Annotated in this window: 102 protein-coding genes and 2 pseudogenes; 61 read left to right on the top strand and 43 right to left on the bottom strand. The window is 38.4% G+C overall.

The window, feature by feature from the left end; all coding sequences use genetic code 11:
- Positions 1-85 precede the first annotated feature (85 nt).
- From H6W52_RS08695 to H6W52_RS08665, 7 genes are all read right to left on the bottom strand, one after another.
- A complete protein-coding gene (locus H6W52_RS08695) occupies positions 86-1,042 on the bottom strand; it encodes a hypothetical protein (RefSeq protein WP_116099509.1) in 957 nt (318 codons plus the stop codon).
- A gap of 13 nt (positions 1,043-1,055) precedes the next feature.
- Positions 1,056-3,122 (bottom strand): phospholipase D-like domain-containing protein, encoded by a 2,067-nt coding sequence (locus tag H6W52_RS08690; protein WP_116099508.1) that lies wholly within the window; start codon positions 3,120-3,122, stop codon positions 1,056-1,058.
- 194 nt (positions 3,123-3,316) lie between these two features.
- Entirely contained in the window at positions 3,317-5,578 is a 2,262-nt protein-coding gene (locus H6W52_RS08685; RefSeq protein ID WP_116099507.1) for a glycoside hydrolase family 3 C-terminal domain-containing protein, read from the bottom strand.
- Positions 5,579-5,870: 292 nt separating this feature from the next.
- Positions 5,871-6,683: a methionine ABC transporter substrate-binding lipoprotein MetQ gene (gene metQ / locus H6W52_RS08680; protein WP_116099506.1), complete on the bottom strand. Its 813-nt coding sequence runs from the start codon at positions 6,681-6,683 to the stop codon at positions 5,871-5,873.
- A gap of 516 nt (positions 6,684-7,199) precedes the next feature.
- A complete protein-coding gene (metI, locus tag H6W52_RS08675) occupies positions 7,200-7,856 on the bottom strand; it encodes a methionine ABC transporter permease MetI (RefSeq protein WP_116099505.1) in 657 nt (218 codons plus the stop codon).
- Entirely contained in the window at positions 7,849-8,877 is a 1,029-nt protein-coding gene (locus H6W52_RS08670) for a methionine ABC transporter ATP-binding protein (RefSeq protein ID WP_116099504.1), read from the bottom strand. Before H6W52_RS08670 ends, metI begins: the two co-directional genes overlap by 8 nt.
- Positions 8,878-8,891: 14 nt before the next feature.
- Entirely contained in the window at positions 8,892-9,893 is a 1,002-nt protein-coding gene (locus H6W52_RS08665; protein ID WP_116099503.1) for an EamA family transporter, read from the bottom strand.
- Between the two features lie 594 nt (positions 9,894-10,487).
- Between H6W52_RS08665 and H6W52_RS08660 the strand changes: the two genes are divergently transcribed.
- The 8 genes from H6W52_RS08660 (at position 10,488) to H6W52_RS08625 (ending at position 20,435) form a co-directional block, all read left to right on the top strand.
- Positions 10,488-10,784: a GNAT family N-acetyltransferase gene (locus tag H6W52_RS08660; RefSeq protein ID WP_087708114.1), complete on the top strand. Its 297-nt coding sequence runs from the start codon at positions 10,488-10,490 to the stop codon at positions 10,782-10,784.
- A gap of 41 nt (positions 10,785-10,825) precedes the next feature.
- Positions 10,826-11,854 (top strand): pirin family protein, encoded by a 1,029-nt coding sequence (locus tag H6W52_RS08655; RefSeq protein ID WP_116099502.1) that lies wholly within the window; start codon positions 10,826-10,828, stop codon positions 11,852-11,854.
- Positions 11,855-13,149: 1,295 nt separating this feature from the next.
- Positions 13,150-15,276, top strand: a complete 2,127-nt coding sequence (locus H6W52_RS08650) for a type IA DNA topoisomerase (RefSeq protein WP_116099501.1) — start codon at positions 13,150-13,152, stop codon at positions 15,274-15,276.
- Positions 15,277-15,841: 565 nt separating this feature from the next.
- A complete protein-coding gene (locus H6W52_RS08645; protein ID WP_116099518.1) occupies positions 15,842-16,264 on the top strand; it encodes a PaaI family thioesterase in 423 nt (140 codons plus the stop codon).
- A 65-nt stretch (positions 16,265-16,329) separates the two neighbouring features.
- Positions 16,330-16,674, top strand: coding sequence for a phage holin family protein (locus H6W52_RS08640; RefSeq protein WP_116099500.1), 345 nt, complete (start codon positions 16,330-16,332; stop codon positions 16,672-16,674).
- Positions 16,675-16,830: 156 nt separating this feature from the next.
- On the top strand, positions 16,831-18,825 hold the full coding sequence (locus tag H6W52_RS08635; RefSeq protein ID WP_116099499.1) for a S9 family peptidase: 1,995 nt from the start codon (positions 16,831-16,833) through the stop codon (positions 18,823-18,825).
- A gap of 447 nt (positions 18,826-19,272) precedes the next feature.
- Entirely contained in the window at positions 19,273-19,761 is a 489-nt protein-coding gene (locus tag H6W52_RS08630) for a DNA-deoxyinosine glycosylase (protein WP_116099498.1), read from the top strand.
- Positions 19,734-20,435 carry a hypothetical protein gene (locus H6W52_RS08625; protein WP_116099497.1) on the top strand — a complete coding sequence of 234 codons (702 nt, stop codon included), beginning with the start codon at positions 19,734-19,736 and terminating at the stop codon, positions 20,433-20,435. Before H6W52_RS08630 ends, H6W52_RS08625 begins: the two co-directional genes overlap by 28 nt.
- A 23-nt stretch (positions 20,436-20,458) precedes the next feature.
- Here the strand turns inward: H6W52_RS08625 and H6W52_RS08620 are convergent, their stop codons facing one another.
- On the bottom strand, positions 20,459-21,151 hold the full coding sequence (locus H6W52_RS08620; protein WP_116099496.1) for an AIM24 family protein: 693 nt from the start codon (positions 21,149-21,151) through the stop codon (positions 20,459-20,461).
- Positions 21,152-21,601: 450 nt separating this feature from the next.
- Between H6W52_RS08620 and queA the strand changes: the two genes are divergently transcribed.
- The 5 genes from queA to H6W52_RS08595 all read left to right on the top strand — a co-directional run bounded on the left by queA (position 21,602) and on the right by H6W52_RS08595 (position 27,025).
- On the top strand, positions 21,602-22,651 hold the full coding sequence (queA, locus tag H6W52_RS08615) for a tRNA preQ1(34) S-adenosylmethionine ribosyltransferase-isomerase QueA (protein ID WP_087708125.1): 1,050 nt from the start codon (positions 21,602-21,604) through the stop codon (positions 22,649-22,651).
- 89 nt (positions 22,652-22,740) lie between these two features.
- Positions 22,741-23,775, top strand: coding sequence for a 23S rRNA (adenine(2503)-C(2))-methyltransferase RlmN (gene rlmN / locus H6W52_RS08610; RefSeq protein ID WP_116099495.1), 1,035 nt, complete (start codon positions 22,741-22,743; stop codon positions 23,773-23,775).
- A gap of 77 nt (positions 23,776-23,852) precedes the next feature.
- Entirely contained in the window at positions 23,853-24,791 is a 939-nt protein-coding gene (locus H6W52_RS08605) for a sterol desaturase family protein (RefSeq protein ID WP_116099494.1), read from the top strand.
- Between the two features lie 308 nt (positions 24,792-25,099).
- The gene (locus H6W52_RS08600) at positions 25,100-25,978 is read left to right on the top strand and encodes a hypothetical protein (RefSeq protein ID WP_116099493.1); all 879 of its coding nucleotides are present in this window, start codon (positions 25,100-25,102) and stop codon (positions 25,976-25,978) included.
- Between the two features lie 69 nt (positions 25,979-26,047).
- Positions 26,048-27,025, top strand: a complete 978-nt coding sequence (locus H6W52_RS08595) for a polyprenyl synthetase family protein (protein WP_116099492.1) — start codon at positions 26,048-26,050, stop codon at positions 27,023-27,025.
- A 59-nt stretch (positions 27,026-27,084) separates the two neighbouring features.
- On the opposite strand, the gene H6W52_RS21220 is transcribed toward H6W52_RS08595, so the two are convergent.
- A complete protein-coding gene (locus H6W52_RS21220; protein WP_206608147.1) occupies positions 27,085-27,900 on the bottom strand; it encodes a hypothetical protein in 816 nt (271 codons plus the stop codon).
- A 617-nt stretch (positions 27,901-28,517) separates the two neighbouring features.
- On the opposite strand from H6W52_RS21220, the gene H6W52_RS08585 reads away from it, so the two are divergent.
- The 3 genes from H6W52_RS08585 (at position 28,518) to H6W52_RS08575 (ending at position 32,234) form a co-directional block, all read left to right on the top strand.
- Positions 28,518-30,950: a thiamine pyrophosphate-dependent enzyme gene (locus H6W52_RS08585; protein WP_116099491.1), complete on the top strand. Its 2,433-nt coding sequence runs from the start codon at positions 28,518-28,520 to the stop codon at positions 30,948-30,950.
- A gap of 88 nt (positions 30,951-31,038) precedes the next feature.
- Positions 31,039-31,773 (top strand): class I SAM-dependent methyltransferase, encoded by a 735-nt coding sequence (locus H6W52_RS08580; RefSeq protein WP_116099490.1) that lies wholly within the window; start codon positions 31,039-31,041, stop codon positions 31,771-31,773.
- Positions 31,774-31,886: 113 nt separating this feature from the next.
- Complete coding sequence (locus H6W52_RS08575) at positions 31,887-32,234, top strand: hypothetical protein (RefSeq protein WP_185216643.1); 348 nt, start codon at positions 31,887-31,889, stop codon at positions 32,232-32,234.
- Positions 32,235-32,243: 9 nt separating this feature from the next.
- Here the strand turns inward: H6W52_RS08575 and H6W52_RS08570 are convergent, their stop codons facing one another.
- Positions 32,244-32,633 (bottom strand): winged helix-turn-helix transcriptional regulator, encoded by a 390-nt coding sequence (locus H6W52_RS08570; RefSeq protein ID WP_116099935.1) that lies wholly within the window; start codon positions 32,631-32,633, stop codon positions 32,244-32,246.
- A gap of 336 nt (positions 32,634-32,969) precedes the next feature.
- Here H6W52_RS08570 and H6W52_RS08565 point away from each other — a divergent pair, with 336 nt between their 5' ends.
- A complete protein-coding gene (locus tag H6W52_RS08565) occupies positions 32,970-34,031 on the top strand; it encodes an NADH:flavin oxidoreductase (protein WP_116099936.1) in 1,062 nt (353 codons plus the stop codon).
- A gap of 211 nt (positions 34,032-34,242) precedes the next feature.
- Here H6W52_RS08565 and H6W52_RS08560 read toward each other — a convergent pair whose 3' ends face one another.
- Together H6W52_RS08560 and H6W52_RS08555 are read right to left on the bottom strand one after the other, a co-directional pair.
- Positions 34,243-34,404: a bacteriocin-like protein gene (locus tag H6W52_RS08560; protein ID WP_157967285.1), complete on the bottom strand. Its 162-nt coding sequence runs from the start codon at positions 34,402-34,404 to the stop codon at positions 34,243-34,245.
- Between the two features lie 277 nt (positions 34,405-34,681).
- A complete protein-coding gene (locus tag H6W52_RS08555; protein WP_116099937.1) occupies positions 34,682-35,884 on the bottom strand; it encodes an aminopeptidase C in 1,203 nt (400 codons plus the stop codon).
- A gap of 528 nt (positions 35,885-36,412) precedes the next feature.
- Between H6W52_RS08555 and H6W52_RS08550 the strand changes: the two genes are divergently transcribed.
- The 15 genes and pseudogenes from H6W52_RS08550 to H6W52_RS08485 all read left to right on the top strand — a co-directional run bounded on the left by H6W52_RS08550 (position 36,413) and on the right by H6W52_RS08485 (position 61,245).
- Positions 36,413-36,931, top strand: a complete 519-nt coding sequence (locus tag H6W52_RS08550; RefSeq protein ID WP_116099938.1) for an RNA polymerase sigma factor — start codon at positions 36,413-36,415, stop codon at positions 36,929-36,931.
- A gap of 12 nt (positions 36,932-36,943) precedes the next feature.
- Positions 36,944-38,071, top strand: a complete 1,128-nt coding sequence (locus H6W52_RS08545; RefSeq protein WP_116099939.1) for a TonB-dependent receptor plug domain-containing protein — start codon at positions 36,944-36,946, stop codon at positions 38,069-38,071.
- 99 nt (positions 38,072-38,170) lie between these two features.
- Positions 38,171-40,942 carry a hypothetical protein gene (locus H6W52_RS08540; RefSeq protein ID WP_116099940.1) on the top strand — a complete coding sequence of 924 codons (2,772 nt, stop codon included), beginning with the start codon at positions 38,171-38,173 and terminating at the stop codon, positions 40,940-40,942.
- A gap of 3 nt (positions 40,943-40,945) precedes the next feature.
- On the top strand, positions 40,946-45,493 hold the full coding sequence (locus tag H6W52_RS08535) for a TonB-dependent receptor plug domain-containing protein (RefSeq protein ID WP_116099941.1): 4,548 nt from the start codon (positions 40,946-40,948) through the stop codon (positions 45,491-45,493).
- Between the two features lie 501 nt (positions 45,494-45,994).
- Positions 45,995-46,366, top strand: a pseudogene (locus tag H6W52_RS21215) (thrombospondin type 3 repeat-containing protein); the annotation flags it as partial.
- Positions 46,361-47,809 (top strand): VWA domain-containing protein, encoded by a 1,449-nt coding sequence (locus tag H6W52_RS08530; RefSeq protein WP_308196702.1) that lies wholly within the window; start codon positions 46,361-46,363, stop codon positions 47,807-47,809. The pseudogene H6W52_RS21215 and the gene H6W52_RS08530, both read left to right, overlap by 6 nt.
- Positions 47,810-47,929: 120 nt before the next feature.
- On the top strand, positions 47,930-48,433 hold the full coding sequence (locus tag H6W52_RS08525; RefSeq protein WP_116099944.1) for a GbsR/MarR family transcriptional regulator: 504 nt from the start codon (positions 47,930-47,932) through the stop codon (positions 48,431-48,433).
- Between the two features lie 530 nt (positions 48,434-48,963).
- A complete protein-coding gene (locus H6W52_RS08520) occupies positions 48,964-49,809 on the top strand; it encodes an RteC domain-containing protein (protein ID WP_002996078.1) in 846 nt (281 codons plus the stop codon).
- A gap of 248 nt (positions 49,810-50,057) precedes the next feature.
- Positions 50,058-50,411: a helix-turn-helix domain-containing protein gene (locus H6W52_RS08515; protein WP_002996076.1), complete on the top strand. Its 354-nt coding sequence runs from the start codon at positions 50,058-50,060 to the stop codon at positions 50,409-50,411.
- Between the two features lie 11 nt (positions 50,412-50,422).
- Positions 50,423-50,731, top strand: a complete 309-nt coding sequence (locus tag H6W52_RS08510; RefSeq protein WP_002996071.1) for a helix-turn-helix domain-containing protein — start codon at positions 50,423-50,425, stop codon at positions 50,729-50,731.
- An 85-nt stretch (positions 50,732-50,816) separates the two neighbouring features.
- Positions 50,817-52,280, top strand: coding sequence for a DUF3945 domain-containing protein (locus tag H6W52_RS08505; protein WP_002996066.1), 1,464 nt, complete (start codon positions 50,817-50,819; stop codon positions 52,278-52,280).
- 6 nt (positions 52,281-52,286) lie between these two features.
- Positions 52,287-54,371, top strand: coding sequence for a type IA DNA topoisomerase (locus H6W52_RS08500; protein WP_002996062.1), 2,085 nt, complete (start codon positions 52,287-52,289; stop codon positions 54,369-54,371).
- Positions 54,371-55,249, top strand: a pseudogene (locus H6W52_RS08495) (ORF6N domain-containing protein). The gene H6W52_RS08500 and the pseudogene H6W52_RS08495 overlap by 1 nt, the downstream one beginning before the upstream one ends.
- Before the next feature lie 145 nt (positions 55,250-55,394).
- A complete protein-coding gene (locus tag H6W52_RS08490) occupies positions 55,395-55,832 on the top strand; it encodes a DUF1896 domain-containing protein (protein ID WP_024567727.1) in 438 nt (145 codons plus the stop codon).
- A complete protein-coding gene (locus tag H6W52_RS08485) occupies positions 55,819-61,245 on the top strand; it encodes an N-6 DNA methylase (protein WP_024567728.1) in 5,427 nt (1,808 codons plus the stop codon). The genes H6W52_RS08490 and H6W52_RS08485 overlap by 14 nt, the downstream gene beginning before the upstream one ends.
- Positions 61,246-61,291: 46 nt before the next feature.
- Here H6W52_RS08485 and H6W52_RS08480 read toward each other — a convergent pair whose 3' ends face one another.
- The 17 genes from H6W52_RS08480 to mobC all read right to left on the bottom strand — a co-directional run bounded on the left by H6W52_RS08480 (position 61,292) and on the right by mobC (position 80,945).
- Positions 61,292-62,119 carry an RteC domain-containing protein gene (locus H6W52_RS08480; RefSeq protein ID WP_024567729.1) on the bottom strand — a complete coding sequence of 276 codons (828 nt, stop codon included), beginning with the start codon at positions 62,117-62,119 and terminating at the stop codon, positions 61,292-61,294.
- A gap of 75 nt (positions 62,120-62,194) precedes the next feature.
- Positions 62,195-63,442, bottom strand: a complete 1,248-nt coding sequence (locus tag H6W52_RS08475) for an MFS transporter (RefSeq protein ID WP_024567730.1) — start codon at positions 63,440-63,442, stop codon at positions 62,195-62,197.
- An 83-nt stretch (positions 63,443-63,525) separates the two neighbouring features.
- Positions 63,526-65,928, bottom strand: a complete 2,403-nt coding sequence (locus H6W52_RS08470; RefSeq protein ID WP_024567731.1) for a TonB-dependent receptor — start codon at positions 65,926-65,928, stop codon at positions 63,526-63,528.
- Positions 65,929-66,000: 72 nt separating this feature from the next.
- Positions 66,001-66,369 (bottom strand): hypothetical protein, encoded by a 369-nt coding sequence (locus H6W52_RS21210; RefSeq protein WP_024567732.1) that lies wholly within the window; start codon positions 66,367-66,369, stop codon positions 66,001-66,003.
- Between the two features lie 57 nt (positions 66,370-66,426).
- The gene (locus H6W52_RS21205) at positions 66,427-66,750 is read right to left on the bottom strand and encodes a DUF6122 family protein (protein WP_024567733.1); all 324 of its coding nucleotides are present in this window, start codon (positions 66,748-66,750) and stop codon (positions 66,427-66,429) included.
- 140 nt (positions 66,751-66,890) lie between these two features.
- Positions 66,891-67,313, bottom strand: coding sequence for a hypothetical protein (locus H6W52_RS08460; protein WP_024567734.1), 423 nt, complete (start codon positions 67,311-67,313; stop codon positions 66,891-66,893).
- Positions 67,314-67,347: 34 nt separating this feature from the next.
- Positions 67,348-69,186, bottom strand: a complete 1,839-nt coding sequence (locus H6W52_RS08455; protein ID WP_024567735.1) for a heavy metal translocating P-type ATPase — start codon at positions 69,184-69,186, stop codon at positions 67,348-67,350.
- Positions 69,187-69,426: 240 nt separating this feature from the next.
- A complete protein-coding gene (locus tag H6W52_RS08450; RefSeq protein ID WP_024567736.1) occupies positions 69,427-70,617 on the bottom strand; it encodes an efflux RND transporter periplasmic adaptor subunit in 1,191 nt (396 codons plus the stop codon).
- Between the two features lie 21 nt (positions 70,618-70,638).
- Positions 70,639-75,033 (bottom strand): CusA/CzcA family heavy metal efflux RND transporter, encoded by a 4,395-nt coding sequence (locus H6W52_RS08445; protein ID WP_024567737.1) that lies wholly within the window; start codon positions 75,031-75,033, stop codon positions 70,639-70,641.
- 21 nt (positions 75,034-75,054) lie between these two features.
- Positions 75,055-75,663, bottom strand: a complete 609-nt coding sequence (locus H6W52_RS08440) for a hypothetical protein (protein WP_024567738.1) — start codon at positions 75,661-75,663, stop codon at positions 75,055-75,057.
- 11 nt (positions 75,664-75,674) lie between these two features.
- A complete protein-coding gene (locus H6W52_RS08435) occupies positions 75,675-76,358 on the bottom strand; it encodes a HupE/UreJ family protein (RefSeq protein ID WP_024567739.1) in 684 nt (227 codons plus the stop codon).
- A 124-nt stretch (positions 76,359-76,482) separates the two neighbouring features.
- Positions 76,483-76,746 carry a hypothetical protein gene (locus H6W52_RS08430; protein WP_024567740.1) on the bottom strand — a complete coding sequence of 88 codons (264 nt, stop codon included), beginning with the start codon at positions 76,744-76,746 and terminating at the stop codon, positions 76,483-76,485.
- A gap of 86 nt (positions 76,747-76,832) precedes the next feature.
- A complete protein-coding gene (locus H6W52_RS08425; protein ID WP_228375991.1) occupies positions 76,833-77,258 on the bottom strand; it encodes a hypothetical protein in 426 nt (141 codons plus the stop codon).
- A gap of 92 nt (positions 77,259-77,350) precedes the next feature.
- Positions 77,351-78,229: a helix-turn-helix domain-containing protein gene (locus H6W52_RS08420; protein ID WP_024567742.1), complete on the bottom strand. Its 879-nt coding sequence runs from the start codon at positions 78,227-78,229 to the stop codon at positions 77,351-77,353.
- A gap of 27 nt (positions 78,230-78,256) precedes the next feature.
- Positions 78,257-78,505 carry a hypothetical protein gene (locus H6W52_RS08415; RefSeq protein ID WP_133147453.1) on the bottom strand — a complete coding sequence of 83 codons (249 nt, stop codon included), beginning with the start codon at positions 78,503-78,505 and terminating at the stop codon, positions 78,257-78,259.
- 79 nt (positions 78,506-78,584) lie between these two features.
- A complete protein-coding gene (locus tag H6W52_RS08410) occupies positions 78,585-78,785 on the bottom strand; it encodes a hypothetical protein (RefSeq protein WP_024567743.1) in 201 nt (66 codons plus the stop codon).
- Positions 78,786-78,944: 159 nt separating this feature from the next.
- The gene (gene mobC, locus H6W52_RS08405; RefSeq protein WP_024567744.1) at positions 78,945-80,945 is read right to left on the bottom strand and encodes a conjugal transfer protein MobC; all 2,001 of its coding nucleotides are present in this window, start codon (positions 80,943-80,945) and stop codon (positions 78,945-78,947) included.
- 213 nt (positions 80,946-81,158) lie between these two features.
- On the opposite strand from mobC, the gene H6W52_RS08400 reads away from it, so the two are divergent.
- Positions 81,159-81,716, top strand: a complete 558-nt coding sequence (locus tag H6W52_RS08400; RefSeq protein ID WP_024567745.1) for a hypothetical protein — start codon at positions 81,159-81,161, stop codon at positions 81,714-81,716.
- A gap of 18 nt (positions 81,717-81,734) precedes the next feature.
- Here H6W52_RS08400 and mobB read toward each other — a convergent pair whose 3' ends face one another.
- Both mobB and mobA read right to left on the bottom strand, forming a co-directional pair.
- Positions 81,735-83,021: a conjugal transfer protein MobB gene (gene mobB / locus H6W52_RS08395; protein WP_024567746.1), complete on the bottom strand. Its 1,287-nt coding sequence runs from the start codon at positions 83,019-83,021 to the stop codon at positions 81,735-81,737.
- Positions 83,018-83,464 (bottom strand): conjugal transfer protein MobA, encoded by a 447-nt coding sequence (mobA, locus tag H6W52_RS08390; RefSeq protein WP_002996037.1) that lies wholly within the window; start codon positions 83,462-83,464, stop codon positions 83,018-83,020. Before mobA ends, mobB begins: the two co-directional genes overlap by 4 nt.
- 721 nt (positions 83,465-84,185) lie before the next feature.
- Between mobA and H6W52_RS08385 the strand changes: the two genes are divergently transcribed.
- Genes H6W52_RS08385 through H6W52_RS08375 form a run of 3 tightly spaced genes read left to right on the top strand, consistent with a single transcriptional unit; the run spans position 84,186 to position 86,039 of the window.
- Complete coding sequence (locus H6W52_RS08385; RefSeq protein WP_024567747.1) at positions 84,186-84,953, top strand: ParA family protein; 768 nt, start codon at positions 84,186-84,188, stop codon at positions 84,951-84,953.
- Positions 84,954-84,957: 4 nt separating this feature from the next.
- Positions 84,958-85,392, top strand: a complete 435-nt coding sequence (locus H6W52_RS08380) for a DUF3408 domain-containing protein (RefSeq protein ID WP_002996029.1) — start codon at positions 84,958-84,960, stop codon at positions 85,390-85,392.
- Positions 85,393-85,403: 11 nt separating this feature from the next.
- Positions 85,404-86,039, top strand: a complete 636-nt coding sequence (locus H6W52_RS08375) for a hypothetical protein (RefSeq protein ID WP_002996027.1) — start codon at positions 85,404-85,406, stop codon at positions 86,037-86,039.
- Between the two features lie 16 nt (positions 86,040-86,055).
- Here the strand turns inward: H6W52_RS08375 and H6W52_RS08370 are convergent, their stop codons facing one another.
- Genes H6W52_RS08370 through H6W52_RS08350 form a run of 5 tightly spaced genes read right to left on the bottom strand, consistent with a single transcriptional unit; the run spans position 86,056 to position 90,181 of the window.
- Positions 86,056-86,868: a hypothetical protein gene (locus tag H6W52_RS08370; protein ID WP_002996025.1), complete on the bottom strand. Its 813-nt coding sequence runs from the start codon at positions 86,866-86,868 to the stop codon at positions 86,056-86,058.
- A complete protein-coding gene (locus H6W52_RS08365) occupies positions 86,869-88,644 on the bottom strand; it encodes a DUF2326 domain-containing protein (RefSeq protein ID WP_002996024.1) in 1,776 nt (591 codons plus the stop codon).
- Entirely contained in the window at positions 88,634-88,924 is a 291-nt protein-coding gene (locus H6W52_RS08360) for a hypothetical protein (protein WP_002996022.1), read from the bottom strand. The genes H6W52_RS08365 and H6W52_RS08360 overlap by 11 nt, the downstream gene beginning before the upstream one ends.
- Positions 88,921-89,787 (bottom strand): hypothetical protein, encoded by an 867-nt coding sequence (locus H6W52_RS08355; protein WP_198001572.1) that lies wholly within the window; start codon positions 89,785-89,787, stop codon positions 88,921-88,923. Before H6W52_RS08355 ends, H6W52_RS08360 begins: the two co-directional genes overlap by 4 nt.
- Before the next feature lie 37 nt (positions 89,788-89,824).
- Positions 89,825-90,181: a helix-turn-helix domain-containing protein gene (locus H6W52_RS08350; RefSeq protein WP_227533391.1), complete on the bottom strand. Its 357-nt coding sequence runs from the start codon at positions 90,179-90,181 to the stop codon at positions 89,825-89,827.
- A gap of 116 nt (positions 90,182-90,297) precedes the next feature.
- Between H6W52_RS08350 and H6W52_RS08345 the strand changes: the two genes are divergently transcribed.
- The 17 genes from H6W52_RS08345 (at position 90,298) to H6W52_RS08265 (ending at position 102,663) form a co-directional block, all read left to right on the top strand.
- On the top strand, positions 90,298-90,603 hold the full coding sequence (locus H6W52_RS08345; RefSeq protein WP_002979435.1) for a DUF4134 domain-containing protein: 306 nt from the start codon (positions 90,298-90,300) through the stop codon (positions 90,601-90,603).
- 10 nt (positions 90,604-90,613) lie between these two features.
- Entirely contained in the window at positions 90,614-90,946 is a 333-nt protein-coding gene (locus tag H6W52_RS08340) for a DUF4133 domain-containing protein (RefSeq protein WP_002996016.1), read from the top strand.
- Positions 90,943-93,447 carry a TraG family conjugative transposon ATPase gene (locus H6W52_RS08335; protein WP_024567749.1) on the top strand — a complete coding sequence of 835 codons (2,505 nt, stop codon included), beginning with the start codon at positions 90,943-90,945 and terminating at the stop codon, positions 93,445-93,447. Before H6W52_RS08340 ends, H6W52_RS08335 begins: the two co-directional genes overlap by 4 nt.
- Before the next feature lie 27 nt (positions 93,448-93,474).
- Positions 93,475-94,107, top strand: coding sequence for a DUF4141 domain-containing protein (locus tag H6W52_RS08330; RefSeq protein ID WP_002996013.1), 633 nt, complete (start codon positions 93,475-93,477; stop codon positions 94,105-94,107).
- 2 nt (positions 94,108-94,109) lie between these two features.
- Positions 94,110-95,105, top strand: a complete 996-nt coding sequence (gene traJ, locus H6W52_RS08325; protein WP_002996010.1) for a conjugative transposon protein TraJ — start codon at positions 94,110-94,112, stop codon at positions 95,103-95,105.
- A gap of 25 nt (positions 95,106-95,130) precedes the next feature.
- Entirely contained in the window at positions 95,131-95,754 is a 624-nt protein-coding gene (gene traK / locus H6W52_RS08320; protein ID WP_002996009.1) for a conjugative transposon protein TraK, read from the top strand.
- A gap of 11 nt (positions 95,755-95,765) precedes the next feature.
- Complete coding sequence (locus H6W52_RS08315) at positions 95,766-96,200, top strand: hypothetical protein (protein ID WP_002996007.1); 435 nt, start codon at positions 95,766-95,768, stop codon at positions 96,198-96,200.
- 17 nt (positions 96,201-96,217) lie between these two features.
- Entirely contained in the window at positions 96,218-96,502 is a 285-nt protein-coding gene (locus tag H6W52_RS08310) for a hypothetical protein (RefSeq protein ID WP_002996005.1), read from the top strand.
- Positions 96,489-97,829 carry a conjugative transposon protein TraM gene (gene traM, locus H6W52_RS08305; RefSeq protein ID WP_002996003.1) on the top strand — a complete coding sequence of 447 codons (1,341 nt, stop codon included), beginning with the start codon at positions 96,489-96,491 and terminating at the stop codon, positions 97,827-97,829. Before H6W52_RS08310 ends, traM begins: the two co-directional genes overlap by 14 nt.
- 23 nt (positions 97,830-97,852) lie before the next feature.
- Positions 97,853-98,746, top strand: a complete 894-nt coding sequence (traN, locus tag H6W52_RS08300) for a conjugative transposon protein TraN (protein ID WP_002996001.1) — start codon at positions 97,853-97,855, stop codon at positions 98,744-98,746.
- Positions 98,747-98,773: 27 nt separating this feature from the next.
- Entirely contained in the window at positions 98,774-99,334 is a 561-nt protein-coding gene (locus H6W52_RS08295; RefSeq protein WP_002995999.1) for a conjugal transfer protein TraO, read from the top strand.
- 13 nt (positions 99,335-99,347) lie between these two features.
- A complete protein-coding gene (locus tag H6W52_RS08290; protein ID WP_002995997.1) occupies positions 99,348-99,797 on the top strand; it encodes a DUF3872 domain-containing protein in 450 nt (149 codons plus the stop codon).
- A 232-nt stretch (positions 99,798-100,029) separates the two neighbouring features.
- Positions 100,030-100,566 (top strand): GNAT family N-acetyltransferase, encoded by a 537-nt coding sequence (locus H6W52_RS08285; RefSeq protein WP_002995995.1) that lies wholly within the window; start codon positions 100,030-100,032, stop codon positions 100,564-100,566.
- A 52-nt stretch (positions 100,567-100,618) separates the two neighbouring features.
- The gene (locus tag H6W52_RS08280; protein WP_002995992.1) at positions 100,619-100,900 is read left to right on the top strand and encodes a hypothetical protein; all 282 of its coding nucleotides are present in this window, start codon (positions 100,619-100,621) and stop codon (positions 100,898-100,900) included.
- Between the two features lie 174 nt (positions 100,901-101,074).
- Positions 101,075-101,386, top strand: a complete 312-nt coding sequence (locus H6W52_RS08275; RefSeq protein ID WP_185216641.1) for a helix-turn-helix domain-containing protein — start codon at positions 101,075-101,077, stop codon at positions 101,384-101,386.
- Complete coding sequence (locus H6W52_RS08270) at positions 101,367-101,660, top strand: helix-turn-helix domain-containing protein (RefSeq protein WP_002995987.1); 294 nt, start codon at positions 101,367-101,369, stop codon at positions 101,658-101,660. Before H6W52_RS08275 ends, H6W52_RS08270 begins: the two co-directional genes overlap by 20 nt.
- 280 nt (positions 101,661-101,940) lie before the next feature.
- On the top strand, positions 101,941-102,663 hold the full coding sequence (locus H6W52_RS08265; RefSeq protein ID WP_002995984.1) for a response regulator transcription factor: 723 nt from the start codon (positions 101,941-101,943) through the stop codon (positions 102,661-102,663).
- 250 nt (positions 102,664-102,913) lie between these two features.
- On the opposite strand, the gene H6W52_RS08260 is transcribed toward H6W52_RS08265, so the two are convergent.
- The 7 genes from H6W52_RS08260 to H6W52_RS08230 all read right to left on the bottom strand — a co-directional run bounded on the left by H6W52_RS08260 (position 102,914) and on the right by H6W52_RS08230 (position 107,839).
- Positions 102,914-103,246, bottom strand: coding sequence for a hypothetical protein (locus tag H6W52_RS08260; RefSeq protein WP_002995980.1), 333 nt, complete (start codon positions 103,244-103,246; stop codon positions 102,914-102,916).
- Positions 103,247-103,269: 23 nt separating this feature from the next.
- Complete coding sequence (locus tag H6W52_RS08255) at positions 103,270-103,707, bottom strand: hypothetical protein (RefSeq protein ID WP_002995976.1); 438 nt, start codon at positions 103,705-103,707, stop codon at positions 103,270-103,272.
- A gap of 4 nt (positions 103,708-103,711) precedes the next feature.
- Positions 103,712-104,200 carry a hypothetical protein gene (locus tag H6W52_RS08250; protein WP_002995973.1) on the bottom strand — a complete coding sequence of 163 codons (489 nt, stop codon included), beginning with the start codon at positions 104,198-104,200 and terminating at the stop codon, positions 103,712-103,714.
- Positions 104,201-104,202: 2 nt separating this feature from the next.
- Positions 104,203-104,613 carry a hypothetical protein gene (locus tag H6W52_RS08245; protein ID WP_002995970.1) on the bottom strand — a complete coding sequence of 137 codons (411 nt, stop codon included), beginning with the start codon at positions 104,611-104,613 and terminating at the stop codon, positions 104,203-104,205.
- Positions 104,614-104,665: 52 nt separating this feature from the next.
- Positions 104,666-105,739, bottom strand: a complete 1,074-nt coding sequence (locus H6W52_RS08240; RefSeq protein WP_185216639.1) for a DUF932 domain-containing protein — start codon at positions 105,737-105,739, stop codon at positions 104,666-104,668.
- A 42-nt stretch (positions 105,740-105,781) separates the two neighbouring features.
- On the bottom strand, positions 105,782-106,174 hold the full coding sequence (locus tag H6W52_RS08235) for a single-stranded DNA-binding protein (protein ID WP_002995963.1): 393 nt from the start codon (positions 106,172-106,174) through the stop codon (positions 105,782-105,784).
- 414 nt (positions 106,175-106,588) lie between these two features.
- Positions 106,589-107,839 carry a site-specific integrase gene (locus H6W52_RS08230; protein WP_002995959.1) on the bottom strand — a complete coding sequence of 417 codons (1,251 nt, stop codon included), beginning with the start codon at positions 107,837-107,839 and terminating at the stop codon, positions 106,589-106,591.
- Between the two features lie 435 nt (positions 107,840-108,274).
- Between H6W52_RS08230 and H6W52_RS08225 the strand changes: the two genes are divergently transcribed.
- The 8 genes from H6W52_RS08225 to H6W52_RS08190 all read left to right on the top strand — a co-directional run bounded on the left by H6W52_RS08225 (position 108,275) and on the right by H6W52_RS08190 (position 112,053).
- Positions 108,275-108,598 (top strand): hypothetical protein, encoded by a 324-nt coding sequence (locus tag H6W52_RS08225; RefSeq protein WP_185216637.1) that lies wholly within the window; start codon positions 108,275-108,277, stop codon positions 108,596-108,598.
- Positions 108,599-108,676: 78 nt separating this feature from the next.
- Positions 108,677-109,057, top strand: a complete 381-nt coding sequence (locus tag H6W52_RS08220; RefSeq protein ID WP_116099946.1) for a hypothetical protein — start codon at positions 108,677-108,679, stop codon at positions 109,055-109,057.
- Between the two features lie 50 nt (positions 109,058-109,107).
- Positions 109,108-109,452 carry a hypothetical protein gene (locus H6W52_RS08215; protein WP_116099947.1) on the top strand — a complete coding sequence of 115 codons (345 nt, stop codon included), beginning with the start codon at positions 109,108-109,110 and terminating at the stop codon, positions 109,450-109,452.
- A 7-nt stretch (positions 109,453-109,459) separates the two neighbouring features.
- Complete coding sequence (locus tag H6W52_RS08210) at positions 109,460-109,861, top strand: hypothetical protein (protein WP_116099948.1); 402 nt, start codon at positions 109,460-109,462, stop codon at positions 109,859-109,861.
- A gap of 78 nt (positions 109,862-109,939) precedes the next feature.
- Complete coding sequence (locus tag H6W52_RS08205; protein ID WP_116099949.1) at positions 109,940-110,308, top strand: hypothetical protein; 369 nt, start codon at positions 109,940-109,942, stop codon at positions 110,306-110,308.
- 12 nt (positions 110,309-110,320) lie between these two features.
- Complete coding sequence (locus H6W52_RS08200; RefSeq protein WP_116099950.1) at positions 110,321-110,728, top strand: hypothetical protein; 408 nt, start codon at positions 110,321-110,323, stop codon at positions 110,726-110,728.
- A 5-nt stretch (positions 110,729-110,733) separates the two neighbouring features.
- Positions 110,734-111,546, top strand: a complete 813-nt coding sequence (locus tag H6W52_RS08195) for a DCC1-like thiol-disulfide oxidoreductase family protein (RefSeq protein WP_116099951.1) — start codon at positions 110,734-110,736, stop codon at positions 111,544-111,546.
- Positions 111,547-111,567: 21 nt separating this feature from the next.
- Positions 111,568-112,053: an SRPBCC family protein gene (locus tag H6W52_RS08190; RefSeq protein ID WP_116099952.1), complete on the top strand. Its 486-nt coding sequence runs from the start codon at positions 111,568-111,570 to the stop codon at positions 112,051-112,053.
- Positions 112,054-112,335 lie beyond the last annotated feature (282 nt).

Below are 112,335 nucleotides of genomic sequence, written 5' to 3'. Positions count from 1 at the left end.
CTTATTTTTGAAAAAAGGCTCAGATTATAAAATCCAAGCCTAACTTTTCTACTTACACACTTTACGGGATAGTGTCAGGTTTAAGTTATTTAATTTCTTTCATGAATTTTTCTAACGCTTCAAAAGAGTCTGTTTCTTTAGAAAAAGCAGGATAAATTTCAACATGCGATGCTCCGGAATCTTTCAGCCATTTTGTCCAGATGATTTTCATGATCTCAAAATCTGTTGGCTGAATGGTTGTTGAACCATTTTTATCAAGCGATCTATCTACCATTTCTAAAATTAAAATATTAATATCGTGAAGGTTATTAGACGTTTTTTTAATTAAATATTCAGGTTTTGAACTGATAAATTTTTCGAGGTCAGCGGATTTACTATTCAAAAACTCGGTTCTTATTTTTTTGATTAATTGCTGGTTTAATGTATATCCCAAATTGTTATTAGCGCTTTCTATGTAGCCGTCTGTAAAAAGGACAACAATATTCTTTATATTTTTAATTGTTTGTGCTGTGCTATCAATTTTATCGGGATTATTTATAATGGAGCTTTTGATTGTCTCATTGAAGTAATTCCAGACATCAGAACCGGAAGAATTTTGTAAAGAATAATTATAAATCTTTGAAACCCCGGATTTAAATTTAAACACATCAGATTTCAAACCTTTTCTTTTGTATTCAGAGGATGCCGATAAGTTATTTTCAAATTTTTTGAAATTAATTTCCAGATCTTTTGGATCCACTACATTCTTGTTCAGAATTCCCCGGTTAATAAAATCCAGTTTATAGACATCAAGCTGATTCATTTGTCTGTTATTTGTCTGTAATAAATGTTCAATGTTGCATATTATATTATTGATTAACAGCGTGTCGTTTACCGGTTTGGGATGGATATCTTTGTTGATTCTGTTAGATAAATCAGGCACAATTAGTACATTATAATCATGGATTTTTGTAAAAGACTTTATATCAACTTTATTTTTTTCACAAGAATTAAACAGAAGAAATGTGAGTGCTAAAATGCATAAGGTAAATTTTGTTTTCATAAAATATTTAAGTTTAATTTTGGGCGAAGTCGGTAGCGAAACTTTCATTAAAAGCAATCATATTTAGCCATTTTTCGCATTCTCTAATGGCTTCAGTTGTTTTTGCTTCAGCTTTCGGAACAGCATAAATTTCAAATAAATATTTGCTCCAACCTTCCATAAAGATGTTCACTCGGTTTTTCATTTCTGGTTTGGATATCGGAAGTCTGTCGTTATCAACCTGACTTTGATAAATATGAGCAAGATTTTCTACTTTTTCTTTAAAAGTCAGTAACATTTGCTTCAGATTATTGATCTTGGTGTTCGTCTGCATTGGTAAATCCTGAAGCTGCTTTGTAAAGTTTATTTTATTTCTTTCCGATGCGGAAATTTCACTGCGTAATCTGTTGTTTTCCTCTTTCAGGCTATTAATTTCCAGTCTGTAATCCTGCATTTCTTCTTCCAGTTTTTTAACAACGAATTCAGTTTTTTCCTGATGATGCGTTTTAGTTCTTTTATGATAGGACTGATAGAATTTTTCTGTAACAATTCCAAATAAATATACTCCTAAAGTCCCAAGAATAAAGACCATCCAAAAATTTTCCGTCTGTAAAATATCTTTAAATTCTAACTGCTTATCGGTACGGTTGGTTAAATATTCTATAAAGTTGATATTTTTTGCCACCCGATAAGCGATAAAGCAATCAACCAGAAAAATTAAAAATATGCCTCCGTAATTGTTAAACAGTCTCTTCAATGTATTACTTACGCTGCTTTCTTTATCAGATGGTTCTTCTTTATTGGGCATGATTAGTTTCATCATTCCTAGTCCTAAAGGAATACTGACGAAAAGGAACAGGAATAATATTCCGCCGGCTCCTTTGTTCCAAATTTGTGTGATGGCATCAGAATTAAAAACTTCCGGTGTTTCCGGAACTGTACCTCTGTTTAAAGCGGATAGTGTTTCATTTTTCGAAAAAATAAATATATAGGCAACAGAAGAATAAAATACGAATATATACGATAAAAGCATGATACCTATAAATCCTAAAGTAACTGTTAAAGGCCAGTTAACAGGAGGTTTTACAAAATCAACTTTCAATTCGTTTATTTTTTTCATCAGAACATCAATTTTATCCTGAATGAAAGGGATTTTGATGGAATTATTGGATTCTATAAGCTGTTTTTTATCCTCAATATTTCTCTCGGTTTCCCGAATGTTATTTTCTGTGTTTTGTATTTCAGCATCCAGATTATAATTTAGTGTGTCAATCTCATTCTGAGTTTTCATTTCTACGTTACTGATGCTGACTTTCAATTGCTCTTCAATTCTGTTTTTAAGTCTGGTTTTCTTCTCTGCAATCACTTCTATTTCGTTAATGAAATTCGAGTAAAGACTATCCATCGCTTGTGGAAGAACCTGATGATCGCCCTGATTTTCAAAAGCTCTTTGATAAGCGTTTTCTTTCAGAAGATTTTTATCGAATGAGCCGACTTCTGTCGCTATAATGCTATCCAGAACATCTTTAAAATCTTTCAGAGATTGCTCCTGAAAATTCAATGGTTTATTTGGGGTTTCAGATTTTAAAGGATTCATTACCGGAAGAAATGATGCGTTTTCTTCTCTCTCAATTTCTTCAAGACTCAGTCCGTTGTTGAGTTTTTCCACCCGATCTTTGATCTTGAAAAAACTTTCTGTAAGTTCATTTACTGTCTTAGGAAAATTCGTTACCAGTACCTGTTCATGATTATTTTTGGCATTATTTGACCAATTATAGGAACCAGAAATGGCGATAGTACGGTCTATCACACAAAATTTCAGATTCATCATTCCGTAACCAATATTCCTGATTTTCGTAAAATGTAAGCCCTGACTTACCAAAATATCAAAATCGAGTTTTTCATTATCGGGCTGATCAGAAAGAACCAGTAAAACTTTTACGTTTTGCAGAAGTTTTTCTTTAATAATTTCATACAAATCCTGATTGGTGAACCAAGCCATAGCAATCAGAATTTCGGATTTTGCATTTCTCAGCTCAGATTTTATTCTCAGTAAAATATCATCCGTATTAGAAATAGAATCTTGAATCATTGTATTCATAATTATGGTTATAAAGTTTTAAAATGGAGAAAAAATTAAACTATTATTTCTGTTTTAATTAATCAGTTTTATGACACAAATGTAAATACATGAAAAACAATTTTTTTACGGTTTTCCGTAATCCAAAATTTTTATACAAAAAAATGCCCGAATATAATATCCGGACATTTAGTTTTAGAAATATATAAGTAAGATTACTTTAACGTAAACTTCACCTTCGTTTTTATGGCATCGGAAGAATTACCGATTTGTGCTTCAAAATCTCCCGGTTCTGCAACCCAATCGTGTTTTTGGGGATCGAAGAAACTTAAAGCAGATTGATCAATGGTAAACGTTACTTCTTTTTCTTCTCCCGGATTCAGATACACTTTTTCAAAACCTTTCAATTCTTTAGCCGGTCTTTCAACAGACGATTTCAGGTCGGAAATATACAGTTGGGCAACTTCCGCTCCGGCTCTTTTCCCTGTATTTTTTACAGAAACTGTGAATGTAATTTTATCATCCTGAGACATCGTTATTTTATCAGCTTTGGCTTTTCCAAACTCAAAAGTGGTGTAGCTTAAACCATGTCCGAAACTGAATAACGGCTTGATTTTTTTCGTATCATGCCATCTGTAGCCCACAAAAATTCCTTCATTGTATGCAATATTGATCGGGTTTTTCTGATCTTTTCCTTTATCCGCTGCCAATTCCGCTTTATTTCCGGGATATTCTCCCAATTGATGCGCAGAATTATCTTCCAGTTTCACAGGAAAAGTAAAAGGCAGTTTTCCTGAAGGGTTTGCATCACCTGCTAAAACCGAAGCTATAGAATTTCCTGCCTCAGAACCCAAATACCAAGCCTGAACTACAGTCGGAACTTCTTTAATCCACGGCATTGCCACCGCATTTCCGGAAACCAGAACAACCGCAAGGTTTTTATTCGCCTTTGCCAGTGCAGCAATTACATGGTCCTGATTGTAAGGCAATCCGTAACTTTTTCTGTCGTTTCCTTCACTGTCCTGAAAATCTGCTTTGTTTAATCCTCCGACGAAAATAACGTAATCAGATTTTTTTGCCAGTTCTACAGCTTCGTTTAATAATTCAGCTTCAGAACGGTTGTCTTTTAAATCCTGTCCGGATTTTACCCCATTGTATTCTCCGCCGATGTCTCCCACATAACCTCTTGCATATTGTACGTCTGACTGTTTCCCGAATCTCGCTTTAATTCCGTCTAAAGGAAGCGTTTCGTACTTCACTTTTAATGAAGAAGAACCACCGCCAACCGTCATGATTTTGATAGCATTTTCGCCGATTACAGCAATCTTTTTAGCTTTATTCAGATCAATCGGAAGGATATTTCCCTGATTTTTCAACAATACAATTCCTTCTTCCCCGATTTCTTTTGCAATAGCTTTATGCTCCTCAGAAGCGATATTTCCGAAAGGTTTGTTTCGGTTCATTGTTGTTTTATACGCAAGATTTAAAAGCCTTGAAACCTTATCATCCAGTTCTTTGGTTCCTACTTTTCCTGATTTAATTAAATCTAAATAAGGTTTTGCCAGATAATAATTGTCGTAAGCATTTTTTGTACCTGCTGAAAGTCCGTTTGTCCAGCTTCCGAACTCAAGATCCAGTCCGTTATGGATAGCCTGTTCGGTATTGTTAACAGCACCCCAGTCGGAAACCACAACCCCTTTATATTTCCATTCACCTTTTAAAATATCATTCAGAAGATATTGGTTCTGGCTTGCATACTGACCTTTGTACATATCATAAGCTCCCATAATCGTCCAAGAATCACCTTCTGTTACAGCCGCTTTGAAAGCCGGAAGATAAATTTCGTATAAAGCTCTGTCGTCCACTTTTACATTGCTTGTATGACGGAACATTTCCTGATTGTTCAGGGCGAAATGCTTCACAGAAGTTGCCACACCATTCGATTGAACGCCTTTGATGTAAGGAACCACCATTTTTGAAGTCAGATAAGGATCTTCACCCATGTATTCGAAATTTCTTCCGTTGAGTGGAGTTCTGTAAATATTAACTCCCGGTCCCAGAAGAATATCTTTTTTTCGGTAACGGGCTTCTTCACCCAGTGCTTTACCGTAATTCCATGACATTTTTTTATTCCATGTCGCGGAAAGTGCCGTTAAAGCGGGGTAGGCGATAATAGAGTCGTTTGTCCAGCCTGCCTGATTCCATTCGTCCCACATCACTTCCGGACGAACTCCGTGAGGTCCGTCCGTCGTCCAGAATTCAGGAATTCCCAATCTCGGAACACCCGGTGAACTGAATTTTGACTGGGCATGAAGCATCGCCACTTTTTCTTCCAGAGTCATTCTGGAAAGTGCATCTTTTACCCGTAATTCCACAGGTTTGGATTCGTCTAAATAAACAGGAAGCGGTGTATTTTGAGCCATATAAGAAACAGAAATAAATGTGAATAAACTTACAATGGCGGTTTTCTTAAACATAAAAAGCCTTTTTTGATTGGAAACAAAAATAGCAAAAAATTTTATTATCTCAAATTGAGAAAATAAATTTTAAATAAATAATTTTTAATAACCCGTGATTTGAAAATAAAAAAGACATCATTTCAAAAAGCTGAAACAATGTCCAAATATATAATAATAGACTTTTTCAAAATGTCAATAGTGAATTGTCAATGGTGAATTGTCAATTGTGAATTGTCAAGGATGAATTGTCAATGATGAATTCTGCGGCATTATGAAAGAATTCACTATTAACCATTCACCATTCACCAAATCAGTTCCAGCCTTTTACAGCACCGCCTTTGAAAATTTCTTCAGCCTTCTTCACTACTTCATCAGATTCATAGGCTTTTACGAAATTTTTCACCTTTTCGGACATCTTGTTATCTTCTCTGGAAACAATTACATTTACATAAGGAGAATCTTTATCTTCTTTGAAAATTCCCTGTTTATCGGCATCCAATCCCGCCTGCGCAGCAAAATTATTGTTGATAATGGCAATCACCACTTCTTTATCATCCAAAACTCTCGGCAGTTGCGGTGCTTCAATTTCAAGGATTTTTAACTGTTTAGGATTGGCAACAATATCCGTTACTTTCGGTAAAAGTCCGATGCCGTCTTTCAGTTTCAGCAAACCGTTTTTCTGTAAAAGAAGCAAGGAACGGCCGCCATTGGTAGGATCATTCGGAATAACGATGGTACTTCCGTTCTGAAGTTCATTAATACTTTTAATTTTCTTTGAATACGCAACGATAGGGTAGACAAAAGTATTTCCTACAACCGCCAGTTTATATCCTCTCTGTTTGGACTGTTCGTTTAAATAAGGAACGTGCTGAAAAGCATTGGCATCAATATCGCCGTTATTCAGAGCCTCATTGGGAACCACATAATCGTTGAAGGAAACCAGTTCTACTTCAAGATTGTATTTTTCCTTCGCTACTTTTTTCGCCACTTCGGCAATTTCCTGTTCCGGTCCGGAAGTTATTCCCACTTTTATAAAGTTCGGATCCTCTTTTTTGGATGAATTACAGCCGGTAAATGCTAACAAACCCGCCGCTAAAAAACTTAAAATCTTTATTTTTTTCATTGTAAATTATTTTCTAAACTTGTTTAAACTAATTTCAGAATTAACCACAAAAGGCACAAAAGACAATGTTAAAGCGAATTTCATTAATAATCAAAGCGCTCAAAAGAATAAAAATCAAAGATTTTTAAAAACTATTGTGAACTTTTTCATTTATAATGATCAACTTTAAATAAAAGTTTAGTCATCTTTTGTGACTTTTGCGGTTAAATAAAAAGTTTAAACAGACTCTCTTTTAAAAAAGGGCGAAAACAAAAAGGTTAGATTTTTTAAATTCTTTAATAAATAAAATATGGCTTTTATTCCTTTTTGCTGATTTTCGCCCGATTGATGGCTGAAATTTTCAAACCACCACACTATTTCACATTCACACTTATCACATTATTTTCAAAATACTCGCACACTCTCTCTCACTCTCACTCACTCTCACTCTCTCTCACTCTCACTCACACTCTCTCACACTCTCTCACACTCAAACACTCCCACCCTCCAACACAAAAACCCTCCCACTCAAAAAACTTAACGATGATCAAATCTCTTCGCCAATCGGTCTCCTGAAAACTGAATGATAAAAACAATCGCAACCAGCAATCCTAAAACAAGATTCATAATCACGGCATCATAACCGATGTAGCCGTACTGATAACCGATCTGTCCCAATCCTCCGGCTCCGACAGCACCTCCCATCGCAGAATAACCGACAAGCGTAATTAAGGTAATAGTTGCATTATTAATTAAGGAAGGAAGTGCTTCCGGCAACAGTATTTTTCTGATGATCTGAAACGGACTTGCTCCCAAAGCTCTTGCGGTTTCAATTAAACCATAAGGAACTTCCAGTAAGCTGTTTTCTACCAGTCTTGCGATAAAAGGAGCCGCTCCGATGCTTAAAGGAACCAAAGCTGCGTTTACCCCGATTGATGTTCCCACCAGACTTCTCGTGAAAGGAATCATCCACACAATTAAAATAATGAAAGGGATGGAACGGAAAATATTTACCAGAACAGATAAAATCTTGTTATAGATTACATTTTCCAAAAGCTGTCCTTTCCGTGTTAAAAACAATAGAATTCCGACAGGCAAACCCAGAACAAATCCGAAAAACCCCGAAACAAACGTCATAAAAACCGTCTCCCAAATTCCCTTTGATAAAAGAGAAATCACTGTATCACTAAGCATATCCTCTTACCGTATTTTGAATTTTATTCTGATTGAAATAATAAATTGCCTGCTGATTTTTCTCCTTTTCTCCCTGAAGCTGAAGCAATAGTTTTCCAAAATTGGAATCGCCTAAATATTCAACATCCGCTTTCAGCAGTTTGTATGGAATTTTATATTTATCATAAACAATGGAAAGAAGTTCTTCCACCGATATTTTCTCATTAAGCTCTACTTCCACCAATGGAAATAATCCGTCTTGTGGCTCTTTCTGTAGTTTTTTATTCAGTTCCTGTGGTATCGTCATAACACTAGAGTTTAAAAATTGTTTGATGATAGGATTATCTTTGTTCGAGACAATCTCGCTTAAAGTTCCTTTAATTAATAGTTGACCTTTGTCGATTACCGCAACATGGTTGCAGACCGTTTTGATGACTTCCATTTCGTGCGTAATCAGCAAAATCGTAATTCCAAGTCTCTGATTAATATCCCTCAATAATTGCAAAATCGATTGTGTGGTTGCAGGATCGAGCGCACTCGTCGCTTCATCACAGAGCAGGAGATAAGGATCATTTGCTAAAGCCCTTGCAATGGCAACCCTCTGTTTTTGTCCTCCCGAAAGACTTTTAGGATAATCATGAGCTTTGTCTTCCAGTCCTACGATTTTCAGCAGTTCATTTACTTTTTTATTAATTTCAGTTTTGCTGACATGATCCAGCTCTAACGGAAGCGCAATATTTTCAAAAACAGTTCTCGAAGAAAGCAGGTTAAAATGCTGAAAAATCATCCCGATCTTTTTCCTTTCCTGGGCTAATTGTCTCGAATTTAATTTCGTAAAATCCTTTCCGTTAATCACAATTTTACCGCTGTCAGGTTTTTCAAGAAGGTTCACCGTTCGGATTAACGTACTTTTTCCCGCTCCCGAAAATCCGATGATTCCTACAATATCGCCCTGTTCAATCCTCAGACTTACATTATCCAGCGCCTTGAACGACTGTTTCTTCTGATGAAATGTTTTTGAAACATTCTTTATCTCTATCATTTTTTACTTAAATTTTATATTGGCTGATAAGGTCTTGCGTTTTTGTTCACGTGCCTTATCACTCTTCTTATTTTCACTTTAGACCGCTTGGAAAGCTTAAAATATTTAGTCACGTTCGTTAAAAGAACTCCGGCAAGAATAACAATTAATCCGTAAAACTGGTTGATGTTAATGGTCTGATTTGCAACGATCCAACCCGCAATTACAGTAACAATAGGATTGATGTAAGTATGCGTACTTACCAAAGCGGCAGGTTTTACAGACAAAAGCCAGATATACGAAAGGTAAGCGATAATTGATCCGAATACAATAAGGAAAAATAATCCTAACCAGGCGTTTAACGGTACTTTTATGATTGAAAAACCAGTCCATTCATTTCTGAAAAATGCAATAACCAATGAAGCAATACCCGCTGTTATAAGCTGTTGGGCAATATTCATAAAAGTTGACTGACCAGCCGGATTTTTTTTGGAGTAAAGTGATCCTAAAACCCACGCTACGGAACTTAGTCCCAGAACAACAAATGCAATTATCCTGATTGAAGCATCTGCCGTTTGTGTATGCGAACCGGAAGAACTTACACTTCCGTTGAGAAATAAAATAAGTCCTGCAAACCCGATCACCAAGCCCAAAGGAATAAACTTATCCGAGAAATAATAACTCCAGTTTTTCTTATCAATGGCGATAAACCAGAATGGTCCGGTTGCAATAGCGATGGCTGCTTCAGAAGCGGTTACATATTGTTCTCCCCACGCAACCAATCCCGTTCCTCCCGTAAGGATGAGAATTCCGGTGATGGCATTTTTTTTCCAGTTGATGGCAGAATTGGCTTTTTCACCTTTTACGAGCAGATATCCGATCATTATTATTCCTGCGCCCAAAAATCTGAGCCCCGAAAGAATAAAAGGCGGAAATCCGTTTAACCCGAAAGAAATGGCGAGGAAAGTAATTCCCCATATTACATAAATATTGGTGAAGGCTATAGGAATCAGCCATTTGTTTTTATTAGTATTCATGATATTTTTTAATGTTGTTTTTAAAATAAAAAAGGCTCTACAACGTGGTAAAGCCTTTAGAAATATGTCATATAAAAGTAAGGTTAACCACAACAGGAATGAAGCATAGGCATACAGCAATACATCATCATAAAATGATTGATATGTTTTCTTACGCTGCTGTTCTTGAATTCTGCTTTCATTGTATTATTATATCCTGATTACGGTTGCAAATATAAAACATATTTTTCTATTAGTCCACTAAAAAAGTAGACTTTTTAGCAAATAAATTGATCTCTTGTTTTTAATGTTTTGATTTTTAATGATTTAATTTTTGAAAATACTATCAATTCACCTTTAATTTCGATCAAAAAAAGCCGAATAATAGCTTTAAACCTCCTGTTGATGTTCCGAAAATCAAGCCTCCGCTGCGTGTAACACCTTCGCAAACGGAAAATTTACAGCGATACAGGCAGAAAATTTATGTTCATCACGTTAAAAAAATAATTCACGGCTTCTTTCAGTTTAATCAAAATAAAACCGATTTATTATCATACATCATGATCCGGCAAATTCAGGCTGCCTAATTTTACATCATCATTAAAAATCAAAATCATGGAAAGAACAGAAGTTGTTTTAGGAAATGTAAGAGGGGAGATTCAGCTTTTCTCAGACGAGAAAAAAGCAGGAAAAATGGACATCTCCGTCATTAAAGATAAACTAACGGTGTATCATACAGAAGTAAACGAAGAATTTGAAGGCAGAGGATTTGCAAAGATCCTGCTGGAAAAACTGGTGTCCTATGCAAGAGAAAATCAGCTCAAAATTGTTCCGCTGTGTCCTTATGTTCATGCCCAGTTCAAACGCCGTCCCGACGAATACAGCGATGTATGGTTTAAAGAAGAACTGTAAAATTTTAAAATTGTAAACCATTAACTTTTAATTGAATCAAAATGAAAGCACTGAACTTTTTGGTAATCGGAAAAAATGTCGAAATTCTTGCAACCTTACAAAGAATTATCGAAAAAAATGATGGATGGAAGGCTGAAATTCTGAGTGATGAAAGCAAGAGTCAGGATTTTATCAAAAACAATCCCGTCGATATTGTTTTGCTGAGTTCCGGTCTGGAAGAACAGTTCGAAAAACAGATCGGTGTTTTTTGCAGAAATTTTGATGAAAATATAAAAGTAATAGAACATTACGGTGGCGGAAGCGGATTGCTGTTCAACGAGGTGGAAAACAGTTTTGCAGCAGTAAAAAAGCCCGAAAACAGAGTGGTGCACAGCGCAGATTCAAGAGGGGTAACCAACGAACAGTGGCTGATCAGTAAAAAGACCTTCAGCTTCGGAGAATTTTATGATCCCGAAAAAATGCAGTTCGGCGCCTTAAGAGTGCTGAATGATGATACCGTAGCCGCAGGAAAAGGCTTTGGAACGCATCCTCACGACAATATGGAAATCATCAGCATTGCACTGGAAGGAACCCTGATCCATCATGACAATCTGGGAAACCATAACGAAATAAAAGGTGGCGAAATTCAGGTGATGAGCGCCGGAACAGGATTAATGCACAGCGAATTCAGTAAAGATGAAGGCGATTTGGTTAAATTTCTGCAAATCTGGGTCTATCCCAATAAAAGAAATGTTACGCCAAGATACGACCAGATGAAACTCGACAGAACGAAAAGCCCAAACAGATTTCATCAGATCCTTTCACCCGACCCCCAAGACGACGGCATATGGATTCATCAGGAAGCATGGTTTCATCTCGGAGATTTTGAAAATACAGCTGAAACCCAATATCAGATAAAGAAAAAACGAAACGGCATCTACGTTTTCATCATTAAAGGAAGTGCAGAAATTGAAGGACAGAAACTGGAAGAAAGAGACGGCTTCGGAATTTGGGATATTTCCAAATTAAACATAAAATCCACATCGGAAAACACAGAGATTCTTCTCATGGAAGTTCCGATGGAAGTATAGTGATATGGTGTGAATTACTTTAAAGCTCTCTTTTTTAAGGGAGCTTTTTTAATTTCCGGGAAAGTTTGTCGCGGGGGTGCAGGAAGCTTTCGAGGTTCCCAGAAAGTCTCTTGCAGGGGTGAAACATACTTTCCCGGTTACCCGAAAAGCCGTTACAGGGCTGTTTTGAATTTCTCCAAACAAAATTGCTTTTAACTCTGAATTCTTTTCCTGCACATTTGTCATCCTGAAAGGATCTAAACAAAGTATTAGAAATTCTGGAAAAAATCAAATTTAAAATTCCAACCCAAAGACAATGTAAAATTGTTCTATAAAAATAAACAAAGAAAAACGGATGCTAAAACACACGCTTCATCACAGATGAAATCTGCATAACTTTGCTTCCTCAAAATAATCACGATCATAAAAAAACTTTGCGTTTGAAAATGCCCAACTTTCCGCCACATCTGTCATCCTGAAAGGATCTAAGGAAAATATTAGAAATTATAAAAAAAACCAAGCAAGACAGATGCTAAAACACACGCTTCATCACAGATGAAATCTGCATAACTTTGCTTCCTCAAATAATCACCATCATAAAAAAAACTTTGCGTTTGAAAACGCCTAACTTTCCTCTACATTTGTCATCCTGAAAGGATCTAAACATAGTATTATAAATTCTGGAAAAAATAAAATTTAAAATTCCAACCCAAAGACAATGTAAAATTGTTCTATAAAAATAAACAAAGAAAAACAGATGCTAAAACACACGCTTCATAACAGATGAAATCTGCATAACTTTGCTTCCTCAAAATAAACACCATCATAAAAAAAACTTTGCGTTTGAAAATGTCCAGCTTTCCTCCACATTTGTCATCCTGAAAGAATCTAAACAAAGTATTAGAAATTCTGGAAAAAATAAAATTTAAAATTCCAAAGCAAAGACAATGTAAAATTGTTCTATAAAAATAAACAAAGAAAAACGGAAGCTAAAACACACGCTTCATCACAGATGAAATCTGCATAACTTTGCTTCCTCAAAATAATCACCATCATAAAAAAACTTTGCGTTTGAAAATGTCCAGCTTTCCGCCACATCTGTCATCGTGAAAAGATCTAAGCGAAGTAGTATAAATTCACACACAAATATATTCCTCCGGAATGACAATCGATGACGTATCTATTTTCAAAAATTTAATTAATACCCTTCGTTTAAAAAAGTTCAGACAATCTTATTTTCAACCAACAATCCGCAAATTAGCAAAATCCAAAAAAATTCCCGATTTTTGCCCTCTCCAAAAAATTCCGAGACATTCATGAAACTTTGTATTGCCGAAAAACCCAGTGTTGCCAGAGATATCGCCAAAGTGTTGGGCGCCACCACGCCGAAACAGGGCTATATGGAAGGAAACGGCTATTGTGTGACATGGACTTTCGGGCATCTTTGCACCCTCAAAGAACCCCACGATTACGGTCCGCAGTACAAATCGTGGAACCTGTTTCTGCTGCCCATTATTCCCAATAATTTCGGGATCAAATTAATCCCCAACAAAGGCGTTGAAAATCAGTTTAAAGTTATTGAAAGACTGGTTGAAGAATGTGATGAGGTCATCAATTGCGGGGATGCCGGTCAGGAAGGAGAACTGATCCAGAGATGGGTTTTACAGAAAGCAAAATGCAACAAACCCATTCAGCGTTTGTGGATTTCATCCCTTACCGAAGAAGCGATTAAAGAAGGTTTTGCCAATCTAAAACCTGCCGAAGATTACAAAAATCTCTATCTCGCAGGAAACGCAAGAGCGATCGGAGACTGGTTGCTGGGAATTAATGCAACGAGGCTTTTTACCAAAAAATTTGGCGGAAATAAAGCCGTTCTTTCCATCGGAAGAGTGCAGACTCCCACTTTGGCAATGCTCGTTCAGCGTCAGAAAGAAATCGATGCTTTTAACACTGAAGAATATTGGGAACTGAAAACCAAATACCGCGAAGTTATTTTTAACGCTGCCATCGACCGTCTCAAAACATTGGAACGCGCAGAAAAAGGGCTGGAATATTTAAAACAGAATCCTTTCGAAATCGTTTCTTTTGAAATTAAAGAAGGAAAAGAGAAAAATCCAAGACTCTTTGATTTGACGGCACTTCAGGTGGAAGCCAACAAAAAATACGGCTATTCTGCGGAGAATACTTTAAATTATATTCAGAGTCTTTACGAGAAAAAGCACGTCACCTATCCGCGTGTGGATACAACGTACTTGTCTGAAAGTTTATATCCGAAAGTCGAAGGAATTCTGAAGAAAATGTATTTCTATCAGGAACTTATCGCCCCTTTACTGGAAGCTCCGATCCCCAAATCGAAAGCGGTTTTTGATGATACCAAAGTAACAGATCACCACGCAATTATTCCGACGGAGGTTCCGCCTTCCCAGAATTTAAGCAGGGAAGAAAAGTTAGTTTATGATCTGGTTGCGAAACGTTTCATTGCCGTATTTTATCCCGAGTGTAAAATTTCTAATACTTTAGTAGAAGGAAAAGTAGGAACCATTCCTTTCAAAACCAGCGGAAGACAGGTGTTGGAACCGGGATGGAGAGCCGTTTACGCCAAAGAACCGAAAGAAGAACCCAACGATAAAGAAAAAGAAAAGGAAGAAGAACAAACCATTCCCGAATTTACCGTAGGAGAAACCGGACCGCATGATCCTATGATCCATCAGGGAAAAACAACCCCGCCAAAACCTTACACGGAAGCGACTTTGCTGAGAGCTATGGAAACCGCAGGAAAACAGGTGGAAGATGATGAACTGCGCGAACTCCTGAAAAACAACGGTATCGGAAGACCTTCAACCCGCGCCAATATTATCGAAACCCTTTTCAAGCGGAAATATATCGAGAAGAAAAGAAAAAATCTCATCGCCACCCAAACCGGAATTCAACTGATTGACACCATTGAAGATGAATTGCTGAAAAGTCCCGAATTAACTGGAGAATGGGAACTGAAACTCAGAAAAATTGAAAAAGGCGAATATGAAGCCAATCATTTTAAGGAAGAACTGATCCAGATGGTGACGGAGCTTACCAAAAAAGTAGTCGACGGAAAAGGGAAAGTCATTTCTTTGGAAGAAGAAAAAGTGGAGGAGGTAAAAGAAAAGAAAAAACGTGAACCTGCCGTTAAAAAAGAACTTCAGTCGTGGGAAGAAACCAAATGCCCGAAATGCAAAGAACATCATTTGATGAAAGGAAAAACCGCTGTCGGATGTTCCGATTTTAAAAACTGCGGCTTTAAAGTTTCCTTTGAGATCTTCGGAAAAAAATTGTCGGACAAACAGCTAATGGATTTGGTCTTAAAAGGAAAAACCTCAAAATTAAAAGGCTTTACCACCCATCCTGAAAGTGTGGCAGAAGGTATTTTGTCGATGGATGAGCAATTTCAGATTGTTTTAAACTAAAGATTAAACACAAATACCACAAATTTTTCACGAATACCACAACGAAACATCAATAGGAGCGGACTTTAGTCCGCTTTATCCAAAACAACGGCTTCAGCCAAAACATAATAATTCTTAACCTCTCAAATATTCTTAATGGTTAAAATATTTGTGCCATTTGTGAAATCTATTTGTGCAATTCGTGTTTAAATAACTTCAGCCAAAGCATAATAATTCTTAACCCCTTAAATATCCTTAGTTGTTAAAATATTTGTGCCATTTGTGTTTAAATAACTTCAGCCAAAACTTAATAATCCTTAACTTCTCAAATAACCTTAATGGTTCAAATATTTGCGCCATTTGTGAAATCTATACGTGCTTAAACACAAACTTCGATTTTTAATCATTTAAATAACAGCAACATAACATTTGCGAAATTTGTGAACAAATTATTCGTGCAATTCGTGTTTAAACATAAAATTTGTGAAATCTATCTGTGCCATTTGTGTTTAAATCAAAAGCAAACATAATATTTTCGCATTTGTAAAAAAAATTGTGCAACTTGTATTCAAATTATAAACCAAAAATGACACCCCATAAAAAACAGCTCATCACCGACAGCTTCAACCGCTCCGAGACATTAAAATTCTACAAAGCCGAACTTCTGGAAGTAGAAACCGACTTCATTTCCATGAAAATCCCGAAAATGGAACTCATGACAAGAAAAGCGGGAATGTTCAACGGAGCCATGATTGCTTCTTTGGTGGATGTTTCTTCCGGTTACGCTGCAGTAAGTCATTATGAAGAAGACTGCTATGTGGTAACCGTTGAGTTGAAAGTCAATTATTTAAGACCAGCCATCGGAGACGCTTTAGTTTCAAAATCCTACGTAATAAAAGGAGGTTCAAAGATCAGTGTGATCCGTACTGAAATTTATGTGGTTGATGAAAACGGAGCATCCCAAAGCCACGTTGCAACATCATTGGTCACGATGATGAAGATCAGATAATTTTTCAAACAAGTGGAATAGCTTTTGCACAGGAACATTCATCAACAACATTAAAAAATCATACTATGAACTTAATTATTCGACTTTTGGTAACGGCCATTGTTGCCTATCTTTTAACATGGATCTTACCGGGAGTACACTTTACAGGATTTGGCGGAGCGATCATTTTTGCCATCGTTTTAGGACTTTTAAATTTAATTGTAAAACCTATTCTTAATATTTTAGGGTTACCTTTAACGATTATTACATTGGGACTGTTCACCTTAGTAATCAATGCAATTATTATCCTGATCGCCGATTATTTTATAGACAGCATGATGGTAGACGGATTTTTGTGGGCGCTGATTTTCAGCATCCTGCTTTCCATTGTCAGCTCACTGGCAAACTCAATGTTTTCTGACGGAGATTAATTTAAAATTTAAAATGACATAAAAATCGCCTGTTAAAACGACAGGCGATTTTTTGTGCGTGTTTGTGTTTTAAAAATAGTTAACTTTGGCAATCTTTGAATTAAATAAAGACTTTATGATTGGATTGAATGATAAAGTCATAAAAAATGAATTAATATGAAACTTAAGTACAGTCTGCTGGCTTTGGCAGCTCCGCTCTTAATGAATGCACAACAACTAATGACGCCTGAAATTTTATGGACTTTGAAAAAAGTTGGAGTACAGGCAGTTTCTCCCGATCAGTCCTCATTAATCTACAAAATAGGACAGACCGATCTTAAAACCGAAAAAACAAAAAGCGAGAACTATTTTCTGAATGTTCTGAACAATGAGTCCGTAAAAGTTGATTTAGGCAAAAAAGCACTGATTCAGTGGGATAAAAACGGATTGTACGCGCAGGAAGGCGATAAGATTTTTCTTTCAAAAGACAACGGTAAAACATGGACGGAATTTTACAACATCGGTGAAGCAGACAATATTGTTATTTCTCCCGACGGTAAAAAAATAGCCTTCAGCAAGCAGGTTTTGGTAGAGAAAGTAATGGGAAAAGACAAATATTCCGATACTCCGAAAACCACCGCGCAGGTTTATACAGATCTGAATCACAGACACTGGGATTATTTCAATGAAGGGAAATACAATCATGTTTTCGTAGTAAATGTTTCGGATAAAGCAGATGCTGCAAAAGATTTACTGGAAGGGAAAATGTGGGATTCGCCGCAAAGACCTTTTGGCGGAGCGGAAGATTTCATCTGGAGCCCGGATTCTGCACAGCTTTTATATGTAACTAAACCGAAAAGCGGCAAAGAATACTCTACAAGCACAAACACAGATGTTTTTGCATACGATCTTGCTTCAGGAACAACAAAAAATTTAACTGAATCTAATAAAGGATACGACGTTAATCCGAAATTCAGTCCGGATGGAAAATCACTTTTGTGGCAAAGTATGGCAAGAGACGGTTATGAAGCCGATAAAAATGATGTAAAAATCATGGATTGGAAATCCGGAAAAACAACAAACCTCACCGCAGGTTGGGACGAAAGTGTTTCCGGAGATGTTTTCTGGAGCGGAGATTCCAAAATGATCTATTTCACGGCAGCTTTCAGAGGAACAAAGCAGTTATTCTCTTTAGATCCGAAAAATGCTAAAGTTCAGCAGATCACAAAAGGTGATTTTGATGTGAACGAAATTTTTGCCGATCAGAAAACTTCACTTTTGGTAGGAAGAACCGATATTAACCACGCCACAGATATTTTCTCTGTCAACCTTAAAAACGGAGAAATGAAGCAGGTTACGGAAGCCAATAAAGAAATGTATGCACAGTTGGCTCAGGGAAAATCTGAACTGAAAATGGTAAAAACTTCGGACGGAAAAGAAATGGGAGTATGGTTCCATTATCCGCCAAACTTTGACCCGAATAAAAAATATCCAACTTTAGTATATTGTCAGGGAGGTCCGCAATCTGCATTAACACAGTTCTTCAGCACAAGATGGAACTTTGCTTTAATGGCAGCCAACGGATACATCGTTGTTGCACCAAACAGAAGAGGAATGCCGGGTTGGGGAACAAAATGGAATGAAGAAATCTCAAGAGACTGGGGAGGACAACCAATGAGAGATTATTTGGCTGCAACAGATTACGCAAAAACTTTACCTTACGTTGACGGAAGCAGAGTAGCGGCTGTCGGAGCAAGTTATGGAGGATACAGCGTATTTATGTTAGCCGGAATTCACGAAAACAGATTCAAAACGTTCATTGCTCATGATGGATTATTCGATATGAAATCATGGTATTTAACAACAGAAGAACTCTGGTTTGCGAACTGGGATCTCGGTTCACCATGGGAAAAACCACAGCCAAAAGCTTATACGGAATTCAACCCCAGCAATTTTGTTGATAAATGGAATAAGCCGATCATGATCGTTCAGGGCGGAATCGACTTCAGAGTACCTTACGAACAGGGACAGGAAGCATTTCAGGCAGCAAAACTGAGAGGTTTAAAATCTAAACTGGTTTATTTCCCGAATGAAAATCACTGGGTGCTGCATCCGCAAAACGGATTGGTTTGGCAGAGAGAATTCTTCGACTGGCTAAAAGAAACTTTATAAATATAATCTTCCCTTCTGGATTCCCCTCCTTTGGAGGGGTGGCAAAAATTCATAGAATTTTTGACGGGGTGGTTTAAACAGATATAAAAATCAACAGAAAACGGGCTTTTAGTCCGTTTTTTGTTTTTCGAAAATATGCTCATTGGCTGAGTGAAACGCCAGTGTGAACAAAAAATATTCGGTTTTATTTAAACTCATTTTAAATTTAACCGCAAAAGGGACAAAAGACTATATTGTATTTATGTAAAGTATTCCAAAAGTCTGCAAAGAGAAAAAATCTTTGATTTTTTAAACTTATGTGCTCTTTCTTTTCATTTAAGTATTCAACTTAAACAACTAAAGTGATAAGAACTTTTGCATCTTTTGCGGTAAAAAGCTTAGACCAGATTTAAAAGAAAATCTTAGCGTTCCTTGTATTAAAAATATAAAAACCTATAAATTTGATTTATGCAAAACAGAATATCTTCCTTTCCACCCATCATCGACAACCATTCTAAAATCATTATTCTGGGATCAATTCCCGGTGTAAAATCGTTAGAAAAACAGCAATATTACGGTCATCCCCAAAACAAATTCTGGAAAATCATCTTTGAATTGCTCAACGAAGAATTTACAGAAGATTATGATGAAAAAATCAACCTTTTAAAGAAACATAACATCGCACTTTGGGACGTTATCGATTCCTGCGAAAGAAAAGGAAGCCTCGATTCTGAAATTAAAAATGAAGAAGCCAATCAGATTGAAGAGCTTCTGGAAGATCATCCGAATATTAAAGCCATATTTTGCAATGGCGGAAAATCGTATAAGAATTTGCAGAAAATTTTAGGAAAGAACTATAAAATACCTGTATTTTTACTGCCTTCTACAAGTCCGCTTCATACGGTTTCTTTTGAAAAGAAACTGGAGGAATGGAAGAAGATAAAAATGCATTTATGAAAAAACTATTACCATTATTTCTGACCTTAATTTTCACTACTATTTTTTCACAGGAATATCATTTTGATTATTCGATAGAAAGTCAGACAACTCAAATTAAGCCTGATAAAGAAAAGTCAGTTTCTACCGCTTTTTATGATTCTACAAATAAAATTCATTTGAATATAGACAGGTTTAATGACCAATTTAAAGGAATAATCTATGATAAAAACAAGAACTTAAGACATGTGTTTAAAGTGATACCATCTAAAGATTTTGTAACTTTTGAATATATGTATACTAATGATTTTAGTAAGGATAAACATAAAGATATTGCCAATGGCGATATTTTAGAGATAAAAAAAATGGATTCTTTACAATATCAGATTATTGGCTATAAAAATGAAAAGAAGACTAAGAAGAGATTTTCAGTATTGGTATCTTTAGAAAAATCAACATTTGATTATCTTAAATTGGGCATTGATCATGGTAAAACTGACGAAATGCAGAAAAATGTGAGAGCATTTTTAGATCCGAATTCAAATTATGCGGTAAAAAGATTACAGGTTGATTATCATTCAACAGGTTATTCTTACGATAGTTCTCTAAAAATCACAAACGTAGATTTTTCTTTAAAACTACCCAAAGAATTAATTATTAAAGAATATAATGTTTTTGGGGAATTTCAAAACTGATCTATTCCCCAAAAAACAAGTTATTACTTCTCAATCCTATAAACCTCCTCATAAGGCTGAATCAGAACCCATCCATTCCCCGAAAACTTCATCTGGAATTCTTCGCCGCTTCCTCTTCCAATCAGACTTTTGAAAGAAACGTTGGTTTTCAGTTCAGGAGATAGATTTCCCGACCACGCAACGGTGGCATTCGGATCCGTAAAAACCGGAGCATCGGGAGTTACCAGTAATGTTAACGGTTCGCCGTGAGTGGTAATCGCGATATGTCCCGTTCCGGATAATTTCACCTGAAAAAGTCCGCCCGACATTACCCCTGCAATACTTTTTAACATGGTAATATCGCTTTTAATGCTTTGTTCGTGTGCCAAAACATCGTTTCCGTTTACGCAGACCGCTTCATTATTTAGATAAAGAATACGGACTTTTTTACCTGAATCCGCAACGTACAGTTTTCCGGTTCCTTCGGCTTTCATTAATTTTACGCCTTCGCCGCTGATCGCTTTTTTCAATAAATTTCCGATTCCTCCGGAAAGCATTCCCTGTCTTTCGAAATTAACGTTTCCGATGTAGCCAACCATGCTTCCTGCCTTTGTCCAGACAGACTGGTTGTTGAGGTTGATCTCCAGAAGAGAGGGTTTTTCCAGCTCGAAATAATCTCTTTCCATTGGATTTTCTTTCGTTTCGTTCACAAAAGATTCAATCGAATATTTGCTCATAGTGTAAATTTTTAATGTTCTCAAAAATAGCTTTTTTATGGCTTAAAAAATATCGAAAAATCACGGTTTTTTATTTCAATTAAAACTGATTTAAATACTTTGAATCTTTGTATTTCGAAAATAAGTGAAACGCCCTTGTTTATCTTGATTTCAATAATTTAAAATAAATTCTCTGTTTAGCCTCGCGTTTGAATAATCGAAAGACTAAACAAAATTCTTAAATAAAACTTTTTAATTTAAAGGAATACAAACACATTTCATTTAAAAAAGCAAATCAAAAATAAATATACTGTTGATTATTAGTTGATTGCGCGTATTTGAAAAATGTAAAAATAGTTAATTTAACATCTGTGTAAATAATACTTGACAAAGGGGTGTTTCATGTCGTATATTTGCACTCCGAAAATTACACCTTGTAATTTCAATAATTTTTAAACCGTAATTTAAAAAATGAAAACATCAGATTTTAATTTTGATCTTCCTGCAGAATTATTGGCAGAACACCCATCAGAGCACAGAGACGAAGCCAGACTAATGGTACTTGATAGAAAAACACAGACTATCGAGCACAAATTATTCAAGGATGTTGTAGATTATTTTGAGGAAGATGATTTATTTATCTTTAACAATACTAAAGTTTTTCCTGCACGTTTATACGGAAACAAAGAAAAAACAGGAGCTAAGATTGAAGTTTTCCTTTTAAGAGAGCTTGATAAAGAAACCCGTGTTTGGGATGTTTTGGTAGATCCTGCAAGAAAAATCAGAATCGGTAACAAATTATTCTTCACAGAAGACGAGTCTTTGGTTGCTGAAGTTATCGATAACACGACTTCAAGAGGAAGAACGTTGAGATTCTTATTCGATGGTTCTTACGAAGAATTCAGAGCTAAACTGAAAGAATTAGGAGAAACTCCGCTTCCAAAATACATCAAAAGAGACGTTGAACCGGAAGATGCGGAAAGATATCAAACGATTTATGCAAAAGTAGAAGGTGCGGTTGCAGCTCCTACAGCAGGTCTTCACTTTTCAAAACACTTAATGAAGAGATTGGAGATCAAAGGAATTAATTTTGCTGAGGTTACACTTCACGTTGGTTTAGGAACCTTCAACCCGATTGAAGTTGAAGATCTTTCTAAGCACAAAATGGAGTCTGAAGAGATCTTCATCGACGAGAAAAACGCTCAGATCATCAACAACGCTGTTGATGCGAACAGAAGAGTTTGTGCAGTTGGAACGACTACGATGAGAACACTTGAAACTTCTGTTTCTTCAAATAAAAAAATCTCTGCTTTCCACGGATGGACAAATAAATTTATTTATCCGCCACACGATTTCGGAGTTGCCAACTGTATGATTACGAACTTCCACACACCAAAATCTACATTAATTATGATGATTGCAGCGTTTGCAGGAAGAGATTTCGTAATGCACGCCTACGAAGAAGCCGTAAAAGAGAAGTACAAATTCTACTCTTACGGAGACGCAATGCTAATTTTATAAGAACGGAAGCTGGAAGTTGGGTGTTGGAAGTTTACAATTCGGCGCCCAATTTTTCTTCCATCTTCTGACATCTAACTTCCAACAATATAATGAAAGACATCAGAACTTTATCACTGGACCAGCTCAAAGAATACTTTGTTTCTTTGGGAGAAAAGCCGTTTCGTGCGAAACAGGTATATGACTGGTTGTGGAGTAAAAATCTTCACTCGATTGATGAAATGACGAATCTTTCAAAAACTCTTCGTGAGAGAATCGCCGAAGAATATACCATCAATCCTGTTTCTGTGGATCAGCTTCAGAAAAGTACAGACGGCACCATTAAAAACGGAGTGAAATTGCACGACGGCTTATTGGTGGAATCTGTTCTTATTCCTACAGAAACCAGAACCACAGCTTGTGTTTCTTCACAGGTCGGATGTTCATTAAACTGCGAATTCTGCGCAACCGCAAGACTCAAAAGAATGAGAAATCTTGAAGTTGCCGAGATCGTGGATCAGGTTGCTTTAATCGACAGCCAGAGTAAAATGTACTTCGACAGACCGCTTTCCAACATTGTTTTTATGGGAATGGGTGAGCCGATGATGAATTACAAAAACGTGGTGGAAGCCATCCGCAAAATAACCCAGCCGGAAGGTTTGGGAATGTCTCCCAGAAGAATTACCGTTTCCACTTCAGGAATTCCGAAGATGATTAAAATGCTCGCTGACGAAGAACTGAAAGTGAAACTGGCTTTGTCTCTTCACTCTGCCATTGAAGCGAAGCGTAACGAGATTATGCCTTTTTCCGATAAATTTCCTCTAACGGAAATCATGGAATCTCTTCAGTACTGGTATAAAAAAACAGGCTCTGTCATCACTTTCGAATACTGTGTCTGGAAGGACATTAATGACGGTGATGAAGATATCAAAGCTCTGATTAAATACTGCAAACAGGTTCCTTCTAAAGTTAATTTAATTCAGTACAATCCTATTGGTGACGGAAAATATGACCAGTGCAACAAACAGGCAGAAGAAAATTATATCCGTCAGTTGGAAAATGCAGGAATTGTCTGCGTAGTAAGAAAAAGCCGTGGCGGAGACATCGATGCAGCCTGCGGACAGCTTGCTAATAAATCTGCGGATTAAAATTTTATTAAAAAAATCAAAAAATTTTCTTAACGCTTTCCTAAAATCATAACTTTGTACCACAAATTTTAAAAGTGATGATGGATTACTTTATGGATGAAAATGGATTGGAAAGTGTCTATTCATGGTCTATTCCTGTTCATGCAACCGTTATTTTAGCCGAAATGATTTACAGTCATGTTTCGGAGGCTAAATTATACGATAAAAAAGATGTGGCAACGAGCGTTTTTCTGGCATTAATGAATTTCGGACTGGATTTATTGATGAAGGCTTTTGCAATGGGAGTCATGTTCTTCTTTTACAATCTTAGATTTTTCTCGTGGGATTTTACGATCTGGTACTGGCTGATTTGCTTTGTGGTAACGGATTTTGCATATTACGTTCTCCATTATGTAGATCATCATTCCAGAGCATTCTGGGCGGTTCATATTACGCACCACAACTCGGAATATTTCAATCTGACAACAGGTTTCAGAAGTCCGGTTTTACAGCCTCTATACAGATATTTGTATTTTTCACCACTGGCATTTTTAGGATTCGATCCATGGCATATTATGGTGGTTTATGCAATTGGTCAGGTGTACGGAACCTGGGTTCATACACAGACTGTAAAAAGTATGGGATTTCTTGAATATATTTTGGTAACGCCTTCTCATCACCGCGTTCATCATGCATGCAACATCAAGTATCTCGATAGAAACATGGGAATGTGCCTTATTATCTGGGATAAAATATTCGGAACCTTTGAAAAAGAAGATCCGAATATTCCTGTAAAATACGGAATTTATCCAAAGATGCCGAATGACAGACCAGACACAGTTTTATTATACGAATGGCGAAAAATCTGGAAAGATATTAAACAGCCTGGATTAAAATTTTCCGATAGAATCAATTATATCTTTAATTCTCCCGGTTGGCGACACGATGGAACCGGAAAAACAGTGAGACAATATCAAAAAGATTACTGGGCAAGAAAAAATAAAAATAAAGATCAGGTTCAGAAGAAATCTGCTTAGTTTTTAAACGCAGACAACACAAATTTTACACGTATTTCACAAATATTTAGAATTATAAGTAAGACGGGCTTTTGACTCGTCTTTCTTTTGTGAGGCAATTTAATGTTATTTTTACTCTGCGATCTTAATTAAGTGAAACGCCTTTGTACACTTAAAAAACGAATAGTAGTAAAAAAAACTTTACGAGCTTTGTGTTGAAAACAGATTTTTCCTTCATCAGAATGACATAAGAAAGAAGTTTTGCATGAAATTTGTGAAATTCGTGCTAAAATTAGTGCCATTTGTGTTTAAATAAATATTTTTACTTAATGAAAAAGCTTTTCCTGATATCTGCAATTACGATTTCTACCTTCTCATTTTCTCAGCAGGCTGATCTTTTTAAAATAAAAAAATACAGAATTGGTAATTTGGATGATAAAGTGAAGGAAACCTCCGGTTTAAATTTAATGAACGGAAAACTGTATACTTTTAACGACAGCGGCAATACTCCGGAACTTTTTGAGTTGGATAAATCGACAGGACAAATCATCGGAACGATACAAATCAACGGAAAAAATAAAGATTGGGAAGCACTTACAAACGACGGTAAAAACTTCTACATCGGAGATTTCGGAAACAACGGCGGAACAAGAAAAGACCTCGAAATTTATAAAGTTCCTTTTGAAGATAATTCAGCAAAAAACGATTCGGTTAAATTAATTTCTTTTAAATATCCCGAACAGCAGGAATTTATTCCAAAATATTCCGAGACCAATTTTGATGCAGAAGCCATGATTTATTTAAACGAAAAAATTCATCTTTTTACGAAAGAATGGGGTACAAAATCAACAACACATTACCTTATCGATCCTGAAATTTCAGAAAAGCAGAAAGCTCAAAAAATCGAAAATTACAAGACCGGTTTTATGGTAACAGATGCTTCTTATTTTAATAAAAAGCTCTATTTAATAGGCTATACCAAGAAGACAGAAGTGTTTTTAGATATTTTTGATGAAGCAGAGCCTGGAATTTTTTTTAAACAAAATCCCAAACATTATTATCTCGGAAGCGCTTTATCCATTGGACAAATTGAAGGAATTGCCGTTGATGAAACAGGAATTTATATTTCGGGGGAAAAGTTTCATTCTCCGATTGGCGGAGGAAAACAAAGCCTTTATTTTATTCCGATAGATAAACTCAAAGATTAATTTCCCTTAAAATTGCCCGAAAAAAATTATCTTTGTGGGAATTAATAATTTATCTCTTATTCAAAGATTGTGGCGAACACCGTTGAAGAAATCAAGCGACCGATCAATGAGGAAATGAAACTTTTCGAGCAGAAGTTTTATGAATCCATGCAGAGCAAAGTACCTTTACTAGATAAAGTCACTCGTTTTATCGTTACCACAAAAGGAAAGCAGATGCGTCCGATGTTTGTCTTTCTTTGTGCAAAATTAGTCGGCGACGTTAATGAAAAAACGTATCGCGGAGCTTCCATGATCGAGCTGATTCACACGGCAACTCTGGTGCATGATGATGTGGTGGATGAAAGTTTTAAACGTCGCAATTTCTTTTCAATTAATGCGTTGTGGAAAAATAAGATTGCGGTTTTGGTTGGAGATTATCTTTTATCCAAATCGGTTTTATTATCCACAGATCATAAAGACTACGATTTATTAGGTGTTATTTCAAGAACAATCCGTGAAATGTCCGAAGGAGAGCTTCTTCAGTTGGAGAAAGCAAGAAAACTGGATATTACAGAAGAGGTCTATTATGAAATCATCCGCCAGAAAACAGCGACTTTAATTGCTGCATGCTGTGAAATCGGCGTGTTATCAAACAATGCAGATGAAGTTCTGGCTAAAAAAATGATGGATTTCGGAACTTATACCGGAATGGCTTTTCAGATCAAAGATGACCTTTTTGATTATTTAACTTCAAACGTTATTGGAAAACCTGTAGGAATTGATATTAAGGAGCAGAAAATGACGCTGCCTCTGATCCATACTTTGAAAACAGCAAACGAGAAAGACCGCAAATACTATTTCAATACCATTAAACGTTACAATAACGATCAGAAACGCGTAAAAGAGCTGATTAATTTTGTTAAAAGTTCCGGAGGTCTGGAGTATGCGATTACCGTAATGAAAGACTTTCAGCAAAAAGCAATTGATATTCTGAACGAATTTCCCGATTCGGAAGCAAAAAAGTCATTGCGAATCATGCTGGATTATGTCATCGAAAGAAAATTTTAAAACAGATTTTTCAAAATAAAAAAATCGGAATGTGCAAAAGCGTTCCGATCTTTTATTGGTTATATTTTCTGAATCGTAATATTGGTAACATTACCACTTCCTGTACTTCCCGTTTCCGAAGCTAAAACCGTACAGTTTTGATTCGGAGCTGCCGTAAAACGAACCTGATATCCTGCACTCGGTACAACAAGCATCGTCGTGTAATTCATGAGTTCCCCAATTCTGACAGTGGCAGTGAGTGTAGGAGTATCCGCTCCCGCATAATGGCTTCCTCTCGCAAGATAATTATTATCGGGAACAGGTCTTACTCCCAAAACAAGCTGTGTACCGGCAGTAACATTACCAAAACTTGCCTGAAACGTTACAATATAATTTCCTGCCTGATTGAAGGTAAGCGTTCCGGTAGTTGAATTGTAAGAATAATACGTTGAAGTTACCAAAGGAGCTGCAAAAAGTAAAGTAGCAATCACGCCGCTGTTTGCGTTCTGATCGGCAGATAACCGCGAATGGAAAAGATCTGTTGTGGTAAAATTTATGGTTTTTAATACACCATTTCCATCTGCGACTACATATTTATCTGTTCCGGGAACTCCTGTATTGGAATTGATGGTACGAACTCTTACATTTCCTGTTGCTACATCCAGTTTCTCACTGGGATTTATCGTGCTTATTCCTACATTTCCGGAATTTGTTATTGCAAAATCATTAGCTTGTTGTGTGGTAGTTGGAGTTCCGGAAGCCGCATTATCTTTGTTTCCGTCTACATGAAAGGTCGTTTGAGGATTAGCAGTGTTAACTCCTACCTGTGCGTAAGAAGACAATGGTATCAAAATAAAGGGTAATATTTTAGTTACCTGAAATAATTTGTTTCTCATGATTTTTGAAATTTGTGAATTTTTTTCCAAACTCTTCAAAAATCGTACCGATTGATTTTGGATATTTTTAATTAAATTTGATTTTCGTTGATTTTATTTTGTTATTTAATGTGTTTTTAATATTAATAAATGGTTATTGGTGTTGTTTATTTAAATATAATTTAATATGAATTTATCAGATTGAAGTTAAATTATTTTTACTGTCACAATAATTACAGCCAGAACAATGCAAAATAAAGCGATTAAAAATAAATAATCCGCAATAGTTTCAAATCTGTGGGAACGTTTTTCGTGCATTGATCTTATTGCGAGAAAAGAAAAGAAACAACTGAAAGCAAAAAAAAGACAGGCAACTCCTGCAAACTCGTCCAAATGCGTGCTGTGGCTGATTTTTGATATCTTTAATGAAGTGATAATGACCAGAGAAAACCCCAGAAGATTACTCGATGCATTAAGGATATGAGACGATTTTTTCTCCATCATTTACAAATTTATTCCAATATAAACACAATTTATTTTATTATCAAATTTTTAAAAAAGATTATTAAAAATTAAAATTAATTTAAAAAGTGTATATTAGCAAAATACTTCAAAATAAAAATATTTAATATTTGGCTATGCAGACAACCTATATTGAAACACAGCAAATTTCCTTTCAAGATTTTAAAAATCAAATACTTGAAGATTATAAATTAGGAAGGATTTCTCGTGAAATGTCTTATTTGGGACGAAGAGAAGTTCTTACGGGAAAAGCTAAGTTTGGTATTTTTGGGGACGGAAAAGAGCTTCCTCAGCTTGCAATGGCGAAAGTTTTCAGAGATGGAGACTTCCGTTCGGGATATTACAGAGATCAGACCTTTGCATTGGCTGTAAATGCGTTGACTGTTGAAAGTTTTTTTGCACAATTGTATGCAGATACTAGCGTGGAAAGAGAACCTGCTTCAGCCGGAAGACAGATGAACGGCCACTTTGCGACAAGAAGTTTAAATGAAGACGGAAGCTGGAAAGATTTAACGGCTCAGAAAAATATCTCTTCCGACATTTCTCCTACTGCGGGACAGATGCCGAGATTATTAGGATTGGCTCAGGCTTCTAAAATTTATAAAACCGTAAAATTCGAAGGCTCTGAAAAGTTTTCCAGAGAAGGAAATGAGATTGCTTTCGGAACAATCGGAGATGCTTCTACAGCAGAAGGTCATTTCTGGGAAACACTGAATGCGGCTTGTGCGCTTCAGGTTCCAATGGTAGTTTCGATCTGGGATGACGGTTACGGAATTTCTGTTCCTACGAAAAATCAGAGAGCAAAAGCCGATATCGCTGAAATGCTGAGCGGTTTTCAGAGAAAAGAAGGAGAAAACCAGGGATGTGAAATCATTCAGGTAAAAGCTTGGGATTATCCTGCACTTTTGGATGCTTATGCTAGAGCAGAACAGTTTGCAAGAGTCGAAAGCGTTCCGGTAGTGGTTCACGTGATTGAAGTTACTCAGCCTCAAGGTCACTCTACTTCAGGATCTCATGAAAGGTATAAAAATGAAGAGCGTCTGTCTTGGGAATCTCAGTTTGACGGATTGGTGAAATTCAAAGAATGGATTTTAAACTATTCCATTGAAATTGAAGGCAAAGAAGAAGTTCTGGCAACAGAAGAAGAGCTGGATGCTATTGATAATGAAGCGAAAAAAACAGTAAAAACAGGTCAGAAACAGGCTTGGGAAAATTACCAGAAAACAATTACAGATTTAATCGGTTCCGTTTTACCTTTGGTAGAAAATCTTAAAGGGCAAAACGCTGAAATCGAGAATTATATTACCCACTTCAATAAACTCGTTTCAAAAGCAAAGAAAGACGTTTTCCATTTGGTAAGAAAATCTTTACTGGCAACGAGAGGAACCCATTCTGCAGAAAGAAACCAACTGATGCAGAAATACAACGAGATTTTTGAAGTTGAAAAAGACAATTATTCTTCTCACTTATATTCTCAGTCTCAGTGGAAAGCTGAAAACGTAAAAGAAATTAAGCCCATTTATTCCGACACTTCTGAAGATGTAGACGGAAGAGTAGTGGTAAGAAACAATTTCGATAAAATATTCGAAAAATATCCTGAAACTTTAGTCTTTGGTGAAGATGCCGGAAATATCGGTGATGTAAACCAAGGGTTGGAAGGAATGCAGGAAAAATACGGTGACGTTCGTGTTGCCGATACAGGAATTCGTGAAGCTACGATTTTAGGTCAAGGTATTGGAATGGCAATGAGAGGTTTAAGACCAATCGCTGAAATCCAGTATTTAGATTATATTCTGTATTGTTTACAGGGTATGAGCGACGATTTGGCAACCGTTCAGTACAGAACAAAAGGAGGTCAGAAATCGCCGGTTATTATCAGAACAAGAGGTCACAGACTGGAAGGAGTTTGGCATTCAGGTTCTCCGATGGCAGGAATTCTTAATCTTTCAAAAGGAATTCTGGTATTGGTTCCTAGAAACTTAACGAAAGCTGCCGGATTCTACAACACCATGCTTCAGAGCGATGATCCGGCTGTAATCGTTGAATGTTTAAATGGGTACAGATTAAAAGAAAAACAACCGGATAATTTAGGTGAATTTACTGTTCCTGTCGGAAAAATCGAGGTAACAAAAGAAGGAAAAGATGTTACGTTGGTTACTTACGGTTCTACATGGAGAATTGTAATGGAAGCAGCGGAAGAGCTTGAAAAATTAGGAATTTCTGCGGAAGTGATTGATGTTCAGTCTTTAATTCCTTTTGATTTAACACATGAAATTGCAGAATCTGTAAAGAAAACAAACAGATTAGTCGTAATCGACGAAGATGTGGAAGGCGGAACTTCAGCGTTTATTCTTCAGCAGATTTTAGAAAAACAAAAAGCATTCAGATTCTTGGATTCTGATCCGTTAACGATCTCAGCAAACGATCACAGACCTGCGTATGCAAGTGACGGAGATTATTTCAGCAAACCTTCTGCGGATGATATGGTTGAAAAAATCTATGCGATGTTTAACGAAACAAATCCTCAGAAATATCCTGCGATATTTTAATTGGAATTTTAAATAAATTTTGAAACCGCTTTCTTTTTGGAAGCGGTTTTTTGTTAGAAATTGGTAAATTAGATTTTAAAACATAATAATGAAAATCACAAAACTTGTTGTCCTTTTTAATTATCAAAAAATAGTACTTGGGTTTATTGTTTCGGTTCTTCTCTGTGCATTATCATTTTGGATTAATTCAACTCCGGTTATTTTAATATTAAGAATTTTAAGCGCACTTATCATAATAAATATTTTTGCATCACTTCTCGCTTCTTACATTTTATATGATCATTCAGATTTGTACGAATTAAAGAAGTTAAAAGGAATTGTAGATTGGAATAAAACAGAAAATGCAATTTTAGTTCACGCAAGCTTTGATCCTTTGTCAAAACGATTGGAGGAAAAATATCCGGATTTGAATTTAACGGTTTGTGATATTTTTGAAAATCGTCACGAACAGGAAAAAGGAATCGAAACTTCAAAGAAAGTATTTCCACCCAATCCAAAGGAAATAAAAATTAAACCGGATCATCTTCCTTTTGAAAATCAATCTCATGATGTAATTCTTGCTATAACTGCACTTCACGAAATTTTAGATCATGACCAAAGAGTTTTATTTTTCAAAGAAGCGAAGAGAATTTTAAAAGATGATGGTGTAATCATTGTTTCAGAACAATTTAGAGATCTGACAAATTTTCTTTTCTTTAATATCGGAGCATTCCACTTTTTAAGTAAAAAACAATGGACGAAATCTATTTCTGAAGCGGGCTTGGAGATTATTGAAAATAAGAAAATTACGCCTTTTGCTAATATGTTGACTTTAAAAAAGTAAATCTTTAGAAATATCCTGCGATATTTTAATTGGGATTTTAGATAAATTTTGAAACCGCTTTCTTTTGGGGGTGGTTTTTAATTTATATTTGTTTAACCATTAAACTAAAAGTTATGAAATTAAAATTTTCATTTATATATCTTTTATTAATAGTTACAAGTTGTAAAAATGAAAGGAAAGAATTGCTTTTAGCAGACAGGGAAGCTCCCTTAGGTTGGGTTTATCTGAAAATGTATGATGATGAAAGTTTTGAATTTATTTCTCAAGGGATGATGAGAGATAAAGATGTCTACACAGGAAATTATGAGTTTAAGAATGATACTCTTTACTTTAAATATAATGATTCAGTTCCAAAAGCTGGTTCAAAAGCAGTAATTAATAATGATTTTGTGAGTTATATTAATGGAAGTTATGCTGAAAGTTTGAAAGTAAAACGTAATAAATTTAAGCTAAAGAAATAAAAAAGACCATCAAACAACCGTCTTCTGAACTTTCTTCCCTTCCAAAATCATTTTACAGTCCTTCTCTTTCTCCGGATCATACACATGATATTTCGTTTCCCATTCTTCCAGTTGATATAAAATCGGAAGGAGAGCCAATCCTTTTTCTGTGAGTGAATACTCAACTCTTGGAGGAATTTCTTTAAACTCTTCACGAATTACCAAACCATCGGATTCCATTTCTCTCAACTGGTCGGTCAGAACTTTTCTGGAGATCACATTAATCCTCGCCGCCAATTCTCCAAAACGCAGTTTCCGGTCTTTGATCACCAATACAATAATGGGTTTCCATTTGCTTCCCAAAGCAGACATTGCTTTTCCCAAAGGACAACTGTATTGCATTAATTCGTTCTTTTTCATAAAGGTCTATTTCTAATTTTTACTCGTATTGTTGAACACGAAGTTCACAAAATTTCTAATAATTAATTGCTTTTAAGTTTCACAATGCCGTTTCACTTATAAGAGATACAGAATTTTTAAGATTTATATTTCTTATGAATAACTTTTTATTCTGTCGAACCTTCGGTTGGTGGTTAAATAAAAATTAAAATCCAATCTGCTTGCAAAATCTCATCTGTTACTTTAAAGTTACTAATGTAAGTTACTGCAAAGTTACTACTTTTTTCAATTCAAAAGATACAAATATGAACTATTATTAGTTACTTTGTGTAACAATTATAAAATAGTAAGTTAAAAATGAGCACAGAATCATTATTTCAACCTTTTAAATACAAGAATTTAGAACTTAAAAATAGAATCGTAATGGCTCCGATGACGAGAGCACAATCCGATAACGGAGTTCCTACGCAGCAAATCACAGATTATTATGCAAGAAGAGCGGCTTCCGAAGTGGGATTAATTCTTTCGGAAGGGACGGTCATCAACAGACCTGCTTCAAAAAACTTACAGAATATCCCGGATTTTTACGGAACAGAAGCATTGAACGGATGGAAAAATGTAATCGATGCAGTTCATGAAAACGGAGGGAAAATGGGACCTCAAATCTGGCACGTCGGAGACACAAGAATGTCAGAAGATTATCCTTCAGTTGAGATGGAAAAAGCTTCTACAATGACGTTGGAAGATATTCAGGATACCATTGCTCAGTTTGCCGCTTCTGCAAAATCTGCGAAAGATCTGGGATTCGATGTGTTGGAAATTCATGGAGCGCATGGTTATCTCATCGACCAGTTTTTCTGGGATGTAACCAATACAAGAACCGATGAATACGGAGGTAAAACCCTGAAAGAAAGAAGCAGATTTGCGGTTGATGTGGTTAAAGCAATCAGAGCTGCGGTTGGTGAAGATTTCACGATTATTATTCGTCTTTCTCAATGGAAACAGCAGGATTATTCTGTAAAATTAGCGAATACACCGGAAGAAATGGAAGAGTGGTTATTGCCTTTAAAAGAAGCGGGAGTTGATATTTTCCACTGTTCGCAAAGACGCTTCTGGGAAGCTGAATTCGAAGGTTCTGATCTTAATTTCGCAGGTTGGGCAAAAAAAATCACTGGACAGCCAACCATTACCGTAGGTTCTGTAGGGCTTGAAGGAGATTTTATGGCAGCTTTCGGAGGACACGGAACTGAAAAGACGGATTTAACGGAACTGACTAGAAGACTGGAAAGAGGAGATTTTGATCTGGTTGCTGTTGGTCGTGCACTTTTACAGGATCCTGAATGGGTAAAGAAAGTAAAAGAAGGAAAAATGGACGAACTTCAGGATTTCAAAGCCGAAAGCATGGCAACACTTTATTAAAAGTCAAAAGTCAATGGTGAATTGCTTTGCTGCCAGTTTTTATTAAACCATTCATTAACCAGCAAAGCGAATTAACTATTCACTTTCTACATAATTTTACCTATCAATTATTTTAAACGAAACCGCTTCAGGAGAGATTCTGAAGCGGTTTTTTCTTTTAAATATTCTAAAGATTTAAAATAACGTTAATTTCAGACACCTGAATTTACATTTAATTAGGACATCCGAAAGTAACGGAAACACATTTCCAGTATCCCGGAATTCCATTTTTTGGCGGATAGTAACACTCAACAGTATTTACTGGACATTCCGGAGCATTTCCTCCATTAATTCTTTTTAAATCAGATTTTGGTAATTTTCTTAAGTTTTTCATATTGAATAAATTTAATTTAATTATCAAATATAATATTTCTCCATTGAATGAAAAAATATTACAGCTCTTAAAAATGAAACTGCTTTCAATTCATTATTTAGATTTACATTTAAAAAATTAAATCTGACTAAAGAAAATCAACATGATATTTAAACAGTAAAGCTTTAACTACTTAAAAAACAATAAACAAAATAAAACCGTTCCCAAAAATGAGAGCGGTTTTTTAACAGATTTAAATATCTAAAATTGTCATCAATAATGACAAAAGTGATCAGATTTACAGCCCAATATTTTTTGTTGGTTTCAGTTGCTTTTTAATTGATTTCGGAAGCGCATCCTTATGAACCAGAATTGCTGTCGATTTGTATTCTACATAAGGTCTTGTTACGTAAATATACCCTTCAAAATCATTCGTTACACCCCAGGAATTTTTCACCATATAATATTCTTTGCCCGACTGATCTTTCGCCAGTCCTACGATGTGCATTCCGTGGTCATCCGTTGTAGAAAGGTTATTTAAAGCCTTCTGACGCATATCTTCAGTAATCGTTTTGTCTTTTTTAGGTTCTGTGAATAAAGTTCCTTTATTTTCTTTTGTGATCTGATCCAGATCCATGTCCGGAACATAAGCAACCCCGTTTTTATAAGAGAAATAAGGCTCAGAAACATCCGTTGCCCAACCTACAGAATATCCTTTATTTACAGCATTATCAATAATTGAAGTTAAATCTTTCATCGGTACGTTCCAGTCAGAATCATGGCTCCAGTTATCCGGAATCGGAACTACAAATTTCTGATAATACGGATAATCCTTGTAAGAAGAAAGTTCTACATAATCGTCCGGATTGATTCCTACAACCTCTTTCGCAAAAGTTTGCGGTGTGTAAGATTTTCCTTCATACGTAAAGTAGGCAGGAACTTTTCCAAGATATTCATCCAGAATGGCATCAACGGAAGACATCCAGTTGTCCGTCAGTTTTCCTTTAGAACCAGCCTGAACCAAACTGTCCAGAACAGGTTTCAATTTTCCCTGCATTTCAGAGAAATTATTCAAACTCTGTCCTTGCTTCAAACCTGTGTAAACATCCTGTGGAACCGCTCCGTATTTTTTATACATATTAATCACGTCGTGCAGTTCTCCGCCGTCTCCCCAACTGATGGCACCGTTATTCAGCACATATAATTTGGCTTTATCGTGGTAAGAATTTCTTGCAGTGTAGATTTCCGCCAGATCAACCGGTTTTTTGCCCATTCTCTGCATTTCAGACTCAAGGAAAGAATTTCCGGAATAGCTCCAGCAAGTTCCCGAAGAACCCTGGTTTTTTACCGAAGTTGCACCCACATCTTTCAGCGTGGTAAACTGGAAATTAGCATTCTGGGATTGGTTGTTTTTTAACTTGTTGATTAAGTCATCCTGTGCAAACATCATACTTCCTGCAGACAAAACAAAAAGTAATGACACAAATTTTGAATTTTTCATTACTAAAAAGATTATTTATACGAATAGTCGTTCATATTAAAGATTTGTTACAAAGAGAAAGGTTAAATCGAATCTTCGGTTTTCCGATAAAAAAGTTTTTTATCAGGAGCTGTTTCGCGCTTTCGCTACTCGCTTTTTTGAGGTTTCGGCGGCGGCAAAGCCGCGGCGAAGCCGCCGCCGAAACCTCAAAAAGAGCTCAGACAGACCGCTCAATCGCGGCTAAGGAAGAAGTCCTTCATTTCAACATTTGTAAACACCATTAAAATTTGTCATCCTGAAAACATCTGACCACAGTTTTTCCACTACATTCAGATAATTGCGGCATTATAAACTTGGTGAAAATAATTTTTAAAAAAAATCAAAAAAGAAAATATTTCAAAAATATGAAGTATAGAATTCATTTACAGATGTTTTCGTTCTTAAATTCATTTGCCGCCTTCACTAAAATTCATTATTTTTTCAAAAAAGTTGACCATGTTTCCAACCTTTTTGAAATTTTATGCATCTATGTAGATATAAAGCCTGATTATGGAACGAAAGTTACTATTAGAATGTCAACGGAACGACCGGAACGCACAGCGGAAAGTCTACGAAATGATGGCGGGAAAACTGTACACCGTTTGCAAGCGGTATCTGAAAAACGATGAAGATATCGAAGAAGTTCTGGCGGACAGCTTCTATAAGATTTTTACGAAAATGAGCCAGCTTCATAATCCCGATATTTTCGAAGCGTGGGCAAAAAAGATTGCAGTAAATGAATGTTTGCAGAAATTAAGATCCACTAAAGAACTGCATATTTCTTTAGAAGACAATCATGCCGTTTCTACAGATTCTGCGATGGAAAATGTGTCTTTTGAAAAAGATATTTTAAGCCTTCTGAACTTTCTTCCCGAAGGTTGCAGAGCCATTTTCAACCTTTTTGCCATCGAAGGATATCCTCACAAAGAAATTGCAACCATGCTTTCCATTAGTGAAGGAACCTCAAAATCCCAGCTCAATTTTGCCAGAAAAAGACTTCAGGAACTTTTGGTTAATCAAAACATTTAAACTTTTACAACAATGGAAAACAATTCAATAGATAAAACATTCAACGAGGCTTCTAAAACATTGGAAGAACCTGCGACTTTTCCTGGGTTTGATAAAGTTTGGGCAAAAGTGGAAGAAAAATTAGACAAAAAAGAAGAAAAAAAGAGTAAAATAGTTCCGATCTGGCTTCCTTACGGAATTGCCGCAAGTTTATTAATCGGTTCCGGAATCTTTTACTTTTCCAATAAAAAAGACAATGCGGAAGTTACCCAACAGGTTATTGCAAAAAATATCATCTCTGAAAATAAACCTTCTGCTGCTATTTCGGAACACGTTCAGAAAGCTGACAGTATTATAAAAGTGAATATCCAAAAAGAAACTTTACCTCCTGTAACGATAGCTGCTGAAGCTCCGCCAGTTGCAATCCAGGCTCCGTTTCCTGTTGTTTCATTTCCTCCATTAGCTTCTCCTGCACGTTATGAAGAACCGGTAGTTCTTGAAAGAGAAAATAAAATAATTGAAGACGCTCCTAAAAATCAAAATACTGAAGTGGTAATTGCGATGGGAATTAAGAAAGAAAAAGTTTCGATGGTGAATTCTCTAAATTATTCATCTTCATCGGAGAAAAAGAAAATTACGGAGCTTAACGCAGTTGCAGATACCGCAGAAGCAGTCTATTCTACCAATCCGTATGATCTGAAAGAATCTTCTCAGGAACCTGAAATTCTCGCGTACAATAAAGGATATCTTAAAGCAAAACAGCCAATTGCAGGAAATTATCAGGGATTGGCAAACAGAATAGGCAACAAAGAAGCGATAAATTCAATTCGAGGAGCAGTTCCGGGCGTCAATATCAATTCAATTTCGGGAAGACAGGGTTCCGGAAAAGTCGATATTTCGATCAGTTGTGAAGGTTCATCCAAGGCAAATAACAGTCCGCTGTTTGTCATCAACGGAAAGGCAACAGATTCCGAACTTTTTAAGAGAATTGATCCTAAAAAAATAGAATCCATCCGTGTTTTTAAAGCAGACACAGCAACCGCACTTTTCGGAAACCAAGCCGCGAATGGAGCTGTTCTGGTGGAAACAAAAGACATTTCCCGAAAAGAAAAAAGAATGCTGAAAAAGCTTCTTAAAAAAGAAAAACTGCTGAAAAAATAGTTTTCTAAACCTCCAAAACTAATATTCATTCAATATAAATCTGAAAAAAGAAATTTCTTCGGAGGTTTCTTTTTTCGCCTTTTAATCAACAAAAAGACCATGAAGAAGTTGTATTGTCTGCTTCCGCTGTTTGCGGTTAACTGCCTCTTCGCGCAGAATTCTCAACGGTATTATTCCGGAATATTTTTAAACGAAAAAGAAAAACCACAGAATTTTTTAAAGGTTCTGAACAAAAACAGCGGAGTTTATGAACTTACCGATGAAAAAGGTTTTGCCATCATCGCAGCAAAAGATTACGATACTTTGGTTTGGAACAACGGTAAAAACAAAGCGGTTGTATATGGAACCCGTGAGCTGAAACCTATTTTGGAAAGCCAGATAGAAAAAAGAAGTGTTCAAAATATTCAGAATAAAACGTACGACAGTTTGGTTTTAAAAGAGCGGAAAGATGAATTTAGCGTAGAAAATTCAGGACAAAACCTGAAAGTTAATTTGTTTGATTATTATTCCGTTAGAAAAATAAAAGAGATTGGTAAAAATTATATCAGTTTAAAAGGACGCACCCGGAAATTTTTGTTTTTAAACGGAAGTTTTACCACTTCAGCGGAGGTGAAAAGCAGAAATTCTGTTCCTAAAACCCAGAATCAATATGTTCAGGGAAGGTCTGAAAACGGAGAACTGGTTTGGAAAGGTCCCGAAACCAATGAAATGTTCAGTTTCGGACCGGATATTTCGACTTTGCAGTTTGATAATCAATCTTATGAATATGATCAAAATGGAAAGCTTATTCCTCTTATAAACGGAAATTCTCCCGCGAAAGCTTATGACAACGACATTTTTAAAACGACAGTTGGATACAATAATCAATTGAGGCTGAATCTGTTTTTCAAAAATAATGAATACTATTACGATGAAAAGTTTCGGATTTCACTGGATCTCGGACAACAGAAAGATCAGATGTATTTCATGGATCAGTACAGTATTCTGAATTCTTTTAAAACAAAACTAAGTTCGAAAATTTTAAAATTTAATGTAAATGCGGCTTTTATATATGAAGAAAATAAAGCGGTAAATTCCAACAGAATTGGGTTGTTCAACAGAGTTTATCAGAATTCTTTACTGACGCCGGTTTCTTTTTCGAATGCTCAGAAAATTTTTCTTACCGATGGTTCGCAGAGAAGCTACAGCAAGTTTGCAGACAATCCTGAATTTTTATTTTATGAAGATAATCAATACAATTCCAGAGATAAAAGAAGACAGTTCGATGTCGGAATTTCGCGGAATTGGTATCGTTTTAAGCTAAATATCACACAATCTTATGAAAACGATTTCTTTCTGAATCTGGATCGTTATAAACCTTCAACGTATGGTTTTCCCGAAGGTCTGCGAAATGGGAGAAGGCAAAACAATAAACTCTATAATTCCAGTATTTCAGGAGAATATTCGATAAATGAATATCGTTGGAACCATCGTTTTAATCTCAATTTTATTGTCAATAACAACAGATCGGAGGTTGATAATACTTTAAACAGTAAAAACCACATCTACCAGAGAACTTCGCAGGATTATATCTTTGAATACAGATTAAATTATAATGGTTACAGGGATTTCGAAATGGGGTTTAATGCAGGAAATTCTTTCTACATTTCAAATACTTCGCTTAAAAATAATTATTTCCTTCCTAAAGTGGGTGCATATTTTACTTTTAAAGAAATATTCAACTGGAGAAATATCAATTTTAAAATGTTAGGAGCCTACACTCAGCTAAGTTCGGAGCCGGAAATTACAAAATCCTATGCTTCTTACGCGACCACTTTGCTGAATGCGCAGAATTCAAATCGGTATTTCCCGGTTCAGGAAGTTGAAACCTTTAAAAATCTGTTGAATATTGATTCCAGAGAGTGGAAAACGGGTTTCAGGCTGACTTCAAGATACAATTTAGGCATTGAAGCAGAATATTTTCAGCGGAAAATCAGCAATGATATTTTTCCGGTTTTTGAAAATGGCGATTTAAAACTGAAAAACCTTGCAGACCACAGGTACCGCGGATTGGAAGTGAATTTCTTTTTTGATAATGTTTATCTGGGTTCAGATTTCAGGATGAGTCAGAAAGCTTCATTTTTTAAGTACAGAGATATGGTGGATCGGGTAAATCCGGGATATCATAATACAGCAGTTTCAGGTTTTAAAGACATTTATAAAACATTGTCGGAAGGTGAAGTTCTGGGAGCGGTTCTCGGAAGTTATTTCGAAAGAAATAACAACGGAGCGTTGATAATTGATGAATTCGGTTATCCCAAAAAAGCGGATGGATCTAAAATAATTGCAGATCCCACACCGGATTTCGTCGTTAAATTCAATCATAATTTCACCTATAAAATGCTCACTTTAGACATCAATTGGGAATGGAAAAAAGGCGGACAAATCTGGAACGGAACTCAGGCTGTTCTCGATTATTACGGACGCTCCCAAACTTCCGGAGACGACAGAAATATTAAAAATTATGTTTTTCAGGGAGTAAATTCCGGTGGAAATCCCAATCAGATTCCTGTTGATTTTTACGATCCCAATCAGGACGTTTCAAAAAACCGATGGACGAGATACGGATATTTGGGCGTTGCGGAAGACTATGTTCAGAAAGCAGATTATGTGAGAATTAATGCGGTTTCTCTAACGGCAAAATTCGATGTCGGACAGTTTAAAAAAGGTTTGGGAATTACATTCTATGTGAATAATATTCTTCTTTGGCAGGCGAATCGTGGCGTAGATTCCAATCAGAACTTCTACGATTCGGAGAACGGAAGAGGACTGGATTTTTTCAATCTTCCGTCGTATAAGACTTTTGGCTGTATGGTTTCATTTCAATTTTAAGGTATGAATTTCAAGGTTACAACATCTATTTTAGGGTTATTTTTTCTGGTTTTTGCTTCTCTGTCAAAAGCTCAGGAACCGTTTAAAAATTTCGAAAAAGAAAAAACGTACATCCAGACCAACCATGTTTTTTATAAACCCGGTGAGGAAATGTACTTTAAAATTTACACGGTAAAGGCAGAAAATAATCTTCCCGCCGATCAGAGCAAAGCCGTCAATTTTGAATTGATTGATCCAAGCGGAACGGTCGTAAAAAAAGCCAAATACGAAATTACAAATGGTTATTCGGAAGGCTATTTTTATTTTAACAGCGACATGAAGGGCGGAATATACAAATTGCGCGCTTTCACCAACTGGATGCAGAATGAAGACGGAAAAAATGCTTTTGAGAAGGAAATTACCCTCCAGAAAATTGTCTCGCCAAGAATTCTGATGAAACTGGAATTCCCTAAAAAAGGATACGGAGCTGGAGATGAGGTTCTTGCCGATTTTTCGATGAGAAGTCTCAGTAATCTTCCGATTCCTTTTTACGAAGGAGATTACACAGTAATGCATAACGGTGAAAAGATTTCAGAGGGAAAGCTGATAACGGATAAAGAAGGGAAAAATCAACTGAAATTCAGACTTCCCGCTGTTTTAAAATCTTCCGATGCGCTGTTAACCATTAAAATCAATTTCGACGGTTTTACAGAATCTATTTCAAGAAATATTCCGATGGTACTGAATAAGCTTGACGTGAAATTCATGCCGGAAGGCGGAACTTTCATTAATGGGATCGAACAGAATATTGCCTTTAAAATTTTGGATGAATTTGAAAAACCTGTCGATGCAACTTTGGAAATTTTTAACCAAAACCATCAGAAAATTACGGAGACTTCAGCGTACAATTTCGGGATGGGAAATTTTATTTTAACCCCAAAAAAAGGCGAAAATTATTATGCAAAAGTATTGAAACCTGAGAATATTTCAGCCGTTTATCCGCTTCCGATGACAAAAGATGAAGGAATTGTTTTCAATATCAATAAAGAAAATCAGAAGATTGTTTTTAAAATCCGATCAGCAGATGAAAAAGATGTTATTATCAAAGGAAATTTCCGTGAGAAAGAAATGTACAGCAAAACCATTTCATTAAAAAAAGGATTGAATGAATTAGAACTTCCGGAAAATGAACTTCCGATCGGTATTTGCCGATTTACGGTGTTTGAACGAAATATTGCTTTGGCAGAACGCATTGTCTTTACGAATGAAAACAAACAGATGAATGTGAAAGTAAAACCGGTAAAACAAAATTATCTTCCGAGAGAAAAAGTGATTGTGAATATCGAAACCACAGACGAAAATAACAAACCAATTCCCGCAAATCTGGCTCTGAGCGTTGTGGATGATAAACTCTGGACGTATGCAGACGATAAGCAAAATCATATTCTTTCGTGGCTGCTGATGGATTCCGAGCTGAAAGGAAAAATTGAAAGGCCTCAGTTTTATTTCGATAAAAAAGAAGAAAAAAGAACCAGAAGCCTCGATTTGGTGATGCTTACCAACGGTTACCGTTATTTTGAAATGACTCCCGAAGTGATCAAAAACAGAAAATACAAATATCTTCCCGAAAAGAAAAATCCCATCTACGGAATTGTAGAAGATGAAAAAGGAAATCCTGTAAAAGCCGATGTGTATTTCCTTGAGGACGGTAAAATCCTGAAACAGACGACCTCAGAAAACGGCTTGTTTTATTTTTATGATCTCAACAGAAATTATTCCAATAAGCTGATTGCGAAATCTGTACAGCCAAAACAGCAGGTGAAAATCCGGATTTTATCTTACAGACTGGCAATAAATCCTTTGGCTGCAAAATCTTTGAATAATATTAATGTAGAAGAAATTGTAAAAGAAACCGTAAAAGAAGAAGGTAAAATAAAACTGCGTGAAGAGGCTGAAAAGGAAATTCCGAAAAACACTTCGTCCGAAAACAGACGTTTCCGATCGGTTTCAAGAGGAAGCATGAGAAGTGATACCATAACATCTAAGAGAATAGAAGAGGTTGTAGTGACGGGAGCAATGGGAATGAAGAAAAAAGAATTGCTTACCAGTTCCGTAACAACTATCAGAACTGAGGAAATTCAGAATCCAAACGTTATGTCTTCTTTAGCCGGAAAAGTTTCAGGACTTGTTATTACTCCCACCAATCAGCCGGGAGGTTATCTCAATGTGCAGATCCGGGGAAATGCTTCTGTTGCCAATAAAAATCCGCTGTATGTTGTGGATGGTGTTCCTGTAGAGAATTTTAAAACAGTCATCAATCCGAGTGATATCAACAGTGTAACAATTTTAAAAGATGCCGCTGCAACGGCTATTTACGGAAACAGAGGTGCAAATGGTGTGATCGTCATTAATTCTTTGAAGAATTTCCGGTCTCAGATAAAATTTGATATAACCCCGAAATCATATTACGCATTGGTGAATATTCCCACTGACAGTCTGGTTTCGTACGAATACACAAGAAATTTTTCTTATCCTGTCTACAAAACGACAAACACTTCTTACAGACACGATTATCGCGAAGCTCTGTATTGGAATCCTGTTGTGGAAACAGGGAAAAACGGAAAAGCACAGGTTGAATTTTATAATTCCGATGCCAGTTCTACTTTCAGAATCATGACGGAAGGAATTTCCTCTTCAGGTTTAATCGGGCGTGATGAAACAACCTATGCCGCTCAAAGTCTGATTTCAATAGATGCGAAACTTCCGCAATATCTTACAAGAACAGATCTGATGATGATTCCGGTGGTGGTTAAAAACAATTCTCCGGAAACCAAAAAGATAATGATGGACGTTATTGTTCCGAATCGTGTTAATGTGGTACAATCAGATAGCGCGATTACCTTGAAACCTTTGGAGTCAGGCAGATTATTTGTGAAAATCCAGACCAATGAAGTGGTGGAATCGAATATTCAGTTTACCGTAAGATCAGAAGATTTCAGAGAAACCATGATTCTTCCCTTTAAAGTTGACGAAAAAGGATTTCCGCACCGTTATTCAGTTATCAATAACAAAACAGAAGACCTTAAAATTGATATTCCGGATTATATTGAAGGCAGTTTCTTTTCTTCTTATTATGTGTATGAAAACAATGCACTGCAGATGTTTGAAAATATGGAACGCCTGAAGAGGGAACCTTACGGATGTTTTGAGCAGCTTTCTTCAACGGTTTATCCAAATATTTTCATTCTGGATTATTTAAAACAGATTAAAAAAATTACACCGGAAACCGAAAATCTGGTGATCAAGAATATGAAAAAAGGCTATCAGAAAATGCTGAGTTATAAAAACCGTGACGGTGGATTCACTTACTTCGGATCTTCGGAATCGGATGTTGCACTTTCTGCTTTTGCATTGCTTGAATTTAAAGATTTGAAAAAATATGTGAATATTGAACCTAAAATCATTCAGGATCTTACCTCTTTTATTTTATCCAAAAAAAATCAGAACGGAATGTTTGAAGTAAGAAGAGACTATGAAAAAAGCAATCCGTATTCAGAATTTGCATGGTCGAGAAATATGTATGTTTTGTATGCGTTGTCTAAAACCGGAATCAAAAATCTGGACGATGCCTACGAAATCAATCTGAAACGTGCTTTGGCTACAAAAGATGCTTATCAGTTGGCTTTAATGGCAAATATTTCTTATAATTTAGGCAAAAATCAAAAGTATAAAGAGTTGGTTGCTCTTTTAAACAGTCAGTTTGAAGGGAAAAGTTTAAAAACAAAAACCACTTTTACAGGTTCCGGAGGATTTTCTGCAAATGCTGAAACACTATCACTTTATCTGATGGCTTTGCAGAAAGATGAGCAGTTGAGCCAGTTAAAAATTGCTGAAGTTGCAGATCATTTAATCAATTTCAACGGATATTATGGCTTCGGTTCTACTCAGGCAACAACTTTGGCTTTGGAAGCATTATCTGTATTTTTTTCAAAAAATGAAAAATTATACGGTACTGAAAAACCTTTAATAAAAATAAACGGAGCAGAGATCAGAACGAATAATTCGGTGGGTTCTGCTTTTAAAAACGGAGAAAATACAATCAGCATCAATTATCCTACACAAAGAGGACTTCCTTACAAACTGGATTATGAATATTACACGTTAAAAGCTCCGAAAAGTGCAGAAATTCCTTTAATTCTGAATACAAAATTAAAATCTGAAACAGCAAAAACAGGAGAGACAGACCGAATGATAATTACCATTCAGAATAAAATAAACAATCAGCTTCCGATGGTGACGGCGAAAATAGGAATTCCGGCAGGATTAACTTTACAGAATGCTTTGCTGAAAGATCTTCTGGATAAAAAGCAGGTTTCCTATTACGAAATTTTTGATAATTATCTGGTTCTGTATTGGGAACATTTTGATGCCAACGAAATAAAAACCATCAATCTGGATCTTAAAGTGGAATTTGCAGGAGAATATACAGGAAAAGCAAGCAACGCATACCTTTATTATATGCCGGAAGCAAAATTTTGGAATGAAGGAATAAAAGTCAGAATTCAGCCTTAAAGCTTATTTTAAAGTCGTGTAATTTTTAACTGTTTGATTTATATTTAATTAAAAAGTCTGTTTAAACTTTTATTTAACCGCAAAAGTCACACAAAAGATCTGCTAAATTTTTTATTTAAAGTTGATTATTATAAATGAAAAAGCTCACCATAGTTTTTAAAAATCTTTGATTTTTATTCTTTTGAGTGCTTTGATTATTCTGGAAATTCGCTTTAACATTTTCTTTTGTCCCTTTTGCGGTTAATTCTGAAATTAGTTTAAACAAGTTTAAATTATAAAAATGAAGAGGGTGAAGTTTTAACAAAAAAATATCAACTCCACTGCAACTTTTCCGAAAATCTGCATCCTTAAAACAGAGAAACGGAAAATGATTATATTTTCAGAAAAATAATACATATGAAAAAACTAGGAACTACCATATTGGCTTTGATGTTGGTAATGGGCTGTAAAACCAAAACAGCGACAGATCAGCAAAAAGAGACCCAAAAATTAAGCATCGAAAAAGACAAAGATCAGGACGGCGTTAAAAACCGGAAAGATAAATGTCCTGAAATCGCAGGACCGATAGAAAATAAAGGCTGTCCGTTACCAGATATGGATGGCGACGGCGTTCCCGATAAAGATGATCAATGCAAAGAGCTTTCAGGACCTGTGGAAAATAATGGCTGTCCTTTTCCTGATACCGACGGAGATGGAATAATAGACAAGGATGATGCCTGTCCGACGGTTGCCGGACCCGCAGAAAACAACGGCTGTCCGTGGCCGGATACAGATGGCGACGGAATTCTGGATAAAGATGATGCGTGTCCTACCGTTCCCGGATTACCGGAATATAACGGCTGTCCGAAACCGAAATCGGTCGTGGCTATGGAGATTGAATCTTCACCGCGAAGTTTATCTGCTGCGGGAGCAAAATCGATATCAGGTGTAAAGATTAGTAAATCCAAAACAAAGGGTAAGAAAACAAAAATTTATGAAGAATTTCCGGATGCAGGGAAACTTACAGCAGGAGAAGTAAATGATTTCTCAAAATGGAATTACTGGCAGGATATGGCGGTTCCTGTTTTATCAGAATATAAAAATCAATGGAAACTTTTCCCTGATAAAAGGGTTTCTGTTCAGTTGGTTAATAAAGACAAAAAACCAGTTATTGGTAAGAAATTAAGGTTGTTGAATGATAAAAAAGAAATTATTTGGGAAGCAGTTTCGGATAATAAAGGAAACGCAGAATTATGGATCGCTCCAAGAATAGATTATCAATCTTTATCGAAGAAATATTATATAACAGACGATAAAGGAAAAACTTTGTCAGCTAAAGCAAATTTATTTAAAAAGGGTGAAAATATAATTACAATAGATGCGCCATGTCTTCAAAAAAGAAATTTAGATTTAGCTTTTGTTGTAGATGCTACAGGATCGATGGGGGATGAGATTTCTTATTTACAGGCAGAATTATTGGATGTACTGAGAAAAGTTGAAAAAAAACTTCAGAATACAACAGACGTTCGTTACGGTTCTGTATTTTACAGAGATCAGGGTGATGAATATGTAACGCGTGAATTTAATTTTTCCGACAGAGCTGAAAATTTGGTGAATTTTATTAAAAAACAAAATGCTAATGGAGGTGGAGATACTCCTGAAGCAGTTGTTGAAGCATTGGATTCTTCAATTGATAAACTTAGCTGGAGCAAAGAAAATTCTACAAAAATTATTTTTCTGATTCTTGATGCATCACCACATTATTCTGAAGAAAATATTAATAAAATATATAATAAAATAAAACTGGCAGCAAAAAAAGGAATTACAATTATTCCTTTGGCAGCGAGTGATACAGATAAAGAAACGGAATATATTATGAGAACGTTTGCTTTGCTTACAAACGGAACCTACACATTCCTTACCAACCACAGTGGAATCGGAAATCATCACATCGAACCAACAACAGATTCTTACGAAGTGGAAAAGTTAAATGATTTATTGTTGAGGCTTATTCTGCAACGTTCAACAATATCTTCTTGTCAGAAGCCGTCTAATAATGAATTTATTAATAAAAAAATTGAAGTAGAACTTGAAAATGAAGAAAACCCTAAGGTTAAAATCTATCCAAACCCTACAAAAGGATTAATTAACATACAGTCGAATAAACAGATTGATGAATTATACCTATATGATTTCAGTGGTAAAATTTTAATCAAACAGGAAAAATTACCAAAAGGAAATAATAAAATAGATATTACTTCCTATCCTCAAGGTGTTTATTTAATGAGATGTTTATATGGAAAACAATGGGACGTATTTAAAATTATAAAAAATTAAAGTTAGTGTGAACAGGCATTCTCAAAGGATGTCTGTTTTTATTTTAAATAAACTTTCAAAAATTATTGAAAGTTCAAAAATTATTATTACATTTGTATCAGAAATCAAAAGCAATATAAAATGCAACTTTCAGAAGCTAAAGAAAAATACATTCAGACTTGGGGTACATTTGCGACCAATTGGGGCATTAACCGTACGATGGCACAGGTTCATGCTTTGCTTTTAGCGAGTGGTAAAGCGCTTTCTACCGATGAGGTGATGGAGCAGCTTGAAATTTCAAGAGGAAATGCCAATATGAATCTTCGTGCACTGATGGATTGGGGAATCGTAAGAAAAGAATTTGTAAAAGGCGACCGTAAAGAATATTTTGTTGCTGAAAAAGACGTTTGGTTTTTATTCAAGCAGATTACAAAAGAAAGAAGAAAGAGAGAGATTGAGCCTGTAATTTCGTTTCTGGAAGAACTGAAAAATATTGAAGATAAAGATTCTGACGAAGCGAAAGAGTTCATTAGATTAATGGACGATTTCAGTTCTGTAACGGGGAAAATAAACAATATTATGGATCTTGCCATAAAAAGTGACGATCATTGGTTGGTTGGGAAGATTACGAATTTACTGAAGTAAAATATGAAAAAGTGCCTGATAATTTTTTTTGTAATTCCTCTTTTAATAAGTTGCAAAAAAGACATCATTGCCACCTTTGATATTCACATTGAAAATCTTGACAAATATGATGAATCTGAACATGAGTTATATAAATTAGAAATTTACAGAAACAATAAAATTTTCAAAGTATTTAAGTCAGAATTTCCGTTTAATTTATGAAAAAAAGATTAATATAGCCCAAAGTGGCTAATAAAGAGTAGTTTACAAGAGTGGGAAATCCAATCGGTAACGATTTAGTAATGGTGCTTACTGCACTCGCTTTCATCTGATTACCTTGTAAATCAATACTGCAAATATAAAAAAATAAAGGGTAAAGTACATAGGTGCTTTACCCTTTTTTTCTTTCCTCTCATACAAAAATTATGAAAAAAAATTCCCCCACTGTGGGGAACCTGTGATATTTATTCCAGTATATTTTCCAAATTTTGGTTCATCATCAATAGATGTAATTCCGAAACAGATAGTGATAACTTTTAAAAGACTAAGCTATGGAAATCCTGTTGAGTAAAATATTATCGCAAATAAGGTATCAAGAAGATAAACTCGCTTCCGATTTGATGCCAACGGCGGAAAAGGCGTATCAAATGACCTTATTCCTGAATGAAATGCTTCTTAAAGTAAAAGCCAAGATTGTGCAAAGTGGGTTTAAGAACGAACAGCAGGAAATTAACTTTTTTAAGAACATCAAACCCCAAATCTTAGGAAAGCTCATCTACTACAATAAAGTATTTCGATTTGAAACGACCTGTCCGGTCAGCACAGGGAAAATACATCAGAGTTATTACGAGAATGAATTAAAATCTCTCAAATCAGAATATAAGGAGAGTATTTGCAATACCTATTTTTACAGGTACTACCGTGCAGGAAGAACAGACCGTGACCACAGCTATTTTATGCTCGGAAAAATTAATTACCACGATGGTTTAAATAGCGGAGTTTTTGAAATAGACCTTAGCTTTTCCACTTATTACGATAACAAAATAGCCCATATTATTGCCAATGAACTACTCTATACTTATTTGCTAAACAAAATCAATCCCGAAGAAAATCCTGACTTCGTTTTACTAAATGACGATGTGAATAAGGATATTTCGTGGACTAATTCGCAAAACGCACTTATCGAACTGATATATGCCCTGTATGCTTCCAGTTCTATCTCACACGGAAGTATCGGTATCAGAAAACTGGCTTTGATTTTTCAAATCCTGTTCCGAACTCCTGTAAATGATATACATCACGCTTTCCACAGAATGAAAACCCGTGCAGGTTCCCGAACGGCATTTTTAGACCAGCTTAAAGTTTCATTGGAAGAATATATGGATAAAGACCTTTGACTATTAAAAGGCATTGGTTCAAAGCAGTACATTTATGTGTACTGCTTTTTTTTACCCATATCTGCCAATTGGCAAATGAAGGCAAAATAACGTAGTTAATAATTCAAAAGCCCTCGAAACCCTTATTAAACAAGGGTTTTTCCCGATTGCAAAAATTTTCAAAAAACCGTCAAACCAATTGGCAGACATTGGCAGACAAACTTTGCCACCCTTAGCAATTTTGCATTGTGAACATTAATAGCAATGCAATGAAAATAATCACTATCGAAGAAGAAGCGTGGCAACAGCTCAACAGCCGTATCAATGCGATTGCCGATTATCTCAAAAGGTTAAATGATACAAGCTACGATGACTTGTGGCTGAACAACCACGAGGTATGCCAATACCTGCACATCAGCGAAAAGACTTTGTGGCGTATGCGTACCAAAGGCGAAATAGCTTATTCAAAACTTTACGGGCAATACTTCTATACGATTGGAGCAATCAAGGATATGCTCAATGCCAATGCTATACAAAGCAATGATGAATTTGTACAGGAGCTTATGGCAAAAGGCAAAAGCTATATCAAGAAAGGTAGAAAGCTGAAATCAGGTAAATCTTAAAACGTGCGGTTATGAACATTGACAGAATGGAATTTTTGGCGTGGATGGAACGCCTAATGGAACGCCTCGATATGCTGGGCGACAATATAGACAGCTTACAAAAGAAACGCAACAGCATTGACGGAGAGGAATTGCTCGACAATCAGGATTTACTGCAAATGCTGAAAATCAGCAACCGTTCCCTGCAACGGTATCGCTCCATCGGCAAGTTGCCCTATTACACCATAAGTGGCAAACTGTATTACAAACTGTCTGACGTGCATCAGTTCATCAGGGAAAGTTTTAATCCGCCTTTACCCAAACTGAACGCCAATGGATGACAAACACTGCCTTTGACTGCCATATCAGGCAAGTGAGCAAACGCTTCATATACATTCGGCATTTGAACTTTAAAATATTCAGATTATGAGCGAAGAAACAGAAAACAAACAGCAAACTCCCGAACAGTTATCGGATATATTACTGGTATTGGATAAGCAAAAGAATAAAATACAGGCGGTTACCGGCATAGACGAAAACGGCAAATTGAAGACTACTGACCCCACAAAGGAAAACCAAAGCCAGTTTATGCGTGTGGATAAGCACGGCGATTTGTTCTCCAACTTCTTCTCTAACTTTTGGAGGCAGTTAAAAAATCCGACCAATTTTTCATTCTTCAAAGTATCGGCTGATGAAGCCGTAGATAAGGCTAAGGAAATGCAAAAGCAGGTAGATAATCCTACACCCGAAGGCGAAAAGGAAATGAAAAAGAACGAGGTAAAAGCCGAACCCGAAAATGAACAAAAACAAGAAAATAAAAATGATATGGCAACAACACAGACAACACCGGATACCAGCGAATACCGCTACAAGCCGGAACAGATTGATTGGGAAACAATGAACAATCTCGGAATAGGCAAAGAACGCCTTGAAAAAATGAACCTTTTAGACCCGTTGCTAAGAGGTTACAAGACCAATGACCTTGTACCTGTAAGCGTAAACCTCGGCGGGGCTATTGTTCGCACAGATGCCCGTTTGTCTTTACAGACTGCACCGGACGGAACCGTAGTGGCAGCGATACACGGTATCAGGAAAGAGCCTAACCTGAACTTTGAGTTTTTCGGACACAAGTTTACCGATGAGGATAAGAAAAACCTGCTCGAAACGGGGAATATGGGTCGTGTGGTTGACTTGACCAATTCCAAGACAGGCGAATTGATGCCGTCAATTATCAGCGTGGACAGGCTAACCAATGAGCTGATTGCCCTGAAGACCGAATTTGTCAAAATTCCCGATGAGATTAAGGGTGTAAAATTGAACGATGAGCAAAAACAAACCTTGATGGAAGGCAAATCGCTTTATTTGGAAGGAATGATTTCTAAAAAGGGCGATGAGTTTAGTGCCAATGTACAGTTTAATGCGGATAAAAGATATGTTGAGTTTCTGTTTGATAGAAGTAACAATAATCAGCAAACACAAGAAAACCGGCAGAACAATCAGCAAAGCCAACCGCAGGAAGCTCCGAGAACTTTTAGAGGTAAGGAACTTGATGATGAACAATACAATAAGTTCAAAGCTGGACAAACTGTTTATATAGATGGTCTGATAGATAAAAAAGGACAAAAATATCAGGGCTACATCACGCTCAACAAAGAAACTGGCAAAACAGATTTCTCGTTCCAAAATCCCGACAAGCTCAAAGCCCAAGCGAAACCAACCGAAGCCCACAAAACGCAGACTGCGGTTAATTCCGAGGGAAAAACCAACGAAGCAACCAAGAATATCAAAGAGCCTTTGAAATCGGGGCAGCAAACACCCAAAAATGAAAAACAGCAGGAACAACAGAACAAACCCAAAGCACCTGCAAAATCCAAAGGCGTAAAAAGATAGTGAATAATGAAAACAATTATTGCAGAAAAACCAAGCGTAGCAAGGGAAATAGCCGGACTTGTGGGAGCATCCGATAAAAAGGACGGCTACCTTACGGGTAACGGCTATTTTGTTACGTGGGCATTCGGACATCTGATAGGATTGGGAATGCCCGAAGATTACGGCATTTCGGGGTTTGACAAAGCATCCTTGCCGATACTTCCAAACCCTTTTATGCTGACCGTTCGCAAAGTCAAAAAAGACAAAGGCTATCAAGCCGATGCTGGTGCATTGAAACAGCTAAAAGTGATTGAAAAACTGTTTAACCAAAGTGAAAGCCTCATCGTGGCAACCGATGCAGGTCGTGAGGGCGAACTCATCTTTCGGTACATTTATGAGTATCTGAAATGCTGTAAGCCCTTTAAACGGCTTTGGATAAGCTCGCTGACCGAAAAAGCCATTAAACAGGGCTTTGACAACCTAAAAGACGGAAAGGAATTTGACGGATTATATCAGGCGGCACAAGGCAGAAGCCGTGCCGATTGGCTCGTAGGCATCAATGCTACACAGGCATTGAGCATTGCCGCAGGCAACGGTATTTATTCGCTCGGAAGAGTGCAAACGCCTACACTGGCTTTGATTTGCAAACGGTATATAGATAACAAGAATTTCGCCGTACAGAAATATTGGCAGATACAATTATCCCACTCTAAAGAGCAAATTGATTTTAAAAGTATTTCTGCTACCAAATGGCAGGATAAAAAGCTGGCAGATGATACATTAAAATCTATTGAAAGGAATGGTAATACTGTAACAGTTACTTCCGTAGAAAATAAGAATATAACGGAGCAGCCGCCTTTGCTTTTTGACCTCACAGGCTTGCAAAAGGAAGCCAACAAAAAGCTGAACCTCTCTGCTGAAAAAACTTTGAATATTGCTCAAAGCCTGTACGAAAAGAAATTCATTACCTATCCACGTACCGGGAGCAAATACATCCCCGAAGATATGTGGGCTGAAATTCCCAACCTCGTGAGGGCATTGCAGAACAGGGAAACCTGCAAAGCTGCTTTATCCAAAATTAAATGGGGGCGTTTCAATAAGCGTATTGTAAATGATTTGCGTGTTACCGACCACCACGGATTGTTGATTACAGATAAAGTCCCGTCCGTTTTGAGTGCAGACGAAAATGCGGTGTATGATATGATTGCCTTTCGCCTGCTCGAAGCCATTTCGCAAGCCTGCATCAAAGAAATAACCGATGTTTCCTTACAGGCAATGCACTATGATTTCACCGTAAAAGGCTGTAAAATTTTGGAAGCAGGCTGGCGTATGATTAAGGGTAATTTTTCGGAAGATGATGCAGAACCTATACAGGATTTGCCCGAATTGAAAAAAGGCGATGAACTTAAAATAAAAGAAGCTGCCATTCTCGAAAAGAAAACCAAACCTCCTGTGCTTTATACCGAAGCTGGGCTTTTGTCGGCTATGGAAACCGCAGGTAAGGAAATCGAAAACGAAGAAGAACGGAAAGCCCTGCAAAACATCGGTATCGGTACTCCGGCTACAAGAGCCGCCATTATCGAAACACTGTTTACCCGTAACTATATCCAACGAGAAAAAAAATCTTTAATACCAACCGAAAAAGGATTGCAGGTTTACGAATTGGTTAAAGACCGAAAAATTGCGGACGTGGCTATGACCGCAGAATGGGAACTCGCTTTGCAGAAAATTGAGAACAACGAAGCGAATGCCGGAAGTTTTCAAAAGGAAACGGAAACCTTTGCAAAGTCCATTACCGATGAATTGCTGCAAACCTCCATTGCTCAAAACAGCCTCCCTAAATTGGTTTGTCCGAAATGTAAAAGCCAACAGCTTATTATCCGTGATAAGATTGTTAAATGCTCCGATGAAGTTTGCGGCTGGATACAGTTTCGCAATGTGTGCGAAGTGCAAATCAGTATTTCCGATATTGAAAACCTTGTGAATAAAGGGAAAACCAATCTTATCAAAGGAATGAAAAGCAAGGCAGGAAAGAAATTCGATGCTTATATCGTATTGGATGCCGATTGCAAAACCTCTTTTGAGTTTGATAATAAAAAGCCAAAAAGATAATGACCGATATTACCATATCCCAAAAGGAAATAGCACCGCTTATCCATACCATTAGGGATAAGCAAGTTATTCTTGATGCTGATTTAGCAATGCTCTATCAGGTAGAAACAAAAGCCCTAAACAGGGTTGTAAAGAGAAACCAAAACCGCTTTCCCGAAACTTTTTGCTTTCAGCTTAGCGAACAGGAAGTAAAATCTTTGAAGTACTAATTTGGCACTTCAAACGTTGGACGGGGCGGGAGGCGTACGCTACCCTTTGCATTTTGTGAGCAAGGAGTGGCAATGATGTCCGCATTGTTGCGAAGTGATATAGCGGTAAAGGTCAGCATTGAGATTATGAATGCCTTTGTAGAAATGCGGAAAATGCTTATCAGCAATGCTTCGCTGTTTCATCGTTTGAATAATATAGAACTGAAACAACTACAAGCCGACCAAAAATTTGAGGAAATCTTTAAGGCATTGGAAAGCGACAAGCTCCACAGCGAAAATGGCATCTTCTACAACGGTCAGGTTTTCGATGCTTACGCCTTTGTGTCGGATATTGTACGAAGTGCCAAAAGCTCCATTATCCTGCTGGATAACTACGTGGACGATACAGTGCTGACTTTGCTGGGCAAGCGCAAGGAAAATGTAACCGCTACAATCTATACCAAAACTATCAGCAATCAGCTACGGCTGGATGTACAACGGTACAACAGCCAGTATGCTCCGATTGAAATTGAGGTTTTCTCCGATGCTCACGACCGCTTTTTGATTATTGATAATGCAGAACTATACCACATCGGGGCATCTCTCAAAGACCTGGGCAAAAAATGGTTTGCCTTTTCGAGAATGGATATTGAGGTCGGCAGGATGCTCCAAATTCTAAACAATCCATAAAATGAACCTCTGAATTTTCAGAGGTTTTTTATTGCTCATTGCGACAAATCCTGCCACACAAAGCCAAACCCTGCCACTTCTTCAAAGGCACTTATCTACCGCTATAATTTTAGGCTTCAAGCAAAATTCTAAACAAAATTATAGTATGAGTACACAGCAAAAAGACTTGTCGTATTACAGATTACGACTACAAGAACATCTTAATTCAGGCTTTCCTGAAAAAGCCAGCGACCACAAATTTATCGACCAGCGTTCTTCGTGGGCTGCCAATGCTTACGAGGGTGCTTTCAGTTCGGGAAACGCTATTGAGCAGTGCAACGAAATAGCCAATTACATTCTCTTTGAGGGCTTACATTTTTCAAGGTTCGATACCATTTTTCAGGTGGTCTGCAATGAGTTCGATACCCTAATGGCAGACGAGGAACTTCGACCATTTGCCCTGAAAATGTTCCGTGTTTGCGAGCCTGTTTTTGCCAAATATAAACTGACCGATGATTTCGCCTACGGTTATGAGTTTGATGTACTCTACACCGAAATAACGGGAACCATCGCAATATGGATAACCGAAAATGGGCTTCAGTAAAAAGCAACATCTCCAACAGAATATTGATGCCCTGCGAATTGCTTTTAAACTGGAAAAGGAGAACCGACAAGCCACCGTAGGCGAAAGACTGCTAATGATGCAATACAGCGGATTTGGCGGTCTTAAATTCGTTCTGAACCCCGTTGAATATGAGATGGACATCAACAATTGGAGAAAGACCGAACACGACCTTTTCTCTATTACGCAGGAGCTGCATCAGGTTTTAAAAGAAAATGCCACAGACGAAAAGCAATACAAACGATTTGTGGACAGTATGCGAAGCTCCGTACTCACAGCATTCTACACACCGCCGGAGGTTATAGATGCCGTTTCTTCCGTATTGCGTGATAGCGGTTTGAAGATTGATAAATTCCTCGAACCCTCCGCAGGTATCGGCTCATTTATACAATCCTTTTCGGAAAATCAAAAAGCCAATGTTACTGCTTACGAAAAAGATTTGCTAACGGGCAAAATCCTAAAGCAGCTTTATCCCGCAAATAATATCCGCATAAGCGGTTTTGAGGAAATCCCCGAAAAGGAACAAAGCAGTTACGATGTTGTTGCCAGCAATATCCCGTTCGGTGATACCTCTGTATTTGACCTTTCATACTCCCGAAGTAGAAACCCCGCAAAGGAGCAAGCTGCCCGAAGCATTCATAACTATTTCTTTTTGAAAGGAAATGATATGCTCCGAGAAGGTGGTTTGCAGGCTTTCATTACCTCACAGGGGATTTTGAACAGCCCGAATAATGAGCCGATACGCAGGGCATTAATGGAAAACAACAATTTGGTTTCAGCTATCCGCTTACCCAACAATCTGTTTACAGATTATGCAGGTACAGAGGTTGGCTCTGACCTGATAATCCTGCAAAAGAATACAGCAAAACCAAATTTGACCGAAGCGGAAGAATTGTTTTGCCAAAGCAACAAAACAGGATATGGTACACCCAGCAATGCTTTATTTGAGGACGGTACAAGAATTATACATACGCATTGGAAAGTAGATACTGACCCTTACGGGCAACCTGCATTAATCTATACACACAAAGACGGCGTTGAGGGCATTGCAAATGCCCTCAAAGAGATGCTTTCCGAAGATTTTGGTAACCACCTGAATTTGTCTTTATACAAAGGCGAACAACACGATGAACCTTTTATACAAATTCCAACGCCGGTAATTCCGCCTCCCATTGTTGAGCGTGAAATCATTCAGCCCCAGCAACAGCTTTTTACGACACCTGTGATAAGACAGGAAAGTCCGCAGGAATTAAAACAGCTAAGCATTTTCGACCTATTTGAAAATACAGGTGAAACTGTGGCTGTCCTTGCTCCGCCAAAAAAAGCAACATCAGCCAAAAGACAGACCAGCCAGAGAAAACGAATGCCTATCAGTCGCCAGCCCGACCTGTTCAGTTCTGCAATGCAGCAACCTTACACGCTTCCTGTTTCAAATGGCAATAAAACATTTAATGGCAAAGAACAGGAAGTAATCGGCGATTTGTTTTCGCAACAAAACGGGAATGGCCAAGCTGATAAGCCAGCCATTCCCGTAGCCGTTCTTGCCGCCATTCCCGAACCTGCGCCGTTTAGTAACGAACTGCAATCGTTCCACCGAAACGATTGCCTTGTGGTAGATAATGGCTGGGTGGGTTATCTGCAAAGTGTAGATACCGCAGACGGTACGGCTGTCTTCCACCCGTTGCAATTACCTCCTACGCAAAAAGCAAGAGCCGAAGCGTATATACAGGTACGTGATGTTTACCAACAGCTTTATACCAAAGAAGCACAGCACCAAACTGAACACAAAGAAGAAAGGGAAAACCTTAACCGATTGTACGATGCCTTTATCAAAAGGTATGGCAATCTGAATAGCGCCGATAATATCAAGCTCATTAAAACGGACAGTGCCGGAAAGGAAATGCCTTATCTGGAGCGTGTGGTGGGCGGCGTGGTACACAAAGCGGATATATTCAGCCGTCCGGTCAGCTTTTCCATCACAACATTAGCTACCGACAATCCCGATGAAGCGTTGGCGGCATCGCTGAACAAATACGGAAGTGTGGATTTGGACTATATGTCCGAAGTGAGCAATATGACTGCCGATGTGCTGAAAGAAGCCTTACACGGCAGGATTTTCTATAACCCTTTGCAACAGGAATATGAAATCGCCGAACGCTGGATTGCAGGTAACGTGGTAGAAAAAGCGGCGGATGTAAGAAACTACCTCGAAAACAATCCCGATGATGCCCAAGCCAAAGAAAGCCTTACTGCTTTGGAAGAAGCCCGCCCAAGACGAATTGAATTTGAAGAGCTGGACTTTAACCTCGGCGAACGCTGGATACCGACTGGCGTTTATGCCCGTTTTGCTTCGCATCTTTTCGATACGGATGTGCGTGTACATTATTCCGAAAGCTCCGATGACTTTTCTGTAACCTGTGGACAGAAGAATGTGCATATATGGGACAAATATGCTGTTAAGGCAGAGAGCAGAACGTTTGACGGGATTAACCTGCTGAGGCACGCCCTTGTCAATACTACGCCTGATATTACCAAGAAAATCACAATAGATGATAAGGAAGTAAAGGTTAGGGATATGGAAGCCATTCAAATGGCAAACACCAAGATTGACGAAATCCGAACTGCCTTTACAGAGTGGCTCCACGCCCAAAACAATGAGTTTAAAAACAGGCTGACCGACCAATACAATGATACCTTTAACTGTTTCGTCCGACCGAATTATAACGGAACACATCAGGAGTTTCCGGGATTAGACCGCAAGGGGTTAAAAATCCAAGACCTGTATGATAGCCAAAAGGACACCGTTTGGATGATTAAGCTCAACAACGGTGCTATCTGCGACCACGAAGTAGGTGCAGGAAAAACGCTGGTAATGTGTACGGCAGCACAGGAAATGAAGCGGTTGGGGCTGGCTCACAAACCAATGATTATCGGGCTGAAAGCGAACGTACCCGAAATTGCCGAAGCATATAGAACCGCCTATCCGCACGCTAAAATACTCTATCCGGGCATTGACGATTTTACGCCTAAAAAACGCTTGCGGATTTTTGGTGATATTAAAAACAACGATTGGGATTGCGTGATACTCACACACGACCAATTTTCTATGATACCGCAATCGCCCGAAATGCAAAAGGAAATTCTCGAAATAGAACTGGACAGTGTGGAGCGTAACCTCGATGTGCTGCAATCGCAAGGAAATGAAGTTACCAGAGGGATGCTTGCCGGAGCGATAAAGCAAAAAGAAAATCTCGAAGTAAAGCTGAAAACCCTGCAACACGATATTGAGAACCGTAAAGATGATGTGGTGGACTTCAAAATGATGGGCATAGACCATTTGTTTGTGGATGAAAGCCACCAGTTTAAAAACCTCATTTTTAATACACGCCATTCAAGGGTTGCCGGATTGGGAAATATGGACGGAAGCCTAAAGGCTTTGAACCTGCTCTTTGCCATTCGCACTATCCAAGACCGTATTGATGCGGATATGGGTGCTACTTTTCTTTCGGGTACAACCATCAGCAATTCACTGACAGAGTTGTATCTGCTGTTTAAATACCTACGCCCAAGAGCATTGGCAAAGCAAGGCATTCATTCTTTTGATGCGTGGGCGGCTATTTACGCCCGTAAGACCACCGATTATGAATTTTCGGTGGCTAATAATATCGTGGCGAAAGAACGTTTCCGCTATTTTATCAAAGTACCGGAACTGGCTCAATTCTATTCCGAAATCACGGATTACCGTACAGCGAAAGATATTGGAATTGACCGCCCCGAAAAGAATGAGGTGTTATACAACATACCGCCAACTCCCGACCAGGAAGCATTTATCCAAAGCCTGATGCAGTTTGCCAAAACGGGCAATGCCACTTTATTAGGAAGAGAGCCGCTTTCTCAACGGGAAGAAAAAGCAAAAATGCTGATTGCTACGGACTACGCCCGTAAAATGTCGTTGGATATGCGAATGGTAAGCGATATTTATGAAGACCACCCCGACAACAAGGCTTCTCATTGTGCCGCTAACATTGCGAAGTATTACCACCAATACAATGCGCAAAAAGGAACGCAGTTCATTTTCTCGGATTTAGGTACTTATAAACCGGGTGAATGGAATGTATATTCTGAAATTAAACGCAAGCTCGTGGAAGACCACAACATACCTCCACACGAAGTCCGGTTTATACAGGAAGCTAAGAATGATAAGCAGCGTAAGGAACTTATCAAAGGAATGAACGAGGGCAAAATCCGTGTGCTGTTCGGTTCAACAAGTATGCTCGGCACTGGCGTAAACGCACAGAAAAGAGCCGTTGCCGTACACCATTTGGATACACCGTGGCGACCGAGCGACCTTGCCCAAAGGGACGGGCGGGCTATCCGAAAAGGCAATGAAATTGCAAAGCATTTTGCGGACAACAAAGTACAAGTAATTATCTATGCCGTAGAAAAATCACTGGACAGCTATAAGTTCAACCTGCTATTCAACAAACAGCTTTTTATCGACCAGCTAAAGAATAATAATCTCGGTAAGCGTACCCTTGACGAGGGTAGTATGGACGAAAAATCGGGTATGAACTTCTCGGAATATGTAGCAATTCTCTCAGGAAATACCGACTTGCTGGATAAAGCCAAAATAGAAAAGCAGATTGCCGGACTGGAAAGCGAAAAGCAGGCTTACAGTCGTTCTAAATACAGTGCCAAATATAAATTGGAAGACTATACAGCCGAACTTGACAAAGCCCAATCACGCTTTGACCGTATGAGCCTTGATTGGGGAAACTTAGAGCAACGGTTACAAAAACGGCAGGACGGTACGGTTGTAAATGCTCTTGTGCTGGACGGTTTATCGCCGAATGCCGATGTAAAACAGACGGGTGCAAAACTTAACCAGCTTGCGGACAAAGCACGTACAGGAGGCGATTATGAAGAAATCGGTAGCCTGTATGGTTTTCAGCTATTGGTAAAAACCGAAGTTTCCCAAAAAGAGGGCGTGGATATTCGTGTGAACCGATTTTTTGTACAGGGCGAGGGCAATATCAAATACACGTTCAATAACGGTGTTATGGCAAAAGACCCCGAAACGGCATCACTGAATTTTTTAAGGGCTTTGGAAAAGCTGCCTGTCTATATTAAAAAGGAACAGGAGAATATTGCCGAGTTCCAAAAAGATTTGCCTGTGCTTCAGGAAGTGGTTAACGGTACGTGGTCTAAAGAAACCCGTTTAAGCGAACTTAAAACTGAACTGGCTGCCGTAGAAAGGAAAATACAGCTTTCCATAGAACCTGTTAAACAAGTAGAAGAACCTGCGGAACAAACTGAAAAAAAGCAGCAAGCTCCAAAGGTGTCAGAAAGCATTATCAGAACTAAAGGTATCCATTTGCCACGAGGCGTACTATGAAAAGAAAACGGGGATCTGCAAGTCCCCGTTCCTTTTTTATCAATTTCTAATATTCATCTTCTTCCAGCTCATCCATCCGTTTTATCAGCGCATCACGCAGGCTGTCAAGAAACTTCGTCCGGTTTATTTTTCGGGCTTTCAGCTCCATAAATGTATGGTAAAAGTCGCCTAAATCAACATTAAAGATGCTTTCAAATGTTTTGGCGATTACTTTAATATCCGTATTGTCAAATACACCCTGAGCGTGAAGGGCATATATCAATTCTGTCAATGCAGTTTTACTGCCTCGCCAATTTAAGTTAGGTAATTCTATTGATTTGCTTTTATGTATCGGGCTGTGAAGCTGGTCTTCAAGATATACTTGTATCAGGTCATTGGCGATGATTTTTGCAGCCTTATAATCGTGGGAAGTGGAAAAATTATGGTCCGCTTCAAAATAATAGGTGTCCAGACTTAGTTTAATGTCATACTTTCCCCGTACAAATAGCTTATCATCTATAAAAGTATTATTGGTTCTGTAATATTTATAAAATTCGAGGTTATTGTCAAAATATCTTTTGAGTTTTTCCAATTCATCATTATAGTATTTCTTCACTGCCTTACCGCCATAAGGTTTCTTTGTTTCGATTTTATAGATAGCGTTATAATAGATGAGCTTTGAAACAATAGCGGGCTTTTGATGCTTGAAAAAACGAATTTCTTCCTCTACATTTTTAAATCCTCTGTTCAATACATATTCTTTCACATTAGACAGGCATTTGATGATAAGTTTTATTATCACTTCAATCTGTTGTATGGAGCAATCCGTTTCAGTTTCTAATTCTTTGATTGCGGCTTCCAGATTATTCAACGTTTCGTTATAAAATTTATCCATCCTGTTTATTTTGAAATTTCTATTGGACACCTACATTGAATTAGTTGATGTCATTACATAGGGTTAGCTAATCGGTCAAAGTGCCTTTTTACGATTTCCTTTCGATGATTTAAAGGTTAAAACAGCAATTACCGCCAAAGCCAACGTAAGCATACCTCCATACAAGAACTCTTTTTCGGGAAACCGTGTGCCTAAAAAACCTGCTATCGGGTATGCTATTGCCCACCACAAATGAGAAAACGCAAAGTGAGAACCGTACACCTTACCTTGATTTTCTGATGCAATGTTTTCGCCTATTAATGTTTCTGACGGCATATCGGCAAGCGTTTGACCTATACCTGCCAAAACCCATAAGAACAGCAAGCCGTTGTACGGAACAAAATTGGCAAAGCTGATAGCTAAACCTATCAGGACAGCCCCGCTTATCAGCGATATGCTCCGTGTTTTGGTTTTATCAAGGCTGCCTAACAGAAAAGCCGTGATAGCTGCGCCTACTCCGAAAATTGCCATTATCCAGCCGTAATGCTTATCATCTAAAGCTAAAGATGTTTTTACCAAACCAACGGTATTTACCAATACCATAGCTCCGGCAATAGCAGATATAAATTCAATACTTAAAGAGAACCTTAAAATCTTGTTTCCAAACAATAAGCGAATACCTTTTATTACTTCGCTCCACGTATTGCCGGGCGGTGTACTATCGGTATTCACTCCTTTTTGCAGTGCTGCCACCGGTATAGTCAATATCAGTAGTATGGCAATGAATAATGTTGCTCCATTGACAAAGAAAATCTGCTTGGCTCCTAACCATACCGCAAATATCCCCGCCAATGCAGGACCAAATACGCTTAACAACTGAAAAGTTGCCATTGATAAGCCGTTGGCTTCCCTGTATATTTCTTTGTCTACTATCTGTGGGATAATAGCCCTGTATGTTGGCGTGAAGAATGCAGCGAATACGTTCAATGCAAATATCAACCCATACACCTGCCACTCGGCATTTACAAACGGCAGCATACACACAATTGCCATTCTTGCCAGTTGCGTTATCAGCAATATGTTTTTTCGCTTTAATTTTTCAGACACTACGCCTGCAAAGGGCGAAAAAATGATATACGCCGTTACCCGCAAAGTGAGAGCCGATGCCAATATAGCTGCCGCATTATCGGGGCTGATTTCATAGGTAAGCAATGCCAATCCTAACCACGTAAAGGCATCCCCGAACAAACTTGCGATTTGGGCAAAATAAAGCCTTGCGAAAGTCGAGTTCCGTAATGTTTTAAATGGTTCTGTAAACGCTTTTTTTAATAATTGTAATTCCATTTTACATTTTTAAATTATTCTTATTAAGCGGATAAGCACCGCCGTCAGACGGTGCTTTTTTCTATCCGCTTCGTTATGGTTTCTTAAAAATTCATTATCAGTTTCACACTGATATTACGTCCCATATTGAAAACGCCCATTCTTCCCGTTGCCGGATTTTCAGGAGCATATTTCAGTCTGCTTAAATGACTTTGATAAGCCACATCAGCAAGATTTTCTCCACTAATGAACAAAGACATAAAGTCGCTCCGGTTGAACGCCTTAATATTTGTTCCGATACCTGCACTCAATAAAGTGTATGCGGGTGTTGCTGTTTCTGTTCCGTAAGCACTGAAAAACTTATCCTGCTGAAAGAAGTGGTTAATCCCAAATTTGATGTAAGCGTTGGAAAACGTTCTATTTACATTCCTTAATTCGGCTTTGATTTCGCCCCTGTATCTCGGGGCTGGGATAAACGGCAAGTATTTCGAGCTTTCGGGTTGGCTGCTTTGGGTAGCCTGTACATACGAAAATGAGTTTTCCAAATGCAGCCATTCTATCGGTTGCGGGTGTATGTCCAAATAAATTTCGCCACCAACTAAGGTAGCGTTGCCCGCTGTATATTGAAAGGCTGGCGCACCATCAACAGGGTCGGGAATAATTTCCGTTCCGTCTTCCGCAACAAGTTTTTCGAGATAGATATAATTTTGAATGAAGTTTACAAATGGCGTAAGCTCCAACGTAATGTGTTTGGAGTTCAGAAAATAGGCAACATCTATCTGGTGACTGATTTCTGATTTTAAATCAGGTGTTCCGAACAGATAACGAAACGTTCCCTCGTGTCTTCCGTTCGCTGACAGTTCCGTACTGTTCGGCGCTCTGAAACCTCTCGATACATTGAATTTTAACGTAGAATTTTTATCGACTTGATAAGACAATCCTAAGCTACCGGAAACGCCATTGTAGTTTTTATTAAAGGCACTGAACTTTAATTCCGCATCGGGGTCTGTACTTTGCACAGGCTCTTCGTCTTCATTAAGATAGAGTTCTTTTGAGTTCATAGACCTGTTGTCAAATCTAAGTCCTCCGGCTAAAGTGAGTTTGCCAAAAGTTTTCTGTGTAAAAAGAAATGCTCCGGCATCAAACAGATTATAGGCAGGTATCAAAAATTCTTCCCCTCTGTTGGTGTTGGATTGCCACATACCACCGATACCAACCGAAGTTTCCCAGCCTCTTGATTTTTCAAAATTATACCGCACATTATAATTAAGTGTGTTCAAATCAAAGAACAATGCCGGTTCATTGGGAGCGGCGGGGTTTTCATACTCTCTTCGTTTATTGTTCTGAAAACCGAAATCGGCATTAATTGTACCTTTATTCAATATGAAATAATTGTTGGAAGAAACGCCCAAATGGTTGATGGTCTGATGTGGAAAACCGACCTTATACCCTTTATAATCATTTCCGCTTGCAACTACTTCATCGCCATTGGCATTTTCATAGATAAATCTTCCTAACTCGTCCCTTTCGCCCTCTACAAGATTAAGCGTGTTGTTATAAGAGCTGACGGTGAGGTGCGAGTGTCCCCACCTTTTGTTTATTCCCAAGAACAAGCTGCCGTTAAGTTCCTTAAAACCCGAATTGAAGACTTTCCCATCGTAGGCATTTTGATAGTTGCCCGCAAATTTATTACTAAACCTGCCCAACCATTGTAAACCATCCTTATTGCCTGCATTGGAAAGGGAGTAGCCTATCAGGTTATTATTGCTTTGGTAATTCGTAGAAACCTGCGTTTTTATCTCACCTATTGGCAAGGCTTTAGGAGCAAGAAAGTTAAGCACTCCGGCAATACCGTCCGAGCCGTACATCAGGCTGCCGGGACCTTTCACTACTTCCACTCTGTCCACCGCATTCTCATCTATTTCAATACCGTGTTCATCTCCCCATTGCTGCCCTTCTTGACGAATACCGTTATTCAATGTAATCACCCTGTTGTATCCCAATCCTCTTATGGTAGGTTTTGAAATTCCCGTACCCGTTGTTATCTGGTTTACGCCCGGTATGTTTCTCAAACCGTCAATCAGGTTGGTAGCACTGTTTTGTTTTAAGGTGTTGCCGTCAACCGCTTTGACAATAACAGGGCTTAATCTTAGTTCTGTCGAGCGGGTTACACCTGTGATGATTAACTCGTTCAGCTCCGTAATGGCAGGACTTAATACAAAGTCCATAACCGTATCTTGTGCTATCGTTATTTTCTCGATTATTGGTTCATAACCTGTAAAACTTATCTCTAAAAGATATGTTCCCCGTTTCAGGTTTTTGATTTCATAATTACCGTTTACATCCGTTGTGGTTCCGGCTTTTAAATCAGCAATATAGACTGATACCCCGGCTAAATTTTTATTATTTTCCTGGTCTTTTACTGTACCGGAAATTCTGTTTTGTGCAAATATGTTTAAGGTTGCTGAAACAAAGGCAACCAATAGCAATACGCTTTTTAAATTCATAAATCTGATTTTTTAATTCTTATAATTTGAGCTGGATAAACAGACGCTCCGGCTGCTTACCTCTATAAAAAATCAAATTATTGGCGGACCTCTGTTTTGGGTTTCAGGAAGTGTGGCTTCGTAAAAATTTGCCTTATATAATGTATATTCCGAACGATGTTCAACATTAATGCAAACAAACTGTATAGCGGTAAAAAGATGAACAGATACACAATGATTGTCACAAAGAAAACACTTCTTTAATACTTTGCTAAGGTGGGCTTTATGTTCGCAGAAACTATTGCTGCCATCTGAATAGTAAACAGTTTTTTCACATTTGGTTGCTTTTTCAAATGCAATAATTTCATCGTGGTGGTGAAACATAAGTGCAGGGCTGTTGCCGAACAGGTATAACAGCAACAGAAAAAGTCCTGCAAATTTTATGTTTCTTTTATCTTTCAATTTTAGCTACGATATGGTTAAAAATGTTTTGGATTTTCCTGTAAACTCAACGGGTATCTACCAAAGACAATCCTGAAAATCGGTTGCCATATGTAACAATAAGCCCAGCGCAACAATCCTGACTATTTTGTTGCCGAACAGCAAGAGCAAGAAATACACTGCTATTGCATAATACGAATGCAGGTAGTGAAAGCCAACGCTGCATCTGTTCGGGTCGAATATCGGTTCTGCAAACAGGTGGTCTATATCAACAAGCATTGTTGCTAACAAAATTATCCAGACCATCTTCCATTCCTTTCTGAAAAACACGAAGGCAACCAATCCCGGAAAGAGAAGGTGCAAAGCGTAGTGGATAATATTTTGCAGTACGAATAAGGACATTTAGTTATTTTTCTTTGGTCGTTTTTTAGTCGGGTATGAAGCCTATTAATAGTTTATGTTGATTTGTTATGGAAATAAAGCCTTGCGGAAGTCTTATTCCACAAAGCCTTATTATTTCACCGCCAATTTTAGATGAAAAATTAGTGTTGATGTCCGTGTGCTTTGTCAGCAGCAGAAACCTCATTTTTAAATTTTCCAACCAACTTTTTGCCCTCATAGGTAATCGTAACGGTGCAATTCGTATGGATGCCATTTTTAGGCAATGCCACTGTCAATGCTCCATTTTTACCTGCGATAAGATTAGCTGTTGATTTACTGCCATTTTCAAAAGCAAATTCTACCGAGCCGGTAGCCGTTTTGGTTAACGTTTTAGCATTGGCATCCAGCACATAAAAAGTAAGCGCATTGTTGGCTTTTACCATTTCGATATGGTAGTTGTCAATATCTACCATTTTACCCCCGTGTGGAGCTGCACCGTGTCCGCTTTGAGCCATTGCAGGGCTAATTGCTAAAGTTGCAATAGCAACCACTAAAGCCATTCCGATTGATTTGATTTTTCTCATTTTTTTTGATTTTTAAAAAGTGAATAATTAAGAATTAAATTTTTACCCTAAGTAATTTGATTGAATTAAGAAACACCAGCGTATCAGGTAACAGGTGGATGATGGCTGCCTGCACCGGTCCTAAAACTCCCGTTAACACCAATGTGATACCTACAACGTGTACCACACCCACACCGCCGATGATATTTTCCTTAATTGTCCTGAATGCTTTTTTACTGATGGCTTTGGAACGGGCTATTTTTTCCAGCTTATCTTCCACCAATACAATATCAGCCGCTTCCATTGCAGCTTGTGTACCCACTATGCCCATAGAAATACCTACATTCGCCTGTACCAAAGCAGGTGCATCGTTAATGCCGTCACCAACCATTGCTACTTTTTCGCCTTTGGATTGTAGTTCCTGTATCGCCTTGATTTTGTCTTCAGGCAGCATATCTGCCCTGAATGATGTAATACCTAATTGTCCTGATACGTGTGCTGCCGTCTGTGGATTGTCGCCTGTGAGCATAATGATGTTTTCTACACCGCTTCTTTTCAATTCCTCAATCATTTCCTTTGCTCCCGGACGTATCGCATCTGACACATAAAACACAGATGCCGCATTGCCATCCACCGCCATATAGATAGCCGTATCGGTGAGGTTTTCGCTATTGACGGTTACGGAAATAGTATGGTCGTCCATCAGCGTTTTGTTACCTATCAGCACTTTTTTATTGTTGATGGTAGCACTGATACCTTTCCCTTTGAATACCTCAAAATCCGTAGGCTCTGATAACGAAGCACCCATATTGTCCGCATACATCAGTATAGCATTGGCAAGGGGGTGGCTGGAACGGTTTTCCGCTGATGCCGCTAATTGCACCAATTCTTTTTCAGTAAAGCTGTCATCGAGTATTTCAACTCTGTTTACGGTAGGCTTACCTATGGTCAATGTGCCTGTTTTGTCAAAAACAATGGTTTTTATCTTCGCCAATTCTTCCAAAAACTTACCGCCTTTTACAAGTATTCCTTCTCTTGCGGCTCTTGCTATGGCAGAAATGGTTACTAAAGGCGTAGCTAAGCCTAATTCGGCAGGCGAAGTGAAAATAAGCAGGGCTATCACGAGCTTTACATCTTTAGTTAGTAGGTAAACACCCAATACAAAAACGAAAACAACGGGTATCAGCCACGCCGCTACCTTATCCGTTAATTTTTCAATAGGGGCTTTACTGCTTTCTGCTTCTTCTACCAAAGCGATAATGCGTGAAAACACCGTATCTTTTCCCGCTTTGGTCATTTCTACGTCCAAAGCCCCTAACTCCAGTATTGTACCTGCAAATACTTCTGTACCGGAATTTTTTTCTACGGGTACGCTTTCTCCTGTTATGGGGGCTTGGTTTACAGACCCCGAACCCGCCACTATCTTACCGTCAACGGGTATTTTTTCGCCAGCCTTTACCACCACAATATCACCCACCGTCAGTGATGCAATAGATACGGGCTGCTCGTTACCGTCCTTTTTCAATATGGCTGTCTGTGGCACAGAACCGATGAGTTCCTTTATAGATGCTCTTGCTCTTTCACCGCTTGCACTGGCAATGTATTCGGCAATCAGGATAATCATCAGCACCACAGAACCCGCTAAATATTCTTTACCAACGACCGATACGATTACGGCAATGGAAATAAATAACTCCGTACCTATTTTCCGTTCCCTGATTAATTCGAGAATGGCAGTTTTTAGCAATGCGTATAAACCAAAAGCCGTAGCTGCCAGCAAGACGGGAAGTGGTATAATTTCTAAATAAAACAACAGGCTGGCAATACCCACTGTAATAATGCGTATGATTTCCCAAAAAAATTGCCGGGAAAAAAAGGTTTGTAAATAGTTCATATTGTTATGATATTAATGGGTATGCCCTTTGGATATACCCAAGTTTGAAATAACTACCGATAATATGAGCAATGCTATAAACAATACTACCCCAAGGGCAATCAAACCATACTTCATCTTTTTAGATAGGGGTCTGTTATTTGTACCTCCTTTTCTTTTCGGAGGAGGTACAAATTTTTTCCTCTTTCTTGTTTTCCGACTTCTATTTGTTCTTGATTTCATACAGTAGATAGCATTGTCTTATTCTTCCTCTTCAGCGTTTTTAATTGCCGAAAGAATGGTATAAGCATTTTTAGTAACTACCTTTAATGATTGCTGATTAACACTTTGAGGCAATTCGATAGCCGTATAGCCTTCCTGTTCCATACCTTTGGCAACTTGTACCAACTGGAAGGTATAGCCGTCTTTACTATCCGCTGTTTGAATAATGATGTAATCCAAACCGTCCAACTGAACAATGGCATCATTCGGTACTGCACTCTTTTGTTCCGTTCCTGTTTCTACCCACGCCTTTACATACATTCCCGGTAAAAGTTTTGCATCTTTGGTAAAGCGGCAAAGCACAGGTATCATTTTTTTGTCATCGGCTGCCTGACCTACCAAGTACACTTTTGCTGTGTGGCGGTAATCATTCTCATTAGATAATGAAAACTTAACCGTTTGCCCAACCTGAATTTTTCCCAAGTCTTTTTCAAAGGCATTTAAGGCAAGATGCAGGGCATCTGTACCTGTTATCTCAAACAGCACATCGGTAGGGGCAGCATATTTACCAATGTTGGTATTGCTGCTTTTGATATAACCTGAAATGGGTGCATAAATGCCCGCAGTTCTGGAAATTTTATTGCTGCTTTTTAAACTTGCGCTGCTGATGCCAATGAGTGCCATTTGCTGTTCTAATCCGGCAATACGGGCTTTCATTACATTATAATCTGAACTTACCTGTTGAAAAGTCTTTGCTGCATTCACATCCTCGTTTCTCAATTCCTGCTGCCTTTTGTATTCCTGCGATAAATATTCCAACCTGCCGATACTTTCCAGATATTCCTGCTGAATGGTAATAAATTCCGGGTTTTCAATGGTGGCTAATTGCTGTCCTTTTTTTACAGCTTGCCCCGGTAGCAGCCCTGCTGTTTTTATATAACCTCCCAATGGTGCTGACACTGTGGCTATACTGTTAGGGTCAGCTTCGATAGCTCCCGTCAGCTTGATGATATTACTTAGGTTTCTTAATTCGATAGCACCTGTTTGTATCTCTGATAGCTTATACTGGTCAGGAGTAAACGTAATTTGTCTGACCGAAGAAGCTGTGTCCGCCTTGCTTTCTGCGGTAGTCTGCTCCCCGGCAGCTTGCTCTTTTTTATCCTTACAGGATACTACCACTATTGCTGATAGCAGTAGGAGCGGTATATATTTTTTAAATGACCTATTCATTATTTTAATTTTTTTGAATGATTAATTTTTACCTGAAATTGCTTCTATGGAAATAACGACCCTGTTGAAATTATACAGGTTGTCTATATACTCCGAATGGATGTTATTGGATAGCGTAAGGTTTTGCAAATATTGTGTATAGGAAATATCACCGCTTCTAAAACCTTTATCCGAGTTGTTGATAATCAGGTCTGCCTGCGGCAATGCCTGTGTCTGATAATAGTTTATTGACTTCTGATATTTCACATACTCCTGCGCCAGCTCTTTTAATTGTCCGTTCAGGTTCATCGTTGTCAGTTCCACCTGTTTTTGTGCAATCTGCTCGTTGATTTTAGCCGCATTGATTTTGGATTTATAACCTCCGGGGAAAAGAGGAATAGCAACACCAATCTGGAAAAAATTAAACCGGTCTTTTCCGGTATAGGTTCTGTCTATACCGTTTATTGTTTGCAAGCCTTTGTAGGTTTGACCGTTATAACCTAAAATAATATCCGGTAGCATCTTGCTTCTCTCCAAAGAGATTTCTCTTTGGCTTACATTGATTTCCTGTTGCAGATATTGAATGATGGGATTATTGGCAGTAGATGCGTTATCCATAGGCAATAATATATCTCTTGGAACTAATGCGGTATCTGCTATACTGATATCATCGGTTGTGTTGAGCAATGTCTGTAAAAGCTGCTTGGCAATTTTTATATCGGCTTCGTTCTTTTCCAGCTCATTTTGAATTTGCCGGTACTGTACAGATGAAGTAGCATTTTCAAGGCTTGTACTTTCTCCTGTCCGGTATCTCACGTCGCTTGCTTTGCTTAGCTTACTAAAAATGGTGTCCTGCTCTAACAACAGCTTCCTTTTTTCCAAAATGTACTGGTATTGCAGGTAAGCCAGCTTCACGTCTTCTACAAGGTCGTTTTCGGTCACAGCTTTGTATTTTTCGCTGCTTTGTATTCTTTCCTGCGCCAGCTTTGACTGGTTGCCGTAAACCGTTGGAAAATCAAAACGCTGTGTAACACTGATTAAATTATCATTAATGGTAGGATTACTCACTACGCCCTGCGTATAGGAAATTTCTGTCTTAGGAATAGTAACGCTTCCTTTTTTTAAAGCCTGCTGGACATTGATGTTATACTCCGCTATCTTGATGCTGTTGTTGTTTTTTAACGCCTCGTCAATAGATTGCTGCAAGGTCAGCACTCTCGTTCCCGAATTGGATGGTACTTGCGCCTGCATTACAGATGGGAAACAGAAAAATCCCAATAGCAATATGGCGGTAGGTAAGGCTTTGTTTTTACGCATTTTGAAAGATGATTTAGTGAAGTAGATATACAGTACCGGCAGCACTACAAGGGTTAAAGCGGTTGCCGTTATCAGCCCTCCAATAACTACCGTAGCCAACGGGCGTTGTACTTCTGCACCTGATGAGCTGGACAAAGCCATTGGTAAAAAGCCTAAAGAGGCTACGGCGGCTGTCATCAATACAGGTCTTAACCTTACCCGAGTGCCAATACGCACCCTTTCGTAAATATCTTCTACACCGTCTTTTGCCAATCGGTTAAATTCCGCTATCAATACAATCCCGTTCAGAACCGCAACCCCAAACAACGCAATAAAACCTACACCTGCAGAAATACTGAAAGGCATATCCCTGATAAGTAGAGCAAATACACCGCCTATTGCAGACAATGGAATAGCTGTGAATATTAATAAGCCCTGCTTTACCGAACGGAATGTAAAGTATAAAAGCAATAGGATGAGCAATAGTGCGACAGGCAAAGCTACTGCCAGCCTTGCGTTGGCTTCTTCGAGATTTTTAAATTGCCCGCCATAGGTGATATAATAGCCTGATGGCATCTTAACCTTAGCATTCACAATATCCTGAATATCGTTTACGATGCTTTTTACATCTCGGTTTCTTACGTTGAAACCAAGTGTAATCCGTCTTTTCGCATTATCTCGCTGTATTTGTACCGGACCGGGTTTGTAAGCAATATTCGCCACCTCGCTTAAAGGGATTTGCTGACCTGTGGGCGTACTTACAAATAGATTTTGAACATCTGTAATGTCTGCTCTTGAAGCATTATCCAATCGTACTACCAAATCAAAACGTCTTTCTCCCTCGTACACCAAACCTGCTGCTTTACCGGCAAAGCCTGTTTCGATGGCACTGTTCACGTCCTCAACGTTCATTCCGTATTGGGCTATCTTATCTCGGTCAAACTGTATGCTGATTTGTGGTAAACCCGTAATTTCTTCCACATACAAATCTTCTACACCCTCAACATTTCTTATTTTCCGACCTACATCTGAAGCAAGGTCAGAAAGCACATCTAAATCTTCACCGTATATTTTTAAAACCACATCCTGCTTAGCACCGGTAAGCAATTCGTTAAAACGCATCTGTATGGGTTGCTGGAAACTGAATGTTGCATTGGGGATTACAGATAGAGATTGTTGCATTTTTTCAATCAGTTCTTCTCTGTCGCCTGCACTTGTCCATTCTTTTTTAGGCTTTAGCTTAACAACCATATCTCCCGCTTCAATAGGCATTGGGTCTGTCGGAATTTCACCCGAACCTATTTTGTTTACTACCTGTTCTACTTCGGGATAGTTCTTCAATAAAATGGTTTGTGCTTTTTGGGAAACGTCTATCATTTGGGTGATGGAGCTTCCCACGGGAACCCTTGTTTCCACTGCAAAATCGCCCTCGTCCAACTGCGGGATAAATTCACCGCCCATTCTGTTGAATGTGATAAGTGTGATGATGAACAATACCACTGCAACCGATACTACCAAAAGTTTTCGCTTCATCGCACCATTAATGATAGGTGTATAAACTTTCTGTATGGCTTTCATCATCCTGTCCGAAAAGTTTTCTTTGTGCGTTGTCTTTTTACTCAACACCAATGCAGACATCATCGGAACGTAAGTGAACGATAACAGGAATGCGCCTAAAATGGCAAAAGAAACTGTTTGTGCCATTGGTCCAAACATTTTACCCTCAACGCCTACCAATGCTAATAAAGGCAGGTACACGATTAAGATAATAATCTCGCCAAATGCTGCTGCGGAACGTATCTTACGGGACGACTGATAAACTTCTTCGTCCATTTGGTCTTGTGTCAGTTTAGCCACGCCACCGTACCGTTCCTTGCTACCTGTAATCCTATGCAACACCGCCTCAACTATAATGACCGTTCCGTCAACGATTATCCCGAAGTCAATTGCCCCCAAGCTCATCAGGTTTCCTGAAACTCCAAAAACCCGCATCATTGCTATTGCAAACAACATTGCCAGTGGAATTACAGAAGCCACTACCAATCCGCCTCGCAGGTTTCCTAAGAAAAGTATCAATACAAAAATTACAATTAATGCCCCTTCAATAAGGTTGGTTGAAACGGTTGAAATAGCTCCGTCCACCAATTTTTTACGGTCGAGGAAAGGCTCTATTTCTACACCTTCGGGTAAACCTTTCTGAATTTCCGCAATCTTTTCTTTTACATTGGTAATAACCTCCGATGAGTTAGCTCCTTTCAACATCATAACGATACCTGTAACGGTTTCGCCCTCACCGTTACGTGTGGCTGCTCCGTATCTTGGACCGTTGCCAAAACGAACTTCGGCTACATCTCTTAACAAAACGGGTACGCCTCCCTCGGTTTTTATAACAATTTTTTTGATTTCCTCAATGTTCTTTACCAAGCCTTCGCTTCGGATAAAGAAAGCATTCGGACCTTTATCAATATATGCACCTCCCGTATTTTGGTTGTTTTTTTCCAGTGCTGTGAAAATATCGGAGATATTAATGTTCTGGCTGGCAAGCCTGTCAGGTTCAATGGCGATTTCGTATTGCTTTACAAACCCTCCGAAGCCACTTACTTCCGCCACGCCGGGCGTACCTAATAGCTGCCGTTTAATAATCCAGTCCTGAATGGTTCTTAACTCTGTGGCATCGTACTTATCTTCATAGCCTTTTTTGGGATGGATAACGTATTGGTAGATTTCGCCCAAACCGGTGGTTACAGGAGCCATTTCAGGCGTACCCACCCCTTCGGGGATATTTTTAGCTGCAATAGTCAGCCTTTCCTGTACCTGTTGCCTGCCCCAATAGATGTCTACCTTTTCTTCAAATACAATGGTAACAATAGAAAGCCCAAAACGGGAAAAGGAACGCATATCCTTTATACCCGGAATGCTGACCATTGTCTGCTCCACGGGAAAGGTTACGAGCTGTTCCACTTCCTGCGCCGCCAGTGTAGGCGATACAGTAATGACCATCACCTGATTATCCGTGATGTCAGGTGTGGCATCAATAGGAAGTTTGGTAAGCGAATAGGAACCCCAGCAAATTAATGCCAGGGTAAATAATCCTATTACCAACTTATTCTTGATTGAAAAATGAATGATGTTATTTAACATATCATAATGTTATTAGAATATTTATTGTTTAAGAAGATACTGTCCTTTCATTTTGATTTTAACAGTAATGTTCTCATTGGAATTGTTTTTGAAATACCAGCCCTGCGGACCTTCAAACGGAGCGACTAAAGAGCCGACCATATTATTGGAATAGGCAATAGTATAGCTTTCAAAGTAGTTGCTGTTGTTCTTTACTTCGCCGTGAAAGTCAAAGTATAGCTCACCTTTATCGGTAATCCATTCATATTTCATCTGACCGTATTTCAACATATTTACTTTGTATTCCAATCCTTCGCCTGCCGGAATAACCACGCTTACCTCGTCTGTACGTTCTGCCAGTTGAGTGGCTGGTGGCGGGTTATCTGCCGCCGCTGGTTTGGCAACATCTGCCGGAGAGCCAACATTTTCCAGTTTTAGTATCTTGTGCGGTCCCGAAGCCAACGCTTCCGTACCTGCATCACCAACATACAGCTTGCTAAAGCCTGTTGCCTTGCCAATACCCAAAGGGTCTATCCCGTATTCAGCCGGGAGTACGGCACTTACCAAGAGTACCGCTCCAATAACCAAAGCAATAATGACCTGCTTTACAATGGATTTCTTATCTAAGATTTGATGTGCTATTTCTGCCATTTTGATATTTGTTAAGAGTTAAAATAACCGACTAACTGATAGCCGAATAATAAAAAGCCTGCTGCCATCAGCAACATATTTGTAACTGTTGAGAATTTTAGAAAACTCGGTGACCTTCTCCAATTAGTGATGATAAACAATACAAGGGCTAAGGCTATGAACTGACCTATCTCTACACCGATATTGAAGCCAAGCAGGTTGGTCAATAAGCCGGTTCGGTCAAAGCTCAATTCCTGTAACTTACTGGCTAAACCAAACCCGTGAAAAAGTCCAAAGATTAAGACTGCCGCTTTGGTATTGGGCTGACGTCCTAAAAACCTTTGAAAGCCTCCTAAATTATCGAAGCCTTTATACACGATAGACAATGCAATAATGGCATCAATCAGATAGGCATTGATTGCCATATCTGCCAATACACCCAGCAATAGGGTAATACTGTGACCAATGGTAAAAAAACTCACATAAAGCAGTACTTCTTTTGGGCGATACAGAAAAAAGATAACGCCTACAAGAAAGAGCAGGTGGTCATACCCGGTGAGCATATGCTTTGCCCCGATATACAGAAAAGGAACGAAAGCTACTCCCGAATTGCCGCTTAAAAATGTCTGGGTATCCTCATCTACTCCGTGAGCATACGCCGCCCCTGAAACCAATATCAGTAGGGCTATTGATAGAAAAATTTTGATATACTTCATTTCCGGATTTTTTGTTAATTGAAAGCATAGCATCGAGGATGTGCATAGGTGAATACACACATCTCACGATGTACAGTTTGTGAAATCAATTATGCACACGGATTAAGCGTAATCCCCAAAAGGATTAATGCTTGTGTCCGTGAGCTTTGTCTATGCTGTCCTGATTAACTTTAGGCTGCGCAGCAGATTTATCTGTGCTGTCAGCAGGTGTATGATTACCCGCAGGGTCGTGGGAATGACCGTGAGCCTTGTCAATGCTGTCCTGATTGACTGCCGGAGCTGTTAGTTCCTGTTCTGAATTTGAATTATCCGAAGAAGATTTTTCGCTGTTATTGCAAGCTGTAAACGCAAGTGCAGCAAATGCCGCTATAATGAATGATTTTTTCATCGTTAAAATAAATTTGATATTAAAAAAGAAATAATTCGCCCGTAGGATTGGGCGTAACTCAAATTTTAACTTTCAGAGAATGAAAGTTAAGCAACGATGAAAGAGGGAGGTCCCCGAAGGGTGTATGCTCCGAGGAGCGGTGGTAAATAAATAAAGTGTCCATCAGGTGGAAACGTGTGTTTCTGATAGACAACTATATATTCAACAGGCGGAATGAAATCAATCGGTAAAGCCTTGATTGATTTTACATCATCCTTTGAAATAACAATTCTGGTTTCGCTTGAATTAGTAAAAGATACGTGTTCGCCAGCGTGTATAAAACCCGAAAAGGCAAGCTCTAAAGGTGTTTCTTTACTATTGTTATGATGATTGTTGCCATTCTGATGCCCGTCATTGGCAATATCTGCGTGGTGGTGGTGCGATACAATGCCGTGCCCCAAAATAACTAATTGGGCAGCAATTAAAAACAATATGGCAATATATTTACGCAACATTATGGCAAAGATATACAAATAAGTTCATTTGGTAATAATTCGGTGCAAAAAAATGAATTTAGCCCCCAATAAAATATTACAATGGCAGATGCTTAAATTTAAAAAGCCTTTTACACAGGCTCAACAGGAATATGGATTGCTCTCTCCATATTTTCGTAAGGATTTGTCAGCGGGCTTTGCGGTAAAATCTCAAATGCAAAAGGTTGTTTAATCCTGTAAGGGCTTTGATGCAGCCATTCGTATAAGCTGTGAAAAGTATGGAATATTTGTTTTGTATCGCCTGTAATGCCACATACGGCAAACTTTCCGCCGTCAATGTTTAGTATATCAATGCCTTTGGGTATCTCCTGATGTGCCTGTAACGTTATTCCTGCCTGATATATGCCTGCGTGTGGATTGACAATGCCGACAAATTGCGTGTTCACAGTCAGTAAATCCCTTGCCTCTGCAAACTGAATAACTCTTTTGAAACTCTTATGAATTTCTCCGATGTCTGTTAAAGGTGCATTTACAAAAATGACTTTAAGCGATTGGGCTTTTTTTATTTCAATGCTCAAATCCTTTTCCCTGCCGTTATTATCATTTACGAAAAAGTTCCCATTGATTTTTATATGCTTCAGGTACTTTGTAATAGTCGTGTGGTCTTTTGACGGAATGTTCCGCAATTCCTCTGCCGAAATACCAAAGAAATTCCTAAAGCTCCTTGCAAATGTAGAAGATGAAGCAAAACCGTTATCCAGTGCAATTTCGGTAATGGATTTGTGCGTATGTGTGAGCAAATAATGGGCAACATTTATCATTCTTACCTTTATGATAAACTGTTTCGGGCTTTCGCCAGTTACCTGCTTAAATATTTTTTGGAAATGAAAAGGCGAATAATTAGCGATGCCCGCAAGTTGTGCTAACGAAAGCTCCTCTTGCGGGTTTTGCTGAATGAAGTTGATAACTGCATTGATTTTCTTTTTATGTTCCGTTGAAATATCAAACATCGCTTACAAAGGTAATCAAAATACAGGCTAATGGTTTGAGTGCTGCTCCATTCCGTTGTGGTGTGGCGGTGTATGATGCCCTGAATGAAAATGATGAATAATGCCGTGAACAATGGTTGCAACAAGGATGAGGTGAAGCATCACAAGAACGACTTTACTGAAATGGCGATACCATTTTCCAAGCGAATGCCTGTCTATGTAAATCCTCAAAAAAACGGCTGCAATCAACGTCAATAATTCAAAGGTCAAAAGACCTGCTAAATGTAAGTGAAACATAATTTTATATGTAAGCTGATTAAATTAAAAAAAGCAAAGAGCAACCTTATATTGTTACTCTTTGCTGTAACTGCGTTCATCATTTTTTAACAACAAGTTTTTCAGTTGCGGCATTAAACTCAATCGCCTTTTTGTTGCTTTCGGCAACTCTCGATTGTTTGCCGTGAATGATTTTTCCCAAAGGGCAAATACCGTCAGCAGGTGGTTGGTGTCCTACGTGCAATGCCGCTCCAAGTGTAAGAACAGAAGCCGCACTTAACATTACAATTTTACCTTTCATATTATTTTCGACAGTGATTATAGTGCTGTCCCCGCACTTCTAATAATTTACTAAGGCAAAGATTGAATGTTTACATTGCATACACTTTACAAAACGAGGGAAGTAGTTTGCATTTCTTGCGATTGTTGCCAAAACATTTAAAGAACTTTCACTATTCGGCTATTGTTCCTGCACCAAATGCTGTAAGTTCGGGTCGTTCTTGATACGCTCCATTTCGCTGACTACAATATTCAGTATATCAGATTTTATCTGTTTGTAATTGCTTTCAATTTCCTGCTTCATTTTATCCTCGCCCTGCTCATTTACAAAAGATAAGATTTGCGGTATCTTTTGATAGGCTTTGCTTTCTGCTGCTACCTTTTCATTATCTACCACAATTTCGGCGTGAAAAATCTTTTGCTCGATACGTTCATCAAAGTTATCTGATACAGAACCGACAAACATCCCTTGCGTTAAAGTTGAGATTTTGGAAGCGGGAATAAGGCTGTCTAACTGTGTGGAGATAGAGGTAGATTTATCGTTGCGGTTAATCGTCATACTTTGGCGTTTCTGCAACACTTTACCAAAGCGTTCTGATAGGCTCTTTGCCGTTTCTCCAACCACCTGACCACTAAAAATATTGCCTACGGTATTCTGTATTACCTTGCTTTCTTTATCGCCGTAATCCCTCGTCAATTGCGAAAAATCCTGAAAGCCCAAGCAAACCGCTACCTTATTACTTCTCGCCGTTGCGATAAGATTGTCCAGTCCCCGAAAATAAATGGTGGGCAATTCGTCTATGATAACCGAACTTTTAAGCTGTCCTTTTTTGTTGATGAGCTTTACAATTCTTGAATTGTATAAGCCCAATGCTGCGGAGTAGATATTTTGACGGTCGGGGTTATTGCCTACACATAAAATTTTCGGCTCTTTCGGATTGTTGATGTCGAGCGTGAAATCATCGCCTGTCATCACCCAATAAAGGCTCGGCGAAATCATTCTTGATAAAGGAATTTTTGCCGATGCAATTTGTCCCTGTAACTGGTCTTGTGCGCCGCCTTGCCACGCATCCATAAAGGGCGACAAATAATTTTCCAAATCGGGGTAAGAGGTTAAAATCGTGAACACGTCCGAATACTTTTTATTCAGCAATTCAATGGCGTGTGGGAACGTACAATACTTACCATTCTCGTAGATTTTCAGATACCAAATAATGGCAGCCAATAAGATAATTGGGCTTTCTACGAAGAAATCGCCCTGCTTCTGTATCCAGCTTCGGTTGAGGTTTAGCATTATGGTATAAGCCGCTTCGTAAGCATCGGATATGTCGGTCATAAAATCGGGATTGAGTGGATTGCAACGATGGCTCTTGCGTGGGTCGTCAAAATTTATCACGTAAAATTTTGGCTGTACTTTGTACTTGTCCCTGTGCTTCAGTAAATGATTGTAGGCAATGGTAGAAAGGTCGTCAAACTTGAAATCGTATATGTACATACTGAAACCTTTCTCTATCTGCTGCTTGATGTAGTTATTTACAATCGCATACGATTTACCCGAACCCGGAGTGCCTAACACAATTGATGCCCTGAATGGATTGACGATGTTAATCCAGCCGTTGTTCCATTTTCCTTTGTAATAAAACTTCGTGGGAAGATTGACAGAGTATTCGTTTTCCATCAACTTGGTTTCCTGCTGAAAGCTCTCGTTCTCGTTGTTGAAAACATCGTCCATCAGGTTGTTGCGAAGCAAACGGCTCATCCAAACGCCAGCGACCATTAAGGCGATATACCCTAAACCTGTGGTTAAGATATACAGAAATGTAGCGATTAATAACGGTAGCTTTAGTAAAGGGAAATTCAGAAAGAACAGGATAATACCGATTGCTAAAGCCACATAGATTTTAGACCAGGTTATCTTCTCATCTTTAACGCCCTTTGTTCCCAAACAGCTCAAAGCCAACAAAACCAAAGCGAAGACTTTGGTATATAAGGTATGCGAAAACAGCCCTGCCGTTCGCTGAAAGTTGCCTAATATTTTATTGATTAACTCCAATGTCCAGCCACGCTCTATAAAGAAACCGTAGCAGAACCAATAAAGGTGCATCAGCACTATGATGATGCTTACTGCCCGCATAAAAGCCATTATCTTGGCAAGTCCTCTTAAATCGTCTTCTCCCTGCATTTTTGTAAAATTTTAAATGTTCGGGCGTGAATTTAGAAGCTGTGTTGTGTGGCTATAAGAATGTGGCAGTGAATGGCAGTGTTTGGCATTAAGAGGCTATAAAGCCTTCAATACCGTTCAGGTAATCCAATGATTTTTTTTAAATTTATACTCGTGAAAACCATTTTGCTATTCTCGTCTGTTGGAACAAGCAAGATTTAAAAGAGGAATGCTATGAATTGGAATAATCCTGATGCTTATCCCGGAGAAACTGAAGAAGAATATGAAATTCGGAAAAGAGGTGAAAGCCAAGCTGCCACCGGATTAATGTCTGGGATAATAAAGTTTTTTCTTTTCGGCTTAAAAATAGCGGCTATTTTCGGCGTGTTCTTTTACGCCGGGTTTTTGCTGTCGCAAAAATTGTGGGGCAAAGAAACTGATAACTTTAAGATTTGGGCATTCTCCCTATTATTTGCCTACCTCATCTTCTGCATCGTTTATTTTTTGAAAGGAACTATTATAGGATTACGGAGAAAGAACCAGAGGCTATGGATATTACCGTGGGCTATCTGTGTTTTATTATGCTGCATTGTTCCTGCATTCATTATAAAATCAATAGTAGCTGGTATGTTCAGCGTGACAGAACGAGATAGTATATGGTGTATCGGGCTAAGCTGGGGAGCGTTTGTACTTTCCGCATTATACATCTACGGTATTTATCAATTCAAAACACCTACTGCACCTAAGATTTTGCATTGGAGCTATGCGTTGGGGCTGAAAGTTTCTACATAATAGGCAAAGAAAAACCTGTTACTGACCTCGTTTGCGCTTCCTTTTCTTTTTCATTCTATTGGCAAAATCCTGTTCCTCGTAATCCTCGCCCTGTGCTTCGGGAATGAGCAAACCGCCCAACGCTTCAACCAACCCGTCTTCATTTTTATCGGTAGTAACAAAATCAAACAAATGGTGGGGTTCTTCCGCAGGAAGATCTGCATCATTTGTCCTTGCTATTTTCGGTATTAGCTTATCAGGCTCTTTTATCTCCGGCTTAATGTTGTTATTCCAGTAATCATTAAAGGTATTGGCAGAAAGCTCTGTTGCTAAACGTGAACCGTTCCAAACCGTTTTGGAATTGTGGTCAATAAAAGTGATACCGTAAATACGTCCTGTATCATTCCGGCGCACTACTATGTTAATGCCCTGTTCTCCTAACTGCTTTTTAAATGCCTGTTCATCGCTTGTGGTTTTCAGGGCTATGGTAACGGCAGATTTTAGGGTCTGCTTGGTAGGATTGTCTTTCAATGCCGTTTTGCATTTCGCAAAATGCAATTCCAAAGCCGGAAGCCCTGCGCTCTTGCCAAACAAGGAAGCCTTGAACGGATGCCCGGCTCTTTCGCCTTTTTCATTCAACGGAATATATAATAAGCCCTGCTGCATTTTTCCTTGTAATTCGCCCTCTATTTTCTCGGTGGTAATATTGAACAGGGAAAGCAGGGCATTGTATTCGCCCAAAGTTTGGTATTGGTAGTAGTTCGGCAGGTGGCGAACGACCGAAGCTATTTGGCTTTTTACATCGCCCGCCCGATAATCTACCGGACGGAAAACCTTATCAGTCTGGTTACGTTCTTTGTCCGTAGCCGGTATTAAATGATATTGTTTTTCCAGTTCCCGGCATACATTCATCGACCGCATTTTCTCAAATTTGTCCGAAATCTTTTTGCCCTGCTCGTCCACACATACCGATACGATGTGAATGTGGCTGCGGTCAATATCAGTATGCTTGAATACAATAAAAGGCTGCTCGCCGTAACCCATTTCCCGCATATACTGCTGTGCCATTTCCCGAAATTTATCATCATTTACGATGTCTTTCGGGTCGGGATTGAGCGAAATATGCAGCGTATGTTTCTCGGTATTGCGGTTGGCTATCAGATAAGGAGCGAAAGATTGGGCTAATTGCGCAACCGTATATTGACCGCTTGCGGTTTCAATCATCTTATTGGCAAACAGAATTTGTCCGTTTTCTTTTTCAATTTTCAGGTTATTGTATGCCAATGCACCATATAAATTTCCGCTCCTACCGATTTTTGCTATCACTTTTTAGAATGGTTTTTGAGGTATTTTGCTTCAAATTCTTCGGTCAGTTCAATGATTTTTCTACATAACATCGCCATTTCAGCCGTCTGTTTTTCCAGCTTAAAGAGGTAAGCCGATGCTTTTTTCTGTGAAAAATTCTTGTAAAGCAGCTTAATAATCTGGTTGTAATTCACGCCAACGTTGCGGAACTGGCTGTGAAAAGAGGTCAGCCGCATATAAAAATCAACCGTTCCTTTGTCAATCTGAATGGTCTTTATCGTCTTGTCAAAGATGCGGGATTTGATAAAGTGTGCCTTTACATCCATATTCGACTGGTCAAACAGGGCAAGAAACTTGGCGTTTTCCTCTTCGTTAAGAGAAAGCGAATACCTGAATATCGCTGGGTCTGTTTTAAGTGGACGACCAATGGGTTTTCTCACTTGTCTTTTGTTGTTCTCGTTCATAATAAATCCATTTTTAACCTATACAAAACCCTGACTTCGGAAGGTGTTTTCCAGCCCCCTGCAAGGGCAAGTTGTTCTGCATCGGAAAATACTTTTGAGATGCTGAGAACACAACTTGCCGTGTTCTGTTGAACACAAAAATCCGCCCTGCGGGACGGATTGAATGTAACAGGGAAAAACGGCTCGATGCCGTTCCCCATTTTTTCCGATTTGTCAAAATATGCTTGCATAAATCCGTTAATAAAAATCATTCTACAAAGTAACTACCTCTTATTAAGAGTATTGCAATGCGATACCCGGACAAATACTGCCTTTGAACGCCAAACACTGCCACAATGAAATAAGCACCTATCTATCTGCATTTCTTTGTACATAGAAACAGAGATAAGGGCGCAGATAAGTATGCAGGTAACAACATAAGTACCTGATTAAAAAAGTAGCTAAGTGCAATTGTACGGAGATAGAAAAATACCTGCCGACATACCTGAACAGATAGTTGAGCAAGTAAAAATGCAGGTACGCATATCGGCAGATATGCAGATGCAAACCTGCATATCTGCATACAATCCTAAAGAAGTATTCAGGTACATCGCTAATGGAGCGCATACCTGCCTAAGTAATTACATACCTATATGCCTATGTACAGGATGATATAGGTAGAAGCCTGCGGAGATACGGACATAAGTAATTGAGTATATAAATAAGTAAAAACAGTTGTAATATGAACGAAAAACAAAAACCAGTATTTATCGCCTTTTCATCCCAAAAAGGCGGTGTAGGTAAAAGCACCTTTACTACGCTTGTTGCAAGTACAATGCACTACCGGTTAGGCTACAATGTTGCCGTATTCGATGCGGATTTTCCACAGCACAGCCTGATGAAAATGAAAGACCGTGATTTGAAAATGATAATGGAAAACGAGGCTTTGAAAAAGCTGGCGTACAAACAATTTACCACTATCAACAAAAAAGCCTATCCAATAATACAGCACAAGGCAAACAGCGTACTGGAAGAAGCCCACGAATTTGTAAGCAGCTCTTCAGTGCCACTTGATGTGGTATTCTTTGACCTGCCCGGAACGGTGAACACACCCGGCATCCTGAAAGCACTGGCAGGAATGCACCACATTTTTACGCCCATTACGGCAGACCGTGTGGTAATGGAAAGTACGCTCATTTTCACACAGCTTTTGCAGGACGTGATTATGAAGAAAGGAGAAACCGATATAAAAACCATTAACCTGTTTTGGAACCAAGTGGATGGAAGGGAAAGTACCCCGCTATACGGTATATATAATCAGCTTATCGAACAGTTAGGGTTAAGCCTGATGCAAAGCCAAATCAAAAACAGCACACGCTTCCGCAAGGAAAGCGAAGTAAACAGCAAAACCATATTTCGCTCAACCCTGATGCCGCCCGATGAGCGGCTGATGAAAGCCTGCCAGTTGGACGAGTTTATGAGCGAATTTTTAAAAATCATTCAATTATAGTCCTATGGAGAAAGACAATAAGAAAAAAGTAACGCCCGATATTAACGAGGAGCTGATGATGAACCTGATGGTAGATGGTGTAAAAAAAGAGGGCTTACAGCTTCCGCCAGAAACCGCCGATGAACCGGAGCAGAAAGTAAGTGTGCGGGAAGAACCGACAAGGGAAAAGCCTGCGGTTAAAGAGAAGAGCAGGACCAAAAAGGCAACCGAAGCCGATTACGAAAGTATCTTTTTCAAAAAGTCGGAAACCAATGCCCGTGATGGGAAAACGGTCTATATCCGACCAGAGTTTCACGAAAAGCTGACACGTATTATACAAGTAATTGGTGAAGACAAGATTAGTATTTACGCTTATTTGGATAACCTGTTGGATTATCACTTTCAGGAATTTGGCGAACAGATTACCAAGAGCTATAACGATAAGTATAAACCCATTTAATAATTGGAGCTATGGAGATTGTAATTGTAATATGCCTGCTGATAGTCATTGCCTTGCTTTTGCAGGACAAGATTGTCATTAAGAAAAGGTCGGAGCAAAAGCCGACAAAGGGAAAAATCAATCCGCACCTTCCCGATATTATGGGGCAGCCTAAACCGAAATTAAGCCATTCAGTGCCAAACACTGCCAATGAAAGCCAAATAGAGGAAGTGGAGATAAACCTTGATAATTTAGACATTGAATATGACGAAAACGAAAACGTCAGCATTCAAATTCCGCAGGAAGAACTGGACGAAGTTTTCAGCAATATACCTGATTTGGAAGATGAGGAAGAAGACTGGAACAGGTACGGAATACCCAATGGCGATGACGGTTTTGCCCAAGGGGTTACCTTCGAAGAACTAAGCTCCGTGGGGGTATTGCTCCAAAAAGAAAAATTGGAAACAGCCCAAAAGGAAACAGCGGTAGCCATAGTTCAGAAATTACAGGGAACCGAACTATTCAGCCTATTGGAAAATTCTGTGGCGGATGCTTCCCGAAAGATAGCCGAGCTTTTGGATAGTAGCCTTTCAACTGAAACAGAACCCGGTTCTTCCACCTTGCGGAAAAATGATTTGGGGAATTTTGACATTGGGGAGTTCTTATAGACTTCCCTTTGTCTTTTTAAATTCCGTTTTCCGAGAACTCTTCAAACGCAGAATAGTTTTTTATTCCTTTAGACTTGTTCACTTTTCCCATAATTGTGCAATCAATCCGGCTTTTTAGATAGGATGCTAAATCATCAAAATGCCGAACATCAATATAATTAATTCCTGATGCTTTATATCTTTTAGATAATGAAATAGTAAAAGCAGCCCAGTTGAATTTTTCTCCCTTTTTACTTAGTTCAATTTGTTTCCAATCGCCATATCTTTTTTTTAAATAATCAATATAGTTCTTCTTAGAAAGCTCTTTCCCCAATGCTCCGTCAGGTAATTCAATTTTTGCTTTTACAGGCTTGGATTTTTTTACAAACTTTGGAAAATACTTATGTAGCAAAGCCTCTGATTGTTCAATATGCTTTGTAACGGTGTCCCATCCCCAATAATATAAATGAAATGGAAGTTCCTTTTCTTTTCTGATTTGATTGAGGTATTCCTGTATTTGCACATCGTCACGGAAGGTAGAAACAAAAACAAATTTGTCGAAATCAATAGCTAAGTCCCTCGATTTTTCTAAATCGGTGTTTATATCCTGAATTAGATTTTTCCTGATAGTTTCATCCTTTCTTCCAATGCTCTTCAATTTGCATTGAATAACCGTTTTGGTTTTAGTAGAAAAGACATCAATTCCTTTCTGATTTTGTCCTTTTACACCAAACGTCTGAAAGTCTGTATTCTCATATGACGAAGTATTCTCTACAAAATTGAATAAATCACAAGTAAGTTCCTCAAATAACCTTTCATCTTTTAAAGGAGGTAGTTGATAGTTCGCCATCTAAAAAAATCGTTTAAAAATTGTTTCCTGTTCGGTATCTGAATATTCAGCAATCACTTGTTTTGACCAATCAAAATCAAACTTTCCAAACTTATTTTCATCGCCGTTTAAATCAATTTCATCTTCATTGAAAGTAAGTATATATTGAAAGTTATGCAGCTCGTTCGATTTGTGGTACATATAGTTCAGGACATTGGATATTGTTTTGTATGATATGGCGTGAAATACACCATCGTGTACAAGAAAATCAGGGATATTGCGTTTATCAATCCTGCTTTTTAAGAATACCATTAAATCATACGCTACAATTTTCAAACGTTCCTGTCCCAAAGCATCTGCTTTTGGAATTTCCAGACTTATTTTAAATGGCAACTGATTTCTTGGCGAAGTAGAGTTTAATGTGATATTAAAATAAGAATTATCAAATTCTTCATCCAAATAGATAGCATTTTCAAGAATTTGCTGAAATAATAATCTCAACTCATCAAGATAGGTTTGTTGCTTATTTAGTTCACTAACAATATCTCTCTTTAATTCTGCAATGACAATATTGGAATTTCCTAATATTTCCTCTATTTCGTCAATTTCCCTTACAATTGAGGTGTTCCGTTCTAAAAGTGTTTTTTCATTCACTAATCTTTCGTAGGTACTCTCAATCCTGTCCAATGCACCTCTCTCTTTTAGCAATGAAAATAATTGGCTCCTGTTCTTTTCTAATTTTTCAAGCTGTGTTAAACTTTGGTCTATTGATGATTGTAATTTCTTTTCTTCTTCCAATAAATATTTATTTCTATTCGCCAGAAGTTGTTTTTTAAAGTCTATAACTTCATCTAAACTCTTTTTTACAAAGTTGCCAAATGTAGATACGGTTTCATTGTAGAGCTTACGAATTTTGTCCAGGTCGATAGATGTTACATCATTGTAAGAGGATTTGAGTTTTTCTAATTTACGGTTTGTATTATGATAGATGACAGATTGCTCGTTAATTTCAGATATAACCTGATTTAGCTTTTGCTCTATCTCTTTGTGATTAGCAAGAAAGTTGTACTCTTTCAGGCTATTCTCAAGTGCTACAATATCTTTTTCGATTTTTAGCCGCTCGGTTCTAAACTCCTGAATATCTTTCCCTGTATCTGCCTTAACCTTTTCTGATAATGATTTTACTGTATTATTGTATCTTTCATATTCAGAAGAAACTTCGTTATATTTTAAAAGTGTTTTAGTCGGGAGATTAAGCAAATAAAAATTATACAACGCCTTTTCTCTTGCATTGGCGTTATAAGAAACAAAATTTAAAGGGTCAACTCTCTGCTGACTTTGCAAGTCATCCTTAACAAAAAATTCCATCAACGTTCCATATCTTTTTCCCTCAAAGAATACTTCGTTGTTCTCTGTCGGAAAAAATATCCCTTCCAGCAATTTCGGCATTTCAGATTTTTCATATTCATCGAGAGCATCCGGTCGCTTCCCGAAAAATATTTTTTTTGTATCGGCAAAGCCCCTCTTGAGAAAATATTTTTGTTCCTGTACTTCAATTTCTAAAGTAATCGTGTGTTCATCCTCACGTAAAAAGTCATACTTTTTTTGAGCAAATCTTTTTTCTGCTTTACCGCTTAGTAAGGTAAAATCAACAAGCCTGACCAACGTAGATTTGCCAATACCATTAATCCCTCGTGCTTCTTTATCCCCAGAGTATTTGCCCAATATGATGTTTATTCCATTGTGAAATGGAACAGCATCTATAAGGTTGGTTTCTGAATATATTCTAATTAACATTGTCGAATAAACTTGTTTGATTTTCTTCTTGGCTTTCTTTCTTTACCAATTTAATTTTATATCCTTTTTTCTCAATACTGCCAATTGTATGCAAAAAGGTTAAAGCATACAGAAAAAGGTCGGGTGTTCTATCTTTATCCCTGTTTAAAAACTTATTCATTATATCATCCACGATGGTATATTTGTTTTTAAAAGGGGAATTGCCCATAATACTAATAATATCTGCTCCCAATACCATAAGATTGGTTTTAAGATTGCTTTCTGGCTGCGGTAATATCATAGTTCATTTTCTGTTTTTCTGCCTATTAAACACTGCTCAAACATATAAAGCAATATAGATTTTACACACTTCACATATTCATCATCTTTAATGTTTCCATATGCTGTTGTATATTGGTCGGTTAGATTATATAATCTATCCTTGAAATTTCCTGAAAGTTTATTGTAATCATTTATAACTCTTCTTTTCAGGGTATTAATCTCATCATCGTTATATCCCGAAAGTATATTGGTAATCGTGTTAAATTCTGCCATAACCAGTACCATTTCCGAGTTCATTCCATCCCAATCTTCCTGCTCAAAGTTGAGTTCGATTTTCTTTTGGGGAGGGACTAATGATTTCCTGTCGAAATGCAGAGCCTTATCTTCTTCGCTTGAAGCATTCAATAAGTCATTAATAATTTCCTGAATATAGTCCTGTATAAAAAAGTTCTCAATCCCCAAATAAGCTGCAAGTTTTCTTTTTTTACTTGATACAAGTTCATCAACAATAGAAAGAATTTGGTCTATACCCTTAATCGAAGTATCGCCGTCCAAACTCTGAATTAGCGTAAATTGTTCCGGTGATACTTCGTGGTTTACGTACATTTCCCAATTTGGAAATTTGTCTTTCCAGTTTTTCTGGTATTTTTCGAAATCTCCTTCTTTGTTTGTTGCCCCTAAAACTTTCGTTTCAAAATCAGTTTTGCTATATTTTCTTGGTGCGTAACAAGCCAATATTTTTTGTTCGGGTAAAATAGTACCGTCATTGCCTTTATCCTTATTCCTTCTAATGGGCGTATAGTTATCAACGCCATATTTCAAAAGAAACAGTTCATCAATAAATTCTTCGAACTCAAATCCTTCTTTGGATTGAATTTGCATTTTAAAAGCGTTCTTCAATAATTTATCCATATACAAATCAGAGTTCCAAATTAATTTTAACTGTACCGTCAAATCCCTTTTCTACTATCTCTTTAAGGGTTTGAAGTTTGATATTATTGCCATAATCAGTTTCAACCTTAGAAATGTAACTCCTTTTCTTACCCACTTTTTGGGCTAATTGTTCTTGAGTTAGCTGTCTTTGTTCTCTGGCTTCCTTCAGCATTTCTCCAATATGTCTGCCTGATATTTTCATCTCAAAAAGGATTAAAATTGACTTTATTACGAATGTACAAATGTAATTTAAAAGTTGCATTGAACCAACTGTAAATTGTATAAAAAGCATTTGAAAATTTCCACTCTCGTTCTGAAAATTCCCACCAACAAAGCCACTCACAGCCAAACACTTCCTTTGACTGCCACTTTCTTATAACGCCTCTTTTTCCACAAGACATTTGTCCCGAAAGCTCGCAAGGTGCGGGATAAAATGTAACAAATAAATGTGTTTCAATTATGGAAAAACAGAGAAAAAAAGTTTTGCTGGCAGCCGTGGCGATGCTGTCAGGAATTGGTGCGTTCGCACAGGGAAACGGTTCGGCAGGTATCAACGAAGCTACTCAAATGGTAACAAGCTATTTCGACCCCGCCACCCAATTAATCTACGCCATCGGTGCGGTGGTTGGGCTCATCGGAGGCGTTAAGGTGTATAACAAATTCAGCTCCGGCGACCCTGACACGAGCAAGACTGCGGCAAGCTGGTTTGGTGCGTGTATCTTCCTGATTGTTGCCGCTACCATCCTGCGTTCATTCTTCCTGTAATCCTTTGCTTATGAATAGTTACAATATTAACAAAGGCATTGGGCGTACAGTAGAGTTCAAAGGATTGAAAGCGCAATACCTGTTCATTTTCGCAGGCGGACTGCTCGGTACGCTTATTCTCGTGATGATACTGTATATGGCAGGCGTAAACTCTTACATCTGCCTGTTCATCGGAGCAGGGGGTGCTTCGCTCATCGTATGGCAGACCTTTTCACTGAACCAAAAGTACGGCGAACACGGGCTGATGAAAGTGGGTGCAAGAAAACGGCATCCTCGATACATCATCTGCCGCAAGCCTGTACACAGGTATTTAAAATTCACTTCTAAACCAAAAGCCGTATGAGAAATGTAGCAAAGACCTCCACTTTGGAAAGCAAATTTCCATTGCTGGCAGTAGAGAACAACTGCATACTTTCCAAAGATGCGGACATTACCGCCTGTTTTGAAGTGCGTTTACCGGAACTGTTCACGGTAGCTTCTGCGGAATATGAAGCCATTCACTCCGCTTGGCACAAGGCGATTAAGACCTTACCCGATTTTACGGTCATTCACAAACAGGATTGGTACATCAAAGAAAGCTACGCCCCCGATTTGGCACAGGAAGATCAGAGTTTTTTATCGAAATCTTATCAACGCCATTTCAACGAGCGACCATTCCTGAACCACTATTGCTACCTGTTCCTGACAAAAACCACCAAAGAGCGTATGCGTATGCAAAGCAACTTCAGTTCGCTTTGCAAAGGCACACTCATACCAAAGGAAATCAGGGATAAGGAAGCGATACATCGCTTTATGGAAGCCGTAGCACAGTTTGAGCGTATTGTGAACGATAGCGGTTTTGTGAGCCTGCAACGATTGAGCGAAGAAGACATCATCGGTACAAATGAAAAGCAAGGATTGCTGGAACAGTATTTTACCCTTTCGAGGGAAGCAGGAACGCCGATGCAGGACATCGCACTCGGTGCTGAAGAAGTCCGTATCGGAAACAAAAGGTTGTCTTTGCACACCCTGTCCGATACGGACGATTTGCCCGGAACGGTATCGGCAGATACACGTTTTGAAAAGCTATCTACCGACCGTAGCGACTGCCGTTTGTCGTTCGCTGCACCTGTGGGGTTGTTGTTGAGCTGCAACCATATCTACAACCAGTATTTGTTTTTGGATAACAGCGAAGCGAACCTGCAAAAGTTTGAAAAATCAGCAAGGAATATGCACTCATTGGCTCGGTACAGCCGTGCCAACCAAATCAACAAAGAGTGGATAGAAAAGTACCTGAACGAAGCACATTCGTTCGGGCTTTCCTCTGTTCGTGCGCATTTTAATATTATGGCGTGGTCGGAAGACCCTGCCGAACTCAAACAGCTAAAGAATGATTGCGGTAGTGCGTTAGCACTGATGGAGTGTAAGCCACGCCACAACACTACGGATGTTGCCACGTTGTATTGGGCTGGAATGCCGGGCAATGCCGGCGACTTTCCGGCAGAGGAAAGTTTTTACACGTTCATAGAGCCAGCCTTATGCTTCTTTACCGAAGAAACCAATTACCACAATTCGCCGTCCCCATTCGGGGTAAAAATGGCGGACAGGCTTACAGGCAAGCCTATCCATTTGGATATATCAGATTTGCCAATGAAGCGTGGCATTATCACGAACCGGAACAAATTCATTCTTGGTCCGTCAGGTTCGGGTAAATCGTTCTTCACAAACCATATGGTAAGGCAGTATTTCGAGCAGGGCGCACACGTACTGTTGGTAGATACGGGTAATTCCTATCAGGGTTTGTGCGAATTGATTAAGGGGAAAACCAAAGGCGAAGACGGGGTTTATTTTACCTATACCGAAGACAATCCCATTGCCTTTAACCCTTTTTATACCGATGACGGCGTGTTCGATATTGAAAAGCGTGAAAGTATCAAAACTTTGATACTAACGCTTTGGAAAAGGGACGATGAACCGCCGACCCGTTCGGAAGAAGTGGCATTATCCAATGCCGTTAGCGGTTATATCGAGCGTATCAAAACGGAAAACGTGTACCCATCATTTAACGGCTTCTACGAGTATGTAAAAGGCGATTACCGCAAGGTATTGGAGCAAAAGCAGGTAAGGGAAAAAGACTTTGACATTGCCAATTTCCTCAACGTATTAGAGCCTTATTACAAAGGCGGCGAATACGATTACCTGCTGAACTCAAACAAGCAGTTAGACCTGCTTTCCAAACGCTTTATCGTGTTTGAAATTGATGCCATCAAAGACCACAAAATCCTCTTTCCCATAGTCACGATTATCATTATGGAGGTGTTCATCAACAAGATGCGCCGACTGAAAGGTATCCGTAAGCTCATCCTGATTGAAGAGGCTTGGAAAGCGATTGCCAAAGAGGGAATGGCGGAATACATCAAGTACCTCTTTAAGACCGTTCGCAAATTCTTCGGAGAAGCGATTGTCGTAACGCAAGAGGTCGATGATATTATCCAGTCGCCCATTGTGAAAGAAAGTATCATCAACAACTCCGATTGTAAAATCCTCTTAGACCAGCGCAAGTATATGAATAAGTTTGACGATATACAGGCAATGCTGGGGCTTACCGATAAGGAGAAAGGGCAGGTACTTTCTATCAATATGAACAACGACCCATCAAGGCTTTACAAAGAAGTCTGGATTGGTTTAGGTGGTACGCACTCGGCAGTCTATGCCACCGAAGTTAGTTTGGAGGAATACCTCGCCTATACCACCGAAGAAACCGAAAAAATGGAAGTAATGCAGCTCGCTGCTGAACTGGACGGAAACGTGGAACTCGCCATTAAGCATATCGCTATGCAACGGCGTGACAATTCAAATCAATAGTCATTAACAATTTAAAATTTCAAGAAAATGAAAAAAATCCTTTTTATGGTGTGTACGGCACTAATGCTTGCCGTTGCACCGTCCGCAAAAGCCCAATGGGTAGTAACCGACCCCGCAAACCTTGCATCGGGCATTCTCAACAGTGCGAATGAAATCGTACAGACTTCTTCCACCGTAAGCAATGTGGTTAAGAACTTCAACGAAGTGAAGAAAGTGTACGAACAGGGCAAGGAATATTACGACAAGCTGAAAGCCGTCAACAACCTTGTGAAAGATGCCCGTAAGGTGCAGCAAACGGTTTTGCTGGTAGGCGATGTTTCGGAAATGTACGTGCAGAATTTCGGCAAGATGATGAACGACCCCAATTTCTCGCCGCAAGAGCTGACCGCTATCGGTAACGGCTACTCCGCATTGCTCAATGAAAGTACCGAACTGCTGAAAGAACTGAAGCAAATCGTAACCTCATCCAGCCTTTCGCTGAACGACAAAGAGCGTATGGACATCATCGACCGTGTGTACAAAGAAGTAAAAGACTACCACAGTCTTGTACGCTATTACACCAACAAAAATATTTCTGTAAGCTACCTGAGAGCGAAAAAGAAAAACGATGCCAAAAGGGTGCTTGACCTATACGGAACTGCTAACCAAAAATACTGGTAACAATGGAATGGGATAATCTTCACGAACTCCTGCGTTCGCTTTATGACGATATGATGCCGCTTGCAGGCGATATGGCGGCAGTGGCTAAAGGTCTTGCGGGATTGGGTGCATTATTCTATGTGGCATTAAAGGTTTGGCAGGCTTTAAGCCGTGCCGAACCTATTGATATGTTCCCATTGTTACGCCCGTTTGCTTTGGGGCTTTGCATTATGTTTTTCCCAACCATTGTATTGGGAACTATCAATGCAGTGCTAAGCCCCGTTGTAACGGGAACACATTCCATACTCGAAGACCAGGTGCTTGACCTGAACAAGCTGCAACAGCAGAAAGACCAACTGGAATATGAAGCAATGGTCAGAAATCCCGAAACCGCCTATATGGTATCGGACGAAGAGTTTGACAAGAAGCTGGATGAATTGGGCTGGTCGCCCTCCGACATCGGCACGATGGCGGGTATGTATATGGACAGGGGTGCTTATCAAATAGAAAAAGCCATAAAGGATTGGTTTCGCAATCTACTGGAGATACTCTTTCAGGCGGCGGCTTTGGTTATTGATACCATAAGAACATTTTTCCTGATAGTCCTCTCCATACTCGGACCGATTGCCTTTGCAATTTCCGTATGGGACGGCTTTCAGTCCACGCTCACGCAGTGGCTCACGAGGTATGTGAGCGTTTACCTGTGGTTGCCTGTTTCCGATTTGTTCAGTTCGATGCTGGCAAGGATACAATCGCTGATACTGGAAAAGGATATAGCAATGCTTTCAGACCCGACCTATATACCCGACACCTCCAATACGGTGTACATCATCTTTATGATTATCGGCATCATCGGGTACTTCACTATCCCGACAGTAACAGGCTGGGTAATCCAAGCTGGAGGCGCAGGAAACTTTACCCGCAATGTAAACTCAACAGCAATGAAAGCAGGAAACCTTGCCGGAGCCGGAGCTGGTTCAACGGTTGGAAACATCGGCGGTCAGTTACTTAAAAAATAATGTAAAACAATAATCATTCTTAAAAATGGAATTTAAAACGCTAAGAAATATAGAAAACAGCTTTCGGCAGATACGTTTATATGCCATCGTGTTTGCCGTTCTCTGCATAGGCGTAGTAGGATTTGCCGTGTGGAAATCGTACAGCTTTGCAAATGAACAAAGGCAAAAAATCTATGTGCTGGATAATGGCAAATCACTGATGCTTGCCTTGTCGCAGGATGCCAGTATTAACCGACCTGTGGAAGCAAGGGAACACGTCAGGAGATTTCACGAATTGTTCTTCACGCTTGCACCCGATAAGAACGCTATTGAAAGCAATATGAGCAGGGCGTTCAACCTTGCCGATAAATCAGCTTTCGACTATTACAAAGACCTGTCTGAAAAGGGCTATTACAGCCGTATCATTTCGGGTAATGTTCAGCAACGAATTGAGGTAGATAGTGTGGTGTGCAATTTCGACAATTACCCCTATGCAGTGCGCACCTATGCCAAACAGTTCATCATCCGTTCGAGCAACGTAACACGCCGTAACCTGATTACTTCCTGCTATCTCGTCAACTCCGTTCGTTCGGATAACAACCCGCAGGGATTTAACATCGAAAAGTTTGCGGTAGTAGAAAACAAAGACATCGAAGTTATCGAACGCTAAAAATTAAGGATATGAAACAGTTACTTGATTTAGACGCATTCGCAAAAACGCTGACCGATAAAGGGTATGACGGTTATTTCCAAACGGAGGCAGCTTATGCCGACAAAATCAAAGACAGCATCAGCAGGTTTTTAGAGGCTTGTAAAAATGGGATGGATAAACCGATGTTGCCCAACATTATGATGCTGACAACTTACCTGCAATGGAATGGCGATGATAAGCCAAAGGTTGAATGCAATATGTGGGTAAAGTATGAAGACGGTCTTTTTGATGTACAGAAGATGAATATTGAAAGGATAGACCAATACGGGCAATTATTGAAACAATCCAAACTGACAGACCTCTCTACAAGCTCGGTTCCGACAAGGAAAGAAGCCATTGCCCAAGTGTCTGACAAACCTAAAGAACAGTTGTCTTCCCCGAAAAGGCGGTTTAAAATGCGATAACCGAAAATCATTAAAGTATGAAAAAATTAAGAGCAACTATGGACAGGTTTTTTGATAAGCTCGATGAGCGTTGGCGGGCTTTGCCAGTGCGCAAGCAGCATCAATACACGTTGTACTTTTTTGTGGGTTATCTCTTGCTTACGGCAGGGGTTATTGGCAAAGTAGTGTACGATACGGGCAAGCCGAATGATACCATCAACATCAGGCATATCGAGAACCCTGTCCTCAAAAGTAAAAATCCTGCAAGGTTGCAGGATAGTGTATCAACAATTTTAAAAAATCAGTTTTATGAAAGAAAATGAAAAAAGGGTCAGCATTCTCGTTGAGGAAGGCGACCAAAGTAAAGCATCCAATCTGCTGGATGATAAAAAGAACAGCAAAGACCGCCTTAAAAAGCCCTTGATATTCGGTTTGATGGCGATTGTCTTCTTAGGCTGTATGTACCTCATCTTTAAACCGTCAAAGGATAAAAAAGAGGTCGAAAACATCGGGCTGAACGATGCTGTTCCACAAGCTACCGGGGCAGGAATGCCCGACAGCAAAGGCAAAGCGTATGAGCAGGAAATGCTGGAACAAAAAGACCAGGAGAAACGCAATGCCCTTACCACGCTATCCGATTATTGGAATGAGGACAGCTCATCTGCCAACGCCAAGAGCGAAGAAGATTTTGTAGAAGAGGAAGAAAGCAACGGCTATGGCAGTGGCAGAAATTCGGGACGTTATGGCAATCCTGCCTTGAACAGCTACCGAAATACACAAAGCACGTTAGGCTCATTCTATAATAACGACAATGCAGAAACAATGGAACTCCGCAGGCAATTGGATGAGCTAAAAGAAAAACTGGCTGATAAAGATGTACCTAAAGCAACAACAGTAGATGACCAGCTTGCCCTGATGGAGAAATCCTATCAAATGGCTGCAAAATATCTTCCGCAAGGTAATAGCAGCAATGGAGAAGCCACACCCACAAACGGTACAGCTTCGGGAGCTTCGACTGCCAGCCAAAAAGAGCATTTTGTATCATTTACGCCCACAAGGAAAAACACCGTATCAGCCTTGTATCGTGAGCCAACAGACAGCGAATTTTTGAACGATTTAAACCAGACCAAAAACAGGGGCTTCTATACCGCAGGTTCTACTGAACAGGTGGTACAGCCGAAAAACAGCATCAAAGCCTGCGTACACGATGCACAAACCGTTGTTGGGGAAACGGGCGTAAGGCTTCGTTTATTAGAGCCTGCCAAAACGCCTAATCGTACCATTCCCAAAGGAACTATCGTAACGGCGAATGCCAAGTTTCAGGGCGGTCGTTTACAGCTAAAGGTTACTTCGGTAGAACTGGAGGGTAATATCATTCCCGTAGATATTACCATTTACGATTTGGACGGGCAGCAAGGCTTGTACGTTCCGTATTCGCCCGAAATGAACGCACTTACCGAAATGGCGGGCAATATGAGCCAGACAGGAGGAACGAGCGTGATGCTTACGCAGAATGCCGGACAACAGGTTGCTGCCGATTTAAGCAGAGGCATTGTACAAGGAATTTCGGGCTATTTCGCAAAGAAAGTACGTACACCAAAGGTTACGCTCAAAGCAGGGCATCAGGTCTTCCTTGTATCAAAACAATAATGTTAAACTAAAATAATTTTATAATGAAAAATCTTTTTAAAACACTTTGGGCATTTGCTCTGACTATCGGCTTAGCCGTAAATTCTTTTGCGCAGGACAGCATCAGAACTCCGCTTGCATTGGGCAAGATAGAACCATACAAAATGGAAGTAACCTACGATAAAACTTCGCACTTGATTTTCCCGACTGCCATTCGTTACGTGGATTTGGGAAGCGAATACCTGATTGCAGGTAAAGCCGAAGATGCGGAAAACGTACTACGAGTAAAAGCATCGGTAAGGAACTTTGAACCGGAAACGAATTTTTCAGTAATTACCAATGATGGACGTTTTTACAGTTTCAGTGTGTATTACAGTTCCTACCCTGAAGCAACAAGCTATGACCTGCTAACAATGCAAAAATCAGTAGATAGAACCAACGGAAACGATGTGCTTTTTGAAGAATTGGGCAACAATTCGCCCTCACTGGCAGGCTTGTTACTGGAAACCATTTACAAGAAAGACAAGCGCATTGTAAAGCATATCGGGGCTAAGAGTTTCGGCATTCAGTTTATCCTCAAAGGCATTTACATACACAACGGCAAATACTATTTCCATACCGAACTGCGTAACAAAACCAATGTTCCGTTTGAGATTGATTTTATCAATTTCAAAGTGGTGGATAAAAAGGTTGCCAAACGTACCGTAGTGCAGGAAATTCCTTTGACACCGCTTAGGACTTACAAACCATTGGACGGCATAAAAGGAAAATCTACCGAGCAAAATGTATTCCTCTTAGACCAATTTACCATTGCCGATGATAAGATACTTCTGATTGAGATTTTCGAGAAGAACGGCGGCAGGCATCAAACATTGCAGGTGGAAAATTCGGATTTAATCAAGGCTCGTTTGATTGACGATATGCACCTGAAATTTTAATAACCCATTTAAAACAACAGTAATAAAATGAAAAAGTATATCTATACCGTGATGCTCGTTTTAATGGGTATCACAACGACACAGGCACAGCGAATGCTGCCGAAACAGAAAGGGTTGGAAGTAAATGTTGGTGTGCTGTCCGATGATAAAATCGGCAACGATTATTATATCAATATCGGTATGACCGTGAACGGTAAGAACGGCAATTACCAGCTTTGGGCGTTGGAATATACGCACCAATACCACGATTATAAAGACCTCCGCATCCCGCAGGAAACTTTTACAGCCGAGGGCGGTTACAGCTTCTTCCTTTTGGGCGATGCCCGGAAGAACATCACGCTGAATGCCGGAATAACCGCCGTAGCAGGTTATGAAAGCATCAACCGTGGCGAACCGATGTTGTATGACGGAGCGAAGATATTGGACGAGGACAATTTCATTTACGGAGCTGGCGGACGACTGACCTTTGAAACGTACCTTTCTGACCGATTTGTATTAGTCCTGCAAGGGCGTACAAAAGTCTTTTGGGGTACGGATTTACGACAGTTCCGACCGTCGGCAGGTGTGGGATTAAGGTTTAACTTTTAAAACGTAAAAAACGATGATAGCAATATTCAATAAATTCAGAACAGGGCTACTGCCATTATATATATTCCTGGCAATCCTCACAGCTTCGGTTACGTTGGTATCTTGCAGCAAAGATGATGAACTCGAAATACAGAACAATTTTCCTTTCGAGGTCAATGTAATGCCAGTGCCTAAAGATGTTGCCAACGGACAAACCGTAGAAATACGCATTACCATACAGCGTACAGGCAATTACAGCAACACGCAGTATTTTCTTCGCTACTTCCAGTTTGATGGTCAGGGAACGTTGCAATACTACAATGAGCCGCCGTATCAGCCCAACGACCTGTACCAGTTACCAACGGAGCAGTTCAGGCTGTATTACACGTCAACGTCTGCCGTATCACAATCTTTTGATGTTTGGATTTCGGACAGCTTCGGGAACGAAAAGCAGATAACTTTTCAGTTTAACAGCAGCGATTAAGAGCAGTATTCCAATTCATAAATAACGGCTTATCTGATGGGTAAGCCGTTTTTAATTTTAAATTCGATAGTTGCTAAAGAAATAATTTCTTATCCTTGCAATAATGAAAAAGGGTATTATCCTTTCGGTTTACCAAATTTGAGTAAGTTATTATTTCCATAAACAATGAAAGCGGCTTGCCTTTTTGGGTAAGCCGTTTTCGCATTTTATAAAACTGCTGATTTTACAGACTATGGAAATAAAAATTAGAAAGGAAGAAAAGGAAGATTTCAAAAAAGTTTTTGAACTCATTCGCCTGGCTTTTGAAAACGAGGAATTGAGCGACCATAAAGAACAGTTCTTGGTGGAACGGTTACGCAATTCTGATGCGTTTGTCCCCGAATTATCACTTATTGCCGAAGTAGATAATCAAATTGCGGGATATATATTGCTCACAAAAATTAATATTGAAGACAAGGATAAAAACACTTACACCTCGCTTGCGTTAGCCCCTGTTGCTGTGTTGCCGAATTATCAGGGAAAAGGTATTGGCGGCAAACTCATACAAGCTGCCCACGATATAGCAAAAAAAATGGGCTTTGGCTCTGTGATGCTGTTAGGACACGAAAACTATTACCCTAAGTTTGGCTATAAGCTGACCAAAGAATTTGGGATAAAGCTGCCATTTGAAGTTCCTGAAGAAAACTGTATGGCAATAGAACTATCGCAAAATGCGCTGCAAAATGTAAGCGGTGTAGTTCGGTATCCGAAAGAGTTTGAAATTGAATAATGCCACGGATATTTTTCGTAAATTCAAACAGTGGAAATAAAGTATTTTTGGTATGGTTGCATCATTGGTAATAGGTATTATATTTTTGGTTGCAGGACTGGGACTTCGCTACTGGATTAACCGGAGAAAGTTTTACAGGCGCAGCCCTATGGGAGCAGAGGGCTTCTCATCTTATGAAAGTTCGGTTTTCATTAAATTCGTGGAAAGGGTCGGTAAATGGATAGCTTACGGGCTGATTATTTTCGGTCTGTTGTCGCTGTGGGTTTATTGGCGTGAGAAAAAAGAAAAACAACAACCTGAAGTAAAAATAGAACAACCTGCCGAACGCAGATAGTTATTACAGCATACATTTTTTAAGCAAATCGGATAGCCCAAAAGCTATCCGATTTTTTTATTTACGGCTTAGTAAATCGCCAAACGCTACCTCTCAAAGCCAAACCCTGCAACTTTCCCCAATGCCGTACTAAGCCTTTATAAATTCAACTTCCATAGCAAAATTGAGCAAACAATGGAAGTAATCGCAATACAAAAATCCGCACTGGACGGAATGAAGAATGAGCTGAAAGCACTTTTGGAACTTACCGAAAATGCCACGCAGAAATACACGCCAATTTTTGCGCAAGAGCAATGGCTCGATAACCAGGAAGTGTGTTTGATGATGAACATTACCAAGCGGACTTTGCAGACGTATAAGGACAAAGGGTTATTGCCTTATTCCAGACTGAACCGTAAAAATTATTATAAACGCTCGGATGTACAGGCTTTGCTCGAAGCCGGACAACCGTACAATACTGCCAAAAATGGATTTATTCACGAATGACAATGAAGAAATCATTGCCCATCAGGAAATGATAACACAGCTAAGAACCCGTATCGAAAGCATATTGAAAAACTACCGCCCTGTAATGAACGGAGAAATTTACCTTTCGGGCGAAGATGTGTGCAAGCTGCTCCATATCAGCAAACGCACTTTACAGCAGTACCGTGATGATAATATACTGCCGTATATACAAATAGGCGGTAAGATTATTTATAAGGAAAGCGATATCCTGACTATACTGGAGCAAAATTACATTTCACAAAAAATTGTTTGACTGTAATCTTTTTTGTATTATATGCTGTCAAAAAAGGACGAGTTTAGTATCTTTGTTGTCGAAAATATAGAAAATACTTAAAGTTGTTTTTGCTTTAAGTTCCGCATTAGAAACTGGTAATTTTTAAAACCCCGGAACGAATAAGTAAGAACGCTCACGTTATGGCGTGGGCGCTCGCTTATTTGGGGGTCAGGCGTACCAGTGCCTTAATGCCAGTAAGTGTGGTTGCCTGCGCCTCTTTTTTTTGCAGGTTCCACTAACTTGATAAACATTAAGAGTTATGGACGGCAAGGATATTTTTTACCCCGAATTTGACCACCCTGCTACGCAATTATCAGCGTTCTCTCTCTGCATTGATGTTTTTATCATATCCCTTAAAAACGGGGAAATTGTACATTTTAAACCTAACGAGATAGCACACTTTAAAGATTGGCTTGACCGTTTTAAAGTCAGGGACATTGAGGTCGATAAAGGAATACCTTACGTTACTCGAACTCCGAATTTATCTAAAGCTCCCAACGGATTTTTTAACCTCATCAAACTAAGCAAAAAGAAAATGAGCAAAGAACAAATAATAAAGGTAGGGATGATAGATGACCACGATATGCTTAGAAAGGGTATTTGTGATTTTCTAATGGGTTTCGGTTTTGAAATACTTTTTGAAGCCGAGAATGGAAAAATGGCAATGAAAAAAATGGAGGAAATCGAAGTTGTTCCCGATGTAATGGTTGTTGATATAAATATGCCGGTAATGAATGGTTTTGAAACCGCTAAAGCATTGAATGAAAAATATCCGCAAACCAAAGTCCTGGCTTTTAGCATTAATGATGATGTACAGGATGTAGTAAAGATGCTTCAGCGTGGCGTAAAAGGGTATATACTGAAAGGCGCAGACCCCGAAGAACTTAAAAAAGCCATAACCGTTATAAATGATGGAGGACATTATTTTAGTGCTGGCGTAGCCGAAATTGCAAAAGAATACTATAAACAGTTTCCGCAATAACAGGTTTCTTTGTTACTTTCTTTTCCGCAGAACTCACGAAAGAAAGTAATCCCCCAATAATAAATTATGGGATAATGAATATCCCAAGCAATAATGTCGCAACCTGTTTGGTAAAATGGAAAAGAAAGGATTTGTGTAAGGGCGCATTTTGCTAAAGGGGATTGCACCAATTTAAAGCAAAAAGACTGCCCAACCATCGGGAGGATCTGTCTTTTTGCCGCCCGACTTTTCGGGTCAGGCGGCTGCTATTTTAGCTTATGGTTTTTAAATACTCGTCATAACGTTCCGTTATATCCTTGCCTTTCCTGAACGTGTCTTTTGTGTAGCTGTAATGCTCTTCAAAGAACTTTACTTCTTTGGTGGTAAGGTCTATTAAATAGCGGTAGTCTGCGTTTATCCGCCTTTCATCCATTGTACAATGCTCCGTAAGCATTTCGAGTTCTTGCTCACTGTTGTCAAGGGATAACAAAGGCAAAAAAAGCCTTTCAACGATATATCCCTGTTCGGGTGCGCTGCTGCTGTCGGCAACGCAAATAAGAGATTTGCCGTTGCTCAATTTGATATGAAGATTTGAACGTGTCATAAATTGAAATTGGGGTTTATTGATTAAGCCGTTAATTGGATTAATGAAAATTCTTCCGTCCAAAATTCCTCGCTGGTGTGCTTGCCGTATGCTGTATAGTAGCCTGTACCGTTTGCACGCAATACAAGCCTGTAACAGTCCAATCGGTTTTCGGGTGCGGTAAACATTTCCTGCTCCCCCTCGTCAAGCTCCACAAATGCCCATTCTTTATCGTTTAGCATTTCTTCAATGTTCGGGGTATCGTCTTCGCCTGTGCAATAAAAATCTACTGCCGTATCATAGTAGTTCATTGAGCAGAAATAATGATTGCCCTCTAACGGCTTAACCAATGCAAGCCGTTTTGCCTGTTCCTGTTTCCATTCTTCGGATAGATGGATAATTGCAAACTCGCAATTATCCCATTCGCTATTGGTGTTGGCTTTAACCAAAATATGTGCTGTCGCTTTATCGGATAGTTTCATCGTTCTAAATTTTAATGGTGTTTAACTGATTTTCGATTTTACGTTCTAATAGAGTGTCGAGTATTTCCCATTCGCTGTCGTACTCCTTGCCCTCAAAATGGTAGGTGTCTGTTTCCTTGTCTAATTCGTAGCTGTCAAAATCTTCGTCTTCCAGATAAATATCTATGAGTAGCTTGTCAGAAAACATTGTCCTGCCATATACCAAACAACCTAATTCCTCATAATCCAATTGGAAATCTATGTTGTAATGCTCGGCTATCTGCTTAACTGCTTCCGCATTTGGCGACCATTTTGTTTGATAATTGAATATTCCCGTATCGCTTTCGTAAACCTCAAAGAAATATCCGCCGTTACTGTCGTCTATGAAATCGGGCAGTTGTCCGCAATTCTCTTTCCTTTCTCTTTCAGCCATTGATTTGAATAGCTGTGTTACCTGTTCGATTGCTTCAGGCTTCCCCTCGAAGACAACCGTATTGTTGCACCAATTTGGCATAATTATTTATCGTTTAAGGTTATTTTTAATAAAGGCTCACTTCCGAATATTAGGTGTATAGCCTGTTTTAGATTGGGTTTACAGTCCTCTGTCTGTGCATATTCGATAAGGCAGTGCATCGCAAATATTGCGTTGTATCCGTCAAAAAAATGGTCTGCAAACCAGCGTGGTTTTTTGAGAAGTTTGTCCTCGTTCTTCTCGATTATCCTGTGTGCATCCTGCACAAGCCTGTACCAAAATTCTGCGGTAAAAAAGCCCTTTTGATACCAACCCTCACGAATGGTAATTTCATTTTTCAGAAAGTATTCGCACTGCTTTTTTACGGCGTTCTGAATGTTCGCCATTTCTTCGGGGAATAGCCTGCAAAGCAATTCGCCTTTATCTAAGTTGTCCATTTTATGTAATGCTTTCATATTGTTGTTTTATAGTAGGCTACCACCATTTAAGGCGGTAGCCTGTTGTTATCTAATTAAGGTTTAGGATTTCCGCACCGTCCAAAGCAAATGCGGTACACAATTCAAATGCTTTCTGTGATTTGAGTTGGGCAGTACCACCCAATACAATGCTCTGTAATTTGGCTTCATCATCTTTGTAATTGCGTACATTCTGAAAGTAGCCTGTAACAGCGTTGTATGCTCCGAACAAAGTCCCTTTGGTCGTGTTCATCTGTTGTGCATCATCTGTCATAGCATATAGAAGCGCATTATCAACCACGTTTTTGAACACGGTGGAAACTTCATCGTCAGCCCCTTTGTTGATAAGGTCAAGTGTTTCTTTGTTCGGGCAAAGTGCCAACTGGATTAGCTTTCTTACTTCTCGGTCTGATACTTTTACCTTTGTCCAATTATTGAAAATGCCCTCTAATTGGTTGCTCAATGTGTTGGCAAGCCCCATAATCTTGTGGGCGTTCTCGATACGTTGTTTTGCTCCCGAAGTATGTTTGATACGGACTACATTGGTCATACTGCGTAGTGAGGCATTCAGCGTGTTTTGGCATACGATACGGATAGGCGTAAATGCTGCGGTAATACTTCCGCTACCATCGTGCGAAGTGGTTAGAAAAATGTACTTTTCCGTTACATCATCGCCATTGCCTACACGGATATAATCGGGCAGTTTGGCAGTGATAAAGATGCGTTCCCCTTTGCCCAATGCCCCTGCGGTTTCGTACAGGATACCTTCGCCACCACCTACAATAGCATCAAAAAAATTAAAGGCTTCCCGATTTTGTACAATGTGGTAATCCTTACCGACTACACCCAATACTGCATTGTTATCGGTGCGTATGTTAGCGAAATAGTTAGGTACTTGTAATTCGGTGCTACCTATTTCTATACCGTTGGCAGTTTCGATAATGCCCGAACCTTTGGTAAACAGTGGGGATTTTACGACATCGTAATCTAACCCTGCGTATTTGATAGCTTCCTCGCTCGTTGGGTATTGCTCTACGATTTGCCCCAAACCGTGCCACGCTTTTTGCTGTACTGAAAAGAAACTGTGCTTTCCTGTTTGCTCGTTGAAATGAATGTTATGTGCCATTTTGATAAATTTTGATGTTAAAAAATGATTGAATACTCGTTGTTAGAATGGGAGGTCGTCATCTGCTCCCTGTGCTGTAACCTTGTTGTTCTCGGCTTGTGCAGTAGCTTGTATGGTTTCGGCTCTCCTGCTACCTCCGTGCAGTTTGATTTGTGAGGTATGAAAGTTCAGCCCCGAATGTGCTTCGCCGTCTTTGCCTATCCACGCTCGTGTATTCACTCGCCCTGTGAGTTCTACCAATGTGCCTTTTGTCAGCAGTCTTGCCACGTTTGCAGATAGCCAGTAGGCACAATCGAAGTAGGTCGTTTGCTCTACACGCTCGCCTTGTTTGTTCTTGTAGCTTTCGTTGCTCGCTACCGAAAAGTTTACTACTTGCTTGTCGTTGTTAAGGGTTCTTACTTCCGCATCCCTTGTTAGTCGTCCGATGATGTTCATAATCGTTCTGTTTTAAAAGTTTGACATTTTGTTACGTTCGCTTTTCTCGCTTCCTGCTTCCTGTTGTGGTCTGCTCCGCTTCGCATAATATTTTCCAAAAGAAAAACCGGAAAAAAGAAAGCAGATAATCCAAGCGGGCAACAGCGATGACCAAGAAAAAAAATGATTTAATGGGGGTTCCTTTAGGGGGAAACCGTTCATTCGTTTTTTTTATTGGTGGGTGTGTGCGATGGCTGCCCGCTATAACTTAGCTGCCTTTTTACCGGTTGATTGTGGAAATTTTCTATTCCTAATTTTTATGTCAATTATGAACAGGCTTCAATAGTCTGAAACAAAGGAGGAGTAATAAAAAAGTATGGGCATAAAAAAAGCAGAACCGTTAAGTTCTGCTTCTTGTGGTTAGATAAAAGCGGATTAGATTGCCATCATAAATGCCTCTTCCATTGCTTTGAATTTCGGTGTAACCAAATCCATATCCTTGCTGATTTTTTGGCTTGTGATTTTAGCATAAATTTGTGTGGTGGAAATGTTTTTATGCCCCATCATTTTGCTAAGGCTTTCAAGCGGTACGCCCTCGGTCAGAAACATTGTTCCAAAAGTATGTCTTGCGGTGTGAAAGGTTACTTTTTGCTCCGTGATAATCTCTGCCTTTTCAACCAATTTACCTATGTGCGTATTGCAGGTTGCATTGGTAGGAACCGGAAAGATAAATTCATTCCTTGTTGTACCCTGATATTTCTCAATGATACGTTTAGGGATTTCCATTAACCGAACATTGGAAGCAACATCAGATTTCTTTCTCCGGCTGATAATCCATTGATGACCGTCAAAGAATGATTGAATATTGCTTCTTGTCAATTTCTTAATATCAGCGTAAGCCAATCCTGTAAAGCAACTGAAAATAAAAATATCTTTTACAAGTTCATATCTTTTATGCGGAACCTGACACATCATCAGCTTTTCAACGTCTTCTTTCAGTATGTACCCTCTGTCGGTTTCTTCCATACTTATTTCGTAATCCTCAAAAGGATTATCACGTATCAGCCCTTTTTTGATAGCCAGTTCAGCCAAAGCAATAACAGGCATTGTGTAAATCCAAACCGTGTTATGGGCGCATTGCTTATCGTAGCGGAGGTAAAAGTCAAACTCACGGATAAAATCTGCCGTCAGTTCCCGAAATGCCATATCTTCCCTGTGATAACGCTCTTTTATAAATTCCGTAAGATGATTGTAAACAGTGATGTATTTGTTGTAAGTTCCTTGTGAACGCTCCTCTTTATCAACCAATCTTTTAAATTCAACATTCTGGTCGTTAAAAACTTTCAATATGGCATCATCCATTACACCAACACCGAGAAAAGAGAGCTTTACTTTTTGGGCAGTTGCAAAGCCCTCGTGCTTCAGCATATCTTCATAAATCTTGTCGATACGTCCCCGTATATTGTCCAGCTTTTGGTTGATGCTCAAAGCTGTGGCACTTTTGCCCTGAACCCGTCCGTGTTTTAAATCCCAACTATTAGGGTTAATTTCTAACTTTGTCCCGAAAGTTTTCGGTGTTCCATCAATGGTAATACGTGCCATAACCGGGGCATTACCGTTCTTTTTCAGTTCGTTCTTTTTCAAATAGAAAAGCAGTTTGAACGTCGATTTTTTTGTCTGCTCCATAACTCAAATGTTTAACGTTTAAAATTAAATTACATTGAGTTACAAGGGAATATAAAAAAGGGTGCAAAAGACTGAAATATAATCAGTTAAGCTATATAGTTGCCTTTATCAATCGGTAACGAATTAGTAACCTAACCTTGTCAATTTAAGCCCAAAACCTATCAGACACCGAGTTCCAAACTAAGACTACACATTTATAAAGCATTGTATAGTAGCGGTTTTAATCGCTTTGCGTACTTTTGCTTTTTATTAATCTTTTTATGAAAAAATATAAAAATTGATAGTATAAAAGAAGGGAAATACATTTTTGTTTATGAAAACATTTTTGGGAAACAGGTTAAGAATGAAGTTGTAGTAAATGATTCTGAAAATTATAAAATTAGTATAAATCCTGACAGGTTAGATGAAAAATTTAAGAATCTGGCTTTTGAAAATATGAGAAATGATGAAGTTAAATTAATCTATAAATCTTCTGGTTGTTTTCATCTGCAAAAAGACTCTATTACCATTTTAAATAAAGGACATTATTACTTTATTAAAGATGATAATGGAAAACTAAGGAAAATTGATAAAAGAATTATTGAATATTTTGTTGATTTGGAAAACAGAACTCGAAATATTCCAAAAGAAAAAGGTTGTACAACGGTTGATAGTTTTATTTTTAAATACAAAAGTAAATCAGATACTTTTTATGACGGAACTTGCAGAATTAACTTAGTTTCAACACTAATTAATTACAGAGAAAAAAATAAAATATAAAAAGGAAAATTTTCCTTTTTTATTTCAGGTTAACTTTCAAAAATTATTGAAAATATAATAACAATAAAAACTCAAAACATGAAACGTAAAATATTAATAGGAGAAGCAATAGTTCAGACAGTCATTAGCCTTGTATTCTTTTCGTATGCTATCGCTGATTATTTCGAAAAAACATCCGGAACAGAATTTTTTATTGCACTTTTTTATATTGGTATATCAAATCTGATAGGATTTTTATTGAGGGTTTCACTTAGCAAAAGCAAATTTCACCGGTACTATTTTTTTGGTGTCTTGATATTTTTCCAGTTATTATTTGTTGCGGTTTTATTATTCAACGATTCTAAAATTGAGTATGTTCTTTATTTCATGGGCATCGGAGGCGTACTTTTTAATATTTACTATCTGATCTATGGCTTCTACAATGTTAAAACGATGCAACAGAATAAAACGGAAAAATAATTTTTTTGAATTTAAATTTCAAAATTTATTGAAAATATAATATTTATAAAATGTTCAATATTGTTTCATATCTGCTTTTTCTTTCCGTCAGTTCATACATCACCATTGATGTCGGAAGAAGATGCTACAACGCAGGAAAACATTACCTGAACTATCTTATTCACGATGCAGATTTGTGTTTAACGATCAACAGGATTCTTCTTGCGTGTTACTATCTCATCAATCTAGGGTATATCGCATTAAATCTGACGCATTGGGAAAAAGTAGATTCTATAGAAAAAATGTTATCTGTGACAGCAGTCAGAATCGGTTATATCACCTTGATTTTATGTGTGCTGCACTTTATGAACATTTTCTCGCTTTACTTTTTAAGAAAAAATTTAACCATAAAATAATAAAACTATGAATGCAACAGCTCTTACCACAACGTACAATTTCGAGGCTTACATGATCTACCTTCCTATTGTAATCCTTCTCACCGTATTGGTTTCCCAGTTTCTGTTCAAAAATTCCAAAGCGTTTATGATTGATATTTTTCATCAGAAAGAAGACATTGCAATGGCAACCAACTCTTTATTTAAAATCGGTTTTTACCTTTTAAATCTAGGTTTTGCCCTTTGTATCATTGAATTTTTTCAAATTGAAACCATTGAAAGACTGGTTGTTGCTTTAAGCGAAAAAATCGGAGGATTTTCCATCTACCTCGGAGTAATGATGCTTCTGAACCTGCTTCTTTTCCTGAAAGGTCGTAAACACGCCATGAACAAAGATAAAATCATCAAAAATGAAAACACTGCTATTTAAAATCTGGATGTATTTCACCTTCAAAATCCAGAAAAAGAGAACAAGAGGAGATTTTTTGAACCTTTAAAATTAATCACCATGAAAACTTTTGTTAAAAACGACTTTTATATTCAACTTTCATTCCTTGTAATCGGACTTATTTTGATATTCTTAGGAATTGTTGTTTTTGAAAATGCTACTGTTTTTCTTTTTTATTTCATAGTGGGAATACCTCAATTGATTAGTTTTATCAGCAGAGCCTTTCAGAAAACAAAGAAATCTTGGCTATATATTGTCTACGGAATTTTTATAATGCCTGTTTGGATTTCATGGCTGATTATTTTGGCTTTTAATAACAATAATGATGTCACCAATTTTTTCGGATATATTTTAATAGCATCATTGTTTTACAGTCCGGTACTTGCAATCCTCTACATTATAGATTGTTATAAAAATTATGAATACTAAAAAAACAGAATCATGAAAACTATTCTTACATATGATCTCAGAATCCAGCAATCGCTAATCTTACTGTTTCTTGCAACAATTCTTACAGCAATAATTACAAAACAGGAATTTTTAGGAGTAGTAATAATAGTTGAATTTTTCCTGATAGCCATTGCTCAGTATTCTCTGAATATCATCAAGACTTTCAGCAAGAAATATGTAAAAACAGATTCCAGAAAAGTATATGTTTTTATTTCGACCTATGTAGTAATCGGTTTTTTAATCCTGATTTTATCATCATTATTCAAGTTTGAAGACACTGAACAAAACCTGAAAAATATTTTTGAATTAATGGTAATGTCCTGGATATTTCTTTCACCAGTTCTCATCATTCAGTCATTAATGATCAGTTTTTTTGATGCTAAAAATAGTTTAAACTAACAGCCATGAAAACCCTCAAAAACCACACCCTCATCTACGACAACGAATGTCCTATGTGTAACATCTATTCAAAAGGCTTCATCAAATGCGGAATGCTCCATGAAAACGGAAGAGAAGCCTTTACAGATCTGAGTTTCGAAAATAAAGACCTCATTGATTTCAACCGCGCAAAAAACGAAATCGCTTTAGTCGATCACGAAAAAAACACAGTAATATATGGTTTAGAAAGTCTTTTGTTAATCATCGGAAATTCTTTTCCAAAGCTTGAAAAAATTGCGAGGATTCAGCCTTTATATTGGTTTTTCAAAAAGATGTATTCCCTCATTTCTTATAATCGAAAACAGATCATTCCTTCGAAAAATGACGATACGGAAACAGCCTGTATTCCGGATTTCAATCTAAAATACAGATTGGCTTACATCGCTTTTGTGGTCATTTTTTCAGGATATATTTTAAGCATATTTTCACCTAAATTGGAATTAAATCTTACTCAGAATTTTTGGAGAGAATTTGCAATTTGTTGCGGACAAATCGTTTGGCAGACTCTAGTTTTAAAAACTTATTTAAAAGAGAAAATCTGGAATTATTTGGGAAATATGATGACGGTTTCCTTAATCGGAACTTTACTTCTGATTCCGGCTTTATTTCTTAATCTCAATGTAAATGCATCAGTTATCTATTTCGGAATTGTGGTTTTTGTTATGTTTTCAGAACATCTCAGAAGAAGCAGAATTTTAAAATTAAACCTTTTTCCGACAATTTCGTGGACCGTTTTCAGATTGACTGTTTTAGCTGTTTTAATATGGATGAATCTATAAAAACTAAAAAATATTTTTAAAATGTCAACAATCTATTTAGATACCATCATCAAATCAGACATTCAGACCGTTTTTGATCTGGCAAGAGACATCGATCTGCATCAGAAATCAACTTTTAAAACAGGCGAAAAAGCCATTTCGGGGCGAACTTCAGGACTAATCGAAGAAGGCGAAACGGTAACATGGAAAGCAAAACATTTAGGAATCTATCAAATCCTGACTACAAAAATTATCAGCATGAAGAAACCTTATCATTTCACAGATACGATGTTGAAGGGTGCTTTCAAATCCATGAAACATCAGCATATTTTCAGACAGGAAGGTAAAAACACAATCATGACAGACATCTTCGAATTTCATTCCCCTTTCGGAATCATCGGAAAAATATTCAACAGAATTTTTCTTAAAAATTACATGAAAAAATTTCTTTTAGAAAGAAACAAATTGATAAAATTCACCGCAGAAAATAAGCAGAAGCGCGAGCGAAGCGAGCGTCAAAACGTTTAATATGAGCGATGTCATGTTGAACTTTAAGTTTATCCTGAGCTTGACGAAGGAAAGCATCTCAACATTAAAACTATCAAAAATCGGTATTGTTAAATTAAAATATATTTCATAAATTAGTATTATGAAATGTTATAAATGTCAATCATTAGATAAAGTAAAAGCGGGTTTTACAAGAGGTTTGCAAAGGTATAAATGCAAAAGCTGCGGATGCTTTTATAGTGTTGAAAGCAAATCGGATGTAAAAAGTCCTGAGCAAAGACGGCTTGCATTAGAAATGTATTT

The organism is Chryseobacterium sp. C2(2020) (assembly GCF_014218915.1).
Lineage (GTDB): Bacteria > Bacteroidota > Bacteroidia > Flavobacteriales > Weeksellaceae > Chryseobacterium > Chryseobacterium mucoviscidosis.
The sequence above is the reverse complement of the archived record's forward strand: the minus strand, read 5'-3'. Positions and strand labels throughout refer to the sequence as shown.

Coding starts and splice junctions, on each gene's coding strand:
- H6W52_RS08660 (WP_087708114.1), top strand. CDS start 10,488: ATGGAAAGAACAGAAGTTGTTTTAGGAAATGTAAGAGGGGAGATTCAG.
- H6W52_RS08630 (WP_116099498.1), top strand. CDS start 19,273: ATGCAAAACAGAATATCTTCCTTTCCACCCATCATCGACAACCATTCT.
- H6W52_RS08640 (WP_116099500.1), top strand. CDS start 16,330: ATGAACTTAATTATTCGACTTTTGGTAACGGCCATTGTTGCCTATCTT.
- H6W52_RS08670 (WP_116099504.1), bottom strand. CDS start 8,877: ATGATAGAGATAAAGAATGTTTCAAAAACATTTCATCAGAAGAAACAG.
- H6W52_RS08635 (WP_116099499.1), top strand. CDS start 16,831: ATGAAACTTAAGTACAGTCTGCTGGCTTTGGCAGCTCCGCTCTTAATG.
- H6W52_RS08195 (WP_116099951.1), top strand. CDS start 110,734: ATGAAAACCCTCAAAAACCACACCCTCATCTACGACAACGAATGTCCT.
- H6W52_RS08605 (WP_116099494.1), top strand. CDS start 23,853: ATGATGGATTACTTTATGGATGAAAATGGATTGGAAAGTGTCTATTCA.
- H6W52_RS08415 (WP_133147453.1), bottom strand. CDS start 78,505: ATGTTTCACTTACATTTAGCAGGTCTTTTGACCTTTGAATTATTGACG.
- H6W52_RS08200 (WP_116099950.1), top strand. CDS start 110,321: ATGAAAACTATTCTTACATATGATCTCAGAATCCAGCAATCGCTAATC.
- H6W52_RS08565 (WP_116099936.1), top strand. CDS start 32,970: ATGAGCACAGAATCATTATTTCAACCTTTTAAATACAAGAATTTAGAA.
- H6W52_RS08645 (WP_116099518.1), top strand. CDS start 15,842: ATGACACCCCATAAAAAACAGCTCATCACCGACAGCTTCAACCGCTCC.
- H6W52_RS08475 (WP_024567730.1), bottom strand. CDS start 63,442: ATGGAATTACAATTATTAAAAAAAGCGTTTACAGAACCATTTAAAACA.
- mobC (WP_024567744.1), bottom strand. CDS start 80,945: ATGCAGGGAGAAGACGATTTAAGAGGACTTGCCAAGATAATGGCTTTT.
- metQ (WP_116099506.1), bottom strand. CDS start 6,683: ATGAAAAAAATAAAGATTTTAAGTTTTTTAGCGGCGGGTTTGTTAGCA.
- H6W52_RS08310 (WP_002996005.1), top strand. CDS start 96,218: ATGAAAAAATTAAGAGCAACTATGGACAGGTTTTTTGATAAGCTCGAT.
- H6W52_RS08240 (WP_185216639.1), bottom strand. CDS start 105,739: ATGGCACATAACATTCATTTCAACGAGCAAACAGGAAAGCACAGTTTC.
- H6W52_RS08225 (WP_185216637.1), top strand. CDS start 108,275: ATGAGAAATGATGAAGTTAAATTAATCTATAAATCTTCTGGTTGTTTT.
- H6W52_RS08500 (WP_002996062.1), top strand. CDS start 52,287: ATGAAAACAATTATTGCAGAAAAACCAAGCGTAGCAAGGGAAATAGCC.
- H6W52_RS08365 (WP_002996024.1), bottom strand. CDS start 88,644: ATGTTAATTAGAATATATTCAGAAACCAACCTTATAGATGCTGTTCCA.
- H6W52_RS08440 (WP_024567738.1), bottom strand. CDS start 75,663: ATGGCAGAAATAGCACATCAAATCTTAGATAAGAAATCCATTGTAAAG.
- H6W52_RS08220 (WP_116099946.1), top strand. CDS start 108,677: ATGAAACGTAAAATATTAATAGGAGAAGCAATAGTTCAGACAGTCATT.
- metI (WP_116099505.1), bottom strand. CDS start 7,856: ATGCTTAGTGATACAGTGATTTCTCTTTTATCAAAGGGAATTTGGGAG.
- H6W52_RS08445 (WP_024567737.1), bottom strand. CDS start 75,033: ATGTTAAATAACATCATTCATTTTTCAATCAAGAATAAGTTGGTAATA.
- H6W52_RS08355 (WP_198001572.1), bottom strand. CDS start 89,787: ATGCAAATTCAATCCAAAGAAGGATTTGAGTTCGAAGAATTTATTGAT.
- queA (WP_087708125.1), top strand. CDS start 21,602: ATGAAAACATCAGATTTTAATTTTGATCTTCCTGCAGAATTATTGGCA.
- H6W52_RS08285 (WP_002995995.1), top strand. CDS start 100,030: ATGGAAATAAAAATTAGAAAGGAAGAAAAGGAAGATTTCAAAAAAGTT.
- H6W52_RS08585 (WP_116099491.1), top strand. CDS start 28,518: ATGCAGACAACCTATATTGAAACACAGCAAATTTCCTTTCAAGATTTT.
- H6W52_RS08525 (WP_116099944.1), top strand. CDS start 47,930: ATGCAACTTTCAGAAGCTAAAGAAAAATACATTCAGACTTGGGGTACA.
- H6W52_RS08270 (WP_002995987.1), top strand. CDS start 101,367: ATGGATTTATTCACGAATGACAATGAAGAAATCATTGCCCATCAGGAA.
- H6W52_RS08570 (WP_116099935.1), bottom strand. CDS start 32,633: ATGAAAAAGAACGAATTAATGCAATACAGTTGTCCTTTGGGAAAAGCA.
- H6W52_RS08315 (WP_002996007.1), top strand. CDS start 95,766: ATGAAACAGTTACTTGATTTAGACGCATTCGCAAAAACGCTGACCGAT.
- H6W52_RS08685 (WP_116099507.1), bottom strand. CDS start 5,578: ATGTTTAAGAAAACCGCCATTGTAAGTTTATTCACATTTATTTCTGTT.
- H6W52_RS08535 (WP_116099941.1), top strand. CDS start 40,946: ATGAATTTCAAGGTTACAACATCTATTTTAGGGTTATTTTTTCTGGTT.
- H6W52_RS08190 (WP_116099952.1), top strand. CDS start 111,568: ATGTCAACAATCTATTTAGATACCATCATCAAATCAGACATTCAGACC.
- H6W52_RS08215 (WP_116099947.1), top strand. CDS start 109,108: ATGTTCAATATTGTTTCATATCTGCTTTTTCTTTCCGTCAGTTCATAC.
- H6W52_RS08620 (WP_116099496.1), bottom strand. CDS start 21,151: ATGAGCAAATATTCGATTGAATCTTTTGTGAACGAAACGAAAGAAAAT.
- rlmN (WP_116099495.1), top strand. CDS start 22,741: ATGAAAGACATCAGAACTTTATCACTGGACCAGCTCAAAGAATACTTT.
- H6W52_RS08265 (WP_002995984.1), top strand. CDS start 101,941: ATGGACGGCAAGGATATTTTTTACCCCGAATTTGACCACCCTGCTACG.
- H6W52_RS08345 (WP_002979435.1), top strand. CDS start 90,298: ATGGAAAAACAGAGAAAAAAAGTTTTGCTGGCAGCCGTGGCGATGCTG.
- H6W52_RS08210 (WP_116099948.1), top strand. CDS start 109,460: ATGAATGCAACAGCTCTTACCACAACGTACAATTTCGAGGCTTACATG.
- H6W52_RS08435 (WP_024567739.1), bottom strand. CDS start 76,358: ATGAAGTATATCAAAATTTTTCTATCAATAGCCCTACTGATATTGGTT.
- mobA (WP_002996037.1), bottom strand. CDS start 83,464: ATGAACGAGAACAACAAAAGACAAGTGAGAAAACCCATTGGTCGTCCA.
- H6W52_RS08505 (WP_002996066.1), top strand. CDS start 50,817: ATGAGCGAAGAAACAGAAAACAAACAGCAAACTCCCGAACAGTTATCG.
- H6W52_RS08540 (WP_116099940.1), top strand. CDS start 38,171: ATGAAGAAGTTGTATTGTCTGCTTCCGCTGTTTGCGGTTAACTGCCTC.
- traN (WP_002996001.1), top strand. CDS start 97,853: ATGAAAAATCTTTTTAAAACACTTTGGGCATTTGCTCTGACTATCGGC.
- H6W52_RS08650 (WP_116099501.1), top strand. CDS start 13,150: ATGAAACTTTGTATTGCCGAAAAACCCAGTGTTGCCAGAGATATCGCC.
- traK (WP_002996009.1), top strand. CDS start 95,131: ATGGAATTTAAAACGCTAAGAAATATAGAAAACAGCTTTCGGCAGATA.
- H6W52_RS08235 (WP_002995963.1), bottom strand. CDS start 106,174: ATGAACATCATCGGACGACTAACAAGGGATGCGGAAGTAAGAACCCTT.
- H6W52_RS08550 (WP_116099938.1), top strand. CDS start 36,413: ATGGAACGAAAGTTACTATTAGAATGTCAACGGAACGACCGGAACGCA.
- H6W52_RS08690 (WP_116099508.1), bottom strand. CDS start 3,122: ATGAATACAATGATTCAAGATTCTATTTCTAATACGGATGATATTTTA.
- H6W52_RS08580 (WP_116099490.1), top strand. CDS start 31,039: ATGAAAATCACAAAACTTGTTGTCCTTTTTAATTATCAAAAAATAGTA.
- H6W52_RS08250 (WP_002995973.1), bottom strand. CDS start 104,200: ATGCCAAATTGGTGCAACAATACGGTTGTCTTCGAGGGGAAGCCTGAA.
- H6W52_RS21220 (WP_206608147.1), bottom strand. CDS start 27,900: ATGAGAAACAAATTATTTCAGGTAACTAAAATATTACCCTTTATTTTG.
- H6W52_RS08460 (WP_024567734.1), bottom strand. CDS start 67,313: ATGAGAAAAATCAAATCAATCGGAATGGCTTTAGTGGTTGCTATTGCA.
- H6W52_RS08205 (WP_116099949.1), top strand. CDS start 109,940: ATGAAAACTTTTGTTAAAAACGACTTTTATATTCAACTTTCATTCCTT.
- H6W52_RS08450 (WP_024567736.1), bottom strand. CDS start 70,617: ATGAATAGGTCATTTAAAAAATATATACCGCTCCTACTGCTATCAGCA.
- H6W52_RS08330 (WP_002996013.1), top strand. CDS start 93,475: ATGAAAAAAATCCTTTTTATGGTGTGTACGGCACTAATGCTTGCCGTT.
- H6W52_RS08575 (WP_185216643.1), top strand. CDS start 31,887: ATGAAATTAAAATTTTCATTTATATATCTTTTATTAATAGTTACAAGT.
- H6W52_RS08515 (WP_002996076.1), top strand. CDS start 50,058: ATGAAAATAATCACTATCGAAGAAGAAGCGTGGCAACAGCTCAACAGC.
- H6W52_RS08510 (WP_002996071.1), top strand. CDS start 50,423: ATGAACATTGACAGAATGGAATTTTTGGCGTGGATGGAACGCCTAATG.
- H6W52_RS08560 (WP_157967285.1), bottom strand. CDS start 34,404: ATGAAAAACTTAAGAAAATTACCAAAATCTGATTTAAAAAGAATTAAT.
- traM (WP_002996003.1), top strand. CDS start 96,489: ATGAAAGAAAATGAAAAAAGGGTCAGCATTCTCGTTGAGGAAGGCGAC.
- H6W52_RS08470 (WP_024567731.1), bottom strand. CDS start 65,928: ATGAATTTAAAAAGCGTATTGCTATTGGTTGCCTTTGTTTCAGCAACC.
- H6W52_RS08255 (WP_002995976.1), bottom strand. CDS start 103,707: ATGAAACTATCCGATAAAGCGACAGCACATATTTTGGTTAAAGCCAAC.
- H6W52_RS08260 (WP_002995980.1), bottom strand. CDS start 103,246: ATGACACGTTCAAATCTTCATATCAAATTGAGCAACGGCAAATCTCTT.
- H6W52_RS08375 (WP_002996027.1), top strand. CDS start 85,404: ATGGAGATTGTAATTGTAATATGCCTGCTGATAGTCATTGCCTTGCTT.
- H6W52_RS08370 (WP_002996025.1), bottom strand. CDS start 86,868: ATGGCGAACTATCAACTACCTCCTTTAAAAGATGAAAGGTTATTTGAG.
- H6W52_RS08485 (WP_024567728.1), top strand. CDS start 55,819: ATGGGCTTCAGTAAAAAGCAACATCTCCAACAGAATATTGATGCCCTG.
- H6W52_RS08335 (WP_024567749.1), top strand. CDS start 90,943: ATGAGAAATGTAGCAAAGACCTCCACTTTGGAAAGCAAATTTCCATTG.
- H6W52_RS08245 (WP_002995970.1), bottom strand. CDS start 104,613: ATGAAAGCATTACATAAAATGGACAACTTAGATAAAGGCGAATTGCTT.
- H6W52_RS08230 (WP_002995959.1), bottom strand. CDS start 107,839: ATGGAGCAGACAAAAAAATCGACGTTCAAACTGCTTTTCTATTTGAAA.
- H6W52_RS08385 (WP_024567747.1), top strand. CDS start 84,186: ATGAACGAAAAACAAAAACCAGTATTTATCGCCTTTTCATCCCAAAAA.
- H6W52_RS08430 (WP_024567740.1), bottom strand. CDS start 76,746: ATGAAAAAATCATTCATTATAGCGGCATTTGCTGCACTTGCGTTTACA.
- H6W52_RS08655 (WP_116099502.1), top strand. CDS start 10,826: ATGAAAGCACTGAACTTTTTGGTAATCGGAAAAAATGTCGAAATTCTT.
- H6W52_RS08545 (WP_116099939.1), top strand. CDS start 36,944: ATGGAAAACAATTCAATAGATAAAACATTCAACGAGGCTTCTAAAACA.
- H6W52_RS08400 (WP_024567745.1), top strand. CDS start 81,159: ATGAATTGGAATAATCCTGATGCTTATCCCGGAGAAACTGAAGAAGAA.
- H6W52_RS08520 (WP_002996078.1), top strand. CDS start 48,964: ATGGAAATCCTGTTGAGTAAAATATTATCGCAAATAAGGTATCAAGAA.
- H6W52_RS08295 (WP_002995999.1), top strand. CDS start 98,774: ATGAAAAAGTATATCTATACCGTGATGCTCGTTTTAATGGGTATCACA.
- H6W52_RS08340 (WP_002996016.1), top strand. CDS start 90,614: ATGAATAGTTACAATATTAACAAAGGCATTGGGCGTACAGTAGAGTTC.
- H6W52_RS08360 (WP_002996022.1), bottom strand. CDS start 88,924: ATGATATTACCGCAGCCAGAAAGCAATCTTAAAACCAATCTTATGGTA.
- H6W52_RS08665 (WP_116099503.1), bottom strand. CDS start 9,893: ATGAATACTAATAAAAACAAATGGCTGATTCCTATAGCCTTCACCAAT.
- H6W52_RS08480 (WP_024567729.1), bottom strand. CDS start 62,119: ATGGATAAATTTTATAACGAAACGTTGAATAATCTGGAAGCCGCAATC.
- H6W52_RS08490 (WP_024567727.1), top strand. CDS start 55,395: ATGAGTACACAGCAAAAAGACTTGTCGTATTACAGATTACGACTACAA.
- H6W52_RS08455 (WP_024567735.1), bottom strand. CDS start 69,186: ATGAACTATTTACAAACCTTTTTTTCCCGGCAATTTTTTTGGGAAATC.
- traJ (WP_002996010.1), top strand. CDS start 94,110: ATGGAATGGGATAATCTTCACGAACTCCTGCGTTCGCTTTATGACGAT.
- H6W52_RS08380 (WP_002996029.1), top strand. CDS start 84,958: ATGGAGAAAGACAATAAGAAAAAAGTAACGCCCGATATTAACGAGGAG.
- H6W52_RS21205 (WP_024567733.1), bottom strand. CDS start 66,750: ATGTCCTTATTCGTACTGCAAAATATTATCCACTACGCTTTGCACCTT.
- H6W52_RS08625 (WP_116099497.1), top strand. CDS start 19,734: ATGGAAGAAGATAAAAATGCATTTATGAAAAAACTATTACCATTATTT.
- H6W52_RS08280 (WP_002995992.1), top strand. CDS start 100,619: ATGGTTGCATCATTGGTAATAGGTATTATATTTTTGGTTGCAGGACTG.
- H6W52_RS08530 (WP_308196702.1), top strand. CDS start 46,361: ATGGAGATTGAATCTTCACCGCGAAGTTTATCTGCTGCGGGAGCAAAA.
- H6W52_RS08275 (WP_185216641.1), top strand. CDS start 101,075: ATGGAAGTAATCGCAATACAAAAATCCGCACTGGACGGAATGAAGAAT.
- H6W52_RS08695 (WP_116099509.1), bottom strand. CDS start 1,042: ATGAAAACAAAATTTACCTTATGCATTTTAGCACTCACATTTCTTCTG.
- H6W52_RS08555 (WP_116099937.1), bottom strand. CDS start 35,884: ATGAAAAATTCAAAATTTGTGTCATTACTTTTTGTTTTGTCTGCAGGA.
- H6W52_RS08410 (WP_024567743.1), bottom strand. CDS start 78,785: ATGAAAGGTAAAATTGTAATGTTAAGTGCGGCTTCTGTTCTTACACTT.
- H6W52_RS08600 (WP_116099493.1), top strand. CDS start 25,100: ATGAAAAAGCTTTTCCTGATATCTGCAATTACGATTTCTACCTTCTCA.
- H6W52_RS08420 (WP_024567742.1), bottom strand. CDS start 78,229: ATGTTTGATATTTCAACGGAACATAAAAAGAAAATCAATGCAGTTATC.
- H6W52_RS08290 (WP_002995997.1), top strand. CDS start 99,348: ATGATAGCAATATTCAATAAATTCAGAACAGGGCTACTGCCATTATAT.